The sequence below is a fragment of the Nostoc sp. genome, from assembly GCF_036916985.1.
Classification (GTDB): Bacteria; Cyanobacteriota; Cyanobacteriia; order Cyanobacteriales; family Nostocaceae; genus Nostoc.
The window spans coordinates 1-83,711 of sequence record NZ_JBALFD010000060.1; the positions used below are offsets into that span (position 1 = coordinate 1).

Annotated in this window: 67 protein-coding genes and 3 pseudogenes; 35 read left to right on the forward strand and 35 right to left on the reverse strand. The window is 41.4% G+C overall.

Going from position 1 to position 83,711, the window contains the following annotated elements; all coding sequences use genetic code 11:
- Window positions 1–319: 319 nt before the first annotated feature.
- Entirely contained in the window at window positions 320–1,018 is a 699-nt protein-coding gene (urtE, locus tag V7L07_RS19675) for an urea ABC transporter ATP-binding subunit UrtE (protein ID WP_335060637.1), read from the forward strand.
- Here urtE and V7L07_RS19680 read toward each other — a convergent pair.
- Together V7L07_RS19680 and V7L07_RS19685 are read right to left on the reverse strand one after the other, a co-directional pair.
- Window positions 981–1,721 carry a hypothetical protein gene (locus V7L07_RS19680; RefSeq protein ID WP_335060638.1) on the reverse strand — a complete coding sequence of 247 codons (741 nt, stop codon included), beginning with the start codon at window positions 1,719–1,721 and terminating at the stop codon, window positions 981–983. The genes urtE and V7L07_RS19680 overlap by 38 nt on opposite strands.
- A 271-nt stretch (window positions 1,722–1,992) precedes the next feature.
- Window positions 1,993–2,775 (reverse strand): ABC transporter permease, encoded by a 783-nt coding sequence (locus tag V7L07_RS19685; protein ID WP_335060639.1) that lies wholly within the window; start codon window positions 2,773–2,775, stop codon window positions 1,993–1,995.
- A 149-nt stretch (window positions 2,776–2,924) separates the two neighbouring features.
- Here V7L07_RS19685 and V7L07_RS19690 point away from each other — a divergent pair, with 149 nt between their 5' ends.
- Together V7L07_RS19690 and V7L07_RS19695 are read left to right on the forward strand one after the other, a co-directional pair.
- The gene (locus V7L07_RS19690; RefSeq protein ID WP_335060640.1) at window positions 2,925–3,524 is read left to right on the forward strand and encodes a DedA family protein; all 600 of its coding nucleotides are present in this window, start codon (window positions 2,925–2,927) and stop codon (window positions 3,522–3,524) included.
- Window positions 3,525–3,684: 160 nt separating this feature from the next.
- Window positions 3,685–4,218 (forward strand): hypothetical protein, encoded by a 534-nt coding sequence (locus V7L07_RS19695; RefSeq protein WP_335060641.1) that lies wholly within the window; start codon window positions 3,685–3,687, stop codon window positions 4,216–4,218.
- On the opposite strand, the gene V7L07_RS19700 is transcribed toward V7L07_RS19695, so the two are convergent.
- Genes V7L07_RS19700 through V7L07_RS19710 form a run of 3 tightly spaced genes read right to left on the reverse strand, consistent with a single transcriptional unit; the run spans window position 4,215 to window position 5,674 of the window.
- Window positions 4,215–4,772, reverse strand: coding sequence for a hypothetical protein (locus V7L07_RS19700; RefSeq protein ID WP_335060642.1), 558 nt, complete (start codon window positions 4,770–4,772; stop codon window positions 4,215–4,217). The genes V7L07_RS19695 and V7L07_RS19700 overlap by 4 nt on opposite strands.
- A 53-nt stretch (window positions 4,773–4,825) precedes the next feature.
- Window positions 4,826–5,026 (reverse strand): hypothetical protein, encoded by a 201-nt coding sequence (locus tag V7L07_RS19705; RefSeq protein WP_335060643.1) that lies wholly within the window; start codon window positions 5,024–5,026, stop codon window positions 4,826–4,828.
- An 18-nt stretch (window positions 5,027–5,044) separates the two neighbouring features.
- On the reverse strand, window positions 5,045–5,674 hold the full coding sequence (locus V7L07_RS19710) for a hypothetical protein (protein ID WP_335060644.1): 630 nt from the start codon (window positions 5,672–5,674) through the stop codon (window positions 5,045–5,047).
- A 1,077-nt stretch (window positions 5,675–6,751) separates the two neighbouring features.
- Between V7L07_RS19710 and V7L07_RS19715 the strand changes: the two genes are divergently transcribed.
- Both V7L07_RS19715 and V7L07_RS19720 read left to right on the forward strand, forming a co-directional pair.
- A complete protein-coding gene (locus V7L07_RS19715) occupies window positions 6,752–6,952 on the forward strand; it encodes a hypothetical protein (RefSeq protein WP_335060645.1) in 201 nt (66 codons plus the stop codon).
- A gap of 458 nt (window positions 6,953–7,410) precedes the next feature.
- Window positions 7,411–7,872, forward strand: a complete 462-nt coding sequence (locus tag V7L07_RS19720; protein WP_335060646.1) for a hypothetical protein — start codon at window positions 7,411–7,413, stop codon at window positions 7,870–7,872.
- Window positions 7,873–8,331: 459 nt separating this feature from the next.
- Here V7L07_RS19720 and V7L07_RS19725 read toward each other — a convergent pair whose 3' ends face one another.
- The gene (locus tag V7L07_RS19725; RefSeq protein WP_335060647.1) at window positions 8,332–8,628 is read right to left on the reverse strand and encodes a DUF3288 family protein; all 297 of its coding nucleotides are present in this window, start codon (window positions 8,626–8,628) and stop codon (window positions 8,332–8,334) included.
- A gap of 79 nt (window positions 8,629–8,707) precedes the next feature.
- Here V7L07_RS19725 and V7L07_RS19730 point away from each other — a divergent pair, with 79 nt between their 5' ends.
- Together V7L07_RS19730 and V7L07_RS19735 are read left to right on the forward strand one after the other, a co-directional pair.
- On the forward strand, window positions 8,708–8,974 hold the full coding sequence (locus V7L07_RS19730; RefSeq protein ID WP_335060648.1) for a hypothetical protein: 267 nt from the start codon (window positions 8,708–8,710) through the stop codon (window positions 8,972–8,974).
- Window positions 8,967–11,423, forward strand: coding sequence for an ATP-dependent Clp protease ATP-binding subunit (locus V7L07_RS19735; protein WP_335060649.1), 2,457 nt, complete (start codon window positions 8,967–8,969; stop codon window positions 11,421–11,423). The genes V7L07_RS19730 and V7L07_RS19735 overlap by 8 nt, the downstream gene beginning before the upstream one ends.
- 196 nt (window positions 11,424–11,619) lie before the next feature.
- Here V7L07_RS19735 and V7L07_RS19740 read toward each other — a convergent pair whose 3' ends face one another.
- The 4 genes from V7L07_RS19740 to V7L07_RS19755 all read right to left on the reverse strand — a co-directional run bounded on the left by V7L07_RS19740 (window position 11,620) and on the right by V7L07_RS19755 (window position 15,788).
- Window positions 11,620–12,717: an AI-2E family transporter gene (locus tag V7L07_RS19740; RefSeq protein WP_335060650.1), complete on the reverse strand. Its 1,098-nt coding sequence runs from the start codon at window positions 12,715–12,717 to the stop codon at window positions 11,620–11,622.
- A 132-nt stretch (window positions 12,718–12,849) separates the two neighbouring features.
- Window positions 12,850–14,283: a bifunctional orotidine-5'-phosphate decarboxylase/orotate phosphoribosyltransferase gene (locus V7L07_RS19745; RefSeq protein ID WP_335060651.1), complete on the reverse strand. Its 1,434-nt coding sequence runs from the start codon at window positions 14,281–14,283 to the stop codon at window positions 12,850–12,852.
- Between the two features lie 85 nt (window positions 14,284–14,368).
- The gene (locus tag V7L07_RS19750; protein ID WP_335060652.1) at window positions 14,369–14,968 is read right to left on the reverse strand and encodes a cytochrome b/b6 domain-containing protein; all 600 of its coding nucleotides are present in this window, start codon (window positions 14,966–14,968) and stop codon (window positions 14,369–14,371) included.
- Window positions 14,969–15,347: 379 nt separating this feature from the next.
- Window positions 15,348–15,788, reverse strand: coding sequence for a GNAT family N-acetyltransferase (locus V7L07_RS19755; protein ID WP_335060653.1), 441 nt, complete (start codon window positions 15,786–15,788; stop codon window positions 15,348–15,350).
- 403 nt (window positions 15,789–16,191) lie between these two features.
- Between V7L07_RS19755 and V7L07_RS19760 the strand changes: the two genes are divergently transcribed.
- Window positions 16,192–16,404, forward strand: coding sequence for a hypothetical protein (locus V7L07_RS19760; RefSeq protein WP_335060654.1), 213 nt, complete (start codon window positions 16,192–16,194; stop codon window positions 16,402–16,404).
- The gene (locus V7L07_RS19765) at window positions 16,405–18,027 is read left to right on the forward strand and encodes a PRC-barrel domain-containing protein (RefSeq protein WP_335060655.1); all 1,623 of its coding nucleotides are present in this window, start codon (window positions 16,405–16,407) and stop codon (window positions 18,025–18,027) included.
- Between the two features lie 250 nt (window positions 18,028–18,277).
- On the opposite strand, the gene V7L07_RS19770 is transcribed toward V7L07_RS19765, so the two are convergent.
- Window positions 18,278–19,873 carry a PAS domain-containing sensor histidine kinase gene (locus V7L07_RS19770; RefSeq protein WP_335060656.1) on the reverse strand — a complete coding sequence of 532 codons (1,596 nt, stop codon included), beginning with the start codon at window positions 19,871–19,873 and terminating at the stop codon, window positions 18,278–18,280.
- A 562-nt stretch (window positions 19,874–20,435) separates the two neighbouring features.
- Here V7L07_RS19770 and V7L07_RS19775 point away from each other — a divergent pair.
- Window positions 20,436–21,797 (forward strand): AAA-like domain-containing protein, encoded by a 1,362-nt coding sequence (locus V7L07_RS19775; protein ID WP_335060657.1) that lies wholly within the window; start codon window positions 20,436–20,438, stop codon window positions 21,795–21,797.
- A gap of 173 nt (window positions 21,798–21,970) precedes the next feature.
- Window positions 21,971–22,220: pseudogene (locus V7L07_RS33525) on the forward strand (metal ABC transporter permease); the annotation flags it as partial.
- Between the two features lie 132 nt (window positions 22,221–22,352).
- Here V7L07_RS33525 and V7L07_RS19780 read toward each other — a convergent pair.
- Window positions 22,353–24,038, reverse strand: a complete 1,686-nt coding sequence (locus tag V7L07_RS19780; protein ID WP_335060658.1) for a SulP family inorganic anion transporter — start codon at window positions 24,036–24,038, stop codon at window positions 22,353–22,355.
- Between the two features lie 323 nt (window positions 24,039–24,361).
- Between V7L07_RS19780 and V7L07_RS19785 the strand changes: the two genes are divergently transcribed.
- From V7L07_RS19785 to V7L07_RS19815, 7 genes are all read left to right on the forward strand, one after another.
- The gene (locus tag V7L07_RS19785; protein ID WP_335060659.1) at window positions 24,362–25,210 is read left to right on the forward strand and encodes an FAD-binding domain-containing protein; all 849 of its coding nucleotides are present in this window, start codon (window positions 24,362–24,364) and stop codon (window positions 25,208–25,210) included.
- A 51-nt stretch (window positions 25,211–25,261) separates the two neighbouring features.
- Window positions 25,262–25,681: a hypothetical protein gene (locus V7L07_RS19790; protein WP_335060660.1), complete on the forward strand. Its 420-nt coding sequence runs from the start codon at window positions 25,262–25,264 to the stop codon at window positions 25,679–25,681.
- Between the two features lie 381 nt (window positions 25,682–26,062).
- On the forward strand, window positions 26,063–26,872 hold the full coding sequence (locus V7L07_RS19795; RefSeq protein ID WP_335060661.1) for a hypothetical protein: 810 nt from the start codon (window positions 26,063–26,065) through the stop codon (window positions 26,870–26,872).
- Window positions 26,856–28,595 carry a DnaJ domain-containing protein gene (locus tag V7L07_RS19800; protein ID WP_335060662.1) on the forward strand — a complete coding sequence of 580 codons (1,740 nt, stop codon included), beginning with the start codon at window positions 26,856–26,858 and terminating at the stop codon, window positions 28,593–28,595. The genes V7L07_RS19795 and V7L07_RS19800 overlap by 17 nt, the downstream gene beginning before the upstream one ends.
- 688 nt (window positions 28,596–29,283) lie before the next feature.
- Entirely contained in the window at window positions 29,284–30,741 is a 1,458-nt protein-coding gene (locus tag V7L07_RS19805; protein ID WP_335060663.1) for a glycoside hydrolase 100 family protein, read from the forward strand.
- Window positions 30,742–30,946: 205 nt separating this feature from the next.
- The gene (locus tag V7L07_RS19810) at window positions 30,947–32,422 is read left to right on the forward strand and encodes a 16S rRNA (cytosine(967)-C(5))-methyltransferase (protein WP_335060664.1); all 1,476 of its coding nucleotides are present in this window, start codon (window positions 30,947–30,949) and stop codon (window positions 32,420–32,422) included.
- A gap of 57 nt (window positions 32,423–32,479) precedes the next feature.
- On the forward strand, window positions 32,480–32,902 hold the full coding sequence (locus tag V7L07_RS19815; protein WP_179067761.1) for a tellurite resistance TerB family protein: 423 nt from the start codon (window positions 32,480–32,482) through the stop codon (window positions 32,900–32,902).
- A gap of 282 nt (window positions 32,903–33,184) precedes the next feature.
- Here the strand turns inward: V7L07_RS19815 and psb35 are convergent, their stop codons facing one another.
- Both psb35 and V7L07_RS19825 read right to left on the reverse strand, forming a co-directional pair.
- Complete coding sequence (gene psb35 / locus V7L07_RS19820) at window positions 33,185–33,415, reverse strand: photosystem II assembly protein Psb35 (protein WP_179067760.1); 231 nt, start codon at window positions 33,413–33,415, stop codon at window positions 33,185–33,187.
- Window positions 33,416–33,603: 188 nt separating this feature from the next.
- A complete protein-coding gene (locus tag V7L07_RS19825; protein WP_442936070.1) occupies window positions 33,604–35,841 on the reverse strand; it encodes a transglycosylase domain-containing protein in 2,238 nt (745 codons plus the stop codon).
- A 390-nt stretch (window positions 35,842–36,231) separates the two neighbouring features.
- On the opposite strand from V7L07_RS19825, the gene folK reads away from it, so the two are divergent.
- The 4 genes from folK (at window position 36,232) to V7L07_RS19845 (ending at window position 39,223) form a co-directional block, all read left to right on the forward strand.
- A complete protein-coding gene (gene folK / locus V7L07_RS19830) occupies window positions 36,232–36,747 on the forward strand; it encodes a 2-amino-4-hydroxy-6-hydroxymethyldihydropteridine diphosphokinase (RefSeq protein ID WP_335060693.1) in 516 nt (171 codons plus the stop codon).
- Window positions 36,748–36,815: 68 nt separating this feature from the next.
- Window positions 36,816–37,364, forward strand: coding sequence for an NUDIX hydrolase (locus tag V7L07_RS19835; protein ID WP_334733955.1), 549 nt, complete (start codon window positions 36,816–36,818; stop codon window positions 37,362–37,364).
- 12 nt (window positions 37,365–37,376) lie between these two features.
- Complete coding sequence (locus V7L07_RS19840; RefSeq protein ID WP_335060666.1) at window positions 37,377–38,216, forward strand: ADP-ribosylglycohydrolase family protein; 840 nt, start codon at window positions 37,377–37,379, stop codon at window positions 38,214–38,216.
- A gap of 203 nt (window positions 38,217–38,419) precedes the next feature.
- Window positions 38,420–39,223 carry a prohibitin family protein gene (locus tag V7L07_RS19845; RefSeq protein WP_335060667.1) on the forward strand — a complete coding sequence of 268 codons (804 nt, stop codon included), beginning with the start codon at window positions 38,420–38,422 and terminating at the stop codon, window positions 39,221–39,223.
- 334 nt (window positions 39,224–39,557) lie between these two features.
- Here V7L07_RS19845 and hisS read toward each other — a convergent pair whose 3' ends face one another.
- From hisS to V7L07_RS19870, 5 genes and pseudogenes are all read right to left on the reverse strand, one after another.
- Window positions 39,558–40,946 (reverse strand): histidine--tRNA ligase, encoded by a 1,389-nt coding sequence (gene hisS / locus V7L07_RS19850; protein WP_335060668.1) that lies wholly within the window; start codon window positions 40,944–40,946, stop codon window positions 39,558–39,560.
- Between the two features lie 125 nt (window positions 40,947–41,071).
- Window positions 41,072–41,518 (reverse strand): DUF3598 family protein, encoded by a 447-nt coding sequence (locus tag V7L07_RS19855; RefSeq protein WP_335060669.1) that lies wholly within the window; start codon window positions 41,516–41,518, stop codon window positions 41,072–41,074.
- A gap of 134 nt (window positions 41,519–41,652) precedes the next feature.
- Window positions 41,653–41,802: pseudogene (locus V7L07_RS19860) on the reverse strand (3-phosphoshikimate 1-carboxyvinyltransferase); the annotation flags it as partial.
- A 439-nt stretch (window positions 41,803–42,241) separates the two neighbouring features.
- Window positions 42,242–42,371: pseudogene (locus tag V7L07_RS19865) on the reverse strand (Uma2 family endonuclease); the annotation flags it as partial.
- Between the two features lie 81 nt (window positions 42,372–42,452).
- Entirely contained in the window at window positions 42,453–43,529 is a 1,077-nt protein-coding gene (locus V7L07_RS19870; protein ID WP_179067375.1) for a PIN/TRAM domain-containing protein, read from the reverse strand.
- 545 nt (window positions 43,530–44,074) lie between these two features.
- Between V7L07_RS19870 and hemW the strand changes: the two genes are divergently transcribed.
- The 4 genes from hemW (at window position 44,075) to V7L07_RS19890 (ending at window position 48,331) form a co-directional block, all read left to right on the forward strand.
- The gene (gene hemW, locus V7L07_RS19875; RefSeq protein ID WP_335060670.1) at window positions 44,075–45,256 is read left to right on the forward strand and encodes a radical SAM family heme chaperone HemW; all 1,182 of its coding nucleotides are present in this window, start codon (window positions 44,075–44,077) and stop codon (window positions 45,254–45,256) included.
- Between the two features lie 10 nt (window positions 45,257–45,266).
- Window positions 45,267–46,154 (forward strand): UTP--glucose-1-phosphate uridylyltransferase, encoded by an 888-nt coding sequence (locus tag V7L07_RS19880; protein WP_335060671.1) that lies wholly within the window; start codon window positions 45,267–45,269, stop codon window positions 46,152–46,154.
- Window positions 46,155–46,294: 140 nt separating this feature from the next.
- Window positions 46,295–47,416 (forward strand): THUMP domain-containing class I SAM-dependent RNA methyltransferase, encoded by a 1,122-nt coding sequence (locus tag V7L07_RS19885; RefSeq protein ID WP_335060672.1) that lies wholly within the window; start codon window positions 46,295–46,297, stop codon window positions 47,414–47,416.
- 648 nt (window positions 47,417–48,064) lie between these two features.
- Window positions 48,065–48,331 carry a hypothetical protein gene (locus V7L07_RS19890; RefSeq protein WP_335060673.1) on the forward strand — a complete coding sequence of 89 codons (267 nt, stop codon included), beginning with the start codon at window positions 48,065–48,067 and terminating at the stop codon, window positions 48,329–48,331.
- Between the two features lie 141 nt (window positions 48,332–48,472).
- Here the strand turns inward: V7L07_RS19890 and V7L07_RS19895 are convergent, their stop codons facing one another.
- The 3 genes from V7L07_RS19895 to V7L07_RS19905 form a co-directional block, all read right to left on the reverse strand.
- Entirely contained in the window at window positions 48,473–50,077 is a 1,605-nt protein-coding gene (locus V7L07_RS19895) for an NAD(P)/FAD-dependent oxidoreductase (RefSeq protein WP_335060674.1), read from the reverse strand.
- A gap of 221 nt (window positions 50,078–50,298) precedes the next feature.
- Window positions 50,299–51,324: a S66 peptidase family protein gene (locus tag V7L07_RS19900; protein WP_335060675.1), complete on the reverse strand. Its 1,026-nt coding sequence runs from the start codon at window positions 51,322–51,324 to the stop codon at window positions 50,299–50,301.
- 115 nt (window positions 51,325–51,439) lie between these two features.
- Window positions 51,440–53,881, reverse strand: a complete 2,442-nt coding sequence (locus V7L07_RS19905; protein WP_335060676.1) for a dynamin-like GTPase family protein — start codon at window positions 53,879–53,881, stop codon at window positions 51,440–51,442.
- A gap of 135 nt (window positions 53,882–54,016) precedes the next feature.
- Between V7L07_RS19905 and V7L07_RS19910 the strand changes: the two genes are divergently transcribed.
- Complete coding sequence (locus V7L07_RS19910) at window positions 54,017–54,457, forward strand: PPC domain-containing DNA-binding protein (RefSeq protein WP_335060677.1); 441 nt, start codon at window positions 54,017–54,019, stop codon at window positions 54,455–54,457.
- Between the two features lie 250 nt (window positions 54,458–54,707).
- Window positions 54,708–55,112, forward strand: coding sequence for a response regulator (locus tag V7L07_RS19915; protein ID WP_334768549.1), 405 nt, complete (start codon window positions 54,708–54,710; stop codon window positions 55,110–55,112).
- Between the two features lie 89 nt (window positions 55,113–55,201).
- On the opposite strand, the gene V7L07_RS19920 is transcribed toward V7L07_RS19915, so the two are convergent.
- The 4 genes from V7L07_RS19920 to V7L07_RS19935 all read right to left on the reverse strand — a co-directional run bounded on the left by V7L07_RS19920 (window position 55,202) and on the right by V7L07_RS19935 (window position 61,407).
- Window positions 55,202–56,185: a polysaccharide deacetylase family protein gene (locus tag V7L07_RS19920; protein WP_334696328.1), complete on the reverse strand. Its 984-nt coding sequence runs from the start codon at window positions 56,183–56,185 to the stop codon at window positions 55,202–55,204.
- A 450-nt stretch (window positions 56,186–56,635) separates the two neighbouring features.
- On the reverse strand, window positions 56,636–57,520 hold the full coding sequence (locus tag V7L07_RS19925; RefSeq protein WP_335060678.1) for an aspartoacylase: 885 nt from the start codon (window positions 57,518–57,520) through the stop codon (window positions 56,636–56,638).
- Between the two features lie 52 nt (window positions 57,521–57,572).
- Window positions 57,573–58,628, reverse strand: a complete 1,056-nt coding sequence (locus V7L07_RS19930) for a glutathione S-transferase family protein (protein ID WP_335060679.1) — start codon at window positions 58,626–58,628, stop codon at window positions 57,573–57,575.
- Window positions 58,629–58,974: 346 nt separating this feature from the next.
- The gene (locus tag V7L07_RS19935; protein ID WP_335060680.1) at window positions 58,975–61,407 is read right to left on the reverse strand and encodes a BsuBI/PstI family type II restriction endonuclease; all 2,433 of its coding nucleotides are present in this window, start codon (window positions 61,405–61,407) and stop codon (window positions 58,975–58,977) included.
- A gap of 243 nt (window positions 61,408–61,650) precedes the next feature.
- Between V7L07_RS19935 and V7L07_RS19940 the strand changes: the two genes are divergently transcribed.
- Window positions 61,651–62,670 carry a 2-hydroxyacid dehydrogenase gene (locus V7L07_RS19940; RefSeq protein WP_335060681.1) on the forward strand — a complete coding sequence of 340 codons (1,020 nt, stop codon included), beginning with the start codon at window positions 61,651–61,653 and terminating at the stop codon, window positions 62,668–62,670.
- A gap of 7 nt (window positions 62,671–62,677) precedes the next feature.
- Here V7L07_RS19940 and V7L07_RS19945 read toward each other — a convergent pair whose 3' ends face one another.
- Together V7L07_RS19945 and V7L07_RS19950 are read right to left on the reverse strand one after the other, a co-directional pair.
- On the reverse strand, window positions 62,678–63,448 hold the full coding sequence (locus tag V7L07_RS19945; protein WP_335060694.1) for a phosphatase PAP2 family protein: 771 nt from the start codon (window positions 63,446–63,448) through the stop codon (window positions 62,678–62,680).
- Window positions 63,449–63,484: 36 nt separating this feature from the next.
- Entirely contained in the window at window positions 63,485–64,729 is a 1,245-nt protein-coding gene (locus V7L07_RS19950; protein WP_335060682.1) for a hypothetical protein, read from the reverse strand.
- 312 nt (window positions 64,730–65,041) lie between these two features.
- Here V7L07_RS19950 and V7L07_RS19955 point away from each other — a divergent pair, with 312 nt between their 5' ends.
- Window positions 65,042–65,257 (forward strand): hypothetical protein, encoded by a 216-nt coding sequence (locus V7L07_RS19955; protein WP_335060683.1) that lies wholly within the window; start codon window positions 65,042–65,044, stop codon window positions 65,255–65,257.
- Window positions 65,258–65,503: 246 nt separating this feature from the next.
- On the opposite strand, the gene V7L07_RS19960 is transcribed toward V7L07_RS19955, so the two are convergent.
- The 5 genes from V7L07_RS19960 to V7L07_RS19980 form a co-directional block, all read right to left on the reverse strand.
- Entirely contained in the window at window positions 65,504–66,238 is a 735-nt protein-coding gene (locus V7L07_RS19960) for a glutathione peroxidase (RefSeq protein ID WP_335060684.1), read from the reverse strand.
- A 77-nt stretch (window positions 66,239–66,315) separates the two neighbouring features.
- Complete coding sequence (locus V7L07_RS19965) at window positions 66,316–67,245, reverse strand: alpha/beta fold hydrolase (protein ID WP_335060685.1); 930 nt, start codon at window positions 67,243–67,245, stop codon at window positions 66,316–66,318.
- Between the two features lie 22 nt (window positions 67,246–67,267).
- Complete coding sequence (locus V7L07_RS19970) at window positions 67,268–68,092, reverse strand: SDR family oxidoreductase (RefSeq protein WP_334766599.1); 825 nt, start codon at window positions 68,090–68,092, stop codon at window positions 67,268–67,270.
- A 146-nt stretch (window positions 68,093–68,238) separates the two neighbouring features.
- On the reverse strand, window positions 68,239–68,724 hold the full coding sequence (locus V7L07_RS19975) for a glutathione peroxidase (protein WP_335060686.1): 486 nt from the start codon (window positions 68,722–68,724) through the stop codon (window positions 68,239–68,241).
- A gap of 276 nt (window positions 68,725–69,000) precedes the next feature.
- Window positions 69,001–74,763 (reverse strand): PAS domain S-box protein, encoded by a 5,763-nt coding sequence (locus V7L07_RS19980; RefSeq protein ID WP_335060687.1) that lies wholly within the window; start codon window positions 74,761–74,763, stop codon window positions 69,001–69,003.
- An 888-nt stretch (window positions 74,764–75,651) separates the two neighbouring features.
- Here V7L07_RS19980 and V7L07_RS19985 point away from each other — a divergent pair.
- Window positions 75,652–76,155 carry an Hsp20/alpha crystallin family protein gene (locus tag V7L07_RS19985; RefSeq protein ID WP_335060688.1) on the forward strand — a complete coding sequence of 168 codons (504 nt, stop codon included), beginning with the start codon at window positions 75,652–75,654 and terminating at the stop codon, window positions 76,153–76,155.
- A gap of 121 nt (window positions 76,156–76,276) precedes the next feature.
- Here V7L07_RS19985 and V7L07_RS19990 read toward each other — a convergent pair whose 3' ends face one another.
- Window positions 76,277–76,636 carry a Rieske (2Fe-2S) protein gene (locus V7L07_RS19990; protein WP_179068165.1) on the reverse strand — a complete coding sequence of 120 codons (360 nt, stop codon included), beginning with the start codon at window positions 76,634–76,636 and terminating at the stop codon, window positions 76,277–76,279.
- 293 nt (window positions 76,637–76,929) lie between these two features.
- Between V7L07_RS19990 and V7L07_RS19995 the strand changes: the two genes are divergently transcribed.
- On the forward strand, window positions 76,930–78,768 hold the full coding sequence (locus tag V7L07_RS19995) for a vWA domain-containing protein (protein WP_335060689.1): 1,839 nt from the start codon (window positions 76,930–76,932) through the stop codon (window positions 78,766–78,768).
- On the opposite strand, the gene V7L07_RS20000 is transcribed toward V7L07_RS19995, so the two are convergent.
- A complete protein-coding gene (locus V7L07_RS20000; protein ID WP_335060690.1) occupies window positions 78,756–78,920 on the reverse strand; it encodes a hypothetical protein in 165 nt (54 codons plus the stop codon). The two genes, V7L07_RS19995 and V7L07_RS20000, sit on opposite strands and share 13 nt — an antisense overlap.
- A gap of 485 nt (window positions 78,921–79,405) precedes the next feature.
- Here V7L07_RS20000 and gap point away from each other — a divergent pair, with 485 nt between their 5' ends.
- From gap to V7L07_RS20015, 3 genes are all read left to right on the forward strand, one after another.
- Window positions 79,406–80,449, forward strand: coding sequence for a type I glyceraldehyde-3-phosphate dehydrogenase (gap, locus tag V7L07_RS20005; RefSeq protein ID WP_334779848.1), 1,044 nt, complete (start codon window positions 79,406–79,408; stop codon window positions 80,447–80,449).
- Window positions 80,450–80,782: 333 nt separating this feature from the next.
- A complete protein-coding gene (pyk, locus tag V7L07_RS20010) occupies window positions 80,783–82,213 on the forward strand; it encodes a pyruvate kinase (protein ID WP_335060691.1) in 1,431 nt (476 codons plus the stop codon).
- 233 nt (window positions 82,214–82,446) lie between these two features.
- Window positions 82,447–83,451 carry a transaldolase gene (locus V7L07_RS20015; protein WP_335060692.1) on the forward strand — a complete coding sequence of 335 codons (1,005 nt, stop codon included), beginning with the start codon at window positions 82,447–82,449 and terminating at the stop codon, window positions 83,449–83,451.
- The last annotated feature ends 260 nt before the right edge of the window (window positions 83,452–83,711 follow it).

Here is an 83,711-nt window from a genome sequence, read left to right on the forward strand (position 1 = left end):
TTTGGCTATGGCAATTATTGATGGCATGGAAGCCAGAAGCGTAAAGGGTGAATATGCCCTTGAGCGTCTTATATTTAATTGTGCCTAGCTACTTAAACCACAAACATTCAGTGCTTTAACAGATGTTATTTTCGTTGTAAAGTAAAACATTTTCATCAATATTTTTTAATGATTATGCATTTAGGTGAGCATGAATAAATAGCGGTCTAGCCTTTAATTATGAAACCCATCGGATAACTCCATCTTGATAGAAAAATATCAAAACTCTATCTTTCTCTCTGTGCCTCTGCGTTAAAGTTTAATATCTACGTAATCTATAATGCTAAAAATCTCTAACCTTAACGTTTACTACGGCGAAAGCCACATTCTCCGCAATGTCGATTTAAGTGTACCATCCGGGCAAATGGTCTGCCTAATCGGACGCAATGGTGTAGGTAAAACAACCCTACTCAAAACCATCATGGGTTTACTCAAACCCCGCAGTGGTACTATTAACTTAGCTGAAGAATTAATCAACTCTAAATCTCCCGACCAAAGGGCAAAGTTAGGAATTGGTTATGTTCCCCAAGGACGAGAAATTATCCCCCGTTTGACAGTCAAAGAAAATCTGCTGCTGGGGTTGGAAGCTAGAAAGAAACCAGTAAAAAAAGCAGAAATTCCAGAAGAAGTTTTTAGCTTATTCCCAGTGTTAAAGACCATGCTTTCGCGGATGGGTGGTGATTTGAGTGGGGGACAGCAGCAACAATTAGCGATCGCACGTGCTTTAATGGGAGAACCTCAATTACTCGTCTTGGATGAACCCACCGAAGGTATTCAACCCTCCATCATCCTAGAAATTGAAGCCGCAGTGCGTCGCATCGTCGAAACCACAGGCATTTCGGTTTTATTGGTAGAGCAACATTTGCACTTTGTCCGTCAGGCTGATTACTATTACGCTATGCAAAAAGGTGGTATTGTCGCCTCTGGTTCCACAGATGAACTCAGCCAAGATGTGATTCAACGCTTCTTAGCTGTTTAATTTTTGATATTTCTATATCAATAGTGTCAGAAGTAATCAAGTCTGCGGCTTCTTGAAAAAGCTCATTCTGTTCCTTTTGAATCGCTTCCAATCGCTGAGAAATTTCTACCAATCTTTGTTGTTTATTTGGTTGAAAACTTTCAGGTGGCAAAACTGGTATGTTATCAGCTTGTTTAGCACCTGTGATTTGTTGAAAAGTAAAACTCCCAACTTTAACTAATGATAAAAAGCTAACTTTAATCAAAGCCTGAAGCAATTTTAACGGAACTTGGAGTATTGACCAACTAGCTGTTTCAATCAAGCGGACAATCGCTTTGATGATGCTCCAGATGAGAGCGATCGCAAACAGCAAAACCACTATACTAATAATTGGGTGATTAGTTGTCCAACCTAGTATTTGAACTAACCTAAAAAATATCGGGTGTTGTGTTAGCCAATCACTTACAGAAGACGCCATTACATCTTTAACTGCTCCCGATGTTGTACTTTTAAATTTATCAGCATTTTGCCAAGTTTGCTCTAAGCTTGTTGTAACTGTATTAATTGCTCTATCGGTAGTTGTAGTTGCTGTTGCCTTCAAAGACTCCCCAACTTGTTGTGCTGAGTTACTTAGAGAGTTAACGCTTGCGCCTACAAAATCTTTCACATTTTGCAAGCTTTGTAAAACTCCATTAGAAAAATTTACGTCTATTTGAGATGCCATAGAACATTTCACCGAGGCTGAAATCGGATTACTATATGATATCTGCTTAATTACTTATGAGTGTTATGATTAATTACGAATTATTTTAACGGGTCGCGCTAGGAAAAAGACGACTTCAGCGCCTCTTGTCGGGGAGGAATGGCGCTTCGGGATTCAATACTTGGGACTGGGAACAGGGAAAGAGTTTTCTTCTGGTGCGAATGCTGCGCGAACAAAAACTTGGGTAGTGGTCTGAATCCCCGAACAATTTTCCCAGTCCCCAGTCCATTTTTCAACTAGAAGCACTAGTATAAAACCGCAACGCAAACCGCCAAAACCAAGTAGAAGCAAAAAACAACAACATTGCTAATATTGCCGCACCTATCAACCAGCTAATTTCACTCCGACCCAACAGCACTTCGGCTGGTACAGTAGTTAAAAAAGCTACTGGCATCACAAAGGTGAAAAAAAAGCGGTAAGCAGTGGGATATGCAGCAATAGGATATCGCCCAGCTTCCAACAAACCACGCAGTACTTCGGTAGCGTTGTATATCTTTACGAACCAAATACTTGTTGCTCCTAGCATAAACCACAGGCTGTACAAAATCACTAAGCTGAACAATAACGGCAACAAACCAAGTAGATAGCCGTCTATTCCTACACCAAGGCGTTTACCTGCATAGCCAATGATAATACTACCAAAAATTAGATCCGGCAGTCCCCAAGGTGAAAGGGTGTGAGTGGAAAGCCAAAACTGACTGCGAATAGGTTTTAATAAAATAAAGTCTAAAGTCCCTTCCTGCACATGGCGGACAATACGATTTAAGTTCGACGACAGAAAAGTAGCAGAAAATCCTTGGAGTAAGGTAAAAATTCCTAAAACCACTAAAGCTGCTTCCCATGTCCAGCCACTAAAAGTGTACCCTGTCCGGTAAAACAAAAATAGTCCAAAGAGGCTGCCGACAAGATTTCCCAAGCTGCTGAGGGTAGCTATAAAAAAATTAATTCGATATTCCAATTCTGCGGCGATCGCAGTAGCCCAAAATAGTCTTAGTACTTTCAAATATCTTGGCATTTTGCACCCTTCACCCCATATCTACCAACTGTCATGACATTTATCAGATTACAAAATAACTTTACGTAAATTTCATATTACTTTTTATTCAGGAATATTGCTGAACGTTAAGATATTTTAGGCCTATATATTTAACGGTAAAAGATTTTATGCAAGACCTAATTACAAAAATTGGCTATTTTGGAGTGTGGGCGATTATCTTTGCCGAATCTGGCTTGCTAATTGGTTTTTTTCTGCCAGGAGATAGTTTGCTATTTACGGCTGGATTTCTCGCATCTGTTCCCACATCAGGGTTTAACATTTGGGTTCTGATTTTTGGTGCTTTTGTTTGTGCAGTCCTTGGTGATAATGTTGGCTACGCTACAGGACATAGATTTGGTAGAAAATTATTTCAGAAAGAAGATTCATGGTTATTTCATAAAAAACACTTGGTAAAAACCCAGGATTTTTATGAGAAGCATGGCAAGAAAACGCTAGTATTAGCGAGGTTTACACCGATTATTCGCACTTTTGCGCCGATTGTGGCTGGACTTGGGGCGATGCATTACCGAACATTTATGTCTTATAACTTAATCGGCGGGTTCTTGTGGACATTCGGCATCACCTTTTTAGGGTTTTTCTTAGGAAAATCTCTGCCACCTGAACAGGTAGATAAGTATTTGTTACCGATTATTGGCTTAATTATAGTTATTTCTTTATTACCATCGATTATCCATGTAATTCAAGAAAGTCGAGCAAATAAAGGTTAAAGTCCTCTTGGTACTTCTAGAAAGGTAAATTAATTATCTGATCTTAAGCATATTGCCCCATAAAGAGAATATGGCGTAGGGTATAGGGCAAAGTCTTTAGTCTGGAAAAATACTACTTAGGGAGAATGACACACAACCCCCAGAAGTTAATAATACTGTCATGATTTTCTCAAACATCAATCTCTATCTGTTCCTAGAAAATTTCCTCTTTTTCTTAATTGCCACACTTTTGATTGTAGTTATCAACTGGGGCTGGAAAGATACAAAGCCTTATACTCTACCTTTACCATTTCCCGGTTGGTATAAAATATGGTTTGGCTCAGTGCAACTGCTAGGAGGATTACTGCCACTAGTGTTTATGCTATTGTGGGGTGTGTGGTGGGGCGATCGCACTGTGTTAACTGTGCTTGGTTGGTATTTTATCGTATTAGGGTTGCAAATTATCTCAGAAAGAGTAACCCTTAGGCAGTTGCAAAATGTCGCGTGGGTAATGGTTCCTTATATATATCTCCCTTACCGCTTCTGGCAATTGTATGAGGGTTTGACAATTTTGGATTCTCAAAGCGAGTTGCTTTGGATACGATATTTATTGATTTTTGAATTGGTGCTGTGGATTGTTAACTACGCCATCGATGTATCTCAATTGCCACGGTTGTTTCGCTGGGAAGTACAATCTAACTCTGATATTAGCTAGGGATTAATCGCAGAATTAGCCATTTTTATTAGAGAAGTGCGATCGCCTGCTTTCAACCCAACAACATATTGCACACCCTGTTGTCTCCAAGTCAAGGTAGCATCTGAGCAATTAGCACCACAAGCAAAATCTACAAAATAGCCAGTGATACCCTTAGCTAGAGATACAGGTTTACCATTCAAACGGGGTGTTTTGCGGGTTACAGCTTCAGCCGAAAGCACACCCAAACGGCAAGCAGTTCCACCACTACAGTCGGGACTAAAACCCAATAGAATATCATAATTATTTTTTGTAGCAGCTTCTATAATTGCGTAAATTGGATTTTCCCCATCCGACTCAGGAATAAACTTCGGTAATAAAATCTTAATTTGAGTCTTTTGCTTTAATTTAGGCAGAATAGATTTAAAAACCGGGTGTGGCTGGGTTTTACTCTGCTGCGCTATCAGTTGGGACTGCTTATCGATAGTAGCGATGGCTGACTCGTGCAAACTGCTAACGCTGACTAATAAAAATACGGCACACACCGCACTAGTATTTCTGAAGCTGAAAATCATCTTTGAAAACCTATTTTATCTGAAGTACTTATTTGTAATACCCATTTTGGGTATCAAATTACGTATTTAGCAGATGAAGCGATCGCATTTATCAAAATAAATTTAACGTAAGTCTCCAATGGCGGCGCATCTACGAGAAGGGCGAAAGAAAGCTGCGTTCGCCCTTGGCGTTTCCACAGGCTAGGCAGGTAAAGTCTCGTGTAGCCACGACTTCTAGTCGCCAGGGCAAGTAATAATTTAGACTTTTCAAACAACCTCTCAGATCAAGCCCTTCATTCGTGTTCGTGTAAGTTTTTGGATATTTGGCATTTTTTAAGGCGAATGAGGTATTCAAGCACTTTTGATTGAACCTCATTGAGAAATTTCTCATGAATCTTTTCAACATCGAGTTCTCTAATAAACTCAATTTCTGAAAGAATTTCGTGGCATTCGTCTATTGTTGCCCCGTTGACCCCATACAGAATTCCAGTTGGATATTCATGAATGCAATATTGAAACCATCGAATCTGAACACTTAGCAAATCTTTATGCACATCAGAATTACTTCGATCAAGTAAGTAACATTCTTTGAGTAGCTCGTAGTCAGTTCTGAAGCTAATCTGCTCGTGGAGATGCTTTGCCTTGTATAAATTTTGGACTGTACGAGCAAGCCATAAAGCTGACCAAGGATCATGGTTTTGATAACCCCTGAGAAGAACAGGAAACACAACCTCTTCATAAAGCTCGTAGCTAATTTTATTCCCGTATTCGTATTTTTGAGTTTCTAGGAACTGGCGAGTCCACTGTTGCTTCTCGGTCATTGAAGCAAATGAAGCAATAAACCACTCAAGATTTTGTTTGGCTTGAGAGCGAAGACCGACTGTTTTGGAATGTAAATACTGTTTGTAATATTCAAGCTTCATATACTAGATATATAATCATTTTGCCTCAATTAATGTCGGGTTATATGGGTTTAACGACATTGGAGGAAAGAAGACGCTGAAGCAGGAACAAGTTATTTTAACATCTGTATATAAGGCGTAACTAACTGCGACGGGAGCTTTATTAGATGGTAGGTTTTGATAGAACGCGCAAACTTGAGATATTTAAGATGCGATCGTACTGATACTCAAGCTATGAAACATGTATTGTAGTAAATATTATACTAGTAGTTTCCTTCCCTGGTATCTGTGTATTTAAAAATGGCTGTATCAGCGTCCAGAGAGTTAGACTATTTTATTTATACACGAAAAAGCGCTTGAGGTTTTGCTCACTCAAGCGCTTTCTCGTAAAAGCTTATACCAACTCACTTGTTTGATGCAACATTTGAAATCTGCAACGCTCCCTGAGGAGGGAGTATTACGGGGATAACTTGTGACAAACATCTGGTGAAATGGTATCACTCCTTGCACTAACTAAGAATATCTCTTTTGCAAGAATACCGGGGATCTAGTGAGTGACAGTTTATAAACTGAACACTAGTTAAAAACGACTCACCATGAATAGTAACTAAAAAGACCAAGCATAATTGTAGCAATTTTGTAAGTATAGTATAAAAACTTATAGTTTATTTGCGTAGACATAGCCCAACATCGGGCATCGCCTACCGCTCAGTGCTGTATTAAAATGTGCAGCAATTGGTAGCATAAATATCTCAACTTAGGCGGCAAACGAATCGCCATCAAATCAGCCAATGAAGTCTTGAATATTAGCATCGAAGCCATTTTGACTGAAATAAATCATCACTTCCTCTTATATATGGAGGTATTCTTTAGAGAATGGCAACCAAAGAAAAAATCTCAGACCCAAGTAGATTGAAAAATTTGGGTTGGGTATCTTCCATCTCTTAGCAAACGGTAACATCCAAGTATTCCGCATAGTGTAGGCGGTTACTTCCTTAGTGGAAGCAAAATATAGCTTTCTCACCGACGATTTCCGCGATATTCAAAACGATTTTGCGTGTTTCTATAGCAGTTCTCTTTTGGTTGCAACATACGGGCATGAGCAATGCACATTGGTGTCAACTTTCTGCCCAGCTTACCTTTTGGCTTGAACAGCAGCAATGCTTATCTGGGATTCAATCTTCTGTTGAAGGCGATACTAAAAAACTGCAAAATCCTTATCCACGGGGTTGTTTGCCCTGGGCTACTTGGTTGGATAATGCAAGGGTTTGGTGGATGGTCTGGTTATACCTCTGGTAGACCTGCTAGAATGCCTACCCTTGTTCATGGTTTAAGACAATTTAAATCCATCTTCCTTGCCTGGAAACTTGCTCTGGCTCGACTTGTGTATACACAGTAGCCGATATATTGGAGAGGGAGGCTAGAGATAGGATGAATATTTTGTATCTTATTGAATTCACGTTCCTAAATAGGGTGTAATCGGAATCAAAGTCCCCCAATTTATAGAGGGATTTGGGGGGATATGGAATATTTGGCTACCAATAAGAAGACTTTTCAAACATTTTCTCTGGTTTAAATCAGATATTCTGAAGTTGCATTTGATTTAAACCTCAATTTTGCTTTTTATTATTTTGCTGAGACTTTGCTATTGTAAGGCTTTCAGTATTAAAAATCGAAAATATTATAACTCCTGATACTAGACTTTAATTTAGTTTATATATTAAACTACACTAAGATCAGAGGAATAGTGGGTTTTTATGGAAAGCGTCCAAAACGTTAGTCAAGAATTGAATGTAACAGAAGACACAGAGCTAGAGAAGGTGCAACAGTCTAATCCAAAAGAGTTCAAAAAAGATATTTTCAAAAAACTCAGAGGTGGATTTTTAATAGTACTGGGATATTTGTTGTCACCACTATGTTGGTGGAATGACTTACTATTTAATCTGCCAATAGCTTATGGTTTTGGGTATGTATGTAGCTTATTTTCACCAAAATTACTTCTACCTGCTTCAATTATCGGATACTGGCTCTCTAATATTGTGGGAATTCTATTGATGCAATTCGGTTCTCAGGAAATTTTTCAAAAAGAACCTCAAGAGCATAACTTCAAAAAAGAATTATTCACAGGTCTAATTTCCTCAACAGTTTATACACTGTTGATCGTACTATTGATCCAGTTGAAGATTCTCGATGTACCTATTTTATTTTCCAACAGTTAATTTAGTTTATCGAATAGAATTCAGGAGTCAGAATGGGCTAAACCTTAGCTATCCGCTAACAGAATGAATTAGGCATGACTGCCGGATAGCGCAGCCATAGCGAGTATTTTCGAGTCGCGTCTTGATTCTGAACAGAGGCGTAGTTTCTTCGGCTCTGCTTCTGAATTTTTCTTCAATACCTTTCTACTGGCGTGGCAAGCAAAAAAATTGTGCATTAGACGTAGGTTGGGTGGAGCGCACTATCTAGATGACAAGCCATAAGTCTTCTAGCCCGTACCAGACACCGCCGAATCTAGTGCAGCGTTCCTCAGTAAGAAATATAGCAGGAATACAGCAAAAAGGGATACAGTGTAAGCGTCTCATTGATTTGGAATGGGTGGTTTATTTGCGCTGTGTTGTACTAGTCCCTAATCCCCATTACCCCTTATCCCCAGAGGGGGCCCCACCATCCCCAATCCCCTAATTCCAATCCTGTTCATCTTTCTTACCGCGACTTTTGTAAATTCCTCCCAAATCGTGGATTTGACGACTTTTCTCAAAAAGCTCGGCTTCGGTCAAACCCCACTGTTGCAAGACTTTATCTAGGTCTTTTTGGATGTCTCTCGCCCCTGGAAACCCTTGATAACGCATTCGCAGTCTAGCCAATTCTGCTAAGTTATAGTCTGTTGCCTCTTGAGCGAGTAATATATCAATAAGGGGGCGATCGCGGTTATAAAGTGGATGTTGTTGATCTTTACCGGCCGTTGCTTCAGTCATTGTCAGTCCTGAGTGTCTGGTGTTAAGTCTTGAGTTTTAAGTTTAGCTGACAGTGGAAAACAGGGCAGGCAAAAGAAAATTGTCAAATACCGAAAACTTAACTGTCAACTTTGTCACTCTTGTACAGACGCGATTAATCGCATCTCTACTCTTAACTCAGCACTCACTACTCAGCACTCCTAGTAGACGGCAAGTACACCTGATGTCTTACGGCTCTCACCACTGCCACTTAACTTTAAATAAAGTTACATTAGTCCTTAAGAAAATACAAAAAACTTTAGATGAGGGTGAATTTTATCTCACCCAAAGTCCAAGCAGCGAGGGAGCAATAACCCATTATGTTTGAACACTTCACTTCCGAAGCCATTAGAGTAATTATGTTAGCTCAGGAGGAAGCACGTCGCCTGGGACACAATTTCGTAGGAACTGAACAAATTCTCCTGGGTTTGATGGGAGAAGGAACTGGGGTTGCTGCTAAAGTGCTGGCCGAATTAGGCGTTACCCTCAAAGATGCACGTCGCGAGGTAGAAAAAATTATTGGTAGGGGTTCTGGCTTTGTACCACCAGAAATTCCTTTTACTCCTAAGGTGAAAAGCCTCTTCGAGCAATCGTTTAAAGAAGCTCATAGTCTAGGACAGAATTACATTAACACTGAACACTTACTCTTAGGATTGACTGAGGCTGGTGAAGGTGTCGCCGCCAAAGTACTGCAAAATCTAGGGGTTGACTTCAAGAGTGTCCGCAGTGCCATCGTTCGCCGTTTAGGTGAAAATTCACCAGCTTTCGCTGGTAGTAGTGGTAGTCAAAAGCGCACCCAACCGTTAACGATGGAAGAGTACGGCAGAAATTTGACCAAATTAGCCCAAGAAGGCAGACTCGACCCCGTAGTTGGTCGCCAGAAGGAAATTGAGCGGGCGATCCAAATTCTTGGTCGCCGGACTAAGAATAACCCAGTATTGATTGGAGAACCAGGAGTTGGCAAAACTGCGATCGCAGAAGGTCTAGCTCAAAGGATCATCAACCAGGATGTTCCCGAAACCTTACAGAATAAGCAAGTTATCAGCCTCGATATGGGGTCATTGGTAGCTGGAACTCGCTTCCGTGGTGATTTTGAAGAACGCATCAAAAAAGTCGTAGAAGAAGTCCGCACTGTCGGCAATATCATCCTGGTAATTGACGAAATTCACACCTTGGTTGGCGCTGGTGGAACAGAAGGTGGCTTAGATGCAGCCAACATCCTCAAACCTGCCTTAGCACGGGGTGAACTCCAGTGCATCGGCGCAACTACCCTCGATGAGTATCGGAAGCATATTGAGCGTGATGCCGCCCTAGAGCGTCGTTTCCAACCGATTAAGGTCGGAGAACCCTCGGTAGAGGAAACCGTACAAATTCTCTACGGCTTGCGCGGTGCTTATGAACAACACCACAAAGTCACAATTTTGGATGCGGCACTGGTTGCAGCAGCAGAATTATCAGACCGCTATATTAGCGATCGCTTCTTGCCCGATAAGGCAATAGACTTGATTGATGAAGCTGGTTCTCGCGTTCGTCTGCGGAACTCCCAAAGTTCTCCTAATAAAGAACTGAAGCGTGAACTCGCTGGCGTTACCAAAGAAAAAGAAGCAGCAGTCAGAGTCCAAGATTTTGACAAAGCAACACAACTGCGCGACCAAGAGTTGAAACTCGCAGAACAACTGCAAGCAACCTTTACACAAAGCGAGCAACCCGTCAACTCGACTGTAGTTGACGAAGAAGATATCGCCCAAATCGTTGCCTCTTGGACTGGCGTACCAGTTAACAAACTCACTGAATCTGAGTCAGAGTTGCTTCTACACTTAGAAGACACTCTGCATCAGCGAATCATTGGACAAGAGCAAGCAGTCACAGCTGTATCTCGCGGTATCCGTCGCGCCCGTGTAGGGTTAAAAAATCCCAATCGTCCCATTGCCAGCTTTATCTTCTCTGGTCCCACTGGAGTCGGTAAAACAGAATTGGCGAAGGCATTAGCCGCCTACTTCTTCGGTGCGGAAGACTCGATGATTCGGCTAGATATGTCCGAATACATGGAAAGCCACACCGTCGCCAAGCTAATTGGTTCGCCTCCTGGTTATGTCGGATACGACGAAGGCGGACAACTTACAGAAGCCGTGCGGCGGAAACCTTACTCAGTGCTGCTATTCGACGAAATCGAAAAAGCGCACCCCGATGTATTCAATATGCTGCTGCAACTCTTGGATGACGGTCATCTTACTGATGCCAAAGGTCGGAAAGTAGACTTCAAGAACACGCTGATCATTTTGACTTCTAACATCGGTTCCAAGGTGATTGAAAAAGGTGGTAGTGGTTTAGGCTTTGACTTTGACACTCAAGCCGACGCTAGTTATAACCGCATCCGCACCTTGGTAAATGAGGAATTGAAAGCTTACTTCCGTCCTGAGTTCCTCAACCGTCTTGACGAGATTATCGTCTTCACCCAGCTTTCCAAGAATGAAGTTAAGCAAATCGCCGAAATTATGCTCCGCGATGTTGCTAGTCGCTTGACAGAAAAGGGAATTATCCTAGAAGTTAGCGATCGCTTCAAAGAGCTTGTGGTACAAGAAGGTTATAACCCCAGCTACGGTGCTAGACCATTACGCCGGGCAATTATGCGCCTCCTTGAAGATTCTCTGGCTGAAGCAATGCTGTCTGGTGAAATTACAGACGGAGACACAGCCCTTATCGATGTTGATGACGACTCTCAAGTGAGAGTTAAAAAATCAGAAAAACGGGAGTTACTGTTAGCAAATGCTGGCTAATTTTATACCCGATCGCTTTTTGCTGTAATATTTGAGAAATACCTAGCCTCTTATATAAATAGAGGCATAAACAGGGGTATCTCCGACAAACATAAAGTGAAATGGTATTAGTTCTCACCCCCAGTAGGAATGCTGGGGGCTTTTTATGCAGTTCCTTTTGAGTGGGCAATACCCACCTACCCACAGTTGTAACTCATTACAATATTGATTCCTCTGGCAACAATTCTGATGCTGCTTCATCCTCACCCACTTTACCAGAATTACCAGATGTAGAAAAACCATCTACGACATCTTTGATAAAACCAGATACAGGTACGGCGACTAGTAAACCCAAGACTCCGCCAACATTGGTACCGACAAGCAAAGCAATTAACACCCATATTGGTCTAAGTCCAGTAAATTTACCTAATAAACGTGGTGCGATCGCCTGATCGATTAACTGATCAATGACAACAGCTACCGCCAAAACTTTTATTGCTAGCCAAAAGTCGTGTGTAGCGATTATGAAAGTAATTACAATCAAACTGACAACATCACCAAAGGGAATTAAGCTCAAAACCCCAACTGCCAAACCAAAAAGTAAACCAAACTGGACTTGAAAACCTAAAAACAATAATGTTACTGAAACACCCATTAGCAAAGCCAAAGTTACCTGACCAATTAAATAATTTTGAAAGTTTTGCTGAATAGACTGGCTTACCTTCTGGGCAAAATTTCCTGGTAACTTCTTAAATATCCCTTGCCAAATTCTTGGCCCATCTAACAACAGATAAAAAGTCAGCACTACTGTGATTAAAGATTCAGAAATACTATCAATAGTATCTATAATAATGCTTAAGAGTTTATCGGAAACAAACTCTAATTCATTAGGCAATTTGTTAGTTATCTGTGTTAATAGCTGACTGAGATTAACATTTATTTTGTGTCTAAAAAACCAATCATTTACAATCTGAAGTTTTTCTTCGCTAGAATCAATCCATTGGGGAAAAACTTTCACCATTTCATTAAATTGCTCTAAAACAATGGGCCCTAAAGTTATACCCAAAGCAATAACAATTACTAATGCCAATATAAAAACTAACGCTACTGCATAGCCGCGTTTAACTCCACCCCGTTGGAGAATTGAAACAGGATAGTTTAAAATGAATGCAAGCAAAGTAGCCAAGACAAGAATTGTGACAACAGGTTGAAGATTTTTAACCAGCAAAAATACTAGCCAACCATTGAGAAACACTAAAGGAAATAGCAGCGTAAAAATTAACCATCTCAGTAGTTGATTCAGTGAAATGTTCATAATTAATTTAAAAATCAAAATTATTCTAGTTACCAGATTTAACCGAGTAATTAAATATGCTCAAGAGTAAGTAGACAAGAAAATCTTCCCCATTCCCTACTCCCTACTCCCTACTCTCCATTATTCCAATTACTAACTTTCAGCAAAAGCTAAAAATTGCTCCTCATTTATTCGCCCTGCTTGATACAAAGTATTAGTAATTTCTGAAATAGTTAAAACCGCATGACTGCGATAACCATTTTGTTGTAATCTATCTTTCACCCCCTGTTCATGGTCGATAAATACTACAATATCATCAACCTTTAATCCTGCTGATTCTAACTTTCCTGCCCCTTCCATGACGCTTTTGCCGCTGATGAGAATATCGTCAACCACTACAACTGTTTCACCAGGATGAAAGTTACCCTCAATTACTCTCCGAGTTCCATGTGCCTTCACCTCTTTACGCGGGAAAATCATTGGACAATGAAGACGCAAAGCTAAACCAGTCGCAGTCGGTAAAGAACCGTAGGGAATACCTGCTAACCTATCAAAACTAAGATTTTTCAAAATATCCTCATAAGCTGTGAGAACTTGATTAAAAACTTGGGGATTGGAAATAATTTTGCGTAAGTCGATGTAATAAGGAAATATAGCTCCTGAGGCTTGAACAAAGCTGCCAAACATAATACAGTCAATATCATAAAGTTGTAAAATTAAATCCTGTTGGGGGTGCTGATTTAGCAAACAAACATCAGGAAACCACACCGAACATGTAGAATTTTCATAAATAATTTCAGCTTTGATTTGATTAATTTCTGCGCGTAAAGACTGCACTTCTTCAGATAATTGTGTGTTTCCCAACATATCTTGAGGAACAGGAATCAGCAAACCATCACCGTTAGCATTCAAACCTGCTTCTAAAATTTGCTTCAGATTTTGACCCTCTGCCCAGATGCTACGCCCCATAATAATTCGTTCTGGCGCAACTGCTCGAATAAGTGCTAAAACTTCAGGATTTGTAGTTCCCACTTCCAAACCTAATTGTTCTTGAGTCCCCCAGGTTTTTGATTCTTTTACCACCTGTAAATAAAGGGGTGATTCCTTTGTAGGATATTGCTGTAAAGCTTCTGCACCTGGATTTGAAGTACAGCATAAAATAAACACCGCTTTATCAGGATAGACCAAAAAAGGTGCGACATGATCTTGTCCTGTATAGGGACTAAGAGTGATTGCATCTACCTGCCATTCGGTAAACACAGTTCGGGCAAAAATGGTACTAGTATTTAAGTCACTGTGTTTGGCATCTAAAATAACAGGGATGTGGGCTGGAATAGCTGCTAAAGTTTTGTACAGCAGTTCTAAACCGGGAATACCTAACGCTTCATAAAAGCCAAGTGTTGGTTTATAGGCACAAACAAAATCAGCAGTTTCCGCAATAATGAACTGTAACCACTTCTCCAAACCAGCAATGAGTTCTTCAGATTCATAACGCGTAGGCATCATCTCTGGATTTGGATCGAGTCCTACAAACAGCAAGCTTTGATTTTGTAAGATATTACGATTCAATTTATCAAAAAAGTTCATATTTTTTTAAAGAGTCATTGGTGATTTTTCATTGGTCATTTGTCTTTGCTTGTTGTATCTCTCTATTTCCATTACCATAGTTGGTTTACTCAAACATTGATTCTGTTAGTTGAGTTCCTCCAGCTTTCTGCCCTAATTGATAGTGAATCACTGTAAATAAGATAACCATTGGCACTGAGGCAAAGTGAACGATTCGTAATGCTTGCCAACTGCCAAACAGATCCACAATCCAGGGAAATTGAGCAGGCTTATACATTCCTATTCCTGTAAATAATGCCAGCAGCAAGATAGGAATAATTGCTGTATAAGCAATCCGATGCCAAGCATAAATTAGACGCTGGGAATTTTGAGTTTTTTGTAATGCTTTGAAGTCATTAGCACCTAGAAAGCGATGTCGCCAGCGTCGGGTAATTAAAACGTAAATTCCATACCACAACAGATTTAACGAAAATAGCCACATAGCTGCAAAATGCCAGTGTCTACCTCCTGCCAACCAACCTCCTAAAGTAAATATCTGAGGAATGTGCAAACCTGCACGTCCACCAAAAACAGGGTTAGCGTTGTAAATTTGTAGTCCACTGGTGAGCATGATAAACAGACTAATGATGTTACACCAGTGGAAAATTTTGGCTCCTATTGCTTGAGTGGGTGGCTTTCGAGTTTGAGAGGGAACGGTAGAAGTCATAAATTTTGACTGAAAAAATTCGCTGCTTATCTGTCCTAAAAATTGGGTACGGGGCAATGGAAATTGGGCATAGCTAAGAGAGACTTTAATTATTTGTTCTAAGTAGGTGGGCGTTAAAAAACACAACTAGATTAAGAAATATAAATCGCTTAAAAGCTTATATTCAAAGTTTTTCCGATGCTTTACATAAGTTTATGTAGTTCGGTTTAATTGTGCCTACTTACTTAACCGGACACAAGTATCTGTCTTGGGTAAATAGCTCTGCAAATTCGAGGGTGGTATTGCTCACCCTTATTTTCCCATTTTATGATTCAGTATTCTGGTAAAGATATTCACTGCTGTTTTATTGAACTCTCAATTTAAGCGTGGCTAACGTCGTTTACCGATTGCTGTTACAGTAGTCTGCTTGTAACAACACGATAAATTGCATTCCATCACTTTCTCGCTCAAATGATCGCTGATGCTTGAATCCCAATTTCTGCCATACCCGTATCGCACGCTTGTTGAATGCTGCGATCGTCACTCGAAAAGCTTTTGGCTGAAATAAACTGTCTGCAAATTCCAACATCGCATTGGCATACTCAGCGCCCTTTCCTCGTCCGGTCAAGTCAGGGCGAATCCCCATACCAATATCCAACGCCTGCTCATGGTAATCACCACCAGCGACCTGTCCATCTTGTCCAAAAGAACAGTAAGCTACCAACTCGCCATTCTCATCCACAACACTGTAGAAGGTATTCTGGGGGTGCAGAATATGTTGTAGTAGATTAGCTTCTGGCTCTGAGTAGTTATATAAATCATAGGTGGCTCGTATCGCCAACTTAAGATAGCGCGTGCATTACTCTCATTGATTAGGTTAAAGGTGAACATTACTTACTGTGATGTTTGTACTACCCTAACCCTAACTTTGAGATGCGCTCAGTATAACTTGGCGAGACGAATCCCGAACGGAATAATGACATTATCTTTTAAGTTATTCAATGGTATTGAGGCTAATAAAAATATTTCTTTCCAAGAATAGATATAAGAAATTGATAATAACTAACTAAAAAATCTATCTTTGGAAAGATACCCTTTGGATCTTTTGATTCCACAAGAGTATCTAAAGTAATGTATATAACAATAAATAAACATATTAACTAAATTTAATGATATAAATTTCTTGTACAACATTTCTAGCAATGTTTACAATAAGAAAAAACAACAATAAATAATGAAATACAATGCCTAGACTCATAGGAAAACGCTCTAATACTGGAGCAAATATAAGTGTTTTAATCATTCTTGTTGCTATATTTGGGGTATTACTCGAATACTTTGGCATGATTGATATAGTTCCCGGTTTTGGTAAAGAGGGACGATATTTTCAACTTAAAGGTCAGGCAACCAACGAACAAGTGATTGAACAAGAAAATCAATATAGGAGGGATAGATAAATGCGTAAAGGTAGTGATGTTATAGATAAAGTTGTCGTCACCTACGACACAGGCGAGAAAGTTGTCCGAATTATAGATTTAATTTTTGATCAGAAACGCAATCAACTTTTGGGTTTTCTCGTTGCAGAAAAAGGACTGTTTCGAGATGCAAAAGTGATTCCTTTCGAAGAGGTGCAAGCAATTGGGTTAGATGCGATCGTAGTTAACTCCAAAGCATCTATTGTTAAGGCACATCGTATCCCTGTAATTAAAGAGATTCTGCACCAGGGTATTGTGCTGAGAAAAAAGAGAATTCTGACTACCGAAGGACTCGACCTTGGTATATTGGTCGATTTGTTCTTTGATGAGCATAGTGGATTGGTGGAAGGATACGAAGTTTCTGGCGGTGTATTTGCCGATGCTTACTCAGGGCGATCGTTTGTTCCTGCTGCCGAAACCCTGAAAATTGGTGATGATGTTGCCTTTGTACCTCCACAAACTGCTCAAATGATGGAAGAACAGGTCGGTGGTATCCGAGGAGCAGTTCAAGCAACTGGAGATAGATTGCAGGACTCGGCTGATACTACTAACCGCAGACTGCAAACAGCAGTGCAAACTGTGAATGGGCAGCTGCAAAGCTCGGTAGAGAGCGTAAATCGCGGACTACAAGAAGCAAGCCAGAATGCAGGTGAGCAATTGCAAGCTGTAACTGATGCTACTAGCAGCAAACTGCAAGATTTCAATCGAGATGCAACTGCTTCCCTGACAAACAATTTGGTTGATCCTGCCGAACAAAAGGTATATGTGATTGGCAAGTATGTTGAGCGGGATGTGCTGACTCCAGACGGGAATGTACTGCTATTAGAGGGGCAGGAAGTGACGCTAGTCGATGCCGAAGCGGCCGATCGCATGGGTATCCTCGATGAACTCTATAGAGCCACAGGTGGCAGCCTAACTGCCAACATCAGCCGCAATTTGCAAGCAGCAACAGAATCTTTTAGCAATGGAATTGGCAGCGTAACTCACAGCAGCACCGCTCATCTGCGTCGTTCGATTGACTCACTGGCAGATATGGCGATCGAGCAGGCAAGAGGGCGGAGAGTTGGGCAAACAGTGCGTGCTGACGATGGCTTAATTATTGCGGCATCTGGGCAGATTGTGACGGAATCCCTTCTCGATCGCGCCCAGGTTTACGGTAAAAAAGCAGAATTGCTGAATGCTGTCGGTCTAACTCTGGCAACCGCAGTCCGTTCTAGTGCAAGGGATACATGGTTAGAAAACAAAGTTCAACTGCGCGACGGGGCCAGCATTGCTCAAGAGAATCTCAACACTTTCTGGCAAGCCTTGAAAGCGAATGCAGAAAAGTTGCAAGGACGCAGCGCACGGGTAATCAAGAAGCAACGGATTGAACAAGCACTAGGTCGTCCAGTTACCCGTGTTATTCTTGACCCAGAAGACAACGTGATTCTGAATGTAGGTGAATTGATTACACATCGCGCTGTCAGTCAAGCTGAAGAAAGTGGAGTTCTGAATATCTTACTGAGTTCGGTTTATACTAAGGAGCCAGAAATCTCTGACAAGGAGTTACGTGCTTCAGAATATGGAACGGCAGCCTTGGCGCATCATGGTAATGGGTTGAAATAAGTTTTTGAGACGCGATAAAAAAGAGTCAGAATTCAGAATTCAGAATACTCTACCCATGAAGGGATAGAGTTTTAAAATTGTTGTTTAAAATTCAATCTTAGTTTCGCCCACAAGGGGCGAAAGCGCGTAGCGGGACGAAGTACGGTTTTAAACCAATATTTATTACCCAGTCGTACAGAATTCATACTGAATTCTGACTCCTGAGTTCTGAATTCTTCTTATAAATCGCCGTCTCTACAAGTGTATTGGCCTAAAGACTGGCGTGTTTTCTGATTGCGGCATAGTGTCTTGCTGTTGTATTAATTTCAATTACTAACTCTGTGCCTTGACCTAATTGAGAATTACACTTAAGTTTACCTTGATGTTTTTCAACTATAATTTGCCGACTAATTGATAGCCCCAGTCCTTGACCTTTGCCTACTGGCTTAGTCGTAAAAAATGGTTCAAATATATGTCTTTGGATATGGGGTAGAATGCCTTTGCCATTGTCAAAAATGCGAATTATAGCTTTGTATTTTTTATCCTGTTGCTTGTTGTTTATCCAATGTTCATTACTATTGACCAATGATAAATGGCTGCTAACAATTTCTGTATGAATTAAAATTTTGGGAGTAAAGGAATTATCATGCTTCATCCTTTCTTCTAAGGCATCAATGGCATTTGTTAAGATGTTCATAAATACCTGATTTAGTTCACCTGGATAACACTCGATTAAAGGTAATTCACCAAAGGTTTTAATTACTTGAATCCCGGCTCTATCAGGCTTTTCTTTGAGACGATGCTGCAAAATTCTGAGAACACTATCAAATCCTTGATGGAGGTCAACTTTTTTCATTTGACCTTCGTCAGAGGTTGAAAAGTTCTGCAAGGCAAAAACAATTTCTTTGACGCGTTCAGATCCGGCTCGCATTGACCACAGCAATTTTAAAAAGTCTGTCTTCACAAAACCAAGATCGAGGCGTTGCAGGTGTAGGGCAATGACTGGGGTAGGTGTGGGATAGTGATGTTGATAAAGTTCTATGATTTTGATTAAGTCTTCAGCGTATTGGCTGGCGGGATGGAGATTGCCGTAGATGAAGCTAACGGGGTTGTTAATTTCGTTAGCCATATCCGCCACCAGTTGACCGAGATTAGCCATTTTCTGGTTTTGCAATAACTGACTTTGGGTATACTTGAGTTCTTCAAGGGTAGTTTCTAGGTGCTGTGATTTTTCCCTAACTTGGTCTTCGAGAGACTGGCGCTGGACAATCTCTCTTTGGAGTTGTTCAAAGAATTGGTATTGTTGAGTAGCGTAGGCGCAGCCCGTCGTAGACATCGCCTTATCCTGAGTAATATCCTTGTGCGTCCCCGCCATCCGCATCGGTTTACCGAATTCATCCCACTGAAATACTTTGCCACAAGTCAGAATCCACTTCCATTCCCCAGATTTAGTCAACATTCGCAATTCGACTTCAAACACAGGTGTGTATCCTTGGAGATAATCGTGCAATACTTGGCGAATTCTCGGTAAATCTTGCGGATGTACAAGTTGCTCAAAGGATTGATAATCGTTGTCGATTTCCTCTACTTGATATCCCAGAATGCTTTTCCATTGGGGATCGTAATAAGTTTTATCAGTAACTAAATCCCAATCCCATAACCCCAAGCCACTGGCGATTAATGCCATTTGTAAGGCAACTTGTGAGGATTGACAAGAATCTAAATTTTCTTGAGATAAGTCTTTTGTTTCGGGGAAACTCTGAGAATCTGGTACTGAAAATGGAATTTCCGGTTCATAGGTATCGGGTTCTTCGATATGCATAGCTGCTGGTACGATGAGGAAGATATCTTGTAGCTCTCTCTCCACGCTGTCTTAGCACCCTGACGATCCAGTTATGATTTATTGGGCTGTGATTTTGGTCAGAGATATATCGCCCAGATCATAAATTTGGATGGAATAAAAAAAGTAAACAGATGAGTGTAACCTCTGTTGCGATCGCAATTGGCGATTTTTGAGAAAAAGATCGCTCTATTGTGTGCATCTACATTCTAAGATATAGGACTCATATTTGATTTTTGAACAAAACTCAGTACACCTTTATTCCTTCTTCCCAATCCCCAATCCCCATTACCCCTTATCCCCAGTCCCTTACTTACCTCTACGAGTGATTCAGAAATCAAAGACGCTCGATAGCGCAGCGTTAGCGACGCAGGAGCGTCTGACTCGCTACCGCTTCGCTATCGGATTGCTATATGTCTAAAAAAAGTAGTTCAAATCACATATAATTACCTAAAAACTCAGAAAAATTTGTAAAAAAAATTGTCAAGGCTTGTTTGTAGCTTTTTTGGTAATAGCTAGCTGCTATTTATACAAGACACCAAGCATCATGGTGTGAAAAAATTTCATGCTGAATTAGAGCCAATGAGTAATGACTATAGATGAACTAGTACTGCTACTAAAAGCCAGTCAAGCAACCGGTTTAACGACGCTCCAAGAGTTGATATTGCGTTCTTCGTGGGAAGGAAAAACCTACACCAATATAGCCTGCGAAGCGCGCTATGGCGAAGAACGTGTTAAGAAAATTGCTGCTCATCTATGGCAAGTACTGAGTAATTTTTGTAAAGAACCAATAAATAAATCCAATTTCCGCCTGACTTTAGAAAGCTATCCTCTCAGTGAAGCGCATCAGCAGTTAGTTAAGGAATTCAACCAAGCAGCCACAGCAATATCCTTAGAATTTCCGAGTGGGCCAGTATCCCTTAATTCCAGATTTTATATCCCTCGTCCGCCAATTGAAGAACTCGCTTATGCAGAAATAGCTAAACCTGGGAGTATTATTTGCATCAAAGCACCTAAAAAGATGGGGAAAAGCTCTTTGATTGTGCAGTTGCTTGCACGCGCTAAAAAGCAAGGCTTTCACACCGTAATTTTGGACTTTCAACAAGCAGACAAAGCAGTATTTACCAGTTTGGATAAATTTTTGCGCTGGTTCTGTACAAATGTGAGTCAGGAGTTACAACTAGAACCAAAACTTAATGATTATTGGGATGAAGATATGGATAGCAAAGTCAGCTGTTCTATCTATTTCCAACAATATTTACTATCTGCGCTTTCAAGTCCCCTGGTTTTAGTATTAAATCAGGTGGATTGGGTGTTTAAGGAGCAGAAAATCGCTGGAGAATTGCTACCATTGGTGCGATCGTGGCATGAACAAGCCAAGAGGGTAGAAATTTGGCAAAAATTACGTCTGGTTCTGGTTTATTCAACGGAAATTCTTGTTCCCATCAGACTGACTAAATCGCCATTTAATATTGGTTTGAGAATTAATTTACCTCCCTTTACGAAAGAACAAGTACAAGATTTAGCCCAACGTCACGGCTTGGATTGGACAGATGGCAAAGATGCTGAAATTTTGATGGCAATGGTAGGGGGAAATCCTTATTTGGTGAGGTTGGCATTGTATCACCTTGTAGGTAAAGGGGGATTAAAACGGGATTTAGGGCAGTTATTGCAACAAGCACGCACAGAAGCCGGAATTTATCACGATTATTTCAGGCAGTATATATTAGCGCTACAAGATGAGCCAGAATTAGAAGATGCTTTTTTGGAAGTTATTAGTAATACAAATTATGTGAAATTAGAGCCAGCATTGGCAGATAAATTACAGATTTTAGGACTCATTAATTTAGAAGGCGATCGCAGTACTGTTGCGTGTGAATTATATCGGTTATATTTCCGACAATATCTGAAAAAAAGTGAGAGTTTAAATATTATCAATGCTAGTATCTAGATAAATTTCAAAAACCACATATTAAGAAACTGTAGGACTTAATTTCTTACTTTAGTTGCCATAAGATAGCCAGGCACGTAAGTTTCTACACGGATGCTCATTTGACTCCATGAACAAGATACTTATGATGTCCCCTAAAACCTACCACTTTTAAGCGCCTCTGGTTTCCGCACCCGCAGATTTTGTTGTTTGATGAGGCGACATCTGCGTTGGATAATCGCACGCAAGAGATTGTAACTCAAAGTTTAGAACAAGTTAGGGGCAACTCGTGTAGCGATCGCCCATCGCTTGAGTACCATTCGTCATGCAGATCGGATTTATGTGTTGCATAGAAAAAGTGAAGCTTCAAAACCGTACTTCGTTCCGCTACGCGCTTTCGCCCGCAAGTGGCGCGAAACAGTCCTTGTATCTGAAGGTAGGTAAACCCCTCTTCCCGTTGTGTCTGTCTTGATTTTGAAGTAATGAGTAATAAGTAATAAGTAATGGGTATTACTCATTACTCATTACTTAGGATACTTTGGGACTTTTCAAACATCCTCTTAATGGCAAAAATTGTTAGTCAATTAATTCCATCAATTCTTTTGTTTTCAAATCATCTGCTATAGGTTGAGAACATGCAATCTGAGGAGAGATAAAGCAAATCGCCTCTGTGGTTGTTTCAAAACAATTTGATAACCCAATTGTATTTAACAATCCTGTACGTTCTAGTAGTTGTTGGACTTCGGGTTGTAAACCTGTGAGAATTAAGCGGCAATTGTGCCGTTCTAAGTCATGATAAATATCTTCTAAGGCTACTAACCCAGTTGTGTCCATATTTGGTACAAATCGCAACCGCAGAATTAAATACTTTACTTCCGGTTCATCGCGCAGGAAAGTAGCAAACCGTTCAGCAGCACCAAAAAATACCGGGCCATCTACCCGATAAACGGCAATTTCTTTACCTAACTCTAAAGGAGTACCAGGGGGAAATACTTCGGTTTCAGGTATTTTAACTAAGCTTAAATCGCTCATCCGTTTGATGAACAAGGCTCCGGCTGCAATTAATCCCACTTCGACAGCGAGAACTAAGTCAAACAAGATTGTCACTAGCCAGGTGAGAATCATCACCGCAAAGTCTGAGTAGGTAGCACGCATCAATAAACCAATGGCTTCCCATTCAATCATTCGCAGGCTAACCACCATCAGAATCCCAGCGAGTGCAGCTAAAGGAATCTGTTCTGCTAGGGGTGCTAAAGTTAAAACGATGATGGCTAAGGCAAGTCCGTGAATTACGCCAGATAGTCGGGTTTTGCCGCCAGAACGGACATTCACAGCAGTTCGAGCGATCGCACCTGTGGCGGGAATGCCACCAAAAAATGGCACAATCATATTAGCCAAACCTTGACCAATTAATTCGCGATCGCTATTATGTTTCTCGCTGACTGTCATCCCATCAGCCACTACTGCCGATAGCAACGATTCAATACTTCCCAGCGCCGCTAAAGCCAAAGCCGGATTAATTAGTTCTCGAATCACACTAAAATCATTCCAGTGGGGAATACCTTGAGGCATGGGTAAAGATTGAGGAATCGTGCCAATTGTTGGTACATTTAGATGGAAAGCAGAAGCGATCGCAGTTGCTAACACCAGTCCCACTAAAGAACCTGGTATTGTCGTATTGATTCTCGGCCATAAAACATTAGTTGCAATTACTACTACTGCCAAGGCAACTGCCGCCCAGTTTAAAGCTTCTACATGAGTTAAACTTTGCCACAGTCCCGGTAAAAAATGTTCGCTACGTGGTAATTTCAAACCAAAGAAATTATTTAACTGACCACAAAAAATAATCACGGCAATACCATTAGTAAAACCTGCCGTCACCGGATAGGGAATAAACTTTACTAACTGTCCAAGTTTGGCAACCCCCAAGGCAATCTGGATAATTCCAGCCATTACCCCAGCAATCCAAACTTTCTCAAGGCCGTACTTGGCGACAATTCCCACCAATACCACAGCCATTGCACCTGTTGGCCCTGTAATCTGTACTGACGAACCACCAAAAATTGCGGCGACAATTCCCGCCACAATCGCGGTGTAAAGTCCCGCTTTTGGTTCCACACCACTGGCTACCGCAAAGGCTAAAGCTAAAGGCAATGCTACCACTGCTGCTGTTAGTCCTCCCGTCAAATCGCCACGCAGTCCACCAAACAAGCGACTCAGACGCAAAAGTAGAGGTTCTTTGAGGATATCAGATGTTGCCATATCGTCATTTTCAACTCTTGTATACAATTTGTTGAAGCACACCCAAATGTTATTCCATCTTTTCGGTAGATTTCATCAGAGTTGTTGATAATTCCCCGATTGCGTATGGGTTTTGGTTCAAGTTCGCCTATTTGCTAATTCAAAACGCAGGTTTGCTTGACATACTAAATATAGTATGTATATAAAAGTTGGCGATCGCTACAGAGTTCTTTAGCAGGGAAAAAATTCTCTCATAAGGTTGAGAGCGATCGCTTATATTTATCCGCAATAATAAATTAACTTATAGGTTTTTTGTTTATTTATTCCCACCCTTCAAAGTTCACATGACTAAAGATATGCAACGCGAATTTACCAACCGCGATGATTTATTAGCTTACCTGCGCGAACAATTTCCAGGTGCAGCAGAACGCGATGGTCACATCAGCGAAACTGTGGGGGGACACAAAGCCGCACAAAAAACGCTGCAAAAAATTGACCCAGTTCGCTACGCCCAAACACGTAATTTCTTCACAGGTGCAGTCACGCGACTTTCGCCTTATATTCGTTATGGAGTTTTGAGTTTGCGAGAAATTCGAGATTATGTCCAAAACTCGGTACAACACCAAGATGATGCTACGAAACTAATTAACGAGTTAGGTTGGCGGGACTACTGGCAACGGTTGTATATAAAGTTAGGGAATGAAATCTGGAAAGACCAGGAAGAGTATAAAACTGGTTACACTGTGGGCGAATATGCACCTGAATTACCGCAAGATATCAGAGAAGGAACCAGTGACAGAGTTTGCATCGACAGCTTTAGCCGTGATTTGAGAGAAACTGGCTATCTACATAACCACGCACGAATGTGGCTAGCAGCTTACATTGTCCATTGGCGGCGTATTCGTTGGCAAACAGGAGCCAAGTGGTTTCTTGAACACCTTTTAGATGGAGATCCTGCTAGTAATAATATGTCATGGCAGTGGGTTGCTAGCACTTTTAGTCATAAACCGTATTTTTTCAACCGTGAGAATTTAGAACGCTACACTAAAGGCGTTTATTGCCAAAAATGTCCGCTTTATGGTCATTGTGATTTTGAAGGCAGTTATGAAGAATTAGAACAGCGACTTTTTCCCAAAGGCGAATTTAGCAAACAAGCTAACAGCCAAAGTTGGCAGCGTGGAAGGAAGAAGTAGGGGAGGACAAGGGGGACAAAGAAGAGAATAATGACAAATAACAAATGACAAATGAGTAAACCAATTGTTTGGATACATGGAGACTGCCTTAGTCCAAATAATCCCGCATTACAAAAATACCCCGATGCGCCAGCTATTTGGGTTTGGGACGAGGCTTTGATAGAAGAATGGCAATTGAGTCTCAAACGCATCGCTTTTATCTACGAATGTTTGTTAGAGTTACCCGTTGTTATTCGTCGTGGCAATGTGGCACAAGAAATTTTAGCTTTTGCTCAAGAACATGATGCGAATTTAGTTGTCACAGCTAATAGTCCCAGTCCCCGGTTTAATGATATCTGTAATCAAATGGAGCCTTCTATAGCAGTAGAAGTGCTAGAGGTAGAACCATTTTTTGACTATGACGGCTATATTGACCTGAAACGGTTCTCGCGCTATTGGAAAGTGGCTCAAAATTATATTCCCTCACCCTAAGTCCTTCTCCCAATTTGGGAGAAGGGGTTGCGGCAATACGCTTGAGTTAAGGCTAAAAACCTTATGACTTACGCATTGACAGACATGAAATCAATTCGCAATTCGCAATTAAACTAAGCCCGACACTAGGGGTGCGGTTTCTACCTAGCTTGAGACAGAAAGATTTTTCTCTACGAGACGCTACCGCGAACGCGCCACTTGCAGGCGTTCGCGTAGCGGGACGAAGTACGGTTTTCAACCTTCAGTTTTTTTATAAACAAATGTGCATTACTTCTCGTTACAAGGCTCTGCCTGGGAACGAGGTAACTAAGTAATTTTTACGAAGGCGCAACAGTATAAATTAGTCTACGCTCTGGGTAATAAGGTTACTCAGATAAGTTTATGGGACTTTACGACCAAAATCAATTATCACAGGATGCACTACGAAAGTTACGCGAAGGAGCAAGCCACTCTAGAGTAGCCCAAGAAATTGCTCAACGAGACTATGCGAAAGCTCAAGCCGAAGCTGATAAATGGGAACAAGAATATCAACTCGTTGTGCAAGGAAGTAATCAGGATTTAATTAGTAAAGCAAAATTCCAAAAGGAACGATACCAAGCAATTGCTAGTAGACTCAAAAAACTTGTAGGGGAGCAACAACCACAAGTAGACGCAATTAAAAGTAGTTTGAAATCTTGGGAGCAAAAGGTTTCAGAAGCACAGAATGAAGTATTACCCAGTAAGCCTAACATCAGTGAGTTCTCACCGACATTCATGAAGTTTGAACATGAAGATATTGATGTATGGGTTGATGATGAATTACAGCAGATGAAAGAAGCATTATTGCTACCACCTAAACCTCAAAAGCAAACTAAAGCTAAAAACGACAGCAAAGTGCTTTTATCAGAATCTATTCTTGAGACACAAGAAGCTGTGAACAGTGCTATTACTAATCAAGAAAGTATTGAGAAAGATTTTGAAAACGCCCAGAAAGAATCTAAATACTGGAACGAAAAAGCTGAGACAGCTCTGAGAAACAATGATGATGATTTAGCCATTCAAGCTGTAGTAAATAAAAAAGTTCAAAATAAAATTGTGCTTATTCTTCTAACTCAGCTTCAACAGCAGCAAGTAATAGTAGCTGTACTCAAACAAAATCTGATAACTCTAGAAAATTTCAAGAAAACATTAGGCAGTGACACAAAACTCTAAAACAGGTGCAGCATTCATTGCAGGTGGAACCATAGCAGGCGTTGGTGTTTCTGCAACGGTAGGCGGGATGGGACTAGCAGGGGGATTTGGTGCAGTCGGTATTGGTACAACTCCTGTAGTAGCTGCTGGCGCTGTGGCTGGTGCAGCTGCTTATGGCGCTTTTAAAGCCATAGCAAAAGGAGATGCCGCTGCGATCGCTACAATGGGAGTTGGTGCAGTCGGTGGTGCTGGTGTTTATAGCGTCGTCGGTGGTATGGGTTTAGTCGCACCGAAAGTAGGGCTGGCATTTGGGATTGGTGCAGTACCGATGGCAGGAATTGGTGCAGTAATGGGACTCGCTACCTATGGTATTGCCAAACTATTAGATGAATCTGAAATTAGCGAAACTCCAGCACAGCTTTTTGAGCGGATGGAAGAGAAAGTTTTGCAGATGGGCTACTATTCCGAAGCAGTGATGGAATTAGATGCATTTTTATCTGGTGACAATCTCAACCAAAAATTTGCTGGTTTGGAAATCGAGGATGAGTTACAAGCGCTTAAAGCTAAATTCAAGAAAAAATCAGAATTTGTTACGCCTAAAGCTTCTATTCCCAACATTGAACCGGAAAAAATATCTCCGACAACCCAGCTACCTGAAACTTGGAAATGTGTACGCACACTCAAGAGTCACTTAGGGGCAGTTAATGCGATCGCAATCAGTCCTGATGGTACTACCTTAATCAGTGGCAGTGATGACAGACAAGTTAATTTGTGGAATTTGAAAACCGGAAAATGGCTTTATACATTCTCTGGACAAGCAGAAGCAGTTTTATCAGTTGCTATCAGCCCTGATGGACAGCAGATTGTAAGTGGTAGTGTCGATCGCAAAATCAGCAGTTGGCAGATAGACACAAAAAAATTTCTCCGCACATTCTTTTATTTAAACTCTAGTTATAGTCATAATGGTTTTGTTAACTCAGTAGCCTACAGTCCTGATGGAACAATTCTTGCTAGTGGTGCTGCCGATAAGACAATTAGAATTTGGGGACGCTACACGGGAACAGTAAAACGCACCTTGAATGGACACTCAGAGGCAGTTTTGTCTGTCAACATCAGCCCCGATGGTAAAATCCTTGCAAGTGGTAGTGCCGATAAGACAATTAGAATTTGGGATTTGAAAACTTGGGAACAACGCTATATTCTCACTGAACATTTGGGTGCAGTGAATACAGTTGCAATCAGTTTTAACAGTCAAACTCTTATTAGTGGTAGCACAGACGCCACAATAAAGCTATGGAATCTCCCAACTGGAGAATTACTTTCCACTTTGACTGGACACTCAACGGCGGTTTTGTCTGTTACCATCAGCCACGATGGAAAAACCCTGGCCAGTGCCAGCCGAGACGGTACAATCAAACTTTGGAACCTCCAGACTGGGGAATTACTACAAAATCTTTCTGGGTGTAATCCCGTTGCTTTCAGTCCTGATGGTAAAACGCTGGTAAGTGGCGGTAATGGCGGAAGCATCAAGATTTGGAATGAATTTACTCTCAATTCTGGATTATCTGGGGAATGGTGGAAAATCTTGGGCGTAAATCAGAGCGATCGCCCCAATGTTGTTAAAATTGCCTACCGTCGATTAGCAAGATTGTATCATCCTGATGTTAATAGTTCTGCGATCGCAAAAGCCTCAATGCAAGCAATTAATCAGGCTTATAAAGAATTCCAGCAGCAGATAACATGAAGTTAGCAGTTTATCGATGCTAGTCAAAATATGAATAATATTTGAGGAGATAAGCTGTTGCACCTTTAATTTGCACTAATATTTTTCCAATATGATTGTGGGGTGGGCAACATGAGTGCCCTGATAATGCAAGTTGTATACGTAACAGCTTAGTGTTATGTAATATTTAACCCTTGAGATGTATTGACATATTAAGTTTTTCGAGAATTCATCTTGCATATTCTGAAAAAAAGTTATAAGTTATTAGATAATAGGGGAATAATCTGACTTCTTAGTGTCAAAAACTAATCCTGATCAAGTAAATATACTGTAACCAGTTTTAACTTCACACAAACCCTAAACAGCACTGAAGATATGTTTTTGTTTGTTAAAGTAAAGATTCCAGGTATACAACGGAACAATAAATAATCTAAGAATATATCTTGTGTGACTGTTTTTAAGAATCATGTTACTACTTGCGGTGGAGAGCAACAACGATAATTCACCAAAATAGTAATAGATTATCAGCAATTAGCTAACAATAAAGTTGCATAAATTTCAGCAGATTTATTCCTTGTTAGTTGATTAAATTTTCTCCCAATTATATTTGCTATTCAAGGAATCGTTTTTGTTATGCTGAGAATAGCAAAAATAATAAATAAAGACGCATCTACCACAAATTTACAACCAAAATGGAGTTATTCTGGCGATGCACCTAAACGAATTGGAAACTACTGAAAATTCAAAAGAAGTCGAAGAGGCCTGGCAAGCACTAGAAAAATCAATTCTCTATTATCAAGGTCGCCCTGTGGGGACAGTAGCGGCTTATGATGCCTCTGTAGAGGCGCTCAATTACGATCAGTGCTTTGTCCGGGATTTTGTCTCTTCTGCTCTAATTTTTCTGATTAAAGGTAGAACAGATATTGTTCGTAATTTCTTAGAAGAAACCTTAAAGTTACAGCCTAAAGAAAAGGCATTAGATGCCTATAAGCCAGGACGAGGATTAATCCCAGCTAGCTTTAAAGTGATATCAGAAAATGGGCAAGAATATTTAGAAGCAGACTTTGGCGAACATGCGATCGCTAGAGTTACACCGGTAGATTCTTGTCTATGGTGGATTATTTTATTGCGTGCTTATGTCGTCGCCACAGAAGATTTTTCTCTCGCCTATCAACCTGAATTCCAAAATGGGATTAGGTTAATCATGGAAATCTGCTTGGCGAATCGTTTTGATATGTACCCAACGCTGTTGGTTCCAGATGGCGCTTGTATGATTGACCGTCGTATGGGTATTTATGGGCATCCTCTAGAACTACAAGTTCTTTTCTACGCAGCATTACGTGCATCTCGTGAACTGCTAATTTGTCAAGGGAATTATGATATTGTTGCAGCCATTGATAACCGATTGCCTCTTTTATGCGCTCATATCCGACAGCATTATTGGATAGATATTAATCGTCTGAATGCAATTTACCGTTTCAAAAGTGAAGAGTATGGCAAGGCTGCTGTTAATCTATTCAACATATATGTAGATTCTGTTCCCTATTATGAATTAGATAAGTGGTTGCCTAAAAAAGGTGGTTATCTAGCAGGTAATGTTGGGCCGTCGCAGCTAGATACTCGTTTCTTTTCACTCGGAAACTTAATGGCAATCATTTCTGACTTAGCCACCGAAGAACAGTCACAAGCAATTATGACTCTCATTGAGGAACGATGGGATGACTTGGTGGGAGATATGCCAATGAAAATTTGTTTCCCCGCTTTAGAACATGAAGAATACAGGATTGTAACTGGATGCGATCCTAAAAATATACCTTGGTCGTACCATAATGCTGGTAGTTGGCCAGTTTTAATGTGGATGTTGGCAGCTGCGGCTGTGAAAACTAACAAAACAAGTCTTGCACAAAAAGCGATTGAAATTGCCCAACCACGTCTCATTGAAGATGAATGGCCAGAATATTACGACGGGAAGAAAGGGCGATTGATTGGGAAACAAGCTAGGAAATATCAAACTTGGACAATTACTGGGTTCTTATTAGCAAAAGAACTGATGGCAAACCCCACATATTTACCATTAATCAGCTTTGGAAAATTACCAGCAGAACAGGTTTCTAGAGCGTGTGAGTTTGAAATTGCCAGTGTAGTAGACCCGTATATGTCTCGGTAGGGAAGTTATTCAATTTTGAATTTCAGATTTTGGATTTTAGATTTTTACTTCAATCCAAATTCAAATCTAAAATTGATAGAGTTAGGAGCTATTCAATTTTGGATTTTAAATTTTTCTTGAATCCAAAATTGAAAATCTAAAATCTAAAATTGGCAGAGTTGGGAGTTAGAATACAAAAGCCTTCTGACTCCTGAATCAAGTTTCCATGAAAAACCCCCGTCAATTAGCTTTTATCGCCCTGCGAGATGTTCATAAGGGGGCTTATGCTGATGTTGCCCTAGATAGAGTATTGCAAAAAGTTGATTTGGCTGATTGCGATCGCCGCTTGGTGACAGAATTGGTTTATGGGAGCGTCAGAAGGCAACGCACCCTTGATACTCTCATCGATCAACTCGCTAAAAAGAAATCTCATCAACAGCCCCAAGACCTTCGCACCATCTTACATCTGGGCTTCTACCAGCTGCGTTATCAAGAGCGTATTCCCGCCTCAGCTGCCGTTAATACCACAGTTCAACTCGCTAAAGAAAACGGTTTTTCTGGACTCACAGGTTTTGTTAACGGTCTATTACGCCAGTATCTCAGACAAGCAGAGGGGCAGGGGAGCAGGGGAGCAGAGGAGAAAGATTCTTTGTTACTTCCCCAATCCCCAATCCCCAGTCCCCAGTCCCCAATCCCCAGTCCCCAGTCCCCAATCCCCAGTCCCCAATCCCCAATCCCCCATTTTGATCCATTACAACTTCCAGAAAACCCAGTGGAACGCTTGGGCATTTTACACAGCTTTCCTGACTGGATTATTCAAGTTTGGTTAGAACAACTGGGTTTAGACGACACAGAAAAACTATGTGAATGGATGAACCAATCACCAACAATTGATTTACGCATCAACCCTCTTCGTACTTCTATTGAAGAAGTTGAGACGGCGTTGCTATCTGCTGGTGTTTTGGTGAGACGCATTCCTTATTTACCCCAAGCTTTACGATTTATTGGTAATACTGGGTCAATTCAAAAACTACCGGGCTTCAAAGAAGGTTGGTGGACTGTACAAGATAGTAGCGCTCAATTGGTAGGGCATTTGCTTGACCCCCAACCAGGTGAGGTGGTAATTGATGTTTGTGCAGCACCAGGGGGGAAAACAACCCACATCGGTGAGTTGATGGGGGATAAGGGTAAAATTTGGGCTTGCGATCGCACTTCTTCTCGTCTTCGCAAACTCCAAGAAAATTCTCAACGCCTAAATTTACAATCTATTCAAATTTACACCGGCGACAGTCGTCATTTTACCCAATTTCAAAACACCGCAGACCGCGTATTACTCGATGCTCCATGTTCCGGCTTAGGAACCATGCACCGTCATGCTGATGCGCGTTGGCGACAGACACCAAAATCTGTCCAAGAACTTTCGGTGCTGCAACAAGAGTTAATAACACATACATCAACTTTTGTCAAGTCTGGTGGTGTACTAGTTTATGCCACTTGTACACTGCATCCAGCAGAAAATGAACAAGTAATTTCAGCATTTTTAGCTAAGTCACCTGATTGGCAAATTGAGTCTCCCAAAGGTCTTGAGTTACCTGATTCTGCCCAGATCGCGCCACAAGGATGGTTTAAAGTCTGGCCCCATCGCCAGGACATGGATGGGTTTTTTATGGTGCGCTTAAGAAAAACCAATAATTCCGAATGAATACTGTTTGGGATCGTACCATTTGGTGGAGGCCTGAATCTACCAGAGGAGGCAGCAATGGTTTCCCCTTCCAATGTGAAAAACTTAGTAAAAATCCTGATTGGAGCGGCCTGGATCGATGGCAGAATCCAGCCAGAAGAACGGCAATATCTCCGCGAAATAGCTCAAGCAAAAGGTTTAGCTAACGACCCAGAAATTAAGCCTTGGCTGTACGAATTAGTTCCTGTGCAGCCAAAAGAATGCTATGAGTGGGTGCGGGAGTATTTAGGCGATCGCCCCAGCCTTGAAGATTGTGAAAATCTAATTGAAGCCATTAGTGGCTTAATTTATAGCGATGGTGAAGTAGCCGTCGAAGAAGCCAGACTCCTGACGGAATTGCAGGATATAGCAAAGCCGAATGAGTCAACTCAACCGGCTCATACTGCGCTTCTCAAACAAATTCAAAAGCTTTACCGCCGTTGGGTTGAAGTGCAAAACTAATCATAGTCAAAAGTCAAAAGTCTAATAACTAATGACCAATGACCAAATTATCGTAAATTAGAGGGTTTAAGACCCCTACATCTACATGTAGCACCCACTTCAGTCGGGGTTTGTCTTGAGAAATCGCTCCACTTGGGCAAAGCCCAAGACCGCGTTTCTCGCTAAATCCCCTTCTGAAATGTCTTTAATTTTGAATTTTGTTAGCGAGTCTGCGTACCCTTACAGGGAAGCAAGCTACGCTTTTAGCGTCTCGTAGAGAGCGTCATTTTGAATTTTGAATTGTTAAGACTTCGGTTCACCCAGACCCGGAGTTTCTTCTTTATCAATCTTAGGTACAAAATCAGGACGCTCTTTGCTTTCCCAACCTGCGGGGCGTTTCGAGTTGTACCAAGCTATTGACCCAATAGTAACAGCAGCAACAAAACCAACGACATACACCAAGGTAAAAGCCACGGGAAAATGAGGGCCAGCATCTATAGCTGGTGCTGCTGTTTGCATAAAAAATAAATGCATGATTATATTCTCCAAGGTTAAGTAACACTACTTAACACACTATAAGATGAGCGTATCACCTAACATCCCCCCGAAGTTGAGTTTTGAGTAACTTGATATTGTATGGCCAAGAGCAGGGAGCAGGGTAGAAGAGTTTTCCCCTCCGCATCCTGCCCCCTGCCCCTCTGCCTCTTTTCAATGCCCATTCTTCATTGCTGAGGAGGTCTAAGTCTATCCCGCCAGCTAGGCTGTGGTGATGAAGAACCGGAACTATTGCTAGGAGAAGACTCTGGCTGAGTTCTTCGACGCGGGGGAGAATCTGATTCTACTCTTCGCCGCCGTGGATTAGATGATTCCCCTGAAGAGTTACTGGAATTTGATTCGCTGCGATCGCGCCTTCTCCGTCTTGGGGTAGAATCGCTTGATTGCTGTTCATCTTGAGAATAGCTCCTCCGGTTTCTACGTCTTTGAGATGAACCAATATCCTCAGAATTCCTAGCACTTTCCCCTTCTGAGTCATCATCAGAGGCAATAGAACGATTCAGCACTTGCTTGGGTTTGATGGACTGGGCTTTGATTGTGCCTTTGCGACCTTCTAATTTGGGTCGTTTGGGAAATTTTTCTACTGGCATCCCCTCCACCGCTTTTTCCATAAATTCGTGCCACGTGTAAGCGGCACTACCACTACTGCCATCTGTGGGACGGTTATCATCGTTACCTAGCCAGACTCCTGTCACCATCTGGGGAATGTAGCCAATAAACCATAAATCGCGGGCTTCGTCTGAGGTGCCTGTTTTGCCTGCAACTGGTCTATTATCTAATTGGGCAGCAGCACCAGTCCCTTCTTCGACGACATTGCGTAGCATCCAAGTCATAATGGCGGCGCTATCGGTGTCAAGGGCCCGTTTTGACTTGAAATTAGCTGACCAGATTACTTTGCCTTGGCGGTTGAGGATGCGGGTAATACCATGAGGTTCTGTGTGCAATCCAAGAGTCGCAAAACTACCATAAGCGCTGGTCAACTCTAGTAGATTGACTTCATTTGAGCCAAGAGCCAAGGAATAGGTCGGCTTGAGTTCAGATTTTATCCCCATATCATGGGCAAGTTTTATCGTGGGCGTAAATCCCACATCAATCAACACCTTCACCGCAATAATATTAACAGAGCGGGTGAGGGCATCTCTCATGTTCATTGAACCCCGGAACTTTTCACTATAGTTTTTCGGTTCATAGCCGTCTACGACAAAGGGCGCATCTTCATAGCTATCGTAGGGGCTTTTACCGCTAGCGATCGCAGTTGCATACACAAACCCTTTAAATGTCGAACCTGGCTGCCGTTGTGCCTGAGTAACCCGATTAAACTGGTTTTTACCAAAGTCTTTTCCCCCCACCATTGCCTTAATTTCACCGTTGCGGGGGTCAATGGCTACCATTGCTGCTTGCTTAAAGTTTTCCCAGCTTCCTTGATTTCGCAGTGTTTTAGCAACTGCCTCTTCTGCAACTTTCTGCCAACTTGGGTTGAGCGTGGTTTCTACTACTAGACCCCCACTTTTTAGCACGTTAGCAGAAACATACTTCGGCAATTCTTTTTGGATGTAGCTGGTAAAGTAGGGTGATTCTACTTGGACTCGTTTGGGTAAACTGCTTTTGAGGGTTAATGGCTCCTGGATGGCTGCTTGCCTTTGTTCTGGGGTAATAACTCCATCTTCTTGCATCCGTAACAATACTAAGTTACGCCGCCGGATTGCCGCTTCGGGATTTTTGTCTGGAGCGTACAAGCTAGGAGCAGGGGCTAATCCCGCAATCGTTGCCATTTCTGCTAGGGAAAGTTGGTCTGGCGACTTACTAAAATATACCCAGGCTGCATCTGCCACACCGTAAGCTCCAGATCCCAAATAAACCAGATTCAGGTAACGCTCTAAAATCTGATCTTTGGTTAATTCTTGCTCCAGTTTTTGGGCTAGGCGGACTTCCTTAAGTTTGCGCCAGATTGTCTGTTCTTGTTTCAAAAACAGAATCCGCGTTAGTTGTTGGGTGATGGTGCTACCACCTTCTACCACACCTTGCGATCGCAAATTATTCAAACCTGCTCTCACAATCCCTTGCGGATCAACTCCGTTGTGTTGCTTAAATCTTCTATCTTCTGAGGCGATGAAAGCTTTTTTTAAATTATCTGGTATTTGTTCCAGCTTTAGCTGTTCTCTGGTTGCTTCACCTTGTTGTTGTAATATGCTGCCATCAGCAGCTTTAATGGTCAGTGTTTGCTCTCTGAGTACGGCATTCAACTCGGACTGATCTGGCAAAGTCCGATCTATTGAATTGATGACGTAGATCAAGGCGACTATTCCACCACCTACACCCAAGCCTGCCCAAAACCATAAGCGGCGGTAGAATGGTTTACCGCCAGTTGACCGATTGGCCTTCGTCCTAGATGGTAAAATTTTCATTTTGCTCGGTAACTGCCTCGTCTGCGCCAGATGTGCTGGTGGTAAGCTCTCATTTGTTCCTCCTTGTCCAGAGTCACTCAAATTAGTTGGTCTTCGCTTGAACCAGGAGGTAAGCTTCCCCACGTCAGTTCCTCGCTCAAAGTAGTAACTATATAACCAACTATCAATCAGCTTTGGGGTTATAGTACTACCTTTGTGTTAGTATAATATCCCATAAATTAATTAACTAAATTCATCATAAAAATAATGTTTTTTAATTTTGATTAATTATAGTTTGTAAAAATGCTGGCAATTTTGATATTAGCAATATAACTATTGACATTTTCTGAAACAGGTGCAGCAAAGTATCCGCAAAGACAGCCCGCAATCAGCTTACTTCAGGAGAGTCTGATGCCTATTGCTAGCTACACCAAAGCAAAACCCAGACGTAGCGCCATTGCCCTGGGTAGTAATATCGGCGATTCCCAGACAGTTTTAGAAGCAGCAATAGAGATTTTAGCCCAAACGCCAGGTATTCTCTTAGAAGCCAGATCCAACTGGTATCAAACCAAAGCCGTGGGGCCACCACAGCCAGATTACCTCAATGGCTGCGTCACATTGCAGGTAGAAATTCTACCCCAGCCGTTATTAGAAATTTTGTTAGGGATTGAACAACAATTTGGGCGTGTGCGTCAGGAACGCTGGGGACCACGCATCCTAGATTTGGATTTGTTATTATATGATGACATTATTATGGATACGCCAAATCTCCAGATTCCCCACCCACGAATGTGGGATCGGGCCTTTGTGTTAGTACCACTAGCAGAAATTGCCCCAGATTGGCTAGAACCAGTTTCCGGGTGTGTTATTAAAGAACTGCTGAAAGAGGTAGACTGTTCAGATGTACATTTATGGGTGGGCAATTAAAATTACCATCCTTAAAGGTAGAAGAACGCTGATTTTGCCTCTGTATTCACAGATAATCAGATTTTAATATGCCATTAGGTAGAGAATTACCACAACTACTAAGACAACGCCTGTTTTATAAAGGACGCAAGTTTGATTTTGAAGTTAATCGCTTGCGTTTGCCGAATAAATCAGAAGGCGAATGGGAATGTATTCGTCACCCTGGTGGTGCCCTAGCTGTGCCAGTGACAGCAGAAGGTAAACTTGTACTGGTGCGCCAGTATCGTTTTGCAATTCAGGGACGGATATTAGAATTTCCGGCGGGGACAGTGGAAGCAAATGAGCAGCCTTTAGAAACAATACAGCGTGAAATCGCCGAAGAAACTGGCTATAGTGCCCAAAAATGGGACAAACTGGGCGAATTTTTCCTAGCTCCCGGCTATTCTGATGAAATTATCTATGCTTTTCTGGCACGAGATTTAGAAAAGCTGGAGACACCACCACCACAAGATGGAGACGAGGATATCGAAACTGTGTTTTTGACTCCCGAAGAATTAGAAAAAGCTATTCTGGAGGGAGAGCCGGTAGATGCTAAATCTGTTTCTAGCTTTTTTCTGGCGCGTCCGTTTTTAATTTAATACTCTTTCCTTATGCTGCTAGAGTTAGCGATTGCAGATGCTTACGGTGCAGGCTTTGAATATGCTGATGAGATGATCGTTAACAACGACTTGAGTCGATACGTCGAACATCCGCGTTTTCGACTCGTTCCTGGCAGCTATACTGATGATACCCAGATGAGCATTGCTATTGCAGAAGTGATTGTTGCTCAAGCACCGTGGACGCCAGAAGTTTTAGCCGATAGCTTTGTTAGAGCCTTCAAACGCGATGAGAGAGAGGGTTATTCTAGAAATTTCTACCATTTTCTGGGAGAAATTCAAGATGGTGAAGAGTTTTTAACGAAAATTAACCCTGATAGTGACAAAAGCGGGGGAGCGATGCGTGCAGCGCCCATTGGCATCTATCCGACACCAGAAAAAGTCATTGAGGCGGCAACAATTCAAGCGGCAATTACCCACAATACACCAGATGGGATTAATGCTGCCGTTGCGGCTGCCTTAATGTCACATTATTTTATCTATCGACTGGGAGCAAAGCGCAAATTAGGACTATTTCTAGAAGGTTACGTATCTGGTGAATGGTCTAAACCGTGGGAAGGTAAGGTAAAGTCCAAAGGCTGGATGAGTGTTAGAGCCGCGATTACTGCGGTGATGCGAAATGACACTATGAGCGAACTTTTGCAAGATTGTATCGCTTTTACCGGGGATGTGGATACCGTAGGGGCGATCGCTCTAGCTGCTGGTTCTTGTAGCGAAGAAATTAGACAAGACATTCCCCATCATCTTGTCATAGGGTTAGAGAATGGAGCTTACGGTAGAGATTACCTCATCCAACTAGATAAGCAGCTAATGAGTTTAGTCAAAAACTCGTAGTCATCGCGTCTAGCCCTTTGAGATGACATTTAATTACGTCTACCTACTTAGCGCTTCTCATTCAAAAGAGAAGCGCTATTTGTTACCTTGGCTAAAGTGACATAGAAATTGACTTAGAGTCAAAGTTGTAAGAGCATGACAGGAAGAAGCCTATAACTCCTAAATATGTGTCTTTATGCCATACACATATATATTTCATACAGATGAGAAAAATTACAACTTTTAACAGTGCCGGCAAACTAACTGCTCTTTTGTTCCTGATAACTCTCTTCCTGACGCCTTGTGTGATTGTAAATGCAGGTGAACGAGGCGTATTGATGAAATTTGGCGAAGTACAAAACCAAATATTAGGAGAAGGACTCCACTTAATTATTCCTGTAGTCAATACCGTAAAAAAGTTGAGTATTCAAGTCCAAAAACAGGAAATTTCGGCTGAGGCTTCTTCCAAAGATTTACAAAGTGTTTTCGCCGATGTCGCTCTTAATTGGCATATTATTCCGCAGGAAGTAAATGTTATTTTTCAAGAAATTGGAGATGAGCAAAATGTAGTCATTCGGATTATTAACCCAGCAGTTGCAGAAGTAATAAAATCAGTCATAGCAAAGTATACTGCTGAAGAAATTATTACTAAACGAGGAGAAGTCAAAAGTGGAGTAGATGAGGCATTATCCACACGACTCAGTAGCTATCATGTTGCAGTTGATGATATTTCTCTAATTCATGTTCATTTCTCAGAACGATTTGATGAGGCGGTAGAGGCGAAGCAGATTGCTGAACAAGAAGCAAAACGAGCAGAGTTTATCGCGCTGAAAGCAACAAGACAGGCTGAGGCTAAAGTTAATTTAGCCAAGGGAGAGGCTGAGGCACACAGATTATTACGCGATGGTTTAACTCCAGAAATTCTGCAAAGGCAAGCAATAGAAAAATGGAATGGAAAGCTACCATTAATTGTCAGTAAAGAGACTCCAAAATTGTTGAATTTAAGTGAACTTTTAAAATTTGATTAAAATTGTTGACCAAGGTTGGGACGGTCTACTACTCTTTCTAAGATACAAGGTTGGGTGGTAGTTTGCTTCCCCGTAGGGGTACGTAGTGAAACCCAACATCAACCCTCGATATTTCCGAATCCCTTTTATGTTGACGTGTACTTAGTTTCTGTAATCGTTTAAATATCAATTGCTGCGGCTGAAAAATACAGCAGCTATAACAATTAAACCTAAAAGTGCTAAAGGAACCCAGAGATTAGGGAGATCCGACAAACTCATAAAGAACTTCCAAATAAGTAAAGTGTGTAAGGCGGAAGCTGTAACGCATCGTCATAGACAGTTGCTACTTTATATTTTAAGTAAGCCTTTTTTTAACTTCCTCTGCCAAATTTTCTAATAGCACTTCTACTTGCTCCCCTGTTTTCAAATCTTTGAGTGATGACTTTTGTGCTGCGGCTTCTTCAGAACCAATAATTACGCAAAATTGAATTCCTTGTTTGTCTGCTAACTGAAATTGTTTACCTAAGGGACGCTTCTCAAAGTTAGTGATCGCATTAATTCCCGCCTGACGCAGACTTTGAGAAACTTTTAAATAAGTAGGCATTAAATCTTCCTGCATATTCACTACCATCACTTGGGCTGGTGTCGCAGCTAAGGTATTTAGAATACCAGCTTTTAACAAACGACTAATTAAGCGAGTTAAGCCAATAGAAATGCCAACACCAGGCATTTTTTCGCCCAAAAATACCCCGACTAGTTCTTCATATCTACCACCAGAACAAATACTGCCTAAAGCTTCATGTCCTAATAAGGTTGTTTCGTAAACTGTGCCGGTATAGTAATCAAGACCACGGGCGATGGATAAATCAATACAGAAACGGTTTTCGGCAACTCCGAGATTACGCACTCCTGCAATTACCGTTTCTAATTCGGTGATTCCTAAGCTCAATTGCTCGGTTCCTGGCAGATTTTGGGCGAGATGTTTTAGTTTATCTAAGACTTCATCAACGGAACCGTTTATTTTGATAAACTCAATGATTTTTTGCGCCTGTTCTTCTAAAATTCCTTCTTTCTCTAAATCGTGTTTTACTTTACTTTCACCAATTTTTTCTAGCGTGTCAACAATACCAATACACGATTTAATTTGATTTTCGGCAATTCCCACTGATTTAAAAAAACCAGTAAGAACTTTTCGGTTATTGATGCGAATCAGAAAATCACCAATATTAATTGCTTCAAATATCTCCGTGATAATTGCAGGCATCTGAGCATCATAGAGTAAACTTAGTTCACGACGAGCAACTACATCAATATCGCATTGGCGAAACTGACGAAAACGCCCATCTTTCGCCCGTTCTCCCCGAAAAACTATATCGGTTTGATAACGAGCAAACGGAAAGGTTAATTCGTTTAAGTGACGGGCAATGTACGCGGCTAAAGGAACTGTTTGGTCAAACTTTAAAGCTCTGGATTCTGAACCAGTTTCGCCAGATTTATCTCTCTCGGCTTGTCGATTTGGTGGCAGTATGGGATCAATGCCATAGATGATATTGTCACCTTGATTACCTTTAGCTTGCAGCACTTCTAAACGTTCTACAGCAGGTGTTTCAATGGGTGTAAATCCATAACTTTCAAAAACTCTGCGGATGATATCTAACAAATGTAATTCTAGACGCTTTTCGCTAGGAAGAAATTCTGGAAATCCGCTAGGAGTAGAAAAGTTTATTTTGTCACCTTTGGCCATGCGTGTACCTTACTAAGTTGAGATTGGAGATGAAAGCCTAACGACTGAAAGTCGTGGCTACACAAACAAAGTCCGCCTGCGCGGACTAGAGAATAATGAGCGTTTATCTTTGAGGGGAGAAATTACTATCTTACCCGTTCTTCTTGAATTAGGGTGCGTTGAAAGATTTGATTGTTCTTAAACCAATGCCAAGTACGGGCACGATTGTTATTGTCAGGGCTAATGTAGATCATTTCATATAAGCTCATTTCTGGGTTTGTCTTATAACTAAACCACAAAATAACAATCGAATCATCAGCTTCCCAGGCTTTTCCGTCTATGCGATCGGTGTCAAACCAAAGCTTATTATCTTTATAGATTCCTGGAAATTCATATTCTTCTCGTTTACCATCAGACCATTTGTAGCGATTAATCTGGTAGTAGGGATGAGGGCCGTTTTCTGGAAATTGACAAGTTAAGTGAGATTCATACTTGTCGAGGATTTTTCCTGTTGTATCAACTACTGTATAAGTTCCTACCCAATCTCCTTCATGACGGGCAAGTACTGGCATTCCTTCTCGAATATTTGACATTGCAATTCACCTTTTCTTTTATTGTTTTAACATTTGGAAAAATCGAGTAAAGTAATCGGGAAAAGTTTTAGCTGTACAACCAGGATCTTTTATTACAATGCCTGGAAGCTTTAAGTCTGTGACAGCAAATGTCAGTCTTCACTAAATAAGGCATTTTCTAAAATCGAGTCACCTGACGCTAAGACTGCGACGAGTAACGCCCGATTGGTAATACTTGTAGAATCAGGAATTTCTACCGTGGCATCTACTTGGCGATTCAGAACAGGGATTGCAATGGTATCCATTTTAAATCTCTGTGCAGGTATTCAGCTACAACTTAAATTATGTTCGCATATTATGAGTGAGGAGTGGGGAAGGTTTTAACAATTCAAAATTCAAAATGACGCTCTCTACGTTCGCGCAGCGTGTCGCAGACAGACGCTAAAAGCGTAGCTTGCTTCCCTATAAGGGTACGCAGACTCGCTAACAAAATTCAAAATTAAAGACATTTCAGTCGGGAGCAATGCAGCAATCGATTGGGCTGACTATCCAAACTGATGTATTAATACGCACTAGTGTAGTTACGGCTTCTTGCTGCCCAAATTACTATATTAATAAACCAATACGCTTGGGTTAAGGGCTACTGGCAACAATTTTGGGTTTTCGAGACGCGATAAATTGCCGTCTCTACAAGTGTTTTATTGCTCATTATAAAATATATTGATTCATAAACTATGCCTACACTTAACGAGGCAAAATGTCATCTAGGCGAAGTTGAATACCGGGCAAAAGTAGCGAGTTAATTAATTAATTGATTGAGTCGGTATTGTTGTTGAGTATAAGTGTCTTCAACCAATTGACAAATAGTGAATGTCTGATGAATCCAAATAAATAATCGGTGCAGGTTGACTGCACCGATTAGACAATTTATATTTAATTGCACCGGACATTTCCCTCACGCCAATGCTGAAGCTTGGGGTTTGGCAAAAATCATTCTTCCTGCGGTGGTTTGCAAAGCACTGGTAACTACTACTCGCAGTTCACCACCCACATAATTGCTGCCTTCTTCAACGACTACCATTGTGCCGTCGTCTAGGTAGCCAATGCCTTGGCTTGGTTCTTTGCCTTCCTTGAGAATTTTTAAATCAAGGTTGTCGCCAGGTAAATAGCTTGGACGCACGGCGTTCACTAAATCATTTACGTTCAAAACTGGTACTTTCTGAACACTGGCGACTTTAGACAAGTTGTAGTCGTTGGTTAGCAATGTACCGCTGATTTCTTGGGCAAAGCGCACTAACTTGGCATCGACTGTGGGAATATCGTCGTAGTCAACTCCATTAATCAGGATGCGATCGGGGTAATCTTCTTTGATGCGGTTGAGAATTTCTAGTCCTCGTCTTCCCCGCACCCGTTTTTGATCTTTGCTAGCATCGGCTACTTGTTGGAGTTCTTGCAAGACAAACTGCGGTACAAGAATTTGTCCTTCTAAAAACCCTGTTTCTAGTAAGGCTTCAATACGACCATCAATAATACAGCTAGTATCTAAAACTTTGGTATTGGCTGGTTTTAGCGTTCCTTCCACAACCATCGATTCGACGGTGTTGGGATTAATGAACCGCAATAAGCCCCGCCCGTGGGTGTCTGCCAAATTCATGCCAGTGACGGAGAGGATAATACTACCGACAACTGCCACCAATGGCTTAATAAATCCAAAATCCGCTGGAATGGGTAGTAAAAATAGTGGGGCTAGCATGAGGTTAGCTAACAATAGCCCAATCACTAAGCCGATCGCACGCGTTAAAATTACTTCTAAAGGCATTTCTTTGACTTGTGCCTCCAAGCGACGATATGTCGTCTGGAAACTCAGCCCGATCGCACCACCAATAATAGCGGCAAAGACGGCAACAACTAAGCGTAAAGCTTCTAAATTCGTTACCTGATCTAGCGCCCCATTGGGTAGTAGTTCAATGCTGTAGAACCCTATTCCCGACGCTGCGAGGATAAATGAGAAAATGATAATTGCGTCAAGCATGGTTGTCTTGTTTTCCTACAACTGTGTTCACCGATCAAGTTAAGTATGTTTTATTGTATCGGTAAGATAGACTAATGAATATTGACTTACACTAAGGGTTTAGGCTGACAATATCTGCAATTATTATAACTAAAGGCTCTTATCTTAATATTTTTCATTGTTTCTTTGTAAAACGACAAAAATTTGTAAATAAACTACTCATTTTGTAAGAATTCAGAATTCAGAATTCAGAAGACCTTGATACCCAAACTTAATAAGTTTAATAAAATCAAGAAGTTATTGCAGGCTTGATTTTACGATTATTCTGGCTCCTGGCTCTTGGCTCCTGAATTGTTATACCAATTTAATGTGAAGCTGCACTAAATGAGTAACTCTCTATTCTTGGCGCTCTTCTGTTCGAGACGCTGCGCGTTGGCGGAGCCTCTCGTAGAGAAGGCGTACTTAGCGGTTCGTTTAATATTCTGTGCATCTTCATACAAAATTGGTATTATCTCATTTTTATTGTCTCTAATTTGCAGTTGGGTTAACTCCAAACTTTTCTCAAAATGAGTCAAAATTTTAGTATTTCTGGAATTGTGAGTTCTGCTTATCTGCATATTCCTTTTTGCAGGCGGCGGTGCTTTTATTGTGATTTCCCCGTGTCTGTTGTGGGCGATCGCTTGCGGGGCGAAACATCTGGTACTATCTCCCAATATGTTGAGGTGCTATGTCAAGAAATTGCCATGACCCCAGCATTTGCTCAACCTCTGAAGACAATTTTCTTCGGTGGTGGTACTCCTTCGCTGCTATCAACAGAGCAGCTACAACGTATACTCAGAGAGCTACAAAAGCATTTTGGGATTGCTTCTGGGGCAGAGATTTCTATGGAAATTGACCCAGCCACCTTTGATTTAGCCCATATAGCAGGCTATCACAGTGCAGGCGTAAACCGGGTGAGTTTGGGTGTACAAGCCTTTCAAGCAGAATTATTGCAGAGGGCAGGGCGATCGCACTCAGTTGAAGATATTTTTGCAGCTGTGGAACTGATTCACCAAGTCGAGATTCCCGTATTTAGCTTAGACTTAATTTCTGGGTTGCCGCATCAGTCTTTAGATCAATGGCAGGATTCTCTCTTAAAAGCGGTGGCGATCGCACCCACTCACATTTCCATCTACGATCTCACTATTGAGCCAGGTACAGCCTTTGGTCGTTACTACAAACCTGGTGATACTCCAATGCCTACGGATGAAGCCACAGTCAAAATGTACCTGATGGCGCAGCAGATTTTAACTAGTGCAGGTTATGAGCATTATGAAATTTCTAATTATGCTCAACCTGGTTATCAGTGTCGGCATAATCGAGTTTATTGGGAAAACCGCCCTTATTACGGCTTTGGTATGGGTGCAGCGAGTTATGTTGAGGGCAAACGCTTCACTCGTCCGCGCAAAACGAAGGAGTATTACCAGTGGGTGCAAGCTGGCGGTGTGATTGATTGTGATGTGACTCCCCCAAAGGAAGTATTGTTAGAAACGTTAATGTTGGGGTTGCGTTTAGCGGAGGGTGTGAGTTTGGCAGCGTTGGCGGAGGCCTTTGGCGAAGAGAAGGTGGAGGAAATTTGCCAGTGTTTGCAAGAATATTTTGAGAATGGTTGGGTAGAAATTGCAGAGGGAAGGTTGCGTTTGATTGATCCCCAAGGCTTTTTGTTTTCTAATGTGGTGTTGGCGGAGTTGTTTGAAAAGTTGGGGTGACGATGCATTTATGCAAAAAAATAAAGTTAGAAAAGCTGTGATTCCGGTAGCTGGTTTCGGTACTCGTTTGTTTCCAGCTACCAAGGTTGTGAAAAAAGAACTTTTCCCGATTATCGATCGAGATGGTAGGGCAAAACCTGTAATTCTTGCAATTATTGAAGAGGCAATTAGTGCTGGAATTGCAGAAGTAGGGATTGTGGTGCAGCCAGATGACAAAGAAATCTTTGAAAATTTATTGAAAAAGCCACCCAAAAAAGAACTTTTAGATAAACTTTCACCGCAAAATCAAGAATATAGCCGATATCTCGAAGATTTAGGTAGTAGAATTACCATTTTATTACAAGAGGAGCAATTGGGCTATGGCCACGCGGTATTTTGTGCCAAAGATTGGGTGCAAGATGAGCCGTTTTTACTCATGTTGGGCGACCACATTTATGCATCTGATATTGAAAAATCTTGTGCTAGTCAAGTTTTAGATGTTTATGAACGAGTTAATCAAAACGTTATTGGCTTAACTACAATGCCAGCAGAAATAATTCATAAAGCTGGTTGTGTAACAGGAGTTTGGCAAGAATTAAACTCGATTTTGTCAGTTACACAACTCTATGAAAAACCTACAATTGATTATGCACAAAGATATTTGCGTTTAGAGGGAATGACAGAAAATGAGTTTTTAGGTATATTTGGCTTATATTTACTTACGCCGAAAATTTTTGAATTTCTAGCAGAACATATAAACAAAAATTTCAGAGAACGAGGTGAATTTCAGTTAACATCCTGTCTGGAAAGATTGCGTCAGGAAGAAGAAATGACAGGATATGTTGTTAAAGGAAAGTGTTTTGATACAGGTTTGCCAGATGTTTATCGCCAAACAATGATTGATTATAGAAATTTCTAGATGAATCGTAGAAAAGTATGAGGCGAATAGAATGATGCCTCCGGCACGCCAAGGGCGAACGCAACTACACAAGCAAAGTCCACCTCCGTGGACTAAGAGAATTTGAGTTACTAATAGCCATTAATTACGAATTACGAATTATGAATTATTTTGCAACGGTTGCTCGCGGATTAGAAACCCTGGCGGCTCAGGAGTTAGAGCAACTGGGTGCCCATTCCGTAGAGCCAGGATTTTGTGGTGTAGCCTTTGAGGGCGATCGCACTCTGCTTTATCGCGTCAACCTCTGGGCTAGGCTACCGTTCCGCATTTTGGTGCATATCCATGAGTTTCCATGCCTTGATGCTAAGGATCTCTATCGCGGCATTCAGGCTATCGATTGGCAAAACTATCTCACGCCAGACATGACGCTGGCGGTGAATGTCACGGGCAAAAACGATCGCCTCAACCACAGCCACTTCACATCTCTACAAGTCAAAAATGCGATCGTTGACCAACAGAAAGAAAATCTGGGTGAGCGTTCAAATGTGGAACTTCATGAACCAGATGTGCGGGTCAATGTTCATATTGAACGCGATTTTTGTACCGTTAAACTCGATAGTTCTGGAAATAGTCTACATCGCCGAGGCTACCGTCCTGCGGTTGGAGTAGCCCCTCTCAAGGAATCTCTAGCTGCTGCCCTGATTCAACTTTCGGGTTGGCAGCCACACCAAATGTTCTACGATCCTCTCTGTGGATCTGGCACTTTACCCTTAGAAGCTAGCTTAAAGGCACTTAACATCGCACCAGGGCTATTTCGCGAATCCTTTGGATTTGAAAATTGGCTCGATTTTGATTTATCCCTTTTAGAAAAACTGCTCCAAGAAGCTAAGGATAGCCAATTGGATACCCTGCCTGCGCCTATTTGGGGAAGCGATCGCGATGAAAATATAATTGAGCAAGCGATTAACAATGCTCAAAACTGCGGCGTTGATAATCATGTATGGTTTTCTCAAATGGAACTTGCTGATGTTGTTGCTCCCGCAGACAGTGGGATTTTATTCTGCAATCCGCCTTATGGCGAACGGCTGGGACGAGATAGTGATTTAGGAGCGTTCTATAAACTTTTGGGCGATGTCCTGAAGCAACGCTTCAAAGGCTGGACTGCATTTGTGCTAAGTGGCAACAAGGAACTGTCTCAATCGATAGGACTAAAATCATCCCAGCGAATTGCCGTGTACAACGGAACGTTGCCCTGTCAGTTAATGAAGTATGAGTTGTATTAAGGGACTTCCAAGAAATAAATTACCCAATCTTGTGGGGTGGGCATCTTGCCATTGGTGTCAACTTAAGTTGACACTCCTTTAAAACCTCGTTCCCAGTCTCCGACTAGAAATGCAACTCAAAAGCGGCTCTGCCGCCATTAAAGAGAGGCGGAGCCTCAAAGACAAGCATTCCCAGTCTCCGACTGGGAACGAGGCAATCTAAAAGCTAGTTCTAGACTTGCTTTCAATCCTTTGAGTCCGCGTAGGCGGACTTCGTTTGTGTAGCCGCGATTTCTAATCGCCTGGTATATTTGCAAAGGTGGAAATACAAAAGGAAAACGAACCGCATACTCCTACAGAGAAGCAAGCTACGCGCAGCGTCTCCTTAGAGAAGGACGCATTCGCGCAGCGTCTCGTCAGACAAGGACACAAAGTAAAGAAAGAAGTTAAAAGGGTTTGGCGCAGCCTCACAAAGAAATGGTATTTGTAGGCTCAGATTGAGCCTGTGAGATTTATAACACTCTTTAAGAAATTTAACTTTAGCAAAAAAAAGCTTCAAAGCTTCTCTGAGCCTATATTATGGCAGCTAGAATGAGATTTTTTCTAAAAAGGTGACAGTATAATCGGTGACTGACAATCTGTAATTTATTTATAGCTAAGGGGCTATTTATGTCAGACCAATTCACGTTTACCGTTACTAACGATACCGAACAAACAATTACAGAGTTGTGGGTATCTGTCGATGATGAAGAGTGGGCTTCATTTACCTTGAGTGATTCAGGGATTCCATCGGGTGAAACAGTAACAATTGCTTGGGCTGAATATACGAATGATTCGCCCTGTGAATGGTATATATCTGCTGTATTTGAAGATGAATCAGAAAGTGAGTCAGCCCTATTTAACTTCTGTGAAGAACCAGCTTTAACATTCGGCTAAATTCCCCAGTGCGATCGCCTATGGCGGGCGTGTACGCCATCGCGCTTGACCAGCCATAAAAACCAAAGCTCTACCTCTAAAGCATCTAGGTGGAGCTTAATATTAAAATTAATATTGGCAATATTTCAGATTTTGCCAATATCAATTCCTCAAAATACTTAAAGCTACCGCCTCCGCCACCTTAATCCCATCAATACCCGCCGAGAGAATTCCCCCTGCATATCCCGCGCCTTCACCAGCTGGATAAAGACCGACTGTATTTAAACTCTGATAATCCTCTTTGCGTTTAATCCGAATCGGTGATGAGGTGCGGGTTTCTACCCCAGTCAACACAGCATCATCCATTGCAAAACCTTTAATTTGTTTGTCAAAAGCGGGAAGGGCTTCGCGGATAGCTGCGATCGCATAATCTGGTAAACTCTGGCTCAAATCACCCAAATGTACCCCAGGTGTGTAAGACGGCTTAACAGTGCCCAATGCTGTCGAGGGGCGATGGTTGAGAAAGTCTCCCACTAACTGCCCTGGAGCTTCATAAGTTCCACCGCCCAATTCAAATGCTCGTTCTTCCAAGCGCCGTTGGAAGTCAATTCCCGCTAAGGCATTTCCTGGATAATCTTCAGGTGTAATACCCACAACGATCGCACTATTAGCATTGCGCTCATTACGAGAGTATTGGCTCATCCCATTGGTGACAAGTCGCCCCGGTTCTGATGCGGCTGCAACTACCAAGCCTCCTGGACACATACAGAAACTATAGACGGAACGACCATTTTGGCAATGGTGAACCAGTTTATAATCAGCAGCCCCTAAAAGCTTATGACCAGCTTGAGCGCCGAAACGACATTTGTCGATGAGAGTCTGGGGATGTTCAACCCGAAAGCCGATGGAAAAAGGTTTCGGCTCGATATAAACCCCGCGTTCAAATAGCATTTGAAAGGTATCGCGGGCGCTGTGACCAACTGCGAGAACCACATAATCGCTGGCGATATATTCCCCACTGGCGAGGGTGACTCCCCGCACCTGTCCATTTTCGATGTTGATATCTTCCACCCGGCTTTGAAAGCGAATTTCACCGCCGAGGGATTCGATTTTGGCTCGCATACTTTGGACGATTCCCACCAGTTTGAATGTGCCGATATGCGGTTTATTGATATATAAAATTTCCGGTGAGGCTCCGGCATTGACGAGTTCGGTTAGTACTTTGCGTCCATAATGCTGAGGATCTTTAACCTGACTGTAGAGTTTGCCATCGGAAAATGTACCCGCTCCACCTTCGCCAAACTGGGCATTAGATTCGGGGTTGAAGTCTGATTTTTTCTTCCAAAAGCCAAAAGTATCAGCAGTGCGATCGCGAACTTTTTTCCCACGTTCTAAAATGATCGGACGGAACCCCATTTGTGCCAGCATCAAACCTGCAAACAAGCCACAAGGCCCAGTACCAATGATGATAGGGCGAATCGCTAAATTGCTCGGTGCTTTTGCCACTGGGCGATAACTCATGTCTGGCGTAGCCATCAGATGGGGATCTTTTTTCAGGCGCTTGAGTAGATGAGTTTCCTGAGTCGTTTCTACATCCAGAATATAAACAAGGGTGATCTCTCCTTTCTTACGGGCATCGTAGCTACGCTTGAAGATAGAATAGCTGATCAATTCTTCATCTGTGATTTGCAGCTTTTTAAGGATGGCAGTCTTGATCTCATCTTCAGGATGATCAAGCGGGAGCTTTACTTCTGTTAGTCGTAACATAGCGAGGAGAAATGCATACTGTCTATCAAAATATTAATCAAAATCACTGTGGCGCGGCTGATTTTCGTGTCTCAAACAAACGTGAGTTCGATAAACCTCTCCCTGCCTTGAACTAAAGTTCAAGTCTGTCCCTCTCCGAGTCTGAGAGGGACGGTTTTGCGTAGTAAAACCAGGGAGAGGTCTTTTTATGATGGCTAATTCGATAGATAAGATATTTTGTGTTAAACAAGACTAACAGCCGCCTCTAACATTTGTATTGTCCCAAGTTCAGCATTTATTTCCACTTCTACACCGATTGGCAAGGTAAATTTATCCTTAATATGACCAATCATTGAACCATACCAAGCAGGAATCCCTAAAGGAAGTATATGATCTTGCAATACTTGCATTAATGTAAATGACGGTTCATCCCCAAGACTACATTTAGTGCATTGTCCAAAGATAAAGCCAGCAATTTGATTAAGTATCCCAGCAGTTTTTAATTGCGTCAGCATTCTATCTACACGGTAAACATCCTCGCCAACTTCTTCCACAAACAGAATGCTTTTGTTCCAAGAAGGTAGGTAAGGTGAACCTACCATCGCTGATAGCACTGATAAATTTCCACCTCCAAGTTTACCTCTCGCCTTTCCCGGTGCTATTGTCTCAACCCGCACTTCGCTAGGGTTGAGATTTTGCATAGTTACCGCTTCACCATTAAATAGGATGCGCTTGAAGTAATCAACTGTAAACTGATTCCAGGTAGATGTGGCAACTGGCCCATGAAAAGTAATCATTTGACTACGGGCATTAATTGCTAACAATAGTGTCGTAATATCGCTGTACCCGATGATAATTTTCGGATGGGAGCGGATCAGCGAGTAGTTGAGTAAAGGTAAAATGCGATTACAGCCCCAGCCACCACGCATAGGAATAATTGCTTTGATGGTGCGATCGCTAAACATCAAGTTTATATCATCAGCGCGATCGGCATCTTTACCCGCTAAATAGCCGTAATGGTCGAAAATATGCTTCCCCAGCTTGACTTTTAACCCTAACTGTGAAAATGATTGCTGCGCTATTTCAATATCTTTGGCATCAACAATACCCGCAGGCGCGATTAATCCTACGGTATCACCCACTTGCAGGCGGGATGGCTTGCGGATGATGTTTGGAGATGGCTTACCTTGGGCGGTAAGTGGTGATATCTGGGTGGCTAAGGTAGCGAGTCCACAGGTTGTAAGAAATTGCCGACGCTTGATAGTCATAACCATTAAGGTAGGGATTAGGATTCTAAAAAGTTAGATCCCCGACTTCTTTAAGAAGTCGGGGATCTAAATACCGCTAATTTTCACAAATCAAATCGGATTGTGATATGTAAAATTAAACCTCTTGTACCACATCAGAAATCAAAAACTCATTATTAGCAAACTTCCTATCATTATCAAGCAAATCACCAATTACGGGTAAAAGATTGTCATATAATTGCATCGCCTGTAAACAAGTATTAATACTAGAAGCTGCTGAATTATATGCGGCAATGTTTTCTTCAACAATATTTAATAATCGGCGATTATTCGCAATTTTTTCTTCAGCTTCTTGTTCTAGTGTTCTCTCTAGATAAGCACGCGCCTGTGGATATTGCTGCAAAATCTGATCTGCTTGCTGATCTGCCATTGGTAACAACTGAGTTTTGAGCGTTTGGTTGATGGTTTGACGGAAAGATTTACGAATAGTTTGGGAAACTTTGGGTTCAAAATCTAACTTCAATAACTGTCTAATTGCTGGCTCTGCTTCTATGATACTTTCAGCATCGTAACCTTGAGAAGTTTGTAATAGAGTTTGGCGAAATTGATATATAGAAAAAGTGCCTTCATCGTAAAATCTGGGGCTTTCTCGCACGAAGCGATCGCACTCTACGCTAGCTGCACTCACTAAGGCTTGACTAACTTGTTTTTCTAAATTTCTCATCTCTTGTTCAATGCCGCCATCACAATCTAATAAACGATACAATTGGCGATAATATTCTGATTTACGAATCTTTTCAATCAACCGCTGAAAATAATTTGCAACTACTTGCTGAGAAGATTCAACCAAGATATCTTCTAATTGATTTGCTAAGTAATAAAATGCCTCCACTAAAATAGCAATTAAAGGTGCAGTAGCATTGCGGGGATGGCTAATGGTTGCACGTCGATAAGCATAAGCCACAGAAAAAGTATCTAGCAATTCATCTAGACGGCGAATCATTCGTGATTGCAATTGCTTAAAATCTGCTTCAAAACTATCACAAGAATTATTAATTACATGGTTAACTTCTTCTGTGATATGCTCACTAAATTCTTTGCCAATTTGTTGGAGTTGCTGATTTAGTCCTTGCAATTCTTGCGCCTTCATCGTCTCAATCTCTTGAGGCTGACTATCTAAATTGCGTTGTACACTCTGATAATGTTTCTTCAGCTTAATACAAATATCTTCTAAATCATCAGCAAGATTTTTAAATAATTGTGGGCGCTTTTCTTCGGTAAGATAGCGAGTAATTGCTGTCCGAAATTCTTCAGTCCCACTATCTTGAATTAGCTGTTGGATTAGTTCATTTCCCCAATCTCCCAAAATCCGCACATAATTTTGATTTGGGGTTTCAAAGCCATTCACTGAGACACGAAATTTAGTGGAAGATAGTTTTCCGGAATTGACACAGTAGTTATTAAACGCATAGACAAATTGTGGTGTTTCTTCTTTACCATCTAAACCTTTAATACTTTCTGCGAAAACAGAGTCTAAACCAAATCTATCTTTTTGACTTGTCTGTTTAATCTGACTGCCGTAAAATCCTAGTAATCCACTGGTTTTATAAACCTTGCTGGAATTGTGAAATTGCCCACTAATTAAATCGTCTAATCGTTGCCGTAGTTGGGTATTGTACCAAGTCTCATCGATGCGGTTGAAGATATAGAAGACGCGATCGCGTACTCCGGTGTTCTCTCGCATTAATTCCAAAAGTTCGGTTTCTTCTTTTGTCATCTCACCCGCCGAAGCAGGTTTTAGCACACACACCACCGCTGAAGTATCAGGATGTTGAATTTTGGCATAAGTTAGCTGTGCATCCTTCTCTACTGGCGCATCGATACCAGGAGTGTCAATAATTACATTGCCATCTCGTAGTAGTGGATGATTGCAGTAATATTCTATTCGCTTCAATACGGCACTGTTACAACCACGACGGGCATATCCCGCAGCTTCCTTGAGGTTAGAAAAATTAAATTGCTCCATTGAATATGTAGCATTAGTTACAGTGTTGATGCGATCGCGGTTTTCTATATATCCCTCTAGTAACAATATTAACGCCTTCGCTTGTTTTGCACGTTCTGATTTACTCTCACCACCTTCCTGCTGAATAACTTTATCACTTCGCAATAGCAAGTCAATTAAATCAGTTTCTTGGTTAATATTAGGAACTGTCTTAAATCCTAGCTGCTGACACAAACAAGCTACTTGTTCCCGAATCTCTGCTTCACTTAAAAACGTTAAAACAACACGTTCTTTATCTATTTCTGCATACTCGATTTTGCATTCTGTACCTGTAGCGTGTCCCTCTGCGCTGTAGAGTAATTCCCTCTCTAATAGTGCATTGATTAGCATTGATTTGCCAGCACTAAACGCACCTGCAAACACAATCTCAAACTTAGGAGAAATCGCTTTACTTAAAGAAGTTTGTACAGGTGTAATATCTTCAGAACGTAGGGTTGGTTCTTGTTGTAAAAGTTGTAATATAGATTCAACCTGCTCTTTCAAGTTTTTGCACTGAAGCGGAAAATCTAACATATTTGGCATCCTGATAATACTTATCTATATATTAGTAATATTTATTGTATTGATGGTTCAGTAAAAATCCTGATAATTTTTACGTGGTTTAATTGCTGGATATTACTTAAAAAACTAATTAATGACTATTGACTAATGAAAGTTTTTGCGATCAGATTGAAACCCCAGGACGATTTAAGACAAAGCTTAAAGAATTTTGTCAAACAGGAAGACATCAAAGCAGGATTTATATTAAGTGCCATTGGTAGCCTAGAAGCAGCAAAAATTCGCTTTGCTAATCAAGACGTTAGTACAGTATTAACTGGAAAATTTGAAATCATCGCTCTCAACGGTACAATTGCAACTACAGGTGTACATTTGCACATTGCTATTTCTGATCGAGAAGGCAAAACTATCGGCGGACATCTTGACGATGGATGCATTATTTACACAATTGCTGAAATAGTTATTGGTGCGAGTGAGAAATTTACTTTTAATAGAACTTTTGACCAACAAACAGGTTATCAAGAACTAGAAATTATCGAACAAAACTCAGTAGTCAGGAGTCAGAATCCAGAATTAATTTTGTACGACTGACGGATAGCGCAGCGTTAGCGAGTCAGACGCTCAAGGATTCGCTTTGCGTGATATCAGAGTTATTGACTATCTATCTTTATAGATTGTTAAACACCACACAAATATTAACATTATGTAATGTACTAGACAGATACAATGGAAAATGGTTAAAAGTTATTGCTAGCTACAAGATTGTTGTGCTTACGGCTAAAGTAAAACAAAATCTTTAAGTCGGCATTTGTTGTTAGACAAAATTAAAATGTAATTTGTTATGCAACCTTCTTTGCCTCTTGCTGGCTTAAATATTCTTGTAGTTGAAGATGATGATGATATTCGCTTTTTTATTACTACAGTATTAGAAGCAGATGGAGCCACCATCGTAGCAGTTCCATCTGCACCAGCTGCACGGGAAGTCTTACCCCAATTGCAACCTGATGTCTTAATTTGCGATATAGGTATGCCTGGGGAAGATGGCTACACTTTGATCCGAAAAATACGGGCGCTTAAGCCAGATATGGGTGGAAAAGTTCCAGCTATTGCCTTAACTGCTTATGGCGATAGCGAGAACCGGATTCGCGCTTTGGAAGCTGGATTTCAGACTCATGTATCTAAGCCAGTTTCTCCAGGAGAACTAGTTGAGATTGTTGCTAATTTGTTTGCTTCTTGTAATTGGTAATCGGATTTACTTTTTACTTTTTACTTCTTAAAAGGTTTGTTGGGTTTCACTTTGTTCCACCCAACCTACAAATATTCTTAACTACCTCCTCATCTCTTTTGAGGTACTAATACAGGCAGTTGGCGGGCACCGGCTACGAATTTGGCATGTTGTCCAACAGTCAAAACATTAAACTGACTGGATATAATTTCTAAACTTTTGTTCACTATTGCCAGCTTTTTGTAAGTAGGGACACTCATACCAGGGAAGAATGATAATTCTGGCACATCCTCTTGACTGATAAAGTCTGTGGGATGGAGTAGCAAAGAAGGCTGGACGCGTGTAAGTTTACACAGCCACAGGGCAATTCGCAGGTAGAGTAAGGCCAATTCCGAAGAAAATGTACTCAGAAACATGATGTAACTGAAGTGAATTGGCACTTTAAAAATTGGCATAGTGGTAACGGGAATCTCTGTTAGTTTATCCTTACCCAGATGCCATTGATAAGGTTTTAGAGGCTGCAAACCCTCTTTAAAACCGCCAAAAAGCGCTTCCCGTTTCTTACGTTCTTCTTTGCTTAATTTACAGGTTATTAAATAATAAGCTCGTGCTATTGGCCCCAAAAATGTGGGAAAAGTTGAAGCATCATATTCGTATCCCCGTCGTGCTAGAACTTTCAATACTGCTGGAGAAAAACTGTATCCTGGCCCCCGAAAACCGATAGGATGCTGATGAGTAACGCGTTTGATATGTTGTTCGGCGAGGGCCACTTCTTCTTCAATTTCATTCTCTGAATACAGATGTAGCCAAGGATCGTGATAAAATGAATGGTTGCCAATTTCGTGACCAGCATTAGCGATCGCTTGTATTGCCTTAGTATTCTTTTCTAGTGCTGCATCCTGACCTACAATGAATACTGTGATTGTCAAATCCCATTGTTGAAGAATATCTAAGAAACGAGGCACTGCGATATCTAGGTAAGATGGGAAAGTCTCCCAACCGGAAGCGCCCTGATTTTTTAAATAAGACCAAATATTATCCAAGTCTAAAGAAAGACTGGCTATTGGTCTGTTTCCTTTTTGCTTGGTTTTCATTATTAGTTCAAGTATTTGGACAATTTTAAGCGTAAATATAGTCTTAGTTTTAGATGCTATCAGTAAAGTTTCATACTTTTACTTAGGGATATCTTCAGTGTAAACCTCATGTCAAAATGTTTACTGCTTCTCAACTTTAAGAACACTATTCTGCGGGCGTAGCCTATAATTGACATCGCCGAGATGAGTGTCCCATATTTATAAAGAAATTCTGCTTCTCTGAAAATATTCCGGGTGAATTTAGATAATAATTTTTTAGCGCTCCTTTGACTCGACTCGATCAGCTCTTTGGACAACTTTTTACCCTGATACTTAAGTACTGGTAATTAATATATCATAAACAAGATACATTTAAACTTATACAAGTATTTTTAGCAAGTAATTATTTGGGTGTTAAATTTCTCTCCTAATTTCTAATCAAAAGCAATTATACAAAAATTTTATTCACATCTAGATATTGATTTGCTGCTTCTGGGTCAAACACATTGCGATTCCCTTTTCGTAGTAAGCTGCTTCATTAATAAAAATCGGCCAAACGGTAGATGCACCCTCATAAACAATTGTTTTATTATCAAGCGTGATAAAAATCGGATCTCCCGGATTCAAGGCTTGATAATCCTTGTCCTGAAGCTCTGGATGAATCATCCCAAATATTGTCCCATCAGATTTTTTTGGGTAGTCCACAGTTGATAAGTGGTCATAGAGAATCAACGTTTCGTTATTTGATGGGATTTCACCCTGGTTAAACTGTTCTAGATAGTCTAGAAGCGCGTGAACAAGTTTCTCTGTTTGTTGGAATAGTGTTGCTTTTAAGATACCTTGGGCAATCGGCCCAACCTCGATCGCAAAGCCTAATTCGCACAGAGAATTTACAAATGGGTTTTCTTCAACAGATTGAAATGAACAGCGATAAATCCTCACGAAAGGATTAATCTGGCTCAGATAAGCAGCCAATTTCAAATTTAAGGGATGACTGTTATCAAGAATAATTGTCAGACCCATATTAGCTGTACTACTGTGTAAGTCTAAGATGAAATCTGCTTGTTTATCCCTATTTGATGTTAGGGTATGTTGAATTAATTTAGCTTGCAATTCTTCGTAACTTTTCAGAGTCGGATCTTGTAAGTCTTGCTTAAGAAAACAGCGATTTAAATCCTTCTCTATATATCGCCTCCCGGCGGTAAAAGCATGAGGGTTTGCTAACAGGGTGACTGTCTCAAAACTCGATCTAGTAATTAAATCAGGAAACTGGGCAAATTTTTGGATCAGGTAGGCTCCTGTAAACTCATTGCCATGAGTTCCACCGACAATTGCAACTCGATTAATCTGGTTCACGATTACACTAACTCCGCAATGTAGCCATCGAGGTATCAGTTCTCAATGTACCTTATGAAGCATTCACCTTGCCGATGCGATCGCGATCGTGTGGTTGATTAAGATAAGACATATCAGGGCCATTGGGGATAATTCCACCGGGGTTGAGTGGGAATAGGTTTCCGTAGTAATCCCGCTTCACGGTTTCTACGTCGCAAGTGTCAGCCACACCTGGAAGCTGATACAAATCACGCAGATAAGCTCCAAGATTTTGATAGTCTCGAATTCGCTGCCGATTGCATTTAAACAGCCCATAGTAGGCACTATCAAACCGAAATAATGTCGTGAATAAACGCACATCTGCAAGTGTCAGATGTTCACCGCAGAGATAGCGATTAGTCTGCAATGCAAGTTCAATTTCATCGAGAGTTGTGAACAGTTCGTTACAGGCTTGATTGTATGCTTCTTGAGTCTGGGCAAAGCCGCAGCTATACACACCGTTATTTACTGCGTGGTAAATCTTTTCATTCCACCAGTCAATTTTCTCTTTAAGTTCTTCTGGGTAAAGATTTAACGTCGGATTGTTGGCGAACTCGTTAAACTCAGAGTTCAGCATGACGATAATCTCTGAACTCTCATTATTGACGATGGTTTTTGTTTGGTTATCCCATAATACTGGAACTGTAGAGCGCCCACTGTAGCCGGGTTCTGCCTTTTGATAAAATTCAGCCAGTGTGCGACAACCTTCTTCTTCATCGTTAAATATCCAACCGCCTTCAATGGGAGAAGGAGAGACGATACATACTGATATTACCGCTTCGAGTTTTTTGAGCGATCGCACAACCAAAGTTCGATGTGCCCAAGGACAGCCCAATCCAACATAGAGTTTGTAGCGCCCGGCGGCTGGTGGGTGTGGATTCCCTTCATCTGTGCCGATGAACTTGCGAAACTGGCTATTAGGACGAATATATGCTCCAGACTGATTGCGAGGAGCAAGATTTGACATCATTATCTGCCACATAGTCGTCCAGACAAACTTTCCTAGCCAGATAATCAGCTTGGGAGGAAGCGACTTACCTTTCTTCTTGGGGAGCTTTTTCTCGTCATCCATTGGAGTTGAGTTAGTCATGGCGACAATTTTGCTTTGGGAGCGATTGGCATACCTTCAGATTTATTACTTTAACTCTACTACGCTTTGCATGAACTATTGGATCTATATGAAAATATTGTTGATATCGATATCGCTTTAAAGACAACTCATAAGCTAGCGATCGCTTATTTTTAAGAATAGTTTATAAGAAGAATTCAGAACTCAGGAGTCAGAATTCAGTATGAATTCTGTACGAGTGGGTAATGAATATTGGTTAAAACCTCGCCCCTAGTGGGCGAAACAAATTAAAATATCTCGCCTTAAAACTCCATCCCTTTATGGGTAGAGTTTTCTGAATTCTGAATTCTGAATTCTGACTCCTGTTTTATTCTGTTTCAGAATCTCTATCCACTTTGTAAGCCTGTAATAAATATTCTCCATTGAAGTGAATGAGATGGGTAGAATCTTCCGCAACCCAAACATCGGTTTCCCAAGCAATTTCAGCCAAATACTCCACCATTGCTTTCCGACTTAAAAAAGTTGTTACCATTACAATGGGAATTTTTATATCGGCAAAGATAACTTCAAGTTCTTTCTTCCGTTTAGGGTTAATTGGCCCATGAGAAGTTACAGCTTCAATTAAAACTAGCCAATCATTTTTTAGATAGTGGATAATCACATCAGGCATTTTCCCATGAGAATCGATAGTAACACCTAAATTGCTCAATGCCACTTCATTAAAATGCGCGAATTTTTCATCTGTATCACCAACATAAATCAGTTTTCCTCCAGGTGTAAAACGTTCTGCAAACTCCTTAATAATCTTTTCGATTAGAATATTCTGTCCACCTGGCGATAGAGTTTTTACCTCTCCTTCAATCACTATCGGAATACGTGATAGTTCCCGCTCTTGAGCATATCGTTTTTTCAAAGTTTCAACTGAAGCTAGGTAAGTATGAATACTCTTTTTCCATTCAGTAGTTCCATAAGTACGTAAGAGTTCAAGCGCACTTTCTTCAATCTGATATACTGTTTTCGGACTATTAATGGGGCGTTCAGGTGCATCTAGATTTACAATTATCAAAGCCGCATCTAAGAATTGATGGACTGTTTGGCGGCGAACAGTTTCCCGTGTATTAGGTTTATATGTTTTGCCATAGTGCAGTGCCATAAATTCCATCATTGGTGTAATTCCCATTAGGGGAGATGCAGCATTTTCCCAAGGATCTGTTGACTTTAAGTTAAGTAAAGCCAGAAGGGTTAAGGCTGAACGCTCATTAAGTTGTGCCCGTGGAAGTCCAAGTTCAATTAGAATTTGGAGTGCTTCATCAATACGGGTTTTAATTATTAAGGGGTTGTTTTCAGACTGATTGCTCATACTCAGTAACTCTTCTTGCAGAAGTTGATCAATTTCTTTCTGTGATGGAAAATGCTCAGTAATATATAGCCCTACGTTCATTAGTTGTGCTATTGTCGGATATTTTAAATTTCGTAAATCGGTTGCATTAACCTGAGTATGTCCATTAAACAACCGAAAAAATGCGTCAACGAGGCTAGAGTTAAGATAAGCAGCAAGACCACGTGCTAGGGTAAGATTAAGTCCTCTTCCGTCCTTGTGAAAATAATTCAGGTGATTTTCAAAACCTACCCAAGAACAATTAATTTGGTTAGCATCATATACAACGGCAACAACTCGTTTTTTTTCCTCTTTGGAGGAAAATCGTTTAGTCAAAACATAATGCTCGTTGGGTACTAAAAGAGATATAGTTTGTTCTGCATATACCAGAGCTTGGTGTTTTTTAGTTACCTTGGGATAATCAATATATCCTGCTGAAAAATTCAAGGGATAAATCAAGGGAACAGTGTCTTCTTTTGGTGTTAAACAAAGATATTCTTTAGCACGAAAATCTACAACCCGTCCAGTTGATACAGTTAATTCTAGGTCTTTTAATGTGCAGGTAAAATTAGCCATTTTTTCAATGACCTGTTGACTTAGTGTATCGGGGATAATGTGAATAAATTGTTGTGAGTCATTAGGAAGAACTATCTCTGTATAAGCTAATGAATTGGACAACATAAAATCATCATCAGCATTTGAACTTGTACTAATGATTACATTGTCAAATTTTTGTTTTTGCTTAACAGCATGAAGAATAATTGTTTCCTGCAAAACTTCATCATCACTAAAAGCTTCCTGTCTGGAATCAAAAAGATGTATTTGATCTAAAGCCATCATTTCCAAAAACATTCTGCGGAAGTCTCTAAAATATGGCCCATTACAGAAACTACGCGGCGAAATAGCTACAAGCTCTCCTCTTGATTCAAGAAGCTGAACCGTAGCAGCGATAAAACCTGTATATAGATTGCTGGTTTCTAATCCTATAGAACGTAACAAATCACGAACTTTGGAATGAGCGTTAATTTTTAAATATGGGGGATTGAGAATAGCGTGGGTAAATCTGGAATTGTCAAGAAGTCTGACTGCATCCTCAATAAAATCCCTATCTCGGATCTCATAATTTAAAGAGATCCCAGCTATTTGACATTCTCTATCACATAATTTCAATGTCTGATGCAAATACCCAATCACAAAAGGATCAATTTCATAGGCAACAATATCTAAATTGGCTGGACGTTTTTGGCTGTGACAAAGTTTAGCTACAAAGGCTGCAAGTAATGAGCCAACTCCTGCTCCAGCATCAAGTAAAGATATTTGAGGACGATCGAATTTGCCAAACATCCCAACCATTAATTCTGCGACTGGAGCAGGTGTCAAAAATTGGCCTAGTTTTCCTTTTTGCTTTTGATCCTGTTTCATGGTTGCAGCAATCCTCAGAAAGTCTACTTCACCGAGCAAGTTTCTGGCAGAACATTTCGACAAGCTTTTGAATTGCAACGGCTTGTGATGATTGTCTGTAGACTCTCTACTGCTTGATTGGAACATCACGGCTCATTTTCACAGAATAAAAACCAACTTTATCAGGTTTTGAATTTACGCCATGATATTTTAAGGAGAACTGATGCAAGAAGCGTCCCTTTATCCAAAAATTATTTTAAAACTATGCTTCAGGCTAAAGTCTTCGTCACTCGTCGCCTACCCATCGAATTAGAGGAACTGCGATCGCTTGCCATTGTGGAAGTTTGGCCAGAACGCCAACCCCCTCCATACGAAATTTTACTAGAAAAGGTCAAGGAAATAGATGGATTGCTATGTCTGCTGACTGACCAAATCGATCGCCAACTCATCGAAACCGGGAAACTCAAAGTCATCAGTCAAATGGCGGTGGGTTACGATAACATTGACATTGCCGCCGCTACGGCACGACAAATTCCCGTCGGTAATACTCCTGGGGTGTTAACCGATACTACCGCAGATTTTGCCTGGGCATTATTAATGGCAGCTGCACGGCGAGTAGTGGAGGCAGATCGGTTTACTCGTGCAGGTTTGTGGCAGACTTGGGAACCAGATTTGTTATTGGGACCAAATGTTACAGGTGCAACTTTGGGGATTGTTGGTTTTGGGCGCATTGGACAAGCAGTTGCTCGTCGTGCCAAAGGGTTTGAAATGCAGATTTTGTATACGAGTAGGCAACGATGCAGCCCAGAATTAGAACAATCTCTAGGTGTGGAGTTTGCTACGTTAGAACACTTACTGCAAGAGTCAGATTTTGTGACACTGCACACACCATCTGCTGATGATACTTATCATTTAATTAGCGATCGCCAATTTGAATTGATGAAGCGATCGGCTATTTTGATTAACACGGCGCGAGGAACTATTGTAGACCCAAATTCTCTCTATCGTGCCCTTGCCAGTGGTCAAATTGCGGCGGCGGCTGTAGATGTCACCGAACCTGAACCGATTCCCAGCGATAGCCTATTGTTGACCTTAGATAATCTAATTATTGCGCCTCATATTGGCAGTGCCAGCCGTCAAACGCGCTCAAAAATGGCAACAATGGCGATCGCTAATTTAATTGCCGGATTGAGGGGCGATCGTTTAGCTTATTGTGTCAACGAAAATCAGTGGGAATCCCATCCCAACAAGGGGAGTGTCCGGGATAGCCGCGCGCCGATTTAGTCATTTGTCATTTGTCATCAGTGATCAACTTTCTTTCTTCCGGGAGTAAGGTAGTTTCATCGTCAGGGCGTTTGCCATCTACAGATTGAGCTTTAGTACTATGGGGTTTGATAATTAGACTAACGCCAATTGTCCAACCTAATGCAACCATCCAACCTGCGAGAATGTCACTAGGAAAATGAACTCCCAGATAAAGACGACACCAGGCAATAGCGATGATATATAAGCTACCAAAGATGAGAACCAACCAGCGCCAGGAGGTAGCCCAAGTTAAAAATAGCAAAATTGCTACCAGAGTTATACTTGTCATGGCATGACCACTGGGAAATGCAAAACTAGACTCAGGTGCAATAGACTCCCACAATTGTGGACGCACTCGATGCATTAATTGCTTCGCTGTGCGGTTGATGATCACACTTCCCAATGAGGCGGTGAGTAAATAAGCTAGCGATCGCCAGCGTTTTTGAAGTAGTAATATAAGTGCGATCGCACCTAAAATCGGTATTGCCATCCAAGGCAACCCAACTAGAGCGAGGGTGACAGCTAAAATATCTAACTGTGGGTTGGCTGTAGAATGGACTGTTAACAAAATAGGCACATCCCACGGTAAGCCTGCTTGATTCTCCCATATCTTCACTGTCAGGATTTCAAATACCTGCAAAGGTAAATAGACTCCTATCAGCAGCAGTAAGAGCGATCGCCAACGAGCAATTAACAAGTTTTTGAGAAAATCAAGCGGCGACTGACTCTCTTTGTTAGCTGTTTCCACTTTTTCCATATCTAAGTTCAAAAGACTAATCAACGACTTCACGAATTAAAAATTGCTGGAATTTTGAGCAGTTCCACAATGTTTACAGTACGACAAATGCTTATAAGTAAGATTATGACAGTTTTGGCATTCAACGTCCTGATAATAACCACAGTGCGGACAGTAAGTATCAAGATATCGAATTTTCTTGGCGCAATTGATACAGCGGGATTTTTGAACTCTGCTAGCTGCCTGGACTTTGGCATTGAAGACAATTTTTTGAAAAAATTGGATAATTCCAAAGCCAATAATTGGAATCAGTAAGATATAAATGTAATTGATTAGGAAAAGTAGACCACCAAAAAGGGCGCTAATGATCTCAAAGAAAAATTTAAATATTGCACCTATTTGGAGAAATTCAAATATTTTAACAATTAGTGGGATAAAAAAGATAACTAGCAAATGCCAGCTAATTAACGAGACAAGTCCATATCCTCTTCTTTGGCCAAAATTGTGAACTGATAAGGCAATTAGAATCAGTGGTAGAAGAAAAAGAGACTGAAAAGCAAGCTGGATACTTGGATACCAAAATGATGCCTGCTGATAGCCTTTTTCAACTTCCCGGAATTGATTAGTATCTTTAAGAAAGGCTAGAAAACTAATACTTTCTGGTTTGGTAAGCAGTTCATTTTTAAGAGTAGAAATTTCTTGTTTCAGAGTAGAAATTTGGCGATTATTTTGCTCTAATGTCTGTTTAGCTTTTTCAGCACTGACTTGATTAATTGATTGTTCGCGACCCTGACCTGCAATTTTTTCTAATAACGTTGAGTCATATTGAGATTTAATAGTGCTATTGGTTTGTTCAAGCCTACTAATTTTTGCTTCTTCCCGATCAATAGTTTTGATGATTTCCTGCTTTTCAGGATTGTTAAGTTTATCTTTGTAGTCTGCATATTGCAGGCAAGTTTTAGAAACCTTACCTAAATGTCCTACTTCAGCTTGCTGATAGTTTCGCTGAAAACTGAGTTGATTATTCGGGTTATAATATGGCAATGAAAGTCTAACAATGTCATAGTCTTTATCTTTAGTGGTTTGTGTCTGATAATTTTGCCACTCTGAATAACATGGATAAGCTGCGGTTGGACTGATATGCCATCTGCTAATATCATCAATTCCTGTAAAGACATTAATCAAGATAAAAATATCAATTATAATAATCACAACCAAACTCACTTTATTCAGTGGTTCGTTGTTGATTGTCCTTGATTTACTAAAAAATTGACTCAAAATTCGGCGAATTCTGGCAAACATATTGTCTTTTCAATAAATGGAAATTCAATCCGAATCAATTTTATCTGATCCGTAGTAAGTAACTAAACAAAAATACATCGATTCATCTGAAGATTTGTTAATTGCTTTGCATAATCAGAGGGTTCATGTTGCCCACCCCACAAGAATTTGATTTACAGCTATTTTCAGTTTCATCACGGAAACATCCAAGAAATCACTGATGTTATAAAATCAACATTTTTACATAATATAAGTGATAAATACTTAATCTCAATCAGTATGGGATTGATTGTGGTGCTTCTGCTCGTTAGCTTATCACTTGCCCTAATCAAAGTGTGGTCATCTCAATCACGGGGCAACGTTTCTAAGCCATACTTCAGTGACGCGAAAAATAGAAAACTGCAAAAACGTTTACTTATTTTACTTAACGGTGATTTGACAACAGCCGAACGATTACTTAAACAGCAGCGCCAGAAGCACCAGGGTCAATCAGATACATGGTATTTGGAAAAAGTGATTTATGACTTGGAACGCGATCGCCGTTACTAAAATTCAAAACACAAGAAGGGCGCTCTTTGAATACGTTCTAGGGGCGCACATCTGTGTATAGGTGTCAACTTAAGACCTGGCGAATAGAATTCGCAGCTACACAGGCAAAGTCCGCCTCCGCGGACTAAGGACAAACAAAGGGTTTGAAACCCAGGATCGGTAGCTTTTGTTTGTGTAGACGCGGTTTCTAACCGCCCGTTTCCCGTTAAGTTGACACTAATGACATCTGTGCGCCCCTAATGAAACCTATTTAGCAGTGAAGTAGGCTTCTAATGCCTCAGAACCACCAATTAATTTACCATCGATAAACACTTGGGGAACTGTTGTCGCACCTGTAACCGCTCGTAACGAGCGTGTGGTGATATCCTTGCCTAAGGTAATTTCTTCATAGTTAATGCCATGTTCCTTGAGCATTGTCTTAGCACGCGCACAGAAGGGACAACCAACTTTCGCAAACAGGGAAACTAGTTCGGGTTTCACTGCTTGAGGGTTGATGTATCTGAGGATTGTTTCAGCATCGGACACCTTAAAGGGATCTCCTGGCTCCTCTGGTTCAATAAACATCTGATTAATTATGCCATCTCTCACCAGCATAGAATAGCGCCACGATCGCTTCCCAAACCCCAAGTCTGATTTATCTACCAGCAGACCCATGCCTTCAGTAAATTCACCATTACCATCAGGAATGAGTGTGACATTTTCTGCTTCTTGATCCTTGGCCCATTCGTTCATCACAAAGGCATCATTCACAGAAATACAGATAATATCATCGACACCATTTTCTTTGAAAACCGGAGCCAATTCGTTGTACCCAGGGAGATGAGTTGATGAACAAGTTGGAGTATAAGCACCAGGTAAAGAAAAGACAACCACTGTCTTATTAGCAAACAATTGATCGGTTGTCACATCCACCCACTGGTTATCCTTGCGAGTATGAAACGTGACATTAGGTACTCTTTGTCCTCGGCGATTAGGTAACATAATTTTGCTTGCCTTTAGTAATCAATTCCAGTCATAACCTATCATGGGAGAACTGGTACAATGTAACTATCAATCGGCTAAGAAACTTCATTAATGAATGGAGCGATCGCAGCTACAAATTCAGTAGTTGATTCATAAGGTAAAACATTACGCCCATTTATTTTTATACCTTGAGATTGAGAGAAACAAGCAAGGTAGTGAGCCAAACGTTCATCTGGCGTTTCTTTTTTATTGTCTTGGCTAATACTCGATGCCGTTTCCCCCACAACTGTTAATGTTGGTTGCCCAATAGAGGCAATAAAACTAGTATAATCATCTCGCCAAAACCCTGCTAAAAAAGAAAACACTGCATGGCGACTAGCAAGATTTTCTGCACCTGCAACCAATGTATTTAACCACTCTGCATCCACAGCATTTTCAGAAGCAAAGAGTTGACGAGTCGAGAAAGAACGTAAAAATTTTGGGGTGCGTGCATAGCGATAAAAAGGACTTCCAAAAGGCGAATCTAAGACATTCCAAAGGAATTTTTCTTGCCATTTTGGTGATTTATTTGTCATCAAAGCCCACGCTGGCGGCCCAGAAAGTACTAGTCCGGCAATTAAATTTGATTCCTTTTGGACTAATTGGATTGCAACTGGCAATAAAGCACCTTGTACTACTATAATTACAGGTTTTTGCACTACTTCTTGTAAAAAGTACTGCAACTGTTCTGCCCAATCACTAGGAGTGTAGGCCAGATGAGGCATATCACTTTCACCACATCCTAGTAAATCAGGGTTGTAAATTGAATTTAGTTGACCTTGATTATACCACTCGCGACAAAATCGCTGCCAAAATTGCCGCGATAATCCAACGCCAATCGGATGAATTAGCAGTAAGGGAATGCCCTCAGATGTTGTATTAATTGGTTGATGAACTTCGTAGGCACAACGATAATTCTGCCAACTATAAAACTGGCTAGGAGATGCTGTTAAATTGGTTGGTTTTGCTACAGCAGATGGTTGCATAATTCCTAGTTGTTAATACTTACTAAAAAATCATCTGTGGATGAATCAACTCGTATCCAGCTTCTTTGAGCTTTTCATTGGATACCCAAGCATTATATGGGCGGATACTCTTGACAGAAGTATCCCACTTAACCTTGGGTAAATTATGTTTTTCAAATAAGCTATCTAACAAGTCTCGGCTAGTAAGATGTGCATCATCGACTAAATTGTAAATTCCTTGTAAACGACGGTGACGGGCAAATTCTATCGCACCAACAATATCATCTAAATGAATCCAATTTGTGATATCTTCGCCACTGCCCGGACGGGTTGTATCAGAGTATCTGCTAAATATCTTTACTAGTTCCCTGCCGGTTCCATAAATTCCTCCTAAACGGAAGATACAAACACGGAGATGTTCGCTAGATGCTGATAACAATATCTCCTCTGTTTTTCTAAGAATTTGTGCATTTAAATTAGCGGGTGCAAGCGGTGTTTCTTCATCTACCCATACACCATTTCTGTCACCATAGACAGCATAGCTTCCTGTGTATATTAATTGTTTCACGCTCTTAATTTGCTGCAAACATGAAACTAAAGCTTGAGCAGTTTGTAGATAAGTCTCTTCATAAACTTCTCCACTTTTTGCACCAATACTCAAAAGTACAACATCTTGATTGTGCAAAACTGATTTTAGACTATCTATGTCATTACCGCAGGTAACTACAACTCTTTGAGATACTGATTTTAGTGCAGGTAGACGCTCAGGAGAAGTTGTGGTTACGCTGACAACAAAATTCATATTTTGCTGCCAATATTGAGCAACTTTATAACCAACATAACCACAACCAATGATTGCAACGTTCATGACAAATTAGACACAAATAAATTAAACTACTCATTGAGACAATATTCTCAATTAAAGCACTAGACGCAAATAAATTTAACAGCCCAGAGCTAACAGTCAATAGTTAATAGGACAGAAAATTTTACCTCATGACTAATGACCAATGACTATTTTGCTAATTCCTTCTCAATTATGGCAATTATTTCTGGTGAATTTGGCTGCACACTACTATTAAATCGAGCGACTACTTCACCTTGCTTATTAACTAAAAATTTTTCAAAGTTCCAAGCAACAGTTCCCGTTGGTTCAACGGCTTTGGTAAGTCGCTCATAAAGTGGATGCTGCTCTGAACCTTTGGCATGAACTTTATCGAATAGTTCAAATGTAACACTATATTTGCTCGTGCAGAATTGCACAATTTCTTCATTGCTTCCTGGTTCCTGCGCTCCAAAATCGTTGCAAGGGAACCCCAAAATACGTAACCCTGCTTCTCTATACTTCTGGTTTAGCTTTTCTAACCCCTCGTATTGAGAAGTATAACCACAGTAGGAAGCCACATTCACAATTAAGAGTACCTTACCTGTGTACTCGTTTAATTGTTTATCCTCACCGTTAATGGTCTTGACTGCAATATCCGAAATTGTGTTACTCATCTTGAATCTGATTTATAGGGAATATTGCCAAGTCTCCCATATTACAGGTACTCTCAACCCAGTTTCTTTAAGGAAATTAAGTTTTTTAGCCTTCTTAACCCTACGATTCTACTGAACCGTATTGGGATATAGTGGTTCCCACTCAAATGCGGTACAAAATTATATCGCAAGGTGTAGGGGCAATTCATGTAGACACGAACGCGAGTGCGTCTCCAAGAGTTGCGGCTTCTCGCAGGGTATTGCCCCTACGGGTGTACCTCAAGTGAATGATAACCGCTATAATACTCTGGCAATACTCGTCAATTCCATAATTTTCTCAAACTGAAAATCATGAGCTAAATTCTTGATGAAATTTCTTAATACAGCATTTTCAGAAGGGATTTGCTCAATTAATTCTACAATCAAATCATCACTACATTGGGCTGCGGCAGTGTATAAATTTTTCACCCATTCCGGTGACATTGCAGATAATAGAGTCACTAAATCGGTGAGCGTCAACATTAATTTTGATCCTTCTTCCTTGGCATTTGTTAGCTGATAGCTTTCTTCTTGATAAATATATTGAACTCCTAAATATTCGCTTAATTTTTCTAGTAATTGTTCTTCGCGGAAAGGCTTATTAATATAATCATCACAACCTGCTTTAATTATTGCTTCTCGCTGTTCTTCAAAGGCATTGGCAGTTAAAGCAATAATAATAGTTCTGCGATTTGGGATTGAGGTTTCTTCTCTAGATTTAATAATTCTTGTGGCTTCATAGCCGTCCATAATTGGCATCCGCATATCCATTAAGATTAAGTGTGGTTCCCATTTCTGCCAAAGTGCGATCGCTTCAGCACCATTTACTGCTTCCTGGACTGCAAAACCAATTGATGTGAGAATTTTCACTAGTACTAAACGGCTATCTGTGGCGTCATCAACTACTAAAATGCGGTATTCGCTTTGAGCGGGAGCTAAACTAATAACTTGACATCTAGTTTTTTTGACCTGGATTTCGCTAGCTGTGGCTAGATTAATTTGAATATCAAAAGCAAATTTACTTCCCTCGTCAATAGTGCTGGCGACGCTAATATTTCCCCCCATTAGTTCCACATATTTGCGGCTAATTGCTAAACCTAGTCCTGTTCCCTGTTGCGATTTTCTTCCGGTTTCAGTTTGCCCAAAAGCTTCAAACAGTAGGTCAATTTCTTGTGGCGCAATACCGCGACCGGTATCTTGTACCTCGAAGATTAGGGATTGGGGATTAGGGATTAGGGATTGAGCATTGGGGATTAGGGATTGGGGATTAGGGATTAGGGATTGAGCATTGGGGATTAGGGATTGGGGATTAGGGATTAGGGATTGAGCATTGGGTATTGGGCATTGGGGATTAATTATTCTTCTCTGCTCTCCTTTCCCCAGTCCCCAGTCCCCAGTCCCCAGCCCCCAGCCCCCAGTCCCCATCCCTACCCGCAACGTCACCCTCCCAGTATCGGTAAATTTGATAGCATTTCCCAGGAGGTTAAGTAAGACTTGACGCAGTTTACTTTCATCAGCTTGGATGTATTGAGGGAGACGAGATGTATATTCAAAGACTAATTCTAATCCTTTGGAGGTGGCACGGAAGCGCAACATTTCTTCGAGGTTTTCCAAGAGGCGAATTAAGTCAAAACTATTGAGATTTAATGTTATTCTGCCGGCTTCGATTTTAGACATTTCCAAAATGTCGTTGATTAAGTTGAGGAGATGTTCGCCAGCACGATTGATGATTGCTAGATTTTGCTGATGTTCAGTGGATAAAGCATGATCGTGGCTCATGACTTGGGTAAAACCAAGGATGGCGTTAAGTGGGGTACGCAGTTCGTGGCTCATGTTGGCGAGGAATTCGCTTTTGGCGCGGTTAGCAGCATCAGCAATGATTACTGCTTCTTGCAATGCTTGTGACTGTCTTTGAGTTTGCGCCAGCAATTGTGCCTGCTGTAAAGCAACACCCAATTGATTGCCAATTTGAACCACGATGTTGATTTCTTCTGCTTTCCATTGGCGGGAATCGGAATTTTGATAACTCGCCAGTAATCCCCAAAGCTGACTACCATACAAAATGGGGACAATAATGTAGGCTTTGGCCTGAAAGCGCTCTAAAAGGTTGATATAAGTAGGATGAAAGTCAGCGTTGTAAATGTCTGGGACACAGCGGAAACTTGTACCTGGGGTTGCTTGCAGATCGGCATCTTCCACTGGGTTATCTGCAATATCCAAAATTTTTGCTAGGCAACGGCCATCTTGTAAAACACCCTCTGTGAGATCGGGGTGATTGTTGTGTTCTTCTATGAGAGAAATCCAACCATTACCCACCGACTCGGAAACAAATTCGCCATTCCAGTGGGGATTGAAACGATAGACAACAACCCGATCGCAGTCGAGTACTTGCCGTAATTCTTCGGTTGTAGCTGCAAATATCGTCTCTAGATCCAGTGTTTGGCGCATTCTTTGAATTACTTGGGCGATCGCTCTTTCTCTTTCTGCACTCTCACACAAGGCTTCTTCTGCTAATTTTCTCTCAGTAATATCTGTAATTGTACCAATATAGCCTTTCATTTCTCCATCATCTCCAAATTCTGGCAAAGCCTGACAAATTACCCAGACGACTGTACTATCATTACGTAAGAAGCGATGTTCACATTTATATGTTGACTTAGCAGCTGTTGCTTGATTCCATTTCAACAACAGCTGATCGCGGTCGTCTGGATGTACAGCATTTACCCAACCTGTTCCCAGAGACTCTTCTAAACTGTATCCAGTAATTTCACTCCAGCGTCGATTAAAATATAAGACATTGCCATTAATATCAGTGTGAAATATACAAGCTGGTGAGGCTTCTGCTAGAAGTTGATATCGTTGCTGACCTGATTGCAAAGCTAGTTCTGCCAATTTGCGATCGTTAATATCTGCCCAATAACCAACCCATTCGATGGGGAAGTTAGCTTCGTCACGAATTAACCTCATCTTTTCGTAGAACCAGTGATAAGTTCCGTCAACGTGTAACCAACGGTATTCGTAAGAAATATACTCCTGCTCAACAAGATGGGAAAATTTTTCCGAGATCAGTTCAATATCTTGGGGATGGACATGATGAAGCCAAAAACTGGAGTTATTGATAAATTCCCGCGCTTCGTAGCCCACCATTTCTTTAACGTTTTCACTGATAAAGGTAGTGCCAAAATCTTCTGATGTTTTGCTACTATAAATGACTACAGGGCTAGAGGTGAGCAGATATTGTAGGCGTTCGTTGGCTAAACGCAGTTCTTGTTCGACATGTTTGCGATAGCTAATTTCTACTAAGACTGTGCCGACACCAGAGGGGCGATCGTCTTCACCAAGAATCGGAAAATAAGAAGCTAAAAAGTGGCGGATAATATCTGGTTCTTTAATTGATGCACCGCTTAATTCTTGATTGATAATGGGTTGACCAGTCAACAAAACCTGTTGATAAATTGGTTCCACTTGAGGGGCGATGTGAGGTAAAATTTCATGGATAGTTTGACCAATATGATCTTTCTGGGGTACTCCATTAATCTCCGCCAGCAGTTGGTTGATTTGCACAAACCGCAGCTGTTTATCTAAAATGTTCATGCCGACAGGGGCACTGCTAAAAAAGGCATTGAGACGAGCTTCTCTGAGTGCTAATTCTTGTTCTAGGGTTTTGCGCTCAATCAACCCACCCAACTGAGCCGCAACAGCACTAACTAGCAAGAGTAAACGCCGATCGACCAATACTGAGCTACGTTTAAAAAATACTAAAACAGCTAATACTTGGCTTCCGGCCACTATGGGAACACCAAAACCAGCTTTTAATCCTACCTTGGCTGCTTGTTGCGATCGCAAAAAAATTGGCTCTGTAACTTTAGAAACATCTTCTATCCATTCTGGTTCCTCGTTTTGCCAAACTCTTCCTGGTAGTCCCACTCCCAGAGCAAATTTGATCGCTTGGCTTTGGCGGGAAAATTCTGCTAAACTACACTCCTCACTGTACCAACCTAGACTGTGTTTTAAAACAGTCCCATCTTCATTAGGTATCCATGCTTCACCAAAATCCCAGCCAATGGTCTGACAAATTAAGCGCAAAACTACTCCTAAGGCGCTTTTGACATTACTGGCGCGAGTGATAGCTTGGGTTGTCAACAGCAGTAAACGGCTTTCATTTTCTGCCTGCTTGCGTTCAGTAATATCTTTCGCTGTGCCCAGTACGTAACAGTGCCCATCAATCTTAATCATTTCCGCACTCAACAGTGTTGTCCTGATTTCTCCTGTTGTAGTGCAGACATCAATCTCAAAGTTGCGGATGGCTTTTGTTTGTTGCAAGACGTGGGTGAGAAAATTATATTCTTCTGGATTCACCCAAAAATTTAATTCTTCATCGGTGCGATTGATCACCTGAGAACGAGAATAACCAAAAAACCGACAAAAGCTGTCGTTAACTTCAATATAGCGTTTGTTGGGAATCTTAATTAAGGCAATTGGATCGGGAGATGACCGAAAAGCTGATGCTAGCTTTTCTTCAGAAGCTCGTCGCGCTGCTTCTGCCCGTTGGCGTTCTTTTGCCTCCAACACCAAGGAGACTAAATTGCCCAAAGAGCGAGCAAAATTTTGGTCTTCTAGCGTCCAATGATGAGTAACTTTTACTGCTTCTAAACATAAAACTCCTACAGTCTTTCCCTCTAGCCGAATGGGTGTATCGAGTATAGAGGTGATGTTTAATCTTGAGTAAGATGCCGAAAATTCCTTGGTTCTGGGATCGGTATAGGCATCATCTGCGGCGATTGGTTGGTCTTGCTGCAAAGCTGCAAAATAAGCTGGATAGTCTGCTGCTGATAAGGAAAGTCCTTGACTATGTTGATTGCGACTACCTTCAAATAGATCGAAACATTGGATTTTCATGCCTGTTTTGTCATATAGCCAGACACTAGCTCGTTCCATCCCAATATTCTTGATAGCTGCTTCTGTAATTTTACTTAAAGCTATTTTTAAATCACCCTGATAAAGTGTCTGATTTTGTGCCAATTGCGTGAGGACTAGATTATGGTTGCGGAGCTTAATTGCACTTTCTTGAAGTAATTTTTCCACTCCTCGACGCTGCGTAATATTACTAGCAGTGCCCGTTATGCCTATAACCTGACCTTCTTCGTTGCGTAATGCGATCGCATTAAACATTAGATAAAGTAAAGTACCATCTTTAGCAACACAGGTAGCTTCATGTTGAAAGATCGACTTTCCCTGAATAACCCGCTCAAATGCTACTTTATCTTCAGCAACTTGTGTAGGCGAGATGAAATCAGTCAAGACACGCCCGATCATTTCTTGGGGTTCATAGCCATAAATCTGTTTGACTGCTGGGTTGACAAAGGTAATTAGTCCATTAATGTCCACCGACCAGATCATATCCTGGGATGTTTCTACCAAGTGGCGATACTGAATTTCACTCTTCTTCAGGGCAGCTTCGACTAAAAGGCGTTCGCTTTGGTAAACTTCTCTACAAATGGCTTTACTAACGCTAACGGGAATTTCTTTAAAAATATCTTCTATTTGTCTGTTACGAATATTTAACTTAACTGCAACCAGTTGACGCTCTTTAATCTCCTGTTGCAGTTGAGCATTTTGCTCTTTTAATTGTTTTTTTAGCCTTTGGATAGTGAGTTGATTTTGTACGCGTAATAAAACTTCTTTAGTTTGGAACGGTTGAGAAATATAGTCAATATTGCCTAACTCTAAAACATCGGTTTTTTCAAAAAAATCATCTAAATCACCGAAAAAAATTATCGGCATCTCTTGAGTTTTATCGTTAGCTTTCAACCTTTGACAAACTTCATAACCATCCATCTCCTGCATGAGAAAATTTAGCAAAAGCAAGTCAGGAGGAGAAGTAAGCGCCGTATTAATTGCCAATTGCCCAGAAATAACACTTTGCACCTGATAACCTTGGTGTTGAAGGATGTCTGATAAAAAATGTAAATTCTTTAAGTTGTCATCAACTAATAAAATTTTGATTTTTTGAGCATCCATATCAGTTCCTAAGTTAATTTTCAATCAAGAGTAATTTGTTGAATCAAACTGAACATGAAATCAGAAAGCAAAACTCTATCACCAGATTGTAAATAAAATCATCGTTCCTTACCACCATACTTCAGCATCGAGTGTATAGAAAAATTTCAGATTAAGCAGGATAACTTGTTAATACTGCCAAATCTCTGTGACGCAAGAAGATCGAAAGACAAAGATACAACAACGCGGACATTGCCCATACACCTTGTTGATTTGATGGTTTGGCATTTACTGCTTGTTCTTTTCCATTTACAGCAAGCTACGTGTAGTGTATTTTTAAATACAATGATTGGCGGCTTTAGCCCTTAGTATTGGGATAGATATTCTGACCACAAGCGAATGTAATTAAATTTACATTACGTAACGCAGTTTAATTTATTATTGCATACTTACAAGAGAAGGCAGAGGGCAGTTCTTGTCTTGCTGGAGGAAAGAATGAAAACTTTAGTTCTGGGTCATTGCCTAGCAAAAAAAAGAATTGTATCGATAGCGCGTAGGAGCGTCGCCGAAAGTGCCACGACTTGCATTGCGTCCAAGATCAATCTCACGTTTTTAAACGTGAGTTCCTCCAACATAGCTGCCTTCTGCCTCCTAAATTTGATATCAGCTATTCTCAAGCTTTTGATCCTTTTTTGTTTGATACGGTAAATCCAACCGATGTTTGTACGGTTTACCCAACTGTTTTGAGATTTTGATTTTATTAAATTACTTACTAGAGAGAAGAAATAAAGCTCCTCTCAAAAAAACTAGAGGTTCGAGAATTACTTAAATATCTAAAACTTCTAGATACCTCTAAAACTTTGTTTGATTACCCAAAATTGAATTAGAAAGTTAAGGAGAGATTGAAATATGGCACTCATTCGTTGGGAACCATTCCGTGAAATGGAGATTCTGCGTCGTCAAATGGATCAACTCTTCTCTGATCTGACAGTAGCCGAGCGCGGCAACTCTGAGATTTCTCCATCATCGAGAACAGCATGGGTTCCTGCTGTTGAATTACATGACAATGGTTCCGAGTTGCTATTAAGAGTTGAGATTCCAGGCGTTGCAGCTAAAGACCTGGATGTTCAAGTCACTCAAGATGCAGTTTCAATTGTTGGTGAGCATCGTTACGAAAAACAGTCCCAATCTAACGCTAAAGTTCATTCTGAATTCCGGTATGGTAAGTTTACTAGAGTAATACCTCTACCAACCAAAGTTCAGAATCAACAAGTTAAAGCAGACCTAAAAGATGGGATTTTAATTTTGACTTTACCCAAACTGGAGCAAGAGCAAAGCAAGGTATTCAAAGTCAATTTAGGTCAATCTCAAAGTTCTACAGCTTCTATAGAAGCCGGCAAAGATAATACATAACCTAAAATTACATCGCAATAAAGTGTTCAAACTGCGTAAATTTTAATAGAAACCCCAGCTAAATTTATTAGCTGGGGTTTTTTTGACTCAGAATTGTTTCAGCAAATTCAGGGAGAAGGTACTATTCCTCTTGTACATCAACCCAGATGCTACCTTCTTCCACACGAATTGGAAACACTGGTAATGTCTTTGGTTGTGAAACTAACGAGAGTACCTTACCTACACCAGGAGGCCAAGAACACCAATCTTTGACCTCACCAGTCCGCAGGTCAAAAGCACTGTGATGGAAAGAACAAACAATTGCCCCACTTTCGGTTATTTTCCCACTTTTCAGGGGTAATTTTAAGTGAGGACAGGTATTATCTACAGCATAAAGCTGATTTTCGTGATTCAAAAGCAGAATTTTCCGGTTGCCAACTTTCACGACTTCTCGCGCACCTGGGGAAAGTGCTTCGACTGCCAGAACTTTAGTCCAACTCATTAGGTTCTCCTCTCCTAACATCTCTGCTTTCAGTTTCCCGCAATTGTTACCAATGCGATCGCCTTTCAGTACCAGAGAGTGGAGAAGGTTAACAATTCAAAAATAAAGTCAACAGATCGCCAACTTTTCCCGAAAGAGCGATTGATGGTTAAACGCAAAAACTATAAAATCTTACATCAAATTGTTTTTTTGTACTGAATAAACTTATTTCTGGGTAAACTAAATAAAGCACTGACTGTCCCCGCATCATAAGGCTTGTGGGTTCTCAAAGACAACTTGAAGGGATATAAAAAATGATTAAGACAAGTTACGAATTTGACCAGTCTATCCTCCCCGCAGGATCTTCATTAAAGACTAATATTCTGCTACGTTTTCGTGTTGACATAGCTGAATCTCCCCGACGTAACCTTAACCTTTCTCTTGTAATTGACCGTTCCGGCTCTATGGCAGGCGCGCCCTTACATCACGCCCTAAAAGCTGCTGAGTCTGTAGTAGATCAACTTGAGCCTTATGACATTCTCTCAGTAGTTGTTTACGACGATGAAGTGGACAGCGTTGTGCCACCCCAGGCTGTGACTAACAAGGCCGCACTCAAAAATTCTATCCACAAAGTTAGAGCAGGCGGTATTACCAATTTATCGGGCGGATGGCTCAAAGGCTGTGAACACGTAAAAGCGCAACTCGATCCGCAAAAAATCAATCGGGTTCTGTTGCTGACCGATGGTCACGCGAATATGGGCATTCAAGACCCCAAAATACTGACGGCGACATCGGGGCAAAAAGCTGAGGAAGGTATTATCACAACTACCTTAGGTTTTGCTCAGGGTTTCAATGAAGACCTGTTGATTGGGATGGCAAGGGCTGCTACGGGCAACTTCTACTTCATTCAGAGCATCGATGAAGCAACTGAAGTGTTTAGTATTGAGTTAGACAGTCTTAGAGCAGTAGTGGGACAGAACCTCAAGGTGACACTGGAATTGGCTGATGGTGTCAGCCTGGTTGACACCTTAAGTCTTGCTAAAGTTAGCCAAAATGATGCCAGTCAAGCTGTCCTCACCTTGGGAGAACTGTACGAAGGTGAAGACAAACTTCTCGGTTTAAGTTTAGCGATTGCCAGCGCTCAAGTTGGTGATTTACCTGTGATGAAGTTGTATTACAGCGCCGATGTTGTCCAAGATGATGTTATTCAAAATATCTCAGGTACAGCAGATGTCATCGCCAAAATTGGCACTGTTGAGGAAGCTGCTTTTGCCTCTACCAGCCAGATCATTCTTGAACTGAGTCGCCTCACCATTGCTAAAGCCAAAGAGACTGCCCTTAGTCTCGCTGAACATGGCAAGCATCAGGAAGCGGAAGAAATCCTCCGTGACCTTGTGAAAGATTTGCGAGATAAAGGGTTAAACGAGAATTTTGAGATAGCTGAAGAGATCGATCAGCTTGAGTATTTCGCAGGTCGAATCGCCCAAAAAGCTCTAGGCAATGCCGGACGCAAAGAGATGCGCGATCAGACTTACCAAACGATGACGCGCAATCGCAGCGATTTGGTAGGTCGCGGTGTCACTGCTGGCGATGAAGTGTATGCAATGCCGATTGTCAATGAAGTTGGTTCAGGTGTTGAATTGCACTGTGTTCGTGAAGGGGGTAAACTGCGGGTGAAAGTCGTATCTGAAGGCTACGATTCCACCAAGAACGTCCAGTTTCCCCGGGCCATTCGTGCCGAGGGGGCACGCTATGTTGTTGAAGGGCTGGAACCTTCAAGCGATGCCACTTTCTACCGTGTACGTGGTGATATCACCCGTTTTGCTCAACCCGGCGAAACAGATATTTTCGTTGCCCCTAGACAATCGAATTTCACTAACACAGGTAAAGCTTCCAAAGGCCCCGCTAGTGCCGCCGATCTTCCCACAACTGATAGTGTTGGGGACAGCATTTTAGTTCAGTGTGTTAAAGATGGCAGTAAGTTACGTGCGAGGGTAGTTTCCGACGGATATGAACCGGATTGGAACATGCGTTTTCCGCGATCGGTTCGGGAAGAAGGAATGCTTTACGTCGTTGATGAAGTCAAAACCGCACCTGATGGCAAGTCTTATATTGCCTGTGGTGAAATTAAGCGATTTGTTCAACCAACTTGATTGGGGACTGGGGATTGGGGATTGGGGATTGGGGATTGGGGATTGGGGATTGGGGATTGGGGATTGGGGATTGGGGATTGGGGATTGGGCGCTGGGGATTGGGGACTGGGGATTGGGGACTGGGGACTAGGAAAATAAGTATATGAGTTCATACCCTAACCAAATCTTAATACTTCGAGTTCGATAAACCTCTCCCTAGCCTTGAACTAAAGTTCAAGTCTCTCCCTCTCCGAGTCGGAGAGGGACGGTTTTGCGTAGTAAAACCAGGGAGAGGTCTTTTATTACGAATTATTTGGATTGCTATAGCATCTTTTAAGACTTACGCACTCGTGACGAAAAACTAAGCCTTTGCAATTACTTTGCTTCTCTTCAAGACGCGATCGCTCGTAATGAAGTAAAATCCTAGTCCGTGGTAAGTCCTAGCTTTAAGAGAATTTCTTTCCCAGTCCCCAATCCCCAGACCCCAATCCCCAATCCCCAGTCCCCAATCCCCAATCCCCAATCCTTAAAATATGCCAAGTAAACATGGCTTAACTGACTGAGACTGTCAGGATCAAAGAGTAAAGAGTAAAAGGCAATCTATTTTGACTTTTAACCTTCTCCTTTTGTTCAACTTTCCACAACGGGAGGTTTAATCTTGACTAAATTAAAAGTCGGTATCAATGGCTTCGGTCGAATCGGGCGACTTGTGCTTCGGGCTGGTCTTGATAATCCCAACATTGAGTTTGTAGGCATTAATGACCTAGTACCACCAGATAACCTCGCTTATCTATTAAAGTACGACTCAACCCACGGTAAATTAAAGCACAAGGTTGAAGCCAAGGAAGACGGTATCCTGATTGACGGACATTTCATTCCTTGTGTGTCAGTTAGGAATCCCGCCGAGTTACCTTGGGGCAAATTAGGTGCAGATTATGTAGTGGAATCTACCGGACTCTTCACCGACTACGAAGGAGCCGCAAACCACCTGAAGGCAGGTGCGAAGCGAGTGATAATTTCCGCTCCCACCAAAGATCCAGATAGAGTTGCTACTCTGTTGATGGGTGTAAATCATCACCTGTTTGACCCTGGCAAGGATATCATTGTTTCCAATGCTAGCTGCACTACAAACTGTCTAGCTCCCATTGCGAAGGTGATTAATGACAACTTTGGGTTGACTGAAGGGTTGATGACCACAGTTCATGCTATGACTGCCACTCAGCCAACTGTAGACGGCCCCAGCAAAAAAGACTGGCGGGGTGGTCGAGGTGCATCTCAAAATATTATTCCTTCTTCCACAGGTGCAGCTAAAGCCGTAGCACTGGTTTTACCAGAATTGAAGGGCAGGTTAACTGGTATGGCATTACGAGTTCCGACTCCTGATGTCTCTGTAGTTGATTTAACTTTTAAAACCGCCAAAGCCACCAGTTACAAGGAAATCTGTGCTGCGATGAAGGAGGCTGCCGCAGGTTCACTAGCAGGTATTTTGGGTTACACGGATGAAGAAGTAGTTTCCACAGATTTTCAAGGCGATACCCATTCCAGTATTTTTGACGCCGGCGCTGGGATTGAGTTGAATTCTAACTTCTTCAAGGTAATTGCCTGGTATGACAACGAGTGGGGTTACTCAAATCGCGTGATTGATCTGATGTTGTCTATGTCACAGAAGGAAAAACTCGCCCCGATCGCGGCTGTGGTTTGATTAGTCATTGGGAATTGGGCATAGGGCAAAACAGTTCCGAGTTCCGAGTAAAGAAATGAGATTCCCCACTCAGCACTCAGCACTCTTGAGGGGCATGGGGCATAGGGCATTCTTTATGAAGTTTCTTCCCCAGTCCCCAGTTCCCAATACCCAATTTGGGATTTGGGTCAGATGGTAAATACCCTGAAAAAAAACGTAATCTAGTATCTTTTTTTAGCAACCCAGTGATATGAAGCACGTGTAAATTTGGATGTTTTGGGCGATGTCTACGACGGGCTACGCCTACGCTCAAGGCATCCAAATTTGCAGGTTACTCCTCAACCCCCAATCCCTATGCGTCGAACCAAAATCATTTGTACTGTTGGGCCGGCTACCTCTGCACCTGAAAAGCTGCAAGCCTTAGTAGAAGCTGGAATGAATGTGGCGCGGCTAAATTTTTCGCACGGGGCTTACGAATTCCACGCCCAAACGGCTCACTATCTCAGACAGATTAGCACTGAGAGACAAAAGCCGATCGCAATTATGCAAGACTTGTGTGGCCCCAAAATTCGCTTGGGAACTTTACCACCGGAAGGGTTAAATCTGGAATCTGGTACTGAAGTCACTTTTGTTTTGCAAGAAAAGGGTGAGAGTATTGACGAAATACCTCTACCATTGCCGACTTTGTTCGCAATGATGCGACCAGGCGAACCAATTTTAATTAATGATGGTCGCGTCAAGTTAGTTGTTACTGCTCGTGATGCTGATCGCATTCGGGCACAAGTAAAAATTGGCGGTTTAATTTCCACCCACAAGGGAGTGAACCTTCCCCAAACTCCTTTACCTGTCAGTTCCATCACTGAGAAAGACTTGCTGGATCTCCGCTTTGGCATTCAGTTGGGTGTAGACTGGGTAGCGGTGTCCTTTGTGCGATCGCCACAAGACTTAGAACCCGCTAGACGAATGATTGAAGCTGCTGGTGCTTCGATCCGTTTAATTGCCAAAATCGAAAGAGTAGAGGCAGTAGAGGAGTTTGACTCCATTTTGAAAGTTGCCGACGGCATCATGATTGCCCGTGGCGATTTAGGCGTAGAAATGCCTATTCATGAAGTCCCTCTGATTCAAAAAGATATAACTCGCCGTTGTAATCATGCTGGTAAACCGGTGATTACAGCCACGCAAATGCTAGAGTCAATGATTAGTTCCCCCGACCCCACCCGCGCCGAGGCAACGGATGTTGCCAACTCCATCCTTGATGGTACAGATGCAGTAATGCTTTCTGGTGAAACAGCTGTCGGGCAATATCCCGTTGCCGCTGTCCAGATGATGCACAATATTGCGGTGCGGACAGAACAGGCGCTAGATGAAGGTAGCAGACATGCCTGGTGTCATGAGGCAGGCAGTCTCAGCGTCACCGAATCTGTGGCAGAATCGGTATGTCGCATCGCTTATGAAACAGGCTCACGGGCAATTCTCTGTAACACTTCTTCAGGGAGTACAGCAAGAATGGTGTCTAAATACCGCCCAACTTCTCCAATTATTGCCTTAACCCCTGACATCACTGCTTATCGCCAACTAGCCCTTTCTTGGGGTGTAGAACCTTTACTGATTCCACCAGTTCACAATGCCGAAGAGATGTTTACCAATGTGGTGAACACAGTTGTAGATATGGGTTTAGCAAATAAGGGCGATAAAGTGGTAATTACCTCTGGCGTTCCAATTGGTAAATCAGGAACAACTAGTTTAATCAAAGTGCATTCCATTGGACAGCCAATTTCGGCATAAGGCACTTAGAATAAGGCTGTGGCTCTCAATAGTAAGCAAACTTGGGCAATGATTCCAAAACAGAATTGAAGGGACTGGGGACTAGGGATTGGGCACTGGGCACTGGAAAGGAGAATAATAACTCCTAACTCCTAACTCCTAACTCAGCACTTCTAACTCCTAACTCAGCACTCAGCACTCACTAAAGACCTGGGGAATTAAGTAAATCCTAAACAAACATCACGGAGTATTTTATGTCTAAGAATTTACTAGAACAATTGCGAGAAGTGACTGTTGTGGTCGCAGATACGGGGGATATCCAGGCAATTGAAAAATTCAAACCCCAAGACGCCACCACCAATCCTTCTCTGATTACTGCTGCGGCGCAGATGCCGGAATACCAGGGAATTGTCGATCAAACTTTACTTCAGGCCAAGAAAGATGCTGGAGCCGGAGCCACCCAAGCACAGATCGTTTCTCTAGCTTTTGACCGTTTGGCAGTTGCCTTTGGATTAAAGATTTTACAAATTATTCCCGGTCGCGTGTCTACAGAAGTGGATGCTCGCTTGTCTTACGATACCGAAGCTACTTTGACTAAGGCACGGGAATTAATTGCCCAGTATAAAGCTGCTGGAATTGGCCGCGATCGCGTTTTAATTAAAATTGCCACCACCTGGGAAGGCATTCGCGCTGCGGAAATTCTGGAGAAAGAAGGTATTCACTGTAATCTTACCTTGTTGTTTGGTCTTCACCAAGCGATCGCCTGTGCCGAAGCTGGTGTTACTTTAATTTCTCCTTTCGTTGGCCGGATTCTTGACTGGTACAAAAAAGATACCGGACGCGATAGCTACCCAGCAACCGAAGATCCAGGAGTTTTGTCAGTCACCAAAATCTACAACTACTACAAGAAATTCGGCTATAAAACCGAAGTTATGGGAGCTAGCTTCCGTAATATTGGTGAAATTACTGAACTTGCAGGTAGTGATTTGCTGACCATTTCTCCATCACTTTTGTCTGAATTGCAGTCAACTATTGGAGAATTACCACGTAAGCTTGACCCTGCTAAGGTAGCAAACTTGGAAATTGAAAAGATATCCATTGATAAAGCTACTTATGACAAATTGCACGCCGCTGACCGCATGGCAACCGACAAACTAGATGAGGGCATCAAAGGTTTCACTAAGGCACTAGAAGACCTTGAGAAACTTTTGGCAGACCGACTAGTTCGCCTTGAAGGAGAGGTAGTCGCAAGTCATTAGGGACTTCCAATTAAAACAACATCCAAGTAATAGCGTGCGTTACGGCTAAAGCCGTAACGCATCGTTATCGTAAATTAAAGGGTTTAAGAACCTGCAATCTACATTTAGCACCCATTTCAGTCGGGGTTTAAATCCCCGTCTGAAATTTTTTGAATTTTGAATTTTGTTAACGTGAGTTCGATGAACCTCTCCCTCCCAACCTCCCTCTCCGAAACGGAAAGGGAGGAGCAACGAAAAATTAAGCTTTTTGCTCCCCTCTC

Excerpts from the sequence above, each read along its gene's own strand:
- psb35 (WP_179067760.1), bottom strand. The coding sequence starts at position 33,415 with ATGCATTTATTTTTTATGCAAACAGCAGCACCAGCTATAGATGCTGGC.
- V7L07_RS19750 (WP_335060652.1), bottom strand. The coding sequence starts at position 14,968 with ATGACTTCTACCGTTCCCTCTCAAACTCGAAAGCCACCCACTCAAGCA.
- V7L07_RS19765 (WP_335060655.1), top strand. The coding sequence starts at position 16,405 with ATGCGTAAAGGTAGTGATGTTATAGATAAAGTTGTCGTCACCTACGAC.
- V7L07_RS19805 (WP_335060663.1), top strand. The coding sequence starts at position 29,284 with ATGCACCTAAACGAATTGGAAACTACTGAAAATTCAAAAGAAGTCGAA.
- V7L07_RS19810 (WP_335060664.1), top strand. The coding sequence starts at position 30,947 with ATGAAAAACCCCCGTCAATTAGCTTTTATCGCCCTGCGAGATGTTCAT.
- V7L07_RS19930 (WP_335060679.1), bottom strand. The coding sequence starts at position 58,628 with ATGACTAACTCAACTCCAATGGATGACGAGAAAAAGCTCCCCAAGAAG.
- hisS (WP_335060668.1), bottom strand. The coding sequence starts at position 40,946 with ATGGCCAAAGGTGACAAAATAAACTTTTCTACTCCTAGCGGATTTCCA.
- V7L07_RS19720 (WP_335060646.1), top strand. The coding sequence starts at position 7,411 with ATGGAAAGCGTCCAAAACGTTAGTCAAGAATTGAATGTAACAGAAGAC.
- V7L07_RS19935 (WP_335060680.1), bottom strand. The coding sequence starts at position 61,407 with ATGAAACAGGATCAAAAGCAAAAAGGAAAACTAGGCCAATTTTTGACA.
- V7L07_RS19880 (WP_335060671.1), top strand. The coding sequence starts at position 45,267 with ATGCAAAAAAATAAAGTTAGAAAAGCTGTGATTCCGGTAGCTGGTTTC.
- V7L07_RS19990 (WP_179068165.1), bottom strand. The coding sequence starts at position 76,636 with ATGAGTTGGACTAAAGTTCTGGCAGTCGAAGCACTTTCCCCAGGTGCG.
- V7L07_RS19975 (WP_335060686.1), bottom strand. The coding sequence starts at position 68,724 with ATGAGTAACACAATTTCGGATATTGCAGTCAAGACCATTAACGGTGAG.
- V7L07_RS19885 (WP_335060672.1), top strand. The coding sequence starts at position 46,295 with ATGAATTATTTTGCAACGGTTGCTCGCGGATTAGAAACCCTGGCGGCT.
- V7L07_RS19840 (WP_335060666.1), top strand. The coding sequence starts at position 37,377 with ATGCTGCTAGAGTTAGCGATTGCAGATGCTTACGGTGCAGGCTTTGAA.
- V7L07_RS19745 (WP_335060651.1), bottom strand. The coding sequence starts at position 14,283 with ATGAACTTTTTTGATAAATTGAATCGTAATATCTTACAAAATCAAAGC.
- pyk (WP_335060691.1), top strand. The coding sequence starts at position 80,783 with ATGCGTCGAACCAAAATCATTTGTACTGTTGGGCCGGCTACCTCTGCA.
- V7L07_RS19910 (WP_335060677.1), top strand. The coding sequence starts at position 54,017 with ATGAAAGTTTTTGCGATCAGATTGAAACCCCAGGACGATTTAAGACAA.
- folK (WP_335060693.1), top strand. The coding sequence starts at position 36,232 with ATGCCTATTGCTAGCTACACCAAAGCAAAACCCAGACGTAGCGCCATT.
- V7L07_RS19740 (WP_335060650.1), bottom strand. The coding sequence starts at position 12,717 with ATGAACATTTCACTGAATCAACTACTGAGATGGTTAATTTTTACGCTG.
- urtE (WP_335060637.1), top strand. The coding sequence starts at position 320 with ATGCTAAAAATCTCTAACCTTAACGTTTACTACGGCGAAAGCCACATT.
- V7L07_RS19725 (WP_335060647.1), bottom strand. The coding sequence starts at position 8,628 with ATGACTGAAGCAACGGCCGGTAAAGATCAACAACATCCACTTTATAAC.
- V7L07_RS19680 (WP_335060638.1), bottom strand. The coding sequence starts at position 1,721 with ATGGCATCTCAAATAGACGTAAATTTTTCTAATGGAGTTTTACAAAGC.
- V7L07_RS19970 (WP_334766599.1), bottom strand. The coding sequence starts at position 68,092 with ATGAACGTTGCAATCATTGGTTGTGGTTATGTTGGTTATAAAGTTGCT.
- V7L07_RS19835 (WP_334733955.1), top strand. The coding sequence starts at position 36,816 with ATGCCATTAGGTAGAGAATTACCACAACTACTAAGACAACGCCTGTTT.
- V7L07_RS19895 (WP_335060674.1), bottom strand. The coding sequence starts at position 50,077 with ATGTTACGACTAACAGAAGTAAAGCTCCCGCTTGATCATCCTGAAGAT.
- hemW (WP_335060670.1), top strand. The coding sequence starts at position 44,075 with ATGAGTCAAAATTTTAGTATTTCTGGAATTGTGAGTTCTGCTTATCTG.
- V7L07_RS19915 (WP_334768549.1), top strand. The coding sequence starts at position 54,708 with ATGCAACCTTCTTTGCCTCTTGCTGGCTTAAATATTCTTGTAGTTGAA.
- V7L07_RS19685 (WP_335060639.1), bottom strand. The coding sequence starts at position 2,775 with ATGCCAAGATATTTGAAAGTACTAAGACTATTTTGGGCTACTGCGATC.
- V7L07_RS19920 (WP_334696328.1), bottom strand. The coding sequence starts at position 56,185 with ATGAAAACCAAGCAAAAAGGAAACAGACCAATAGCCAGTCTTTCTTTA.
- V7L07_RS19945 (WP_335060694.1), bottom strand. The coding sequence starts at position 63,448 with ATGGAAAAAGTGGAAACAGCTAACAAAGAGAGTCAGTCGCCGCTTGAT.
- V7L07_RS19735 (WP_335060649.1), top strand. The coding sequence starts at position 8,967 with ATGTTTGAACACTTCACTTCCGAAGCCATTAGAGTAATTATGTTAGCT.
- V7L07_RS19890 (WP_335060673.1), top strand. The coding sequence starts at position 48,065 with ATGTCAGACCAATTCACGTTTACCGTTACTAACGATACCGAACAAACA.
- V7L07_RS19965 (WP_335060685.1), bottom strand. The coding sequence starts at position 67,245 with ATGCAACCATCTGCTGTAGCAAAACCAACCAATTTAACAGCATCTCCT.
- V7L07_RS19795 (WP_335060661.1), top strand. The coding sequence starts at position 26,063 with ATGGGACTTTACGACCAAAATCAATTATCACAGGATGCACTACGAAAG.
- V7L07_RS20000 (WP_335060690.1), bottom strand. The coding sequence starts at position 78,920 with ATGAACTCATATACTTATTTTCCTAGTCCCCAGTCCCCAATCCCCAGT.
- V7L07_RS19855 (WP_335060669.1), bottom strand. The coding sequence starts at position 41,518 with ATGTCAAATATTCGAGAAGGAATGCCAGTACTTGCCCGTCATGAAGGA.
- V7L07_RS19950 (WP_335060682.1), bottom strand. The coding sequence starts at position 64,729 with ATGTTTGCCAGAATTCGCCGAATTTTGAGTCAATTTTTTAGTAAATCA.
- V7L07_RS19845 (WP_335060667.1), top strand. The coding sequence starts at position 38,420 with ATGAGAAAAATTACAACTTTTAACAGTGCCGGCAAACTAACTGCTCTT.
- V7L07_RS19690 (WP_335060640.1), top strand. The coding sequence starts at position 2,925 with ATGCAAGACCTAATTACAAAAATTGGCTATTTTGGAGTGTGGGCGATT.
- V7L07_RS19700 (WP_335060642.1), bottom strand. The coding sequence starts at position 4,772 with ATGATTTTCAGCTTCAGAAATACTAGTGCGGTGTGTGCCGTATTTTTA.
- V7L07_RS19785 (WP_335060659.1), top strand. The coding sequence starts at position 24,362 with ATGACTAAAGATATGCAACGCGAATTTACCAACCGCGATGATTTATTA.
- V7L07_RS19940 (WP_335060681.1), top strand. The coding sequence starts at position 61,651 with ATGCTTCAGGCTAAAGTCTTCGTCACTCGTCGCCTACCCATCGAATTA.
- V7L07_RS19790 (WP_335060660.1), top strand. The coding sequence starts at position 25,262 with ATGAGTAAACCAATTGTTTGGATACATGGAGACTGCCTTAGTCCAAAT.
- V7L07_RS19980 (WP_335060687.1), bottom strand. The coding sequence starts at position 74,763 with ATGGATGCTCAAAAAATCAAAATTTTATTAGTTGATGACAACTTAAAG.
- V7L07_RS19715 (WP_335060645.1), top strand. The coding sequence starts at position 6,752 with ATGAGCAATGCACATTGGTGTCAACTTTCTGCCCAGCTTACCTTTTGG.
- V7L07_RS19760 (WP_335060654.1), top strand. The coding sequence starts at position 16,192 with ATGCCTAGACTCATAGGAAAACGCTCTAATACTGGAGCAAATATAAGT.
- V7L07_RS19780 (WP_335060658.1), bottom strand. The coding sequence starts at position 24,038 with ATGGCAACATCTGATATCCTCAAAGAACCTCTACTTTTGCGTCTGAGT.
- V7L07_RS19900 (WP_335060675.1), bottom strand. The coding sequence starts at position 51,324 with ATGACTATCAAGCGTCGGCAATTTCTTACAACCTGTGGACTCGCTACC.
- V7L07_RS20015 (WP_335060692.1), top strand. The coding sequence starts at position 82,447 with ATGTCTAAGAATTTACTAGAACAATTGCGAGAAGTGACTGTTGTGGTC.
- V7L07_RS19960 (WP_335060684.1), bottom strand. The coding sequence starts at position 66,238 with ATGTTACCTAATCGCCGAGGACAAAGAGTACCTAATGTCACGTTTCAT.
- V7L07_RS19905 (WP_335060676.1), bottom strand. The coding sequence starts at position 53,881 with ATGTTAGATTTTCCGCTTCAGTGCAAAAACTTGAAAGAGCAGGTTGAA.
- V7L07_RS19710 (WP_335060644.1), bottom strand. The coding sequence starts at position 5,674 with ATGAAGCTTGAATATTACAAACAGTATTTACATTCCAAAACAGTCGGT.
- V7L07_RS19775 (WP_335060657.1), top strand. The coding sequence starts at position 20,436 with ATGACTATAGATGAACTAGTACTGCTACTAAAAGCCAGTCAAGCAACC.
- V7L07_RS19695 (WP_335060641.1), top strand. The coding sequence starts at position 3,685 with ATGATTTTCTCAAACATCAATCTCTATCTGTTCCTAGAAAATTTCCTC.
- V7L07_RS19985 (WP_335060688.1), top strand. The coding sequence starts at position 75,652 with ATGGCACTCATTCGTTGGGAACCATTCCGTGAAATGGAGATTCTGCGT.
- V7L07_RS19995 (WP_335060689.1), top strand. The coding sequence starts at position 76,930 with ATGATTAAGACAAGTTACGAATTTGACCAGTCTATCCTCCCCGCAGGA.
- V7L07_RS19815 (WP_179067761.1), top strand. The coding sequence starts at position 32,480 with ATGGTTTCCCCTTCCAATGTGAAAAACTTAGTAAAAATCCTGATTGGA.
- V7L07_RS19825 (WP_442936070.1), bottom strand. The coding sequence starts at position 35,841 with ATGAAAATTTTACCATCTAGGACGAAGGCCAATCGGTCAACTGGCGGT.
- V7L07_RS19870 (WP_179067375.1), bottom strand. The coding sequence starts at position 43,529 with ATGCTTGACGCAATTATCATTTTCTCATTTATCCTCGCAGCGTCGGGA.